94 protein-coding genes, 1 other RNA gene and 2 riboswitches (1 of these 97 running past the window's edge) are annotated in these 115,343 nt (G+C 48.4%); of the genes, 47 read left to right on the top strand and 48 right to left on the bottom strand.

What is annotated here, in order from left to right; all coding sequences use genetic code 11:
• On the top strand, positions 1–1,817 hold a 1,817-nt coding region (locus tag ACR6Z4_RS06615), incomplete at its 5' end, for a glycosyltransferase (protein WP_479716447.1).
• Positions 1,818–1,889: 72 nt separating this feature from the next.
• Here the strand turns inward: ACR6Z4_RS06615 and carA are convergent.
• Complete coding sequence (carA, locus tag ACR6Z4_RS06620) at positions 1,890–3,050, bottom strand: glutamine-hydrolyzing carbamoyl-phosphate synthase small subunit (RefSeq protein WP_479716448.1); 1,161 nt, start codon at positions 3,048–3,050, stop codon at positions 1,890–1,892.
• A gap of 199 nt (positions 3,051–3,249) precedes the next feature.
• On the opposite strand from carA, the gene ACR6Z4_RS06625 reads away from it, so the two are divergent.
• A complete protein-coding gene (locus tag ACR6Z4_RS06625) occupies positions 3,250–3,411 on the top strand; it encodes a hypothetical protein (protein WP_479716449.1) in 162 nt (53 codons plus the stop codon).
• 591 nt (positions 3,412–4,002) lie between these two features.
• On the top strand, positions 4,003–4,905 hold the full coding sequence (locus tag ACR6Z4_RS06630) for a retropepsin-like aspartic protease family protein (RefSeq protein ID WP_479716450.1): 903 nt from the start codon (positions 4,003–4,005) through the stop codon (positions 4,903–4,905).
• A 7-nt stretch (positions 4,906–4,912) separates the two neighbouring features.
• On the opposite strand, the gene trpD is transcribed toward ACR6Z4_RS06630, so the two are convergent.
• On the bottom strand, positions 4,913–6,022 hold the full coding sequence (gene trpD, locus ACR6Z4_RS06635) for an anthranilate phosphoribosyltransferase (protein ID WP_479716451.1): 1,110 nt from the start codon (positions 6,020–6,022) through the stop codon (positions 4,913–4,915).
• 238 nt (positions 6,023–6,260) lie between these two features.
• Between trpD and ssrS the strand changes: the two genes are divergently transcribed.
• From ssrS to ACR6Z4_RS06650, 3 genes are all read left to right on the top strand, one after another.
• A non-coding RNA gene (gene ssrS, locus ACR6Z4_RS06640) (6S RNA) lies at positions 6,261–6,448 on the top strand.
• A gap of 556 nt (positions 6,449–7,004) precedes the next feature.
• Entirely contained in the window at positions 7,005–7,808 is an 804-nt protein-coding gene (locus tag ACR6Z4_RS06645; RefSeq protein ID WP_479716452.1) for a hypothetical protein, read from the top strand.
• A 25-nt stretch (positions 7,809–7,833) separates the two neighbouring features.
• On the top strand, positions 7,834–9,009 hold the full coding sequence (locus ACR6Z4_RS06650) for a glycosyltransferase family 2 protein (RefSeq protein WP_479716453.1): 1,176 nt from the start codon (positions 7,834–7,836) through the stop codon (positions 9,007–9,009).
• Between the two features lie 125 nt (positions 9,010–9,134).
• Here the strand turns inward: ACR6Z4_RS06650 and ACR6Z4_RS06655 are convergent, their stop codons facing one another.
• Entirely contained in the window at positions 9,135–9,632 is a 498-nt protein-coding gene (locus ACR6Z4_RS06655) for a TIGR00725 family protein (RefSeq protein WP_479716454.1), read from the bottom strand.
• A 636-nt stretch (positions 9,633–10,268) separates the two neighbouring features.
• Here ACR6Z4_RS06655 and ACR6Z4_RS06660 point away from each other — a divergent pair.
• Positions 10,269–11,258 carry a glycosyltransferase family 2 protein gene (locus ACR6Z4_RS06660; protein WP_479716455.1) on the top strand — a complete coding sequence of 330 codons (990 nt, stop codon included), beginning with the start codon at positions 10,269–10,271 and terminating at the stop codon, positions 11,256–11,258.
• A 204-nt stretch (positions 11,259–11,462) separates the two neighbouring features.
• Here ACR6Z4_RS06660 and ACR6Z4_RS06665 read toward each other — a convergent pair whose 3' ends face one another.
• Entirely contained in the window at positions 11,463–11,615 is a 153-nt protein-coding gene (locus ACR6Z4_RS06665; RefSeq protein ID WP_479716456.1) for a hypothetical protein, read from the bottom strand.
• A gap of 172 nt (positions 11,616–11,787) precedes the next feature.
• Here ACR6Z4_RS06665 and ACR6Z4_RS06670 point away from each other — a divergent pair, with 172 nt between their 5' ends.
• From ACR6Z4_RS06670 to ACR6Z4_RS06695, 6 genes are all read left to right on the top strand, one after another.
• Complete coding sequence (locus ACR6Z4_RS06670) at positions 11,788–13,611, top strand: alpha/beta hydrolase (protein ID WP_479716457.1); 1,824 nt, start codon at positions 11,788–11,790, stop codon at positions 13,609–13,611.
• 646 nt (positions 13,612–14,257) lie between these two features.
• Positions 14,258–18,730, top strand: a complete 4,473-nt coding sequence (locus ACR6Z4_RS06675; protein WP_479716458.1) for a beta strand repeat-containing protein — start codon at positions 14,258–14,260, stop codon at positions 18,728–18,730.
• A 319-nt stretch (positions 18,731–19,049) separates the two neighbouring features.
• Complete coding sequence (locus ACR6Z4_RS06680) at positions 19,050–19,952, top strand: EamA family transporter (protein WP_479716459.1); 903 nt, start codon at positions 19,050–19,052, stop codon at positions 19,950–19,952.
• A gap of 6 nt (positions 19,953–19,958) precedes the next feature.
• A complete protein-coding gene (locus ACR6Z4_RS06685) occupies positions 19,959–20,693 on the top strand; it encodes a prolipoprotein diacylglyceryl transferase (protein ID WP_479716460.1) in 735 nt (244 codons plus the stop codon).
• A 43-nt stretch (positions 20,694–20,736) separates the two neighbouring features.
• On the top strand, positions 20,737–22,161 hold the full coding sequence (locus ACR6Z4_RS06690; protein WP_479716461.1) for a radical SAM protein: 1,425 nt from the start codon (positions 20,737–20,739) through the stop codon (positions 22,159–22,161).
• Positions 22,162–22,166: 5 nt separating this feature from the next.
• A complete protein-coding gene (locus tag ACR6Z4_RS06695; RefSeq protein WP_479716462.1) occupies positions 22,167–22,427 on the top strand; it encodes a hypothetical protein in 261 nt (86 codons plus the stop codon).
• 72 nt (positions 22,428–22,499) lie between these two features.
• On the opposite strand, the gene thiC is transcribed toward ACR6Z4_RS06695, so the two are convergent.
• The 3 genes from thiC to ACR6Z4_RS06710 all read right to left on the bottom strand — a co-directional run bounded on the left by thiC (position 22,500) and on the right by ACR6Z4_RS06710 (position 26,950).
• Entirely contained in the window at positions 22,500–23,876 is a 1,377-nt protein-coding gene (gene thiC, locus ACR6Z4_RS06700; RefSeq protein ID WP_479716463.1) for a phosphomethylpyrimidine synthase, read from the bottom strand.
• A 6-nt stretch (positions 23,877–23,882) separates the two neighbouring features.
• A riboswitch (TPP riboswitch) is annotated at positions 23,883–23,981 on the bottom strand.
• 39 nt (positions 23,982–24,020) lie between these two features.
• Positions 24,021–25,067, bottom strand: a complete 1,047-nt coding sequence (locus ACR6Z4_RS06705; RefSeq protein WP_479716464.1) for a glycosyltransferase family 2 protein — start codon at positions 25,065–25,067, stop codon at positions 24,021–24,023.
• A gap of 284 nt (positions 25,068–25,351) precedes the next feature.
• Complete coding sequence (locus ACR6Z4_RS06710; protein ID WP_479716465.1) at positions 25,352–26,950, bottom strand: glycosyltransferase family 39 protein; 1,599 nt, start codon at positions 26,948–26,950, stop codon at positions 25,352–25,354.
• 289 nt (positions 26,951–27,239) lie between these two features.
• Here ACR6Z4_RS06710 and ACR6Z4_RS06715 point away from each other — a divergent pair, with 289 nt between their 5' ends.
• Positions 27,240–28,499, top strand: coding sequence for a glycosyltransferase (locus ACR6Z4_RS06715; protein WP_479716466.1), 1,260 nt, complete (start codon positions 27,240–27,242; stop codon positions 28,497–28,499).
• An 81-nt stretch (positions 28,500–28,580) separates the two neighbouring features.
• Here ACR6Z4_RS06715 and ACR6Z4_RS06720 read toward each other — a convergent pair whose 3' ends face one another.
• From ACR6Z4_RS06720 to ACR6Z4_RS06730, 3 genes are all read right to left on the bottom strand, one after another.
• Positions 28,581–30,887 carry a GumC family protein gene (locus ACR6Z4_RS06720; RefSeq protein WP_479716467.1) on the bottom strand — a complete coding sequence of 769 codons (2,307 nt, stop codon included), beginning with the start codon at positions 30,885–30,887 and terminating at the stop codon, positions 28,581–28,583.
• A 237-nt stretch (positions 30,888–31,124) separates the two neighbouring features.
• On the bottom strand, positions 31,125–32,204 hold the full coding sequence (locus tag ACR6Z4_RS06725) for a polysaccharide biosynthesis/export family protein (protein ID WP_479716468.1): 1,080 nt from the start codon (positions 32,202–32,204) through the stop codon (positions 31,125–31,127).
• Between the two features lie 65 nt (positions 32,205–32,269).
• Positions 32,270–32,416, bottom strand: a complete 147-nt coding sequence (locus tag ACR6Z4_RS06730) for a hypothetical protein (protein ID WP_479716469.1) — start codon at positions 32,414–32,416, stop codon at positions 32,270–32,272.
• 94 nt (positions 32,417–32,510) lie between these two features.
• On the opposite strand from ACR6Z4_RS06730, the gene ACR6Z4_RS06735 reads away from it, so the two are divergent.
• The 15 genes from ACR6Z4_RS06735 (at position 32,511) to ACR6Z4_RS06805 (ending at position 51,333) form a co-directional block, all read left to right on the top strand.
• Entirely contained in the window at positions 32,511–33,821 is a 1,311-nt protein-coding gene (locus ACR6Z4_RS06735; RefSeq protein WP_479716470.1) for a glycosyltransferase, read from the top strand.
• Between the two features lie 71 nt (positions 33,822–33,892).
• Positions 33,893–35,239: an oligosaccharide flippase family protein gene (locus tag ACR6Z4_RS06740; RefSeq protein ID WP_479716471.1), complete on the top strand. Its 1,347-nt coding sequence runs from the start codon at positions 33,893–33,895 to the stop codon at positions 35,237–35,239.
• 88 nt (positions 35,240–35,327) lie between these two features.
• Complete coding sequence (locus tag ACR6Z4_RS06745; RefSeq protein WP_479716472.1) at positions 35,328–36,446, top strand: polysaccharide pyruvyl transferase family protein; 1,119 nt, start codon at positions 35,328–35,330, stop codon at positions 36,444–36,446.
• 171 nt (positions 36,447–36,617) lie between these two features.
• Entirely contained in the window at positions 36,618–37,700 is a 1,083-nt protein-coding gene (locus ACR6Z4_RS06750; protein WP_479716473.1) for a glycosyltransferase family 4 protein, read from the top strand.
• Positions 37,701–37,716: 16 nt separating this feature from the next.
• Positions 37,717–39,111 (top strand): O-antigen ligase domain-containing protein, encoded by a 1,395-nt coding sequence (locus ACR6Z4_RS06755; protein ID WP_479716474.1) that lies wholly within the window; start codon positions 37,717–37,719, stop codon positions 39,109–39,111.
• A gap of 364 nt (positions 39,112–39,475) precedes the next feature.
• A complete protein-coding gene (locus tag ACR6Z4_RS06760; protein ID WP_479716475.1) occupies positions 39,476–40,750 on the top strand; it encodes a glycosyltransferase in 1,275 nt (424 codons plus the stop codon).
• 56 nt (positions 40,751–40,806) lie between these two features.
• Positions 40,807–41,817, top strand: coding sequence for a glycosyltransferase family 2 protein (locus ACR6Z4_RS06765; RefSeq protein ID WP_479716476.1), 1,011 nt, complete (start codon positions 40,807–40,809; stop codon positions 41,815–41,817).
• A gap of 314 nt (positions 41,818–42,131) precedes the next feature.
• Positions 42,132–42,743 (top strand): serine O-acetyltransferase, encoded by a 612-nt coding sequence (locus tag ACR6Z4_RS06770; RefSeq protein ID WP_479716477.1) that lies wholly within the window; start codon positions 42,132–42,134, stop codon positions 42,741–42,743.
• Entirely contained in the window at positions 42,740–43,285 is a 546-nt protein-coding gene (rfbC, locus tag ACR6Z4_RS06775) for a dTDP-4-dehydrorhamnose 3,5-epimerase (RefSeq protein ID WP_479716478.1), read from the top strand. The genes ACR6Z4_RS06770 and rfbC overlap by 4 nt, the downstream gene beginning before the upstream one ends.
• On the top strand, positions 43,282–44,226 hold the full coding sequence (gene rfbD / locus ACR6Z4_RS06780) for a dTDP-4-dehydrorhamnose reductase (RefSeq protein WP_479716479.1): 945 nt from the start codon (positions 43,282–43,284) through the stop codon (positions 44,224–44,226). Before rfbC ends, rfbD begins: the two co-directional genes overlap by 4 nt.
• 503 nt (positions 44,227–44,729) lie before the next feature.
• Positions 44,730–45,803, top strand: a complete 1,074-nt coding sequence (locus ACR6Z4_RS06785) for a glucose-1-phosphate thymidylyltransferase (RefSeq protein ID WP_479716480.1) — start codon at positions 44,730–44,732, stop codon at positions 45,801–45,803.
• 26 nt (positions 45,804–45,829) lie between these two features.
• Positions 45,830–46,966 (top strand): glycosyltransferase, encoded by a 1,137-nt coding sequence (locus ACR6Z4_RS06790; RefSeq protein WP_479716481.1) that lies wholly within the window; start codon positions 45,830–45,832, stop codon positions 46,964–46,966.
• Positions 46,967–47,020: 54 nt separating this feature from the next.
• Entirely contained in the window at positions 47,021–48,118 is a 1,098-nt protein-coding gene (gene rfbB, locus ACR6Z4_RS06795) for a dTDP-glucose 4,6-dehydratase (RefSeq protein ID WP_479716482.1), read from the top strand.
• A 129-nt stretch (positions 48,119–48,247) separates the two neighbouring features.
• Complete coding sequence (locus ACR6Z4_RS06800) at positions 48,248–49,243, top strand: glycosyltransferase family A protein (protein WP_479716483.1); 996 nt, start codon at positions 48,248–48,250, stop codon at positions 49,241–49,243.
• Positions 49,244–49,554: 311 nt separating this feature from the next.
• Positions 49,555–51,333 (top strand): ATP-binding protein, encoded by a 1,779-nt coding sequence (locus ACR6Z4_RS06805; RefSeq protein WP_479716484.1) that lies wholly within the window; start codon positions 49,555–49,557, stop codon positions 51,331–51,333.
• A gap of 89 nt (positions 51,334–51,422) precedes the next feature.
• Here ACR6Z4_RS06805 and ACR6Z4_RS06810 read toward each other — a convergent pair whose 3' ends face one another.
• Positions 51,423–52,448 carry a LysR family transcriptional regulator gene (locus tag ACR6Z4_RS06810; RefSeq protein WP_479716485.1) on the bottom strand — a complete coding sequence of 342 codons (1,026 nt, stop codon included), beginning with the start codon at positions 52,446–52,448 and terminating at the stop codon, positions 51,423–51,425.
• 373 nt (positions 52,449–52,821) lie between these two features.
• Here ACR6Z4_RS06810 and ACR6Z4_RS06815 point away from each other — a divergent pair, with 373 nt between their 5' ends.
• Entirely contained in the window at positions 52,822–53,106 is a 285-nt protein-coding gene (locus ACR6Z4_RS06815) for a hypothetical protein (RefSeq protein ID WP_479716486.1), read from the top strand.
• 462 nt (positions 53,107–53,568) lie between these two features.
• Here the strand turns inward: ACR6Z4_RS06815 and ACR6Z4_RS06820 are convergent, their stop codons facing one another.
• From ACR6Z4_RS06820 to ACR6Z4_RS06850, 7 genes are all read right to left on the bottom strand, one after another.
• Positions 53,569–54,309 (bottom strand): DnaJ domain-containing protein, encoded by a 741-nt coding sequence (locus tag ACR6Z4_RS06820; protein ID WP_479716487.1) that lies wholly within the window; start codon positions 54,307–54,309, stop codon positions 53,569–53,571.
• A gap of 32 nt (positions 54,310–54,341) precedes the next feature.
• The gene (locus tag ACR6Z4_RS06825) at positions 54,342–55,652 is read right to left on the bottom strand and encodes a TldD/PmbA family protein (protein WP_479716488.1); all 1,311 of its coding nucleotides are present in this window, start codon (positions 55,650–55,652) and stop codon (positions 54,342–54,344) included.
• Between the two features lie 109 nt (positions 55,653–55,761).
• On the bottom strand, positions 55,762–56,625 hold the full coding sequence (locus tag ACR6Z4_RS06830; protein WP_479716489.1) for a Tab2 family RNA-binding protein: 864 nt from the start codon (positions 56,623–56,625) through the stop codon (positions 55,762–55,764).
• 222 nt (positions 56,626–56,847) lie between these two features.
• On the bottom strand, positions 56,848–58,302 hold the full coding sequence (locus ACR6Z4_RS06835; protein WP_479716490.1) for a DUF5009 domain-containing protein: 1,455 nt from the start codon (positions 58,300–58,302) through the stop codon (positions 56,848–56,850).
• 4 nt (positions 58,303–58,306) lie between these two features.
• Positions 58,307–59,218: a polysaccharide deacetylase family protein gene (locus ACR6Z4_RS06840; RefSeq protein ID WP_479716491.1), complete on the bottom strand. Its 912-nt coding sequence runs from the start codon at positions 59,216–59,218 to the stop codon at positions 58,307–58,309.
• Between the two features lie 37 nt (positions 59,219–59,255).
• Positions 59,256–60,452 (bottom strand): tetratricopeptide repeat protein, encoded by a 1,197-nt coding sequence (locus tag ACR6Z4_RS06845; protein WP_479716492.1) that lies wholly within the window; start codon positions 60,450–60,452, stop codon positions 59,256–59,258.
• A gap of 208 nt (positions 60,453–60,660) precedes the next feature.
• The gene (locus ACR6Z4_RS06850) at positions 60,661–61,203 is read right to left on the bottom strand and encodes a hypothetical protein (RefSeq protein ID WP_479716493.1); all 543 of its coding nucleotides are present in this window, start codon (positions 61,201–61,203) and stop codon (positions 60,661–60,663) included.
• 755 nt (positions 61,204–61,958) lie between these two features.
• Between ACR6Z4_RS06850 and ACR6Z4_RS06855 the strand changes: the two genes are divergently transcribed.
• Positions 61,959–62,531, top strand: a complete 573-nt coding sequence (locus ACR6Z4_RS06855) for a hypothetical protein (protein WP_479716494.1) — start codon at positions 61,959–61,961, stop codon at positions 62,529–62,531.
• A 369-nt stretch (positions 62,532–62,900) separates the two neighbouring features.
• Here the strand turns inward: ACR6Z4_RS06855 and ACR6Z4_RS06860 are convergent, their stop codons facing one another.
• On the bottom strand, positions 62,901–63,866 hold the full coding sequence (locus ACR6Z4_RS06860) for a phosphoribulokinase (RefSeq protein WP_479716495.1): 966 nt from the start codon (positions 63,864–63,866) through the stop codon (positions 62,901–62,903).
• A gap of 324 nt (positions 63,867–64,190) precedes the next feature.
• Between ACR6Z4_RS06860 and ACR6Z4_RS06865 the strand changes: the two genes are divergently transcribed.
• Positions 64,191–64,613, top strand: a complete 423-nt coding sequence (locus tag ACR6Z4_RS06865) for a PPC domain-containing DNA-binding protein (RefSeq protein WP_479716496.1) — start codon at positions 64,191–64,193, stop codon at positions 64,611–64,613.
• A 57-nt stretch (positions 64,614–64,670) separates the two neighbouring features.
• Here the strand turns inward: ACR6Z4_RS06865 and ACR6Z4_RS06870 are convergent, their stop codons facing one another.
• From ACR6Z4_RS06870 to ACR6Z4_RS06890, 5 genes are all read right to left on the bottom strand, one after another.
• A complete protein-coding gene (locus tag ACR6Z4_RS06870; protein WP_479716497.1) occupies positions 64,671–65,615 on the bottom strand; it encodes an RsmB/NOP family class I SAM-dependent RNA methyltransferase in 945 nt (314 codons plus the stop codon).
• Between the two features lie 2 nt (positions 65,616–65,617).
• On the bottom strand, positions 65,618–65,965 hold the full coding sequence (locus tag ACR6Z4_RS06875) for a hypothetical protein (protein ID WP_479716498.1): 348 nt from the start codon (positions 65,963–65,965) through the stop codon (positions 65,618–65,620).
• Between the two features lie 68 nt (positions 65,966–66,033).
• Positions 66,034–67,056 (bottom strand): tRNA 2-selenouridine(34) synthase MnmH, encoded by a 1,023-nt coding sequence (gene mnmH, locus ACR6Z4_RS06880; RefSeq protein ID WP_479716499.1) that lies wholly within the window; start codon positions 67,054–67,056, stop codon positions 66,034–66,036.
• A gap of 227 nt (positions 67,057–67,283) precedes the next feature.
• On the bottom strand, positions 67,284–69,602 hold the full coding sequence (gene selD / locus ACR6Z4_RS06885; RefSeq protein ID WP_479716500.1) for a selenide, water dikinase SelD: 2,319 nt from the start codon (positions 69,600–69,602) through the stop codon (positions 67,284–67,286).
• A 66-nt stretch (positions 69,603–69,668) separates the two neighbouring features.
• Positions 69,669–70,400, bottom strand: a complete 732-nt coding sequence (locus tag ACR6Z4_RS06890) for a DUF3105 domain-containing protein (protein ID WP_479716501.1) — start codon at positions 70,398–70,400, stop codon at positions 69,669–69,671.
• Between the two features lie 398 nt (positions 70,401–70,798).
• Between ACR6Z4_RS06890 and ACR6Z4_RS06895 the strand changes: the two genes are divergently transcribed.
• Positions 70,799–71,560 carry a 4'-phosphopantetheinyl transferase family protein gene (locus tag ACR6Z4_RS06895; protein WP_479716502.1) on the top strand — a complete coding sequence of 254 codons (762 nt, stop codon included), beginning with the start codon at positions 70,799–70,801 and terminating at the stop codon, positions 71,558–71,560.
• 162 nt (positions 71,561–71,722) lie between these two features.
• On the opposite strand, the gene ACR6Z4_RS06900 is transcribed toward ACR6Z4_RS06895, so the two are convergent.
• Positions 71,723–73,213, bottom strand: a complete 1,491-nt coding sequence (locus ACR6Z4_RS06900) for a trypsin-like peptidase domain-containing protein (protein WP_479716503.1) — start codon at positions 73,211–73,213, stop codon at positions 71,723–71,725.
• Positions 73,214–73,821: 608 nt separating this feature from the next.
• On the opposite strand from ACR6Z4_RS06900, the gene ACR6Z4_RS06905 reads away from it, so the two are divergent.
• The gene (locus tag ACR6Z4_RS06905) at positions 73,822–74,493 is read left to right on the top strand and encodes a GvpL/GvpF family gas vesicle protein (protein ID WP_479716504.1); all 672 of its coding nucleotides are present in this window, start codon (positions 73,822–73,824) and stop codon (positions 74,491–74,493) included.
• A gap of 468 nt (positions 74,494–74,961) precedes the next feature.
• On the opposite strand, the gene ACR6Z4_RS06910 is transcribed toward ACR6Z4_RS06905, so the two are convergent.
• The 10 genes from ACR6Z4_RS06910 to ACR6Z4_RS06955 all read right to left on the bottom strand — a co-directional run bounded on the left by ACR6Z4_RS06910 (position 74,962) and on the right by ACR6Z4_RS06955 (position 85,942).
• Positions 74,962–76,419, bottom strand: coding sequence for a S8 family serine peptidase (locus tag ACR6Z4_RS06910; protein WP_479716505.1), 1,458 nt, complete (start codon positions 76,417–76,419; stop codon positions 74,962–74,964).
• Positions 76,420–76,526: 107 nt separating this feature from the next.
• Positions 76,527–76,835: a hypothetical protein gene (locus ACR6Z4_RS06915; protein WP_479716506.1), complete on the bottom strand. Its 309-nt coding sequence runs from the start codon at positions 76,833–76,835 to the stop codon at positions 76,527–76,529.
• A 189-nt stretch (positions 76,836–77,024) separates the two neighbouring features.
• Positions 77,025–77,219 (bottom strand): hypothetical protein, encoded by a 195-nt coding sequence (locus ACR6Z4_RS06920; protein ID WP_479716507.1) that lies wholly within the window; start codon positions 77,217–77,219, stop codon positions 77,025–77,027.
• A gap of 190 nt (positions 77,220–77,409) precedes the next feature.
• A complete protein-coding gene (locus ACR6Z4_RS06925; protein WP_479716508.1) occupies positions 77,410–79,791 on the bottom strand; it encodes a hypothetical protein in 2,382 nt (793 codons plus the stop codon).
• A gap of 50 nt (positions 79,792–79,841) precedes the next feature.
• Positions 79,842–81,683, bottom strand: a complete 1,842-nt coding sequence (locus ACR6Z4_RS06930) for an alpha-amylase family glycosyl hydrolase (protein ID WP_479716509.1) — start codon at positions 81,681–81,683, stop codon at positions 79,842–79,844.
• Between the two features lie 1,076 nt (positions 81,684–82,759).
• On the bottom strand, positions 82,760–82,996 hold the full coding sequence (locus tag ACR6Z4_RS06935) for a hypothetical protein (RefSeq protein ID WP_479716510.1): 237 nt from the start codon (positions 82,994–82,996) through the stop codon (positions 82,760–82,762).
• Between the two features lie 37 nt (positions 82,997–83,033).
• Positions 83,034–84,128 carry an NAD(P)H-dependent flavin oxidoreductase gene (locus ACR6Z4_RS06940; RefSeq protein WP_479716511.1) on the bottom strand — a complete coding sequence of 365 codons (1,095 nt, stop codon included), beginning with the start codon at positions 84,126–84,128 and terminating at the stop codon, positions 83,034–83,036.
• A gap of 256 nt (positions 84,129–84,384) precedes the next feature.
• A complete protein-coding gene (locus ACR6Z4_RS06945; RefSeq protein WP_479716512.1) occupies positions 84,385–84,777 on the bottom strand; it encodes a GFA family protein in 393 nt (130 codons plus the stop codon).
• A gap of 398 nt (positions 84,778–85,175) precedes the next feature.
• Positions 85,176–85,571 carry an ACP S-malonyltransferase gene (locus ACR6Z4_RS06950; RefSeq protein WP_479716513.1) on the bottom strand — a complete coding sequence of 132 codons (396 nt, stop codon included), beginning with the start codon at positions 85,569–85,571 and terminating at the stop codon, positions 85,176–85,178.
• Positions 85,568–85,942: a DUF433 domain-containing protein gene (locus tag ACR6Z4_RS06955; RefSeq protein ID WP_479716514.1), complete on the bottom strand. Its 375-nt coding sequence runs from the start codon at positions 85,940–85,942 to the stop codon at positions 85,568–85,570. The genes ACR6Z4_RS06950 and ACR6Z4_RS06955 overlap by 4 nt, the downstream gene beginning before the upstream one ends.
• A 184-nt stretch (positions 85,943–86,126) precedes the next feature.
• Here ACR6Z4_RS06955 and ACR6Z4_RS06960 point away from each other — a divergent pair, with 184 nt between their 5' ends.
• A complete protein-coding gene (locus tag ACR6Z4_RS06960; protein WP_479716609.1) occupies positions 86,127–86,441 on the top strand; it encodes a nucleotidyltransferase family protein in 315 nt (104 codons plus the stop codon).
• A gap of 420 nt (positions 86,442–86,861) precedes the next feature.
• Here the strand turns inward: ACR6Z4_RS06960 and ACR6Z4_RS06965 are convergent, their stop codons facing one another.
• Together ACR6Z4_RS06965 and ACR6Z4_RS06970 are read right to left on the bottom strand one after the other, a co-directional pair.
• Positions 86,862–87,266: a hypothetical protein gene (locus ACR6Z4_RS06965; protein WP_479716515.1), complete on the bottom strand. Its 405-nt coding sequence runs from the start codon at positions 87,264–87,266 to the stop codon at positions 86,862–86,864.
• 44 nt (positions 87,267–87,310) lie between these two features.
• Positions 87,311–87,904 carry a DUF6232 family protein gene (locus ACR6Z4_RS06970; protein WP_479716516.1) on the bottom strand — a complete coding sequence of 198 codons (594 nt, stop codon included), beginning with the start codon at positions 87,902–87,904 and terminating at the stop codon, positions 87,311–87,313.
• Between the two features lie 194 nt (positions 87,905–88,098).
• Between ACR6Z4_RS06970 and ACR6Z4_RS06975 the strand changes: the two genes are divergently transcribed.
• Complete coding sequence (locus ACR6Z4_RS06975; RefSeq protein ID WP_479716517.1) at positions 88,099–88,332, top strand: DUF433 domain-containing protein; 234 nt, start codon at positions 88,099–88,101, stop codon at positions 88,330–88,332.
• Positions 88,329–88,670, top strand: coding sequence for a DUF5615 family PIN-like protein (locus ACR6Z4_RS06980; RefSeq protein ID WP_479716518.1), 342 nt, complete (start codon positions 88,329–88,331; stop codon positions 88,668–88,670). Before ACR6Z4_RS06975 ends, ACR6Z4_RS06980 begins: the two co-directional genes overlap by 4 nt.
• Positions 88,671–88,706: 36 nt before the next feature.
• On the opposite strand, the gene mgtE is transcribed toward ACR6Z4_RS06980, so the two are convergent.
• Entirely contained in the window at positions 88,707–90,053 is a 1,347-nt protein-coding gene (gene mgtE / locus ACR6Z4_RS06985; protein ID WP_479716519.1) for a magnesium transporter, read from the bottom strand.
• A gap of 389 nt (positions 90,054–90,442) precedes the next feature.
• Between mgtE and ACR6Z4_RS06990 the strand changes: the two genes are divergently transcribed.
• The 3 genes from ACR6Z4_RS06990 to ACR6Z4_RS07000 all read left to right on the top strand — a co-directional run bounded on the left by ACR6Z4_RS06990 (position 90,443) and on the right by ACR6Z4_RS07000 (position 93,966).
• Entirely contained in the window at positions 90,443–92,662 is a 2,220-nt protein-coding gene (locus ACR6Z4_RS06990; RefSeq protein WP_479716520.1) for an AAA family ATPase, read from the top strand.
• A gap of 178 nt (positions 92,663–92,840) precedes the next feature.
• Entirely contained in the window at positions 92,841–93,011 is a 171-nt protein-coding gene (locus tag ACR6Z4_RS06995; protein ID WP_479716521.1) for a DUF4278 domain-containing protein, read from the top strand.
• Positions 93,012–93,333: 322 nt separating this feature from the next.
• Complete coding sequence (locus tag ACR6Z4_RS07000; protein ID WP_479716522.1) at positions 93,334–93,966, top strand: Vat family streptogramin A O-acetyltransferase; 633 nt, start codon at positions 93,334–93,336, stop codon at positions 93,964–93,966.
• A 69-nt stretch (positions 93,967–94,035) separates the two neighbouring features.
• Here the strand turns inward: ACR6Z4_RS07000 and ACR6Z4_RS07005 are convergent, their stop codons facing one another.
• The 4 genes from ACR6Z4_RS07005 to ACR6Z4_RS07020 form a co-directional block, all read right to left on the bottom strand.
• The gene (locus ACR6Z4_RS07005) at positions 94,036–95,520 is read right to left on the bottom strand and encodes a DEAD/DEAH box helicase family protein (RefSeq protein WP_479716523.1); all 1,485 of its coding nucleotides are present in this window, start codon (positions 95,518–95,520) and stop codon (positions 94,036–94,038) included.
• A gap of 115 nt (positions 95,521–95,635) precedes the next feature.
• Positions 95,636–95,920, bottom strand: a complete 285-nt coding sequence (locus ACR6Z4_RS07010) for a helix-turn-helix domain-containing protein (RefSeq protein WP_479716524.1) — start codon at positions 95,918–95,920, stop codon at positions 95,636–95,638.
• 84 nt (positions 95,921–96,004) lie between these two features.
• Positions 96,005–96,349 (bottom strand): type II toxin-antitoxin system RelE/ParE family toxin, encoded by a 345-nt coding sequence (locus ACR6Z4_RS07015; protein WP_479716525.1) that lies wholly within the window; start codon positions 96,347–96,349, stop codon positions 96,005–96,007.
• A gap of 158 nt (positions 96,350–96,507) precedes the next feature.
• Positions 96,508–97,491 (bottom strand): RNA polymerase sigma factor, RpoD/SigA family, encoded by a 984-nt coding sequence (locus ACR6Z4_RS07020; RefSeq protein ID WP_479716526.1) that lies wholly within the window; start codon positions 97,489–97,491, stop codon positions 96,508–96,510.
• 1,637 nt (positions 97,492–99,128) lie between these two features.
• On the opposite strand from ACR6Z4_RS07020, the gene ACR6Z4_RS07025 reads away from it, so the two are divergent.
• From ACR6Z4_RS07025 to ACR6Z4_RS07035, 3 genes are all read left to right on the top strand, one after another.
• Positions 99,129–100,052: a peptidoglycan-binding domain-containing protein gene (locus ACR6Z4_RS07025; protein ID WP_479716527.1), complete on the top strand. Its 924-nt coding sequence runs from the start codon at positions 99,129–99,131 to the stop codon at positions 100,050–100,052.
• Between the two features lie 257 nt (positions 100,053–100,309).
• Positions 100,310–101,941, top strand: a complete 1,632-nt coding sequence (locus ACR6Z4_RS07030; protein ID WP_479716528.1) for a peptidoglycan-binding protein — start codon at positions 100,310–100,312, stop codon at positions 101,939–101,941.
• Between the two features lie 193 nt (positions 101,942–102,134).
• Positions 102,135–103,355, top strand: a complete 1,221-nt coding sequence (locus ACR6Z4_RS07035; RefSeq protein WP_479716529.1) for a peptidoglycan-binding domain-containing protein — start codon at positions 102,135–102,137, stop codon at positions 103,353–103,355.
• Between the two features lie 242 nt (positions 103,356–103,597).
• Here ACR6Z4_RS07035 and sat read toward each other — a convergent pair whose 3' ends face one another.
• Together sat and mnmA are read right to left on the bottom strand one after the other, a co-directional pair.
• Positions 103,598–104,776, bottom strand: coding sequence for a sulfate adenylyltransferase (gene sat / locus ACR6Z4_RS07040; protein ID WP_479716530.1), 1,179 nt, complete (start codon positions 104,774–104,776; stop codon positions 103,598–103,600).
• 232 nt (positions 104,777–105,008) lie between these two features.
• A complete protein-coding gene (mnmA, locus tag ACR6Z4_RS07045; RefSeq protein ID WP_479716531.1) occupies positions 105,009–106,067 on the bottom strand; it encodes a tRNA 2-thiouridine(34) synthase MnmA in 1,059 nt (352 codons plus the stop codon).
• Positions 106,068–106,315: 248 nt separating this feature from the next.
• Here mnmA and ACR6Z4_RS07050 point away from each other — a divergent pair, with 248 nt between their 5' ends.
• Both ACR6Z4_RS07050 and ACR6Z4_RS07055 read left to right on the top strand, forming a co-directional pair.
• Positions 106,316–107,341: a hypothetical protein gene (locus ACR6Z4_RS07050; protein ID WP_479716532.1), complete on the top strand. Its 1,026-nt coding sequence runs from the start codon at positions 106,316–106,318 to the stop codon at positions 107,339–107,341.
• A 25-nt stretch (positions 107,342–107,366) separates the two neighbouring features.
• The gene (locus ACR6Z4_RS07055; RefSeq protein WP_479716533.1) at positions 107,367–107,834 is read left to right on the top strand and encodes a phosphate-starvation-inducible PsiE family protein; all 468 of its coding nucleotides are present in this window, start codon (positions 107,367–107,369) and stop codon (positions 107,832–107,834) included.
• 115 nt (positions 107,835–107,949) lie between these two features.
• Here ACR6Z4_RS07055 and ACR6Z4_RS07060 read toward each other — a convergent pair whose 3' ends face one another.
• The gene (locus tag ACR6Z4_RS07060) at positions 107,950–108,906 is read right to left on the bottom strand and encodes an RNA polymerase sigma factor, RpoD/SigA family (RefSeq protein WP_479716534.1); all 957 of its coding nucleotides are present in this window, start codon (positions 108,904–108,906) and stop codon (positions 107,950–107,952) included.
• Positions 108,907–109,860: 954 nt separating this feature from the next.
• On the opposite strand from ACR6Z4_RS07060, the gene ACR6Z4_RS07065 reads away from it, so the two are divergent.
• Complete coding sequence (locus tag ACR6Z4_RS07065) at positions 109,861–110,667, top strand: M48 family metallopeptidase (RefSeq protein ID WP_479716535.1); 807 nt, start codon at positions 109,861–109,863, stop codon at positions 110,665–110,667.
• A 494-nt stretch (positions 110,668–111,161) separates the two neighbouring features.
• Positions 111,162–111,246: riboswitch (Glutamine riboswitch) on the top strand.
• A 69-nt stretch (positions 111,247–111,315) separates the two neighbouring features.
• Positions 111,316–111,738: an arginine synthesis PII-interacting regulator PirA gene (pirA, locus tag ACR6Z4_RS07070; protein WP_479716536.1), complete on the top strand. Its 423-nt coding sequence runs from the start codon at positions 111,316–111,318 to the stop codon at positions 111,736–111,738.
• A gap of 236 nt (positions 111,739–111,974) precedes the next feature.
• On the opposite strand, the gene ACR6Z4_RS07075 is transcribed toward pirA, so the two are convergent.
• The 3 genes from ACR6Z4_RS07075 to ACR6Z4_RS07085 all read right to left on the bottom strand — a co-directional run.
• Entirely contained in the window at positions 111,975–112,994 is a 1,020-nt protein-coding gene (locus tag ACR6Z4_RS07075; RefSeq protein ID WP_479716537.1) for an ABC transporter ATP-binding protein, read from the bottom strand.
• Between the two features lie 228 nt (positions 112,995–113,222).
• A complete protein-coding gene (locus ACR6Z4_RS07080; protein ID WP_479716538.1) occupies positions 113,223–114,203 on the bottom strand; it encodes a heme o synthase in 981 nt (326 codons plus the stop codon).
• Positions 114,204–114,499: 296 nt separating this feature from the next.
• On the bottom strand, positions 114,500–115,343 hold the 3' portion of the coding sequence (locus tag ACR6Z4_RS07085) for a COX15/CtaA family protein (protein WP_479716539.1). It continues 128 nt past the right edge of the window; 844 of the gene's 972 nt are visible here — the last part of the coding sequence; its start codon lies beyond the right edge, outside the window; the stop codon is at positions 114,500–114,502.

Genomic DNA, 115,343 nt, shown 5'->3' on the forward strand with positions numbered 1-115,343 from the left:
GCTTTGCCTGGGCTGGCAATCCCAACCACCGCAACGATCGCTATCGCTCTTGTCCCATCCATTTCTTCGAACCGCTCTTTGAACTGCCCCATCTCGCTTTTTATAGTCTTCAAGTTGGCGATCGCACGTCCGATCTGCACCCCTATCTGGACTCATTTGCTATCACCGATCTGAGCGATCGCTTGAACGACTTTACTGACACAGCTGGAGCAATCAATCAACTGGATCTGGTGATCACCGTTGACACCTCCGTTGCCCACTTAGCAGGCGCACTCGGCAGACCCACCTGGCTACTGCTATCCTATGCTCCCGACTGGCGCTGGCTGATGCAGCGCAGCGATAGCCCCTGGTATCCAACTCTGCGGATTTTCCGACAGCCCGAACGCGGCAATTGGGCAGGAGTATTTCAGCAAGTCACCGCAGAGTTGAAAACACTGATTGAAGAAGGATTGAGAACCAGAGAGACGACAGCAGAAGCACTTTATCAACCAAAATCCCTAGAAACACCTTATACCGCTCCTCCCCCATCTCCCGTTCGGCTACGCTCACGGCAAAGCCCATCCCCCCCACCTCCCCCATCCCCCCTACCTCCCCCATCTCCCTCATCCCCCCCATCTCCTCTATCCCCTCTTACTCCTCCCAAACCCATTGGCATCGGCTTCCCCATTGGCATTTCTACAGGTTGGGGTATTTATGGGTTGAATCTGGCACTGCAACTCCTGCGGTTACCGGGGGTCGAGCCTGTCCCCTTGGTGCCGTTGCAGTCGATGGCGCAGTTTAATCCATTGCACCGGGCGCTACTAACCCCGACATTGGCACCGCAGAAACAGTTATATGACGTGTTAGAAAAAAATCCAGACAAAATTGCAACGGCGCATTTGTTGATGCTGAGGGCATTTGGCAATAATTTTGTAACGACCGAGGAAACGTTACGCATCCAAGGACAGCGGAACGTTGGAGTGATTTTCTTTGAAGATACTCAGCTCACCCAAACGGCGATCGCCCAAGCCAATCAGATGCAGCTGATGATTGCAGGATCGCACTGGAACGCCGATGTCCTCAAAAGCTACGGATTGAAAGCGGTTGTGACCATCCAACAGGGGATTGATCCCACCCTATTTCATCCGGCTCCCAAAGCAGGGCTATTTGGCGATCGCTTTGTTATTTTTTCTGGAGGTAAACTGGAATATCGCAAAGGGCAAGATATTGCGATCGCCGCTTTTCGGGCGTTTCATCGCCGCCATCCTGATGCACTCTTACTCACGGCATGGCACAATCCCTGGATTGACACGATGCGCGGACTCGACCAGACGGGTCATGTAACCGGATTGCCTAAAATTGATACTCAAAAGCGCTTACAAATTACCGACTGGCTGGTTCGCAACGACATTCCAGCCAATGCAGTGATCGATGTAGGACCGATTGCCAACTACATTGCCCCACAGATTTTACGAGAAGCCGATGTTGCCCTATTCCCCAATCGGGCGGAAGGAGGAACCAATTTAGTGGCGATGGAAAGCCTCGCCTGTGGCATTCCCACCATTCTCTCGGCAAATACGGGGCATTTGGATCTGATTGGAACCGACCACTGCTATCCCTTACGTACTCAAAAACCCGTCCCCGCCAACATCGACTATCACGGCACAGACGGGTGGGGCGAATCGGATGTTGACGAGATTGTAGAAACGCTAGAGCAGGTCTATTGCGATCGCCAGACTGCCCAACACCGGGGGCAACTCGCTGCCCAGTGGATGCAAGATTGGACTTGGGAAAAGCAAGTTCAACGATTGGTCACTCAGCTAGAACCGTGGCTATAACACTCCGCTCCTGAATCGATTACGGTTGTTGAGAGAGAGCCGCGCGGGGCGCGGCTCTCTCAGAATAAGATGCTAACGACTGACGGCTGCTAATTTATGTTCGCGCATAGTTTGTACGAACTTGGCAAACAGATAATCGGCATCGTGAGGTCCGGGACTGGCTTCCGGGTGATATTGCACCGAAAACATCGGCAAGGTCTTGTGACGCAGACCCGCGACCGTGCGATCGTTCAAATTCAAGTGGGTAATTTCGACCTCGGCATTGGGTAGAGACTCAGCAGAAATTGCGAACCCATGATTTTGGCTAGTAATTTCCACATGTTGCTTCAGACCGGCAGGTTGGTTTAAACCCCGATGCCCAAACTTGAGCTTAAAGGTTTCTGCACCCAGTGACAGACCCAAAATTTGGTGCCCCATGCAAATACCAAAGACGGGCTTTTCACTATTGAGCAAGGCTTTGGTCGTCGAGATTCCTTCTGACACCGTTGCTGGGTCGCCCGGTCCATTCGATAGAAAAATGCCATCGGGGTTATAGTCCAAAATCGTCTCGGGGGGGGTATCTGCCGGAACCACAATGACGCGACAGCCATAACTCGCCAACCGTCGAAGGATATTGCGTTTCACGCCAAAATCAAGCGCTACGACGGTCAACGGTTCGCTATCCTGCCCCACCTGGGTCGAGCCAAACTCCCAGGGAGCCTCCGTTGGTTCCGTCCACTCATACACAACCGGAGTGGTCACCTGCCGCACCAGGTTTAGACCTGCCATACTGGGTGCTTCTTGCACCTTCATCAGCAGTTCAAGGGGGTCTAAAATTTCTGTCGAAATCGCCCCATTCATAGCACCTACAGAGCGCAGTTTGCGCGTCAGGGCGCGGGTATCAATGCCATAGATCCCTGGAATTTTGTGTTGCTTTAGATAGTCGGTGAGAGATTGAGTCGATCGCCAGTTACTTGGACGATGACAAACATTACAGGCGATCGCCCCTTTCACAGACGGAGCTGCCGATTCTTCATCATCTGGATTAACGCCGGTGTTGCCGAGTTCTGGGTAGGTGAAGGTGACAATCTGCCCACAATAACTGGGATCCGTCAGGACTTCTTGATACCCCGTCATCCCTGTATTGAATACAACCTCACCAATGGCGGTTCCCGCAGCACCAAAAGACCATCCCCGGTAAACAGTGCCATCGATAAGAACCAATAGCGCAGGTTGTACGTTGGAATTCAGCATAAGATTTCTCGAAACAAACAAAGTTAAGGAGGAATAAAATTGATCTGCTAATCGACCTCTGCCCTTCAATCTGGCGAATGAGGAACTTGATTTTATTGGGTACGCGTCGCATATTGCCTGAAATCAGGGTTAGATTTTGCCAGAGTAACGATCGCCGGGTTCATAATACAGTCTAGTCGGTATCGAAATCTCATCTGTATTGGGGGCAACGCGACGCACCATTTTTGGCATGGCGATCGCAGTTTTAGCGTTGCGGGGTTTGAGAATGACTTCCCATCAGGCACCTTGGGTTCACATGGGACGTTATACCGGGATTCAGCAATACCTGGTTTCACCCGACGGTTGGATCAGGGCATATTAGTTAGTAGGGAAACGAAAAGAATTGCAACGTTCATTTTGACTGCCTGATTATTGCTGAAAATATAGCACTAGTAGTGCAAACACTAAATTTAGCACCACGGGAGGTGGAGGCTGCGCCCCCAATGAGGAGATGCAACCCCCGCCATCCCCTGCCAAACCTATCATTTGGTGTACTAGGATTGTGGAGCAAATTAACCCTAATTTTTTTGAGAGAGCGATGGCTTCGCCATCGCTCTCTCAAAAAAGATCCAGGTTGATTGATCTATGCTCCTCAGGGTTCTAGACTCTGGCACACGATGCTTCAGGTCTCTTTCGATACCGCATCCGCCGATTACCTGCGAAATTACGGAGTGCCGTTGTGTATATCTCAATAAGACTTTACCTCAGACCCTGTTTCCCAAGCCTGGGTGACTCATCAGGGTATTGAGCCTCAAACCGCGATCCTACCGTAGGATTACATATTAAAAAAACTCGGACTCTTATTTTTATAACCGTGGCAATGCCGCGTTTCTAGAAAATAAATCTTCGGTTTTAGTTAATCTACGATCCTTAGCCCTCTTTTCTGGCAATGGCGTTCGACCCCCTCAAGACTATGCTGAAGTATTCTCAACCTCGTGTGACTTTGCTATTACTGTGCGGTCTTTGTGCTGGAATCGTTACAGCTTGCTTTGGTAAAACCATAGTTGAGGCACCCACAGCACCCGCTGTTCCCATTGCATCCTCTGGCAGTGCGTCCCCGGTTGCCAATACTTCTCCTGCGGCTTCACCCCAGACCGCCAGTCCAGCACAGCCTGATCCCTATCAGTTGGCAATTGAGCGCGCATCGAGTGCCTTTACGATCGGGCGATCGGCTCAATCTCCCGATGACTGGCGGCTGGTGGCTAGTCGTTGGCAGCAAGCTATCCGCTATTTAGAATCGGTGCCAGCAACCAACCCCAATCATGCTCAGGCGCAAGGCAAATTAGCTGAATATCAACGCAATCTCAGCTATGCCCAACAACAAGCCAGCTTACCGACAACGCCAGAATCGAGCGGCGTCATAGCGATCGCGCCCGACTATAGTCAACCTGCCCCAGAGACTACGGTGAGTGCCCTACCTCAAACCACTCAACAACCTGGAGAGGGACGAGTGTTTCAGGTGCCGATTGTGCGGCGGGCAGGTGGTACCCCTGTTATCAGTGTGATATTCAACGGCAACCAGACTTACAACATGATCGTAGACACGGGAGCCAGTGGCACCGTGATTACTCAACAAATGGCGATCGCGTTGGGAGTTACTCCCGTGGGTCAGGCACAAGTTGATACAGCCAGTGCCCGCGCCGTGTCGTTTCCTCTCGGTTATGTGCGGAGCATGCAGGTAGAGGGCGCAGTCGCCAACAATGTTTTAGTGGCGATCGCCGGTCCCGAGCTGGATATTGGACTCTTGGGACACGACTTTTTTGGCAATTATGACGTCACTGTTCGGCAAAACGTTGTGGAATTTCGAGAACGGTAATTCACAATCAGTCTTTGAGAAACGCCACCAACTGCTCTAACTTCGTCCAGGCAGCACCACTGTGCAAAATCTCTCGGGCGATCGCCACGCCTTGCCGATAGCCATCCCAACCCTCTGCACCTGCCGGAATGCCACCTCCCACTTTCAACGCCAACGCCGCATTGAGGGCAACCACATCTTGTTGTGCTGGCGTACCTTTGCCCTGCAACACCGCCTGTAGAATGGCAACATTTTCTGACAGCTCGCCCCCTTTCAGTGCCTGAATCGGAGCCGGGGAAAAGCCTAACTCTTGAGGATCGAGATTCAAAGACTGCACCTCACCGTTTGCCAAGACTGCCAGATGCGTAATATCTCCTAAGCCTGCCTCGTCTAATTTCTCACGACCATGTAACACGATCGCATCTGCCATCCCCATTTGCTGCAATGCCTGGGCAAGCGTTTCGACTAAACTGGCTCGAAAGACTCCAATTACCTGCCCGGTTGGACGCAGTGGATTGACCAGAGGCCCCAATAGATTAAAGACTGTCCGCACCTTTAAAGTCTTGCGGATCGGTGCCACATATTTCATGGCTGGATGCCAACCCGGTGCAAACAAAAACGCAATCCCAACCTCACGAATGGCTGCCTGAATGCGTTCTGGAGATGCGCTTAAATTTACACCCAATGCCTCTAGCACATCCGCCGAACCGACCTTACTGGAGGCCGCCCGGTTGCCATGTTTGGCGACTGCGATCCCAGCGGCAGCTACCACAAACGCCACAGCCGTCGAAACGTTAAACGTTGACGCCCCATCGCCACCCGTTCCACAGGTGTCAATCAACGGTCGAGGCAATGTCGTCAGATCATACTGGGCACCCATCGACTGAGACTGAAGCACCTGCGCCATCCCCGCCAACTCGGTCGCCGATACACCCTTTGCCTGAATCGCTGCCAAGATTGCCCCAGACAGCGCGGGTGGAATGGCATCATTCAGCCATCCGTGCATTAAATCGGAAGCTTGATGGAGCGTTAAGGACTGCCGATCTAGAATTTGTTGCAATAGAGCAGACCAGTCCTGCAATGAGGCGACTTCAGAAGAACTGAGGGTGGCAGAAGGTGGGGTCGAAGGGTGGCTCATACAGGCAGCAGTAGGTGTGACAGAATAGGTATGACAGAATACGTAACTACCTATAGCATCATTTGGGTCGCAACTTTTAGGTGAATTCGATCCGCCGATGATCCGCAGATATAGATCCTGCACGGTGCCACAAACATCGACTTCAGCCCCGTTGATTTCACCGATTTGATAAAGTTTGTACCCAAGAATTCGTTTTACTTGCGATCGCTTTCCTCAAACTCGTTACAATAGACAACAGGTTCTACTGCGACGTTGGTGACTGCCAATAGCGTTTTATGATCTACAAATCTACTCATAAGGGCAACTAAAATATGTTTTGGCAGCAGTAAACCGGGCTTGTACCCGGAAACTTTAAGCTAGAACCAAGTTACCCACCTGGACTCGTCCAGGTCAAAAACTGAGGTAAGACGGCGTTGTGGGGAACTCTTAAATATTGCATCAATCCCTTGTCCAGTTAGGCAAGGGATTTTTAGTACGTGCCGGGGATGTTGTCAACGCTCAGATGCGGGATGCCAGCGCACCGTTAGGATTGTGGATTGAATAAGATCGACTATGAAATCGTTTGGAGGGGCGAACGGTCGTTCGCCCCTCCAACCAATCACCGACGTTATTTAATTCCCACTCCTTAGTTTTATGGCGCTTCGCGCCTGGATGGCTTACGGTTGTTGTGAGAAAGCCAGCGATGAGATTGGGTGTGGGTACCATCGTGATAGCACTTCACGCTCGGCTAAAACTAGTACACCAACTTAAAAGTTTTAGAGGGGGTGGAGGGGGTAAAACCCCCTCTTGGGGCACAGCCCCCAAACCTCCATGTTGCAAAATTTCGTGTTTGCAACACTAGATAATTTTTTGAAAGCCATGCTCCGCATTGAATGGTGAATTAGGGCGGGGTACGGGGGTGGAACCCCCGCCCCCCTGTCCTAACCAGCCCTCTGGCTGCTATACAGTGAATGAACGGCTTAATGTACTCATGGGTTGACTTATGGAACTTGCCAATCGCCCATCTGCAAAATGGGGACAATGGATTCAATTTGGGGTGATTACCCTGCTCTCGGCAGGAGCGATCGCCTTTTTGCAATTACCGCAACTACAAAAGCTAAAAACCCAAAGCCAGACGATTACGGCTCAAGAAATTCAGCAAAACTTAGAAGCAGAAAAAGTGCAGCTGAGCTTGCTGCAAAAAATTCCAGCGTTAGGCTACGACAATGTTTTTGCAGACTGGATATTCCTCAACTTTCTGCAATATTTTGGCGATGCCCCTGTACGTCAACGCAGCGACTATACGCTGAGTCCTGATTTTTTTGCCATTATCATCCCCAACAATCCACGGTTTCTGTCTGCCTACACGTTTCTTTCAACCAGCACCGCCATCTACGCAGGCAATCCTGAACGTTCCATAGAATTGATGGATGAAGGCTTAAAACTACTTTCTCCCAACGTTCCTGGCGCTTATTTTGTCTGGCGAAACAAAGCAATTGATCAACTCTTATTTTTGGGCGACGGTCGCGGTGCCCAGGCATCGTTTGAGATGGCAGCCCAGTGGGCAGACCAATCGAATGAGCCGACAGGTCGCTTTATTGCCGAATCGTCTCGCCAAACTGCACAATTTTTAGCCCAAAATCCTGATAGCAAAAAAGCTCAGGTTTCCGCCTGGACGATGGTTTTGAGTACTGCTCCTGACAATCGCACCCGACGCATTGCCATCGAGCACATTCAAATTTTAGGCGGACAAATTGTTGCCAATCCGCAAGGTGGCTTTAGCGTCATTCCTCCAGCCCAAGATTAATGGGTTCTATTCTACTGCTATCCCCATGAGTTACGACCCCTCCCCCATTTCCCGTCCCTTGCTCTCACTGTGCATGATCGTCAAAAACGAGAGTGCGAATTTAGCTGAATGCCTGGCAAGTGTGCAACCCTTTGTTGATGAACTGATTGTGGTTGATACCGGCTCTGACGATGATACCGTGGCGATCGCCCATCAATTTGGAGCGATCGTCAGCCAGTTTGACTGGTGTGATGATTTTTCAGCCGCCCGCAATTATTCTCTAGCCCAGGCAACGGGAGAATGGATTTTGGTGGTCGATGCCGACGAGGAATTGGTCGTTCAATCGCCACACATTCAAGACGAATTGCGGGCAATTCCTCCCGAGATCTTGCAATGCAGCATCAAGCGCTTGGAAATCCTGCCTGAGGCTGTTGAGATACCCCAAGTGACGCCGCTCTATACCGCTCGCTTGTTTCGCAACCACCCCGACCTGAAATACGTTTTTCCGTACCACGAGCAACTCTATTACCAGGGCGCACCGCTCAGTCAGCAGCACATCATCTTTTTCCCCAGCCTGGAGTTATTGCATTACGGCTACGCACCCGAACTGCTTCAGCAAAAACATCTGACGCGCAATATTCCACTCCTCGAAAAAGCCCGTCAGCGAGGGGATATTACCCTGACCTTGTTGATTACGCTCGCCAATTTTCACCAAAAAATGGGGCATTTAGAACAGGCACAAACATGTTACGAAGAAGCGTTTGAGCAGTTATTCCCCCATTTGCTCGACGGCACCCCACCCCAAGACTGTAACTTTGTGCCGTATCTGATGCATGTTTTAGGGACACAAGCGCTAGAACAAGACGATATTGAAAATGCTCGGTTGCTGGGGCAGCGAGGCCTGGAATGGTACCCCAATCACCCACCACTCAATTATCTGGTGAGCAATCTTTTAAATCACCTGGGATTTGCTCAAGGGGCGATCGCTTATCTCAAATATTGCCTGGAACTCGGACAAAATGGTAGCTACTACCAGGGAGAACCGTTCGATCAGGGATTTATGACCCTCTACCCTGCTCACAGTCTGGGTTGTCTTTACCTCAACATGCAAGATGGACAACAGGCAAAGACCTATTTTGAGTTAGCGTTATCGTTTGATGATCAATTCGCGGATGCCCAAGCAGGGCTAGCCGCTGCCGAACAACTCATAGCGAACCCTTAAGAGCCACCCTGGTGGATTGCTCTCTTTTAAGGATCTTCATAAAAATAACTTGAATAACTTTTTTGGGAGAGTGCGGCTCCGCCGCACTCTCCCAAAAAGTTGTGGGTTTTAATTTTGTAAGGATCCTAAGGCAAATCCGCGAGAATTTGGTGACAAAGGGCGATCGCCGCTGGTGCTGTTTCGGCAAAAAAGACCTGATGGGGCGCTAATAAGGTGAAGAAATCTTTAGCCCTTTGCGGTTGCCCCAGCAAGACTACAGATTTTCCTGCCTTTAATGCCAATGCAATTTCTGACGTTGTCCCCGTCCCCAGCCCACAGGCAATCACGATCGTGCTAGAGAGGACATTGATGTTATTTCTAGCGCTACCCATGCCCGTAACAATGGCAATATCCACCGATTCCGACCGATGGCGATCGCTTTCATCCGGCAAAATGCCAATCGTCAACCCCTTCCCGTGACGGGCACCTTGACTGGCAGCCTCCATCACGCCAACATTTCTACCACCCGTGAGTAAAACCCAGCCCTGTTGGGCAATTAACTGCCCCAACTCATAAGCATGGTTACAATCGGTAGGAGTAGCATTTGCCCCTGGCCCCATCACACCCACAATGATTTGCCTCATCGTTCATTCAACTTGGTAAAGTTTTCTAGCCCGTTTTGCTCCAAACCCTTGCACCTTATCAGTCGAGTTGACTACGGTTAGGATCGTAGATTTAACCAACCCTAATTTTCGCTGAGAGAACGGCGGCAGAGCCGCCGTTCTCTCAACAAGAATGACAGGGTACTTAGTACTGTTATTCACAGCTAGTGTTGCAAACACCAAATTTTGCAACATGGGGGGTTGGGGGCGAAGCCCCCAAGAAGGGGGTCCACCCCTTCACCCCTGACAAAACTTTCGTTTTGCTGTACTAGGGTTCGGAAATAAAACCAGGGGGTGTGGGGGCTGCGCCCCCAGCCAGGGGTTCCACCCCTGCGCCCCAATTCCGTCCCCTAACGATGGTGCGATGGACTAATGACAGGTACTTAGTACTGTTATTCACAGCTAGGGTTCAAAAACAAAACCGGGGAGTTTGGGGGCTGCGCCCCCAGCCAGGGGTTCCACCCCTGCGCCCCAATTCCGTCCCCTAACTAGGGTGCGATGGACTTAGAAATGGGAATTAAATAACGTCGATGATGTGTTGTACGGGCGAACGGTCGTTTGCCCCTGCAAACGATTCAAGAGACTGGTGCCATTTTCAACACAGTTGCAACTTGCCATATGGATCAAGAATTTTTGCCTCCCGTGTCGGTCATTATCCCGATTTATAACGGCGAAGACGATTTACCCGATTTATTGGCGTGTCTCAAAGCGCAAACCTATCCCCCAGACCGGGTTGAATATGTGTTGGTCGATAATGGCAGCCGCGATCGCACACCCGAGATCTTGCAAGCCGCGATCGCAGACTTTGCCAGTGCAGGGCTAACCCTGCGATCGCTTCACGAAACTCAAATCCAAAGTTCCTACGCCGCCCGCAATACGGGGATCAAATCATCTACTCGCGAAATTTTGGCATTCACGGATGCCGACTGCCGCCCCCAACCCAACTGGCTGCAAGATTTAGTGCAACCGTTTCAAGATGATGCGATCGGCATCGTCGCAGGTGAAATTCTTGCCCTCCCCGGAACCACGATTTTAGAAGAGTTTGCCGAACGGCATAAAACCCTATCCCAAACCCACACGCTGGCACATACGTTCCTGCCCTATGGGCAAACAGCCAACCTGGCAGTACGACGTCAGGCATTTGCCCAAAGCGGTCTCTTTCGTCCCTACCTGACCACGGGTGGAGACGCCGATTTATGCTGGCGGATTCAACAACAGCACCTCTGGAAATTGCACTTTGTCGAGCAAGCCGTCGTCCAACATCGTCATCGAGCCACATTGCTTGATCTAAAACAACAATGGAAGCGCTATGGCCGATCCAATCGATATTTGCACGAATTGCATGGGGTGCCGTTGATGCGAGAACCAACGACCAAAGACTATCTCTATCGGCTGAGCCGTTGGCTACTCAAAGAACTGCCTAGCACAGCGAAACAGGTGCTAACCCGCAACGCAACAGCATCAAGCTTGCTCGACACCCCCCTCAATTTGATTTGCATGAATGCCAGGGCAATCGGTCAGAAGCAGGCTAAACTGCCAGAACAAGCCCGTCAAATTGACTGGCTGACACAACCTACCCATCCTTCTTCGCTGATCTCTGCTCCCTAAGGATCGTGGATTTAATCAAATCCGATTCTTTTTGAGAGAGCGGCGGCGGAGCCGCTGCCCTCTCAAAAGGAATTACAGGTTAATTAATCCTGTGATCCTAAGATCCAGCCTCTTACCTTTCATCCCAAGCGGGCAGGACTCTGATTAAGATTCATAAATCATGTCCATTAGGAGGTTATCGAATCGATGACTTATAGGGAAAAATTATAAGAAAAGCATTTGCCGTTGGTTTTCTGGCTGCTTACTTAATGCATCCCAGTTTGTCCAGAAGTGTCCGATGGTTCTGCAACGCCTGACCCACTTGACTGCGATCGCCTTCTGCTTCATTAGCGTCTGCGTCTGGAAAACTCGTTCCATCCTGCCTCTTACGATTTTCCAGCTGAACTTTGTGAATGTGTGACCCCTATTGAGATTTCCGCCGCAGTATCCTGCCCCCAGTGAAGCCCCAGTGAAATTACCTCAGTCACTTCCACCCCAGGTGCTCAATCTCCTTTCTAGATTTAACGCTCAGGCAAGCACGGTTGGTCAGATGTCCCCTTTTCCATCGAGAAAAGGTTGGCACAGCCGCCTGTTCTGTAGCCTCATGGTTACGCTGGGTGTGGGTTTTGCCACGCCAACATGGGCAGCGGAGCGGTTGGCAATTAGCTTTGGACCAATTAAGCAATCGATCGCGATCGCCGACTTAGAAGCATTTGCCCAAACTGGAGAAATTTCGCCAGACTTACAAACTTACAGCGCTTTCTTAGGCAGCGACGTGCAAATAGCACTCACCAGTCATCTGCAACTGGATCCCCAAGTCAGCGATAAGTTAGTCAATGATTTGTTGCAATCTTCTACAGGTGAACGAGTTCTCAGCCTATTAGAACTCCTGATCATCGATAGTACCCCCAAAGATATTCAGACGGCATTGATGGTAGCCGCGCAACATGATAAGGGGTTGAGTCTGCTCAGCTTCCTCAGAGCGTATCCCCAAAAAACCATTACCATCGATGGCACTTCAACGATCGCTATTGCATCGCAACTCAACCTGCCCTATTGGCAAAGCCAAGCTCTCAGCTCAATTTTGGAGCGAGAACTGACAGTTGACACTACCGAACCGATTGACACCACCTTTGACCCGACCCAATCCGGCACCTCTTGGGTCAGACAGCAAACCCTAACGTTGCGAGATTCTGAACGCGATCGCATTATCCCCGTTGACCTGTATTGGAGTCGGCATAGCCACGGTCCCCTGGTCATCATCTCCCATGGGTTTGGGGCAGACCGCAGGTTTTTAAACTATTTGGCATATCATCTTGCGTCCTATGGGCTAACCGTCGCCGCACTCGAACACCCTGCCAGCAATGTGGCATGGCTCACCGAAATCACGTCCGATCCCTCACGCCCCGGCAACCTGGATGATATTTTTCCTGCTAGTGAATTTATCGATCGCCCGAAAGACATTAGCTTTTTACTTGATCAGCTAGAGCGAATGAATCGCTATTCCACCATCCTGCACGGCAAACTCAATACCGATCAAGTCACGGTCATCGGGCATTCATTAGGAGGCTATACTGCCCTTGCCTTAGCTGGCGCTGAACTAGACTTTGCCGGCTTACGTCAGTTTTGTAGCGAGATCAGTCCCGCAGGTCTATCACCTGCGGATTGGCTGCAATGTACCGCGATTGAACTATCAGACGAAAAAATTAATCTGCGCGATGCGCGGGTCGTTCAGATCATCGCCCTCAGCCCCGTCATCGGTCATCTCTTTAGTGAAGGGAGCCTCAATCAAATCTCGATCCCAACGCTGATCTTAACCGGCAGTGATGACACGATCGCCCCAGCCGTCAGCCAGCAACTACTGCCATTTACAGAATTGCGGGGTTCTAAATATTTGCTGACGGCGATCGGTGCGACCCATCTCAGTGTCGGTGATCCAGAAAACCTAAACCGTGCGCTGACAGATAACTTGTTTTTGCGAGAGAGACGGGGCGACGAAACAGAACCTCTGAGAGAATTGCTGAAGGGCGTGTCTTTGGCATTTATTATGCAGCTGACTCCCGATGCAGACCAATATGCTACGTTCCTTACGCCTACTTACGCCCAATCCTTTTCAACGGCTGATCTCAAATTGCGCCTCAATTCAACACTGCCACCCAGCCTGACCAAATGGTTGCAGATCGTTGCGTTACCGCTAGAAAATTTGGTGTCTAAAAGTTTACCCAAACGATCTAGCCCAGAAGACCACCTAATTTTAGTTAAAATTTTAGACCGACTTCCTTTAGTGATGTTTATTCTGCCGGGCAATTTGCCCTTAGTCGGTCGGCAGTTTCTGCAATTTAGTCGTCACCATAAACGCCGCAAAAACCATTAAATTCACGGATCTTCTGACGAAACAAATAAGTAAATACCCCGATCGGAAATCAACATCCTAGTGGCATACTCGTAGTAACAAAAGTAAGAGATCTCATATTTTTTACATCTCGCATCCAACAACTATTCATCAGGAATTTCAGATTGAATATTGGAATCAGCAAGACCATTCATGGCATTTACTAAGTTCACTGAAAATTGCTGAATTCATATGAGAAAAAGATGATTTTAGAGGATGGAACTTTCTCAAGGGTCTCAATTTCTCAAAACCAATCGATCGCAGTCAGAAACGAGATGGTGGTTTTAACACCACTCTCGATTTCAAGTAGAGAAAGAGCGATCGCAATCGTTCCAGGGATCATTTAATCCTCAGTTTTAGGATGCTGTTTCCCGCATTTTTTGCCCTCATTGCCTCCGAAAAATTGTGCTTCAACGATATTGTTAATTTGTTTGGAAAGCTCACGGCGTGAGCTTTCCAAACAAATTAACAATACATCGAGACTATCATCCCCGAAAAATGAGTGTCGGGGATTGAAACGCTAAGTTTTTAACCACTCAAAACCGATATTCAGGCAGTTCATTCCGTGAATGGTCTGCCAGCAATTTTGTGTGTCCATATCTGCGGCGGCTACCAGGAGACGCTTACTATGCCCAACACCAACCCAACGGTAAATTCTATTGCTAACCAAACCGCAACCGAAGATATCTATTTCGGCTTTGCGATTAACAGCTATTTTAGTGACGTTGACGGAGATACCTTAACGTTTAGTGCAACAGGTTTACCTCAAGGCTTAAGTCTAGACTCTACGACAGGCGTCATCAGCGGGACTCCGACCAATACAGCCGCGATCGCAGGATCTCACAGTATTACAATCACGGCAAATGATGGACAGGGCGGCTCCGTCAGTACGACATTTACTATTACGGTCAATAATGTCAACGATATTCCCACGGTCGCTACCCCCATTGCTGACCAAACTGCCACTGAAGATAGCCCCTTTAGCCTCAATGTCAGCAGTAGCTTTAGTGATATTGACCCAGGGGATAGTCTGACCTTTACAGCAACGAGTTTACCGAATGGGCTAACCATCAGCTCGACGGGCGTTATCAGCGGTAGCCCGACTAACGCCGCCGTCGGCACCCATAATGTTACCGTTACTGCCACCGATCAGTCAGGCAAGAGTGTCAGTGATGTCTTTACCATCGTGGTTGCCAATACCAATGATGCGCCTACCGTCACCTCGGTGCCGAACCAAACAGCGACGGAAGACACGTTCTTCAGCGTCAATGTCAAATCCTACTTTACCGATATTGATGGCGATACATTGAGCTTCACCGCAGTAGGGTTGCCCGATGGCATGACGATCAGCAGCGCCGGGGTGATCAGCGGCACACCGACCAATGCAGCGGCGATCGCCAATTCCCACACAGTTACGATCACGGCCAGTGATGGAAAAGGCGGCACCGTTAACACCAACTTTACCTTCACGATTAATAACACCAACGATATTCCAACGGTTGCCGCTGCCATTGCCGATCAAACGGCGACGGAAGATAGTGCTTTTACACTCAACGTCAGCAGCAGTTTTAATGATATTGATCCGGGTGACAGCCTCACCTTCACAGCCACAGGCTTGCCAGATGGGTTGACCATTAGTACGGCAGGCGTGATCAGTGGCACCCCTACGAATGCCGCCGTCGGCACCCATAATATTACCGTTACTGCCACCGACCAATCCGGTAAGACGGTAACTGATACCTTTGCGATCGCCGTTGCCAATACCAACGATGCTCCCACCGTTGCCACCGTCGCCAACCAGACCGCGACGGAAGATACGTTCTTCAGCATCAATGTCAAACCCTACTTCACAGATATTGATGGCGATACATTAAGCTTTACCGCAACGGGTCTGCCCGACGGCATGACGATTAGTAGTGCTGGAATTATCAGTGGTGCGGCGACAAATGCTGCCGCGATCGCCGGAGTCCACACGATTACAGTCACCGCCAATGATGGCAATGGCGGCACCGTTAACACCAGCTTTACAATCACAGTCGGAAACACCAACGACACACCCACCGTTACGACACCAATTGCTGACCAAACGGCTACAGAAGATAGCCCTTTTACACTCAATATCAGCAGCAGTTTCACAGATATGGATCCGGGTGATGGGCTGACCTTTACCGCGACAGGGTTGCCCAGTGGATTGACCATTAGTAGTGCAGGCGTCATCAGTGGAATGCCCACCAATGCTGCCGTAGGCACCCGCAATGTGACGGTCACCGCAACCGATCAGTCGGGCAAAACGATCACCGATACCTTTGCCATTACAGTCCTCAATACAAACGATGCTCCTACAGTGGGATCTCCGATTGGCGATCGCACAGCGGTTGAAGATGCCTTCTTCAGCATGAACGTTAAGGGCAGTTTTATAGATATTGATGCAGGCGATACCCTCAGCTTTTTCTCAACGGCACTGCCCGATGGCTTGACGTTGAACAGTGCCACCGGAGTCATCAGTGGCAAGCCAACGAACGCAACGGTTGGACAAAATCCGATTACGATTACAGCGAGCGATGGCAAAGGCGGCACCGTTAGCACCAGCTTTATCTTGACGGTGACGAATACAAACGATGCCCCGACCGTTGTTTCAGGAATTTTGGATCAAACGGCAACGGAAGATACACCCTTTACACTCGATGTCAGCAGCAATTTTAATCCGATGGATGTGGGTGATACGTTGACCTTTGCGGCAACGGGTCTGCCCAACGGACTGAGTATCGATACCAGCACAGGCATTATTACGGGCAGTCCATCAAATAGTGCCGTGGGTGTACGCACGGTGATCGTGACAGCAACCGATAGCCAGGGGAGCGTCGTGAGTGACACGTTTACCATTACGGTTGCTAACACCAACGATGACCCCACCGTCGTCAGTGCGATCGCTGACAAAACGGCAACGGAAGATACGCCCTTCAGCCTCAATGTCAGCGGCAATTTCAACGATATTGATGCAGGCGATGCCCTCAGCTACTCTGCCAGCAACTTGCCAACTGGCTTAAGCATTAACGCTACTACAGGCATCATCAGCGGCACCCCCACGAATGCAGCGGTTGGGGATAGCAATATCACCGTCATTGCCACAGATAGTGCCGGTGGGGTAGCGAGTACGACATTTAAACTGACCGTCAGTAACACCAATGATGCCCCCATCGTTGCCTCCCCCATTCCCAACTACACGGCAACAGAAGATAGTGTCTTTAGCTTTGATATCAGCAGTTACTTTGCGGATTTGGATGTCGGCAATACCCTGACCTTTGCCGCAACTGGCTTACCAACAGGGGTGACTATTAATAGCACCACAGGTGTTATCAGTGGCACCCCAACCAATGCCGCTGTAGGAACGCGTAACATCGTCGTCACCGCCAATGATGGCAGGGGCGGCACGGTTAGCGATACCTTTGCACTGGCAGTTACCAATACGAACGATGCTCCTGTGGTCGCCAGCGTGATCACGAACAAAACAGCGACAGAAGATACGGCGTTTACTCTTAACGTCAAACCCAACTTCAGCGACCCAGACGTAGGCGATGTCCTTACCTTTTTTGCGTCAGGCTTACCGGATGGCTTAAGCATCAACAGCACGACGGGCGTTATTACTGGAAGCCCTACCAATAGCGCTGTGGGCACCAGCACCGTCACCATTACTGCCGATGATGGAAAAGGTGAAATCGTTAGCACGACCTTTAACTTACTGGTCAACAATGCCAACGACGCACCGATCGTCGCAACGGCTCTGGTCGATCAGGCTGCCACGGAAGATACCGCCTTTAGTTTCGATGTCAGCGGCAACTTTTCTGACCCTGATGCAGGAAACACCCTGAGTTTTGCAGCCACCAACTTGCCCACAGGGCTGGCGATCGATAGCAGCACGGGTATCATTAGCGGCACCCCCACCAATGCCGCTGTCGGCTCTCACAATATTACCGTTGTTGCCAGTGATGGGCAGGGTGGCAGCGTCAGCGACACGTTTGCTCTAACCGTCGGTAATTTGAACGACGATCCGACAGTTGTGACTCCACTGACGAATAAGACAGCCACCAAAGGAATCGCATTTAGCCTCAATCTGGGCGCAAATTTTGCCGATATTGATGCCGGGGATGCTCTGACGTACACGATTACTGGTTTACCGACGGGTTTCAATGCCAACCCCAATACGGGTGTCATTAGTGGTACGGCAACAGCGCTAGGTACTAACACCATCAATGTCACGGTGGACGATGGTAATGGCGGATTTCTCAACGAAACCTTTAATCTGACGATCGCACCCAACAGTGCGCCCACACTGGGCACCCTGATTGCCGATCAGACGGGTACGGCGAATAAAGCCTTCAGCTTTGCCTTTGGCACCAACACGTTCAAAAATCTAGATGTGGGTGACTCGCTTGTCCTCTCTGCAAAACTGGCAAATGGCAGTGCGTTACCCAGTTGGCTAAAGTTCAATCCCACAACCCGTAGCTTTAGTGGCACTCCTCCCCAAGCAGGCACATTTAACATTCGCGTGACAGCTACCGACCTATTGGGAAGTACAGTTTCGGACACCTTTAGTTTGACCATCCAAGCTCCCCCTCCTATCGATCCGCCTCCCAGCGATGGGGTGATTCGGGGAACCGCAGGCAGCGATCGCCTTACAGGTACCGCAGGCAACGATACGATGGACGGGTTAGACGGTGCAGATACCCTCAAAGGGCTGGCTGGCAAAGATATATTGCTCGGTTCCGGAGGAAACGATAGTCTCCTGGGCGGTGATAGTAATGACCAGCTCAATGGCGGCACAGGTCAAGATAAATTGACGGGTGGTAAAGGCAGCGACATCCTTACCGGGGGTAGTAGCCGCGATGTGTTTGTGCTGGAGAAGGGAAGTGGTAGAGACGTCATCAAAGACTTCAAAAACCGCCAGGATCGACTGGGTCTTTCTCGTGGCATGACGTTTGAGTCTCTCATCATTGGTCAAAAAGGACAAAATACAACCATCAGCTTGGGGAATGATTTGCTCGCCATCTTAACGGGTGTGAAAGCCAACCAAATCACAGCGGCTGACTTTACTAAAGCCTAATCGCCGAACCCCAATAATTGTGGGTGGCGCGGGCGTTGCCCGCGCCACCCACAATCGTTACTTTTTTAGGACGACCTTCAATACTTTTGCGTCACTTTTGCGTCTGAGAGCAGGTCTTACTGAAGGGAAAAGGGAAAGGAGAAAGAATCAGGCTGCGAATGCCATTCCCGGCTCTTTCGCCTTTCGCCCACTTGATAGACCGTACTTGACCGAGAACTAGAGTACAAGCATTTCTAGCCTGGTCGTATCCCCCAATAGCATGATCCTGAAGTAGCCGTAACAGGTGAGACTATTAAGGTTCTTTGCTATCTGCCGACCTATGCCTTCTGACCCACTGGAATATGTACACCCCTTTAACGCTCGGCAATCGTCTGTGGGTCTGGGGTTGCTGGCGATCGCCCTGTCTTCTACACTCTGGGCAATCTCAGCGATCGTTGCCAGTTATCTATTTCAATCGGGAGTGACGCCGTTTGAGCTATCGTTATCTCGCAGTGTGATTACCGCGCTGGGGCTAGGCATTTTGAGCTATTGGACTCAGACCCGACGCAAATGGTTTGACTGGCGAATTTTGCTTCTGGGCTTGTCGTTAGCGATGGTCACAGCATCCTATTATGTGGCGATCTCCCGCTTATCCGTCGCCGTGGCACTTGTGATTCAATACACAGCTCCTGCACTCGTCGTCATCGTTGGGGCTTTTAGAACGCGTCGGTTGCCATCGTCTGCGGTACTAACAGCGGTTGCGATCGCCTTATTGGGGGTGGTATTGATCTCTGGGTTGCTGAGCGGATCGGTTCAATTAGATAGCATTGGCTTGGTTGCAGCCGGACTCAGTGCCCTATCATTTGCCAGTTATACCTTACTGAGTGAAGCAGTCGTAGATACCTATGGTGCCGTAGGTGTAATGTTTCGTTCGTTTCTGGTTGCCAGCCTGTTTTGGCTCGCATTTCAGGTGACACAGGGAATTCCTACCGCTATCTTTTTACCCGAAAATCTGGCAGGCATCTTCTTTATCGGCATCGGTGGCACGCTGGTTCCGTTTAGCCTGTTGTGCTGGGGCATTCAACAAGTTCAGGCAGAACGTGGGGCGATCGCCGCCACTTTAGAACCTGTCATTGCCACGGTGCTTGCCTGGATTTGGCTGGGACAAACCTTAAATTTCATGCAGATCGTAGGCGGTGGTCTGGTCATCGGTGCAGTAACGTTGTTACAGATACGCCGATAATTTTTTATGCACTTTCCTGTCTATATCGGGATCGGTTCCTGGCAGATTCATCCCCACCTTTTATTTGAATCGTTGGCATATGCAGTTGCCTTGCGGCTGATGCTGTGGAACGTGCGATCGGACTCTATTCCGTTTTCTCAACGGAGTTCTGTCATCGTCGGTGGCATGGTCGGAGCCTTGGTAGGGGCAAAGCTTTTGGTTTTGTTGCAGCACATTGACTTATTACCGCACCATGGGCAGCAGTGGTTAGCATTGATCATTCAAGGGAAAACCGTGGTAGGAGCACTCCTGGGGGGTTTAGCGGGTGTAGAACTGACGAAATACTGGATGGGGCTGAAGCAGTCTACTGGCGATGCGTTTGTCTATCCCTTGCTGGCGGGTACGGCGATCGGGCGCATCGGTTGTTTTCTCACGGGGTTGAGCGATCGCACCTATGGCATCGCTACCGCCCTGCCCTGGGGGGTGGATTTTGGCGATGGCATTCCGCGCCATCCTACCCAACTCTATGAAATTTTATTTCTGCTGATGCTGGCAGTCTGCCTCTATATCCGCAGCCGCTATCCATACCAATCGGGCGACCTGTTTCAGCTTTATCTAGCCGCCTATCTGGGCTTTCGCTTTGTTATCGACTTTCTTAAACCCGACTTTCATCCCCTCTTCGGCATCAGTGCCATTCAATTTGCCTGTCTGTTAGGCTGGCTCTATTGTCTCCACCCCATCTCTCGGCGATCGCGCCAGTGATAGAACATCAGAATTTTTATTGATATGCAACTCTCTTAATCCTATGTCAACCCGCCCGTACCTGTTTCATGCGCTGACCAATAGCCTCTGCTCTAAATGCCTGACGAAGGTCGAAGCTAAGATTGTTTTTCAGGAGGGTGGGGTATATTTGTTCAAACATTGCCCAACCCACGGACGGGAAGAGGTACTAATCGCCGATGATATTGACTACTATCGGCAGATCGAGTCTTTCATCAAACCGGGGGATATGCCCCTGCGATTTAATACCCCAATTCAGCATGGTTGTCCCTATGATTGCGGCTTGTGTCCTGATCACGAACAACACAGTTGCCTGACGTTGGTGGAATTGACCGATCGCTGTAACCTCACGTGTCCCATTTGTTATGCCGATTCGGGAGTTGATGACGTAGGCACAAGCAACCAAACTCGTCGCCATCGCACCCTGGCAGAGATTGAGTTCATGCTAGATGCGGTGGTGGCAAATGAAGGCGAACCGCAAGTCGTGCAGTTGAGTGGCGGTGAACCGACACTACATCCAGAATTCTTTGCGATGATGGATTTGGTGAAGGCAAAGCCGATCAAGCATTTAATGATCAACACCAACGGCATTCGGATCGCCCACGATCGCGATTTTTGCGATCGCCTTTGTCAATATCAACCCGGCATTGAGGTCTATCTGCAATTCGACAGTTTTGAAGAAGCCGCACTACGAGAACTGCGGGGCGCAGATCTGAGAGCGGTCAGAGAACAGGCGATCGCTCACCTCAACGAATTTAACCTTTCGACAACGCTGGTAGTGACGTTGAAAAAAGGCTTGAACGATCATGAAATTGGCAAAATTATCGACTTTGCCTTGCAGCAACGATGTGTACGCGGGGTCACATTTCAGCCGATTCAAGCAGCAGGGCGATTAGATGGATTTGAAGCAAAACGCGATCGCTATACCCTCACCGAAGTACGCCGCGCCATTCTCGACCAAAGTTCCCACTTCCAACCTCAGGATATTCTCCCCGTTCCCTGCCATCCCGATGCCTTAGCCATGGCATACGCGCTGAAGCTCAAAGGACAGGTGATTCCCCTGACCGGATTGTTTGACACCTCCACCTTTGTCAACATGATGCCCAACTCGGTATTGTATGAACAGCACCCCGATTTGAAACAACGCATTTTTGACCTCTTTTCCACCAGCCATTCGCCCATTTCTGCGGCAACATCTCTGAAACAACTTCTCTGCTGCTTGCCCTTGCTTGCCGTTCCCGACGGTTTTACCTACGAAAACATTTTTCGGATTATGATCGTGCAATTCCTGGATGCGTATAACTTTGATGTGCGATCGGTAAAACGTTCTTGTATTCACATCGTCCATCCCGATGGACGGCTGATTCCGTTCGATACCTACAATCTGTTCTACCGTCCGGGCAGTGCTGGACAGCCCTTAATTAATCGTCTCAATGAATCTGTGGAGTAACGCTCATGGCTCGGCGCGAAACCAATGACGTTTCTGAGTTTGTCCTGGGTTTTTTTGAATTAATCGGCATCGATATCCTGCTGATGACTCTGGCTTTGACCGTTCCTTTTATTGGTATTGTTCAGATTCTCTACGTCATCCCCCGTGCCATCTGGCTACATCGCCACCAAAAATGGAGCAAGATGAAAGGCATCCTTGTCTCTGCCGTCGTCGTGTTACTGCTCAATGGAGGATGCTGGCTATGGTTTATGAACATGAGCTGGTAACCAATGAATGAGCCGTGCGTCTCCCATGGGAGACGCACGGCTCATACTAATCATCAATCCCTCACCGGGATCTTAGTCTCGGCTGGCAACAGGTTCTTTGGCTAAGAACTTCTCCAGTTCGGTCAGGGCATCTGCATCGACCTTGGTCTGCATTGGGCAGAATTTAGGACCGCACATCGAGCAAAACTCAGCGGTTTTGTAGATATCGGCAGGCAGTGTTTCATCGTGGTATTCACGAGCCCGCTCCGGATCAAGCGATAGCTCAAACTGGCGATTCCAGTCAAAGTTATAGCGTGCTTTCGACAGTTCATCGTCGCGATCGCGTGCTCCTGGTCGGTGGCGGGCAATATCTGCCGCATGGGCAGCAATCTTGTAAGCAATCAAGCCATTGCGCACATCTTCAGCATCGGGTAAACCGAGGTGCTCCTTCGGTGTGACATAGCAGAGCATCGCCGTGCCATACCAACCCGCCATGGCTGCCCCAATCGCAGAGGTAATGTGGTCATAGCCTGGTGCAATATCTGTGACCAGGGGTCCTAAAACATAGAAGGGTGCTTCTGAGCACTCTTCCATTTGCTTGCGTACATTGAACTCAATCTGATCCATCGGCACATGACCGGGACCTTCGACCATTACTTGAATGTCATCTTCCCAGGCTTTGCGGGTGAGTTGTCCGAGGGTTTTCAGTTCGGCTAACTGCGCGGCATCGGAGGCATCATGCTGACATCCGGGCCGCAGAGAATCGCCCAGGCTAAACGAAACATCGTATTTTTTGAAAATTTCGATGATGTCGTGGAAGTGGGTATAAAGCGGATTTTGCTTGTGATGATGCAACATCCAACGGGCAAGAATGCCACCCCCCCGAGAGACAATCCCCGTAATGCGATCGCGCACCAATGGCAAATGTTCAATCAAAATACCCGCATGGATGGTCATATAATCGACCCCTTGCTGAGCATGTTTTTCGATTACATGCAGAAAATCATCGGCAGTGAGATTTTCAATGGTGCCATGCACGCTTTCCAGCGCTTGATAAACCGGAACGGTACCAATGGGAACTGGCGCGGCATTGATAATCGCCGTCCGGATCACATCCAGGTTGCCACCCCCCGTAGACAGATCCATGACCGTATCGGCTCCGTACTTCACGGCCAGGCGCAATTTATCCAATTCTTCGTCGATATTAGAAGAGTTGGGCGACGCACCAATATTGGCATTCACTTTACACTTAGAGGCAATGCCAATCGCCATCGGTTCCAGGTTCGTGTGGTTGATGTTGGCAGGAATAATCATCCGACCCCGCGCCACTTCTTCGCGAATCAAATCAGCCGGAAGGTTTTCCCGCTGTGCCACATACTGCATCTCCTCCGTGATCACGCCCTGACGGGCATAATACATCTGAGACACATTATTGTGCCCACGTCGCTTGGCGACCCATTCTGCTCGCATAGTTGAATCCTCAGTAAATAGCTTCCCTTCACCGGTGCTAACCGGACTCAGGTTCTAAGGGTGTAATCTCAGCCTGGATTTGCTCAGGCACCCCTAGCTTGCCGTTAATCTTACCATTCACGGAGAGTGAGCGATCGCCCGTTCCTAAAACTTGATGTTTGGCTCAATCGCGACATCGTGCCGAATGCGTCGTTTTTGCATCGCTCCAGTCAGTTGAAAGCCAATGGATTCAATCGGGCGATAGAGGCTGGGCGGAATCAACCAGAGTAAATAAGCCGCTGCCAGGGTGATCAGGGTGCGGCGCGGTTCGGTCAGCAAAATTTGCCAGTAAGTTGCCAGCGCACGATGAGTCAGAGCGATCGCCATGGTGCGATCGCGACGACGAATGGCACGACGTGCCAGATATCGCAATTGGTAAGCTCGACAGGGCGCTTCCCAATGGGCAATTAATTCGGGTGCATAGCGACGAGTTTTCTCAACCATTTTCTCAAAATCATCCAGGTGTTTGAGCACGCTGGAAGATAACGAATCGCCTTCGGAATTGACTCGATACAGAGTCAGTGCGTCTGGAATACCTTCGACGTGCCAATTCGTTTGAATCGAAATCCGCAACCAGCATTCAATGTCTTCCGATCGCAATAAGTCCGGGTCAAAGTAACACTCTTCCGTTTCACCCTGCCACTCATGCTCGTAACGAATGGCTGCCAAAACCTGTCGCCGAATTACAGGAGCAGAGCCATTGCTAATGGGATTACGGCAAAATAAGTAAGGCGTCGTGATGCCCGTCAGCTTGGGCATCTGGTAATAGTTGAGGGGATTACCAACACTGTCAATAAAGGCAGTGCGACTAAAACTGATGCCAACGTGGGGCGCTTGATTGAGATGCTGAAGATGTTTTTCTAACTTGTCCGGCGTCCACAAGTCATCGGAATCGAGCAGGGCGATGAACTCTCCGGTGGCATGGCGAATACCCGTATTTCTAGCAGCAGATGGACCACGATTCGCTTGATGAAAGATTTGAATCCGAGGATCGTTAAACTGCTGACAAATTTCGATGCTGCGATCGCTCGATGCATCATCCACAATTAACAGCTCAAAGTCTGTATAGGTCTGGTTTAGAACCGATTGAACTGTTTCAGCAATATATGTTTCAGCGTTGTAAACCGGGATGATAACAGAGACAGTTGGCATAACTTCGCAGCGGATAATTGGGCGATCGCTCTTAAAACCTATCCAGATAGTTAATGTTTCATCACGATCCAAATAGGCGCTCAGGATCTCAGATTCATCACCCTGTAATTTGGGTTGAGAGAGCGGCGGCTCCGCCGCCGCTCTCTCAACCCAAATTGGGTTTTATTAAATCCATGCTCCTTAGCTTCTGAAGCTATCCGAAATTCAGTTTATTTCCACACAGCAAATATTCTGAGATTCAGTGGGGAAAAGGGTTGTCCATATTGGGGCATCAGCATTATCACTTAACCCTGTAACGGCTGACTGACTCGCCACAGCGATCCTTTATCCTTCTCAGAAACCAGGGTACGAAAAATATGGTTTTGCTCTTTCCAGACATCTCTAATCCACATATCAGACGGTCTGGGATGATAAAAGAAAACATCGCTATATCCCGCAGGAATCTCCGGCATATCGAGCTGATTTTTATCTCCAGTGCTGTTATGGCAGGTGTAGCAAAGCGGTTGTAATAAAACGTGGACGGATGGATTTAAGTAGTGGCTGAGCGAGAGTAAATCACCCGTTTGGGCATCGCTAACTAACAAAGCGCGGGGAGATTGGTTAATCGTTTGGGCGATCGCAAACTGGTTAGGATTATGATCCTTGTTCCACCAGGTTATGGCGTTAGCCGACAGCCCACAGGACACAATTCCCGCAACAAACAGGGCGATCGCCACTCCTTGCCACATCGCTCTCTGCAACGGTTTGAGCGAAATATCACTGAGTTTCTGTGCCAAGAGATAGGTGGCAGCCAGTTGGATACCAATCAGGGTAGGAATGAGATAACGCGGCACTGTCGATCGCAGACCTCCCTTAATAAAATCAGGGAGCATTAAGGACAAAGCCGGAACCGCAGCCAAACAGATAATCAGTAACCACACAGAACGTGGCGTTTTGCGACACAGCTCATATACTGCATAGATTAGCAGGAAGACGATTCCCAGATGTATCCAGCCATCAATACCATCCAGGCGTCCATCAAAAAAAATGCGGCCGGTAATGCTATACCAATCTTTAATCAAACTCGATCGGGTTTTACTGATGCCAGTCCAATGGGTGACGAGTTGAACTTGCGCCAAATTGGTTTTTACAATCCAAGCCCAGGGCACAAATAACGCACTACCACTAATCGCAGCAATCAGGTAGGAAATCAGGGGCTTACTTAGACGAAATTTACAAATGCCAACGATATAAAGGGCATGGGCGATCGCAACCAAACTGGAAAACAAAAACGTATAAAGCCCCATTGCCAATGACAAGGCATACAGCCCCCAACTCAGCGGTGTATTTAACCGCACCGCCCGTAATAGGGCAGCCGTAGCGAAAATCGTGGTTACAGCCCACAAGCCATATTCACGAACTTCTTGAGCATATAAAACCTGAATGGGAGAAATAGCAAACAAGCCGCAGCCAATCCAGGCGGGCAGCGTGGATTTTATTGGCCCGTTTTGGGTAAACAGTTCCCAACACAGCCAATACATACCAGGCAATGCCAGCAAACTCAGGACGGCAGCCCAGAGCCGAACAGCCCCGATAGAACTACCGACCCACTTCATCCAAAAATATGAAAGAACGTAGTAAAACGGTGGGTGTTGGGTATCCTCTACAGCAAGGCTGTGCAGAACATCTGCAACCCCTTTATCGGGCGTTGAGACCTGGTACTTTTGTAGCGCTGCAACATTTTCAACGGAAGCCTGCGAAAAAAAATCGACCACTTCCGCTTCGGTATATCCCGATGACCGCAACGAAGTGAACGCCTCATCGTACCAAAAAACCTTGTGATCGAGATGGACAAATCGGAAAAATATGCCTAACCCCAATACAACCATGATGAGAAATCGCATGTAAGCTTCCTTGAAAAATGTTTATGGTTAGCCCAAGTATTAATACTGATTACTTCTGGTGATAAATTTAACCCATACAATTCGGGATATGGGAGTCAAACTTTTTCAGAGAAAACAGGTCTACCCCCACTTTGCTGCCTAACCTAAACGATAAAAAGGCAACACCGTGCTATTACGAATACTCCATCTCATCTGCCTGATCTATACTTCCCGGCAGGTCAGCAAAAACATCTATTCTTAAGGCTTTACAAGACAATTTTTTAATTTAAAGCGACAGGGAGAGTACCGATTGTCAGCACAGCCTACACAGCCCAACTCAAGCCATGACACCGACCACTCCCTGGTAGAGCCTCCTACAGGTGTCCTCCAAATTCCTCAAAATCCGCCACAACCTCAGCCATCTCTCCAGGTTTCACTCGTTATTCCCACGTACCAAGAAAGTAAAAATATTGCAAAGATTGTCCAAGTTTTAACCCAGTTGCTCGACCCAACAGTGCCCGATCGCTATGAATTAATCGTGGTGGATGATGATAGCCCTGATGGCACCTGGCACGTTGCCTGGACGCTCATGTCAGAGTATCCCCACCTTCAAGTGATTCGGCGACAACGAGAACGTGGACTTTCAACTGCAATTATTCGAGGCTGGCAAGTCGCCTCTGGACAGATCCTCGGCGTCATCGACGGCGATTTACAACACCCACCCGAGATTCTGCTGAAATTATTAGATGAGATGGCAGCAGGAGCCGATCTGGCAGTTGCCAGCCGTCATATTGAAGGGGGCGGTGTGAGTGACTGGAGTTTGGTTCGCCGCATTTTGTCACGGGGAGCGCAACTGGTTGGGTTGCTGCTGTTGCCTAAAGTCTTAGGGCGTGTGAGTGATCCCATGAGTGGATACTTTCTGGTGCGTCGCAGTGCGATCGCCAATCATACACTCAATCCGTTAGGCTACAAAATTCTGATTGAAGTGCTGGCACGAGGAACTATTCGGAATGTGGCAGAAGTGGGATATGTGTTTCAAGAAAGACAGGCAGGAGAAAGCAAAGTTACCTGGAAGCAATATTTAGAATACTTACAACATCTGGTCAGATTACGTTTTTCAACAGGTCGAATTGGTCATTTAAGAAAACAATATAGCCCGCCTATACAACGGTTTCTCCGATTTGGTGCCGTTGGTTTTAGTGGGGTTTTTGTTGATATTGCCCTGCTATATTGTTTGCACGATCCATCAATGTTGGGCTGGGGCTTAACTCGTAGCAAAATCCTGGCGGCAGAAGCCGCGATCGCCAATAATTTTATTTGGAATGACCTGTGGACATTCAGTGATATATCCCGAACTCAACGAGGCTGGAAGCAACGATTAAAGCGCTTTTTGAAATTTAATATCATTTGTTTAATGGGGCTGATTTTGAATGTGCTGCTGTTAAATTTGCTTTTTAACGTTTTCCATATTCATTATCTAGTTGCCAATATTATTGCGATCGCCGCTGTTACCTTATGGAATTTTTGGGTAAATTGGAAACTCAGTTGGCGTAGCACCGATATTAATTAATAGTCGAAATCCATGGATGTGATGGTGTGGTGCAGCAGAGCCGCACCACACCATCACATCCCAATCCTGTTAGTACGTATTCTATTTCCTTTTATAAAACGGATCGTACGCGGCATCATCTGTCTCTTCCAAACTAAGCAGGTCTAACACATCATCGGTCTCGACAGTTTCAGCGACAAATGGACTCTTTTCACCGACTCGATTCGCAACGACCCCTAACACAGGTAAGTTATATTTTTTCAGGTGATCGACTGTTTCCATGACCCGGGTGCGATCGGTTTGGGCAACCGTAACCACCAACACTATGCCATTGGTTTGCGATGCCAAAAAGTTAGCATCGACCAATCCTAATAAATGAGGCGTATCGTAAATAATTAGATTGAATTCAGTCTGAAATTGCTGGATTAATTCTGCCATGTGAGGCGATGCCAATAACCGAGTTGCACCCGGCATGGGTTGTCCGGCAGTTAAAATAAATAGCTGTTCGTGTAAAGGCGATCGCTGGACGACTTCTTCTTTATCAACTTTTTGGAATAGAAGTTCGCTCAAGCCCTGCGTATTCTCGACATCCAGCAGGTGATGAATTTTAGGCGATCGCAAATTAGCATCGACCAACAGCACTCGCTGCCCCATCCCCACGGCTGTCTTAGCCAGGTTCAGGGCAATTGTCGATTTGCCATCCCCTGGGCACGCCGACGAGACTACCAACGACTGGATCGGTTGCGTAGCATAGAGAAAGTGAAGTGCAGCATAAAGCGCATCAAAGGCTTCCACAAACTCTTCCGATTCTTTCAGATCCACAGCGGCGGATGGGCTAGACCGTTTTGCTGGTAGTTGCGGTAAGCCCCATTTTTTGCGGCTTAAGTGACGGCTGATCGCGACTGGAATTTTTCCTAGCAGGGGCGCAGGCAGGGCACCCTTAATATCGTCTGCGCTATAAAAAATATTTTGATATTTCTCTAACAAAAACGCACTGCCTAACCCCAGTGCTAAACCAGCCACTACGCCCAACATCAACGTTTTCTTTGAACCTGCCGAGATTGGAATGGGTGTACCCGCCAGATCTCGGGGAATCGAAGGCTCCGCTAAAATCTCCCAGGGCAGTTGATCTTGCGCCGCTTCAACACGCAGCGTTTCACGCTGGGTCAACAGTTGATCTAAGGTTCGCGTTGCAATTTCCAAATCTTGTTGAATCTCATTATATTGACGAGCAACAATCGGAAACGCTTCGGCTTGTTGTTCAAACAGAGCACGGGCTTGCACCAGAGAGCGATCGCGCACTTGCAAAATTTGGATCTGGTTCGACGTTTCTACCAATTGTTGAATGAGGTTGAGTCGCACCGAGTTTTGAAACGTTAAAACTTGCGGATTGGCATCAGCACTGGGTAAATTTTGTCCTAAAATTTGCTGCGTTTCCTGATCTAATACCGCAGCTAAACTGGTCTGGCGCTGACGTAAACGGCGCACAACGGGGCTTTCTTCACTAAATCGAGTCGATTCTGTGGCAATCTGACTTTCAATCTGCTTCAGTTCAGTTAATAAGGTCTGGTAACGCGGATCTTGGCTTAATGCCGATGCGGCGATCGCTTCATTAGGACTAAGTTGCAATTGCTGTTGCAAATTTTCATACAACCGATTTTGTTCTTGCAATTGTCGCTGCGTCTCTAACTGCTGATCCGCCACCTGCCGCAGTGAAGCAAAAATTTGCTGCCCCTGTGAGCCTGGATCAACCAGATCGTGGCGTTGCTGTAAGTCTTGTAACTGCTGTTGCAAATCCTGCACCCGTTTTTGTAGTGCTGGCAGTTGATTTTCTATAAACTTAACGCCTTCACTCAATCGACTTTTACGCTCTTCCAGGCTGTACTTTAAAAACCGTTCCGCTACCGTATCTAAAATAAACTGCACCTGCTCGGCATCCGATCCTTGATACTTCACCTCTAGTAGTTTGGTTGCCGTGCTAATCGTTGTGCCGATGCGCTGTACGACCAACCCTAACTCTAATTCTTTGCGTTGAAAGGCAGGATATTTGGCGTGAATCTCTTCGTAAACGGGATCTAAAACTGTAGGGCTACGCAGAATCTCAACCTGGGTTGGGTAATCCAGGCTAATCACATCTCGCCCCGGAACCCCTCCCTCGGTGCGGGTCAGAACGGTGGGATCAGCAATTTTTGCCTCGGTTGTAGGCGGTTCCACTAATAATCTAAAACTGCCTTCGTACAGCGGTAATGCCTTTGAGTTTTCAAACACCGCCGCGCCCATAATCACGCAGGAAATGCCAGCAATGAGCAATAGTTTGCGCCGCACCATACCGACCAGGGCACCGATTGGTAAACCCTTCTGCGGCGAGGCGCTGACTTCTTCCATCTCATCCGTTGGCGATCGCTCCACCTACGTTCCTTCGTTAAACCTTTAACACTACACAGGTTAACCCAAACCAGACCATGCATCTGAATTGCGATCGCAACCCAGACAACAAAGATTGCTAGACATTACTCTAACCTCAAATCCAGGTCTTCCTCTCTGGCATTGCTTACTATCGGGACGAATTTAAACGTGAAACCGAAGGTTTCACATTCAAATTCATCTCCTCAAATCAGCAACGTCATTCTCCTATTTTAGGAGTCGCTACAACCCTCCAAACAATCGGAAAATGCCAAACAACCCATTCAGCGGACTGAGAATAGTCGCTAACACATCTGATGCCGATGCCAACATCGAACGCCCTACCACTATCACATCGTTATTGCGCAGGGCAGGATTTGTATCCTCATTTAAACCGGCAGCAAAATCAACATCTACCGAGCGTTTTGAAACTGTTCCATTGGGGTTGAGGCGAATCAGCGTCACTTCACCCCGACGGGCACGACGATTGTCAAATCCTCCAGAAGCCAGCAAGGCTTGGTTTAGCGTGGAATTCGGCGGGACATCGACGACCCCCGGACTGACCACCTCCCCAACAACATTCACCCGAATCGAAGCAGGCGAAAAATTGGCATTTGCCACTTCAGACATTTCGGTTGCATCCAGATCAGATGCGGTCGGAATCATTAATGTATCGCCATCTCGCAAGACCCGATCCTGAGACAAGTCGCCTGCCTGAAGGAACTGCCACAGATTAACAGTCAGAATTTCTTCAGTTCCGTCCAACAACGGCCGCCGAATCTGGATATTCCGCAGATCTGCCAGTTGTGTAATACCACCTGCCAGCTGAATCGCTTGCGTCACCGTTTGCCATTGAATTACGGCACCATTAGCGGTCACGTTGGTGGTGTAGACACCTGGACGATTCACTTCTCCGACAACCCCGATGCGTAACGGGCGAGGAGTTAATAAGGTCACAGTCACCAGGGGATCGTTGATATAGGGCGCATATTGGTCTGTCAACGCTTGTGCGGCATCTTCGAGCGTCAACCCCTGCACATAAACTTTGCCAATCCATGGCAAATTAAGCGAACCATCCACTAATACGGAATAAACGCCATTGGAGCCACTAAACTCTGGCACATCAAAAATATCTAGCCGAATCTGATCACCAGCACCCAATACATAAGCGGTTTGTGTCTGAGACCCAACCATCTGCGGCTGACTCTCTGGATGGGGAACGGAGAACGGTACTGGTTCAGACGTAGGCATTTGCGCCAATCCTGCACCCGAATAGAGAGCAATGGCTAAGCCTGTCGTGACACCTACGAGAGTCGAAAACATAGTCGGGGCAATGGTTGTAGAAGATTTCGTTGCTGAACAGGGCGGATTTAAGCACCGGGTTTGGCTCAGCCACTATCCAAAACTGGGGTTGCTACTATAGTGCCCGCATTGGCTTGAGTCAGACGCAATAAGTTGGGAAAAAAGCAGTGCTTCATCCAGAGAAAATCGGCTGTGCGAGCCGCGCAACGTGAGGCACTCACACCCAATGTCATGGTTCAAATTAGCAACATCTCAGCAGGACCAAAATGGTGCTTGCCTAATTTTCCTGGGCACTCTACTACCAGAAGTACGTTCTGCCTGACCCCTATGCGAATCGCCTATCTGGTTAACCAATATCCTAAAGTGAGCCACAGTTTCATCCGTCGCGAAATTGCTGGATTAGAAACTTGGGGACTTGAGATCGTGCGCTATTCCATCCGGTCGATGGCAGGTCAACTGGTTGATGAAGCAGATCAACAGGAACTTGCTAAAACTCACATTGTTTTAGCAGGGGGCATCAAAAAATTATTAAAAAATCTGTTTTGGGTTGCTCTAACTCGCCCAAGTCGGTTTTTTAAGGCATTGAAATTAACAGTAGAGATAGGCTGGCAGTCTGATCGAGGGTTGCTGAGACATTTTGCCTATCTAGCAGAGGCATGTGTCCTTGTGGAAGACTATGCCACTCTCGGTATTCAACATGTTCATGCTCACTTCGGCATTAATCCGGCGGCGGTTGCCATGCTGTGTCAGGTCTTAGGCGGTCCACCTTATAGTTTCACCGTTCATGGACCTGAGGAATTTGACAAGGCTCAAGCCATTTCTTTAGGCAAGAAAATTGAACAGGCTCGTTTTGTTGTGGCAGTCAGTTCATTTGGCAAAAGTCAACTTTACCGCTGGTGTGATCATCACCATTGGTCAAAAATTCGCGTCGTGCATTGCGGGGTGGATGAGTTGTTTTTACATCAGCCTCACACTCCCGTACCGAATACTTCACAGTTAGTATGCGTCGGTAGATTGGATGAACAAAAAGGGCATTTACTGCTGATGGAAGCTGCCGCCCAACTTGCTGCCGAAGGATTGCAGTTTAAGTTGATATTAGTCGGCGATGGGAGTTTGCGATCGCACATTGAAGCCCTGATTATTCAGCACAACTTACAAAATCACGTTGAGTTAGTCGGTTGGGCAAGTAGTGCCGACGTACAGCACTATATCCTTAATTCACGCGCCTTGATTCTTCCCAGTTTTGCAGAAGGGTTACCTGTGGTGCTGATGGAAGCTCTGGCATTAGGGCGTCCAGTGATTAGCACTTATGTTGCAGGCATACCAGAACTGGTGGAATCAGAAGTATCTGGCTGGCTGGTTCCTGCTGGCTCCGTTGCAGCATTAGTAGACGCGATCAAAACAACCCTACAAATTCCCGTAGAAGTGCTCGATCAGATGGGACGCTTGGGCGCAGAACGAGTCAATCAACAACACAATGCTGTAGTTGAGGCAAAGAAATTAGCTGCTCTATTCCGGTCAGAATTAGGGCGATCGCCCCATTCTGAGAGTCTTACCCCAACGAGCCTACGCCATCCCATCGCCACCCCAGAAAATCCCCAGGCACATCAGAAAAACCCTTACGGACAAAGCTTTTAGCAAATAGGAACAATGCGATCGCTCAAATTCGCACCCTCCTCTGTACCCCCTAATCGTTAACCCTTACTGTCATGACCTCATCAACCGACCCATCGGCTCTTAAAAAGCTGGCTATTCGTGGAACGCTGTGGACAGTAGCAGGCTATGGGGCAGGACAAATGCTCCGATTTGGCAGCAATTTGATCTTGACACGCTTGCTATTCCCGGAATTGTTTGGCTTGATGGCACTGGTCAACGTTTTTATTATGGGGTTGCAACTCTTTTCTGATATTGGGGTGGGTCCCAGCATTATCCAAAACAAACGCGGTGATGATCCAGCCTTTCTCAATACAGCCTGGACAATCCAAGCGATGCGGAGTTTCGGGATTTGGCTATGTTGTCTGGCGATCGCCTACCCCGTTTCAGAGTTTTATAACGAACCGCGTTTAGTATGGCTAGTACCAGCCGTAGGGTTAGGTAGCTTTATTTCTGGGTTTAATGCCACCGCACTATTCACACTCAATCGTCATATTGCTGTCAAGCAGTTGGCACTATTTGAGATTGGTAGTCAACTGATTGCCTTAATTGTGATGGTGTCTTGGGCATTTGTAGTCCCCAGCATTTGGGCACTCGTTGGAGGCAACCTGGTTTTGGCAGTGGTGCGCATGATCTGGAGCCATCAGCTGTTGCCAGGGCCCAAAAACCGTTTCAATTGGGATCGAACGGCGGCGAAAGAGTTATTTTCGTTTGGACGCTGGATTTTTCTCTCGACAGCAATGACGTTTCTGGCAAGTCAGGCAGATCGTTTGATTCTTGGCAAATTATTTTCCTTAGAGCTACTGGGCATCTATACCATCGCCTTCACCTTGTCAGATATGCCGTCGCAGTTAATTACCAGCGTCAGCAGTAAGGTTATTTTCCCTACGATTTCCAAACTTGCTGAACTGCCGCGTGAAGAACTCCGCCAAAAAATATTAGAGCAACGACAGCGAATTCTGTTGATTTTAGCGGTGTTTGTTGCGACCTTGGCTTGTGGGGGCGACTTTGTGGTGTTGATGTTGTACGACCGGCGTTATCAAGAAGCAGCCTGGATGTTTCCATTGCTGATTTTTGGCATTTGGCCACGCATTTTGACCTTGACCATCTCGCCTTCTCTATTCGCGATCGGCAAGCCTCGATATGCGGCGTATGGGAATTTTCTCAAATGTGCCTTCATTACCATTGGCATTCCCATTGGCTATGCCACGATGGGAATTTTTGGTGCCGTTTTGATTGTTGCGTTAAATGATTTACCTCTCTATACAGCGATCGCCTGTGGTCTCTGGAAAGAAGGGTTAAGTAGCATCAAACAAGACGTTCAAGCCACCACATTATTACTCGGTTCGCTCATGCTATTCATTGCCATTCGGATACTTTTAGGGTTTGGGTTACCTATCTAAACCCATCCAAACCAAGCTTGTGACCACGATATATCCTCTTGACTGAATTTATATTTGACCTTCATTTGCACCTTCAGCGATCGCTATTATGCAACACCAAACACTCACAGTCTGCGGTTCATTTGGGTTTGGCAATGCCGGAGATGAAGCCCTGCCTTTAGCCATCGCAGATCTTGCCCACAGTCATGGAATAGAGGCAGATATCAAGGTCTTAGGCAGATTTCCGCGTCCTGCATTACCCCATGTGATCGGGTTAGATGCCCAGGACGAAGCACGGCGGGCAGACTTAAAAGGACATCCAATTCTCGTAGCAGGTGGAGGTGTTGTAGAACCCGATCCTTGCTGCGTGGTCTTGCGGTGTCAAGAGTATTTGCGCAAGTCCTTCTCACCTCACGTTTCTCTATTTGCTGCCAATGTTGAAGCAGGAAAAAAATATAATTGGCAGATGCAATTCAAGCTGAAGCGGCTTCTGGGTCAGTTTGAGCAGCTCTACGTTCGTGATGTTTGGTCTGCGGATGTCTTGCGATCGCTCTTACCTAAAAAATCGGTAGAAATCATTGGGGACAGTGTCTTATGGATGAAGCCTGCTGCCACCAAGCCCCAATGTATTGAATCGATTGGTTCCTTCATTACCGTAACATTAGCGTCTCAAGTTAACTGGAAGAATGATGCGTCCTGGCATCCGTGGATTGCAAAAGAATTAGCAGATTTAGCCCAACAATTAAATGCAACCATTGTTTTTCTTCCTTTTTCTGTGCTGTACGATCCTGATTGTGCCGAGCATCGTCGGGTAGCAGATGAAGTGCAACGGCTTAACCCCAACGTCAATGTTGTGTGTATCGAAGAGCAATTAGAACCCAGAGACATTTCCGCCATCATTGATGCATCCATGTTAATGGTCAGTATGCGGCTACATGGCTGTGTTATGGCATTTGCTCGTCAGGTGCCATTTGTCGCATTGGCATATCATCCTAAACTGGTCGGCTTTGCTAAATCAGTCGATTGGGCACCGTTTTGTTTACCAGCGAACGCACCCAAATCTCAAAGCAGTGGGGCTTATGGCTATGCATTTTCTGATATTCGGCTGGAAACACATGAGTTGGTCAAAACAGCCTTAAAAGCCTTGGAATATAGTGCTTTCGATAAATTAGAAACCTACAAACTCCGCCTATCTGACGCTTTTCTCAATTGCTTGCGATCGCAGTAGACTTGTCACGCTGGTTGTGCTTCATCCGGTTTCCACGCCGATCATCAATCCCCTATGTCCCGTTCAAATTCCACTTGTCCTACAGCAGCAATGATGGTTGGGTGTGCGGGCGACGCCCGCACACCCAACCATACCTGAATACCACTAGCCAAATTCCAAAGCAGATTGCTTATGAAAATCACATTTGTTCTGCCCAATCTCAGTCTATCGGGTGGTATTCGGGTCGTTGCCATTTATGCCGATCGCCTGAAAAAACGAGGACATGAGGTTTTTGTCGTTTCTGTCCCCAAGCGATCGCCCAACCTACGCCAACAAGCGCGATCGCTACTCAAAGGCAAAGGATGGTTACCAAACCCCCAACCCCAAGCGTCCCATTTTGATTCGTTAGATGTTTCCTGTCGTGTTTTAGAACGACATCGCCCGGTTACAGATGCCGACGTGCCAGATGCCGATGTGGTGATTGCAACCTGGTGGGAAACCGCAGAATGGGTGGCTCAACTTTCTCCAAAGAAAGGCGCGAAAATCTACTTCATCCAGCACTATGAAGTATTCGACTACTTAGCGAAAGAGCGAGTGGAAGCAACCTATAGATTGCCCCTACAAAAAATTGCCGTGGCGCAATGGTTAGTCGATTTAGTTGCCGATCGATATGGCGATCGCTCGATTCAACTCGTCCCCAATGCGATTGATCCCAAACAATTCTACGCACCCCCCAGACCGAAGCAACCTATTGCAACTGTGGGATTTATGTATTCTCCTGCTCATTGGAAAGGGTGTGACCTCAGTCTTAAAGCCGTTGAGTTAGCCCGTCAAGTCATTCCCCACTTAAAACTGGTTGCCTTTGGCGATACCCAACCATCGAGTTCTCTCCCTTTGCCTGATGGAACTGAATACTTTTATAAAGCAAATCAAGCAAATTTAAGAACCATTTACAGTCAGTGTGATGTCTGGCTGTTTGGGAGTCGTTCTGAGGGATTTGGACTGCCGATTTTAGAAGCCATGGCATGTCGCACCCCTGTGATTGGAACACCGGCGGGAGCAGCTCCAGAACTGCTAGCCGATGGCGCAGGGATCGTGGTCAAATCAGACGATCCGCAGGATATGGCAAAGGCGATCGCCCATATCTGTCAGTGTTCTCAAGCAGACTGGAAACAGATGTCAGATCTCGCCTATACCAGAGCAACGAGTTACACTTGGGACGATGCCTGCGATCGCTTTGAAGCGGTGCTAGCAGCTCAATCATCTATACGCTGAAAGAGCAGCCACGATTATGGGTCCCCTGGTTTACTTGATGATGTTCGGATGGATTCCGACAGTCCTTTACATTTTTTCCAAGTATCCACCTCAACGTGCGATCGTGATCAGCTTCATTGCAGCATGGTTGTTTTTGCCAGTTGCAACATTCCCACTGCCTGGGTTGCCAGACTACACCAAAATGTCGGCAACGTGCTATGGCATTTTGATTGCCACTTTTGTATTTGACTCACAGCGCTTTAGCCGATTTCAGTTTGGTTGGTTAGATTGGCTGATGCTGGGCTGGTGCTTTGCTCCATTTCTGTCTTCCATGACCAATGATCTGGGTCCCTATGACGGGTTTTCCACTGTTTTAGACCAAACTATTACCTGGGGGGTGCCTTATTTTTTAGGACGGCTTTATCTTAATGATTTAGCCGGAATGCGCCAACTAGCCATCGGCATTTTTATTAGTGGACTGATTTATAGCCCGTTTTGTTTTTTAGAAAACTTAATGAGTCCGCAGCTGCACCGCATGGTTTATGGCTACCATGTCCGCAACGATTTTTCACAAACAATGCGCTATGGTGGATTTCGACCCACTGTCTTTATGGAACATGGGTTGATGGTCGGTATGTGGATGATGATTGCAACCTTGTGCGGGTTGTGGTTGTGGCAGGCAGGTATCATCAAAAAAATTTGGGGGTTCCCCATTAGTGCCTGGTGGTGGTGGCTATTTTTTATCTTTCTCAATGCCCGCTCCACTGGAGCATATCTCTATTTTTTAATGGGGATTGGGATTCTCTATGTCGCCAAGTGGCTTCGTACCGGAATTTTTCTGCTGGTTCTGGTCGGCATTATTGTTGGGTACCTATACATGGCAACCACTGGCAATTTCTCAGCCGAAAGAGGCGATCGCATTGTGACCTTCATCTCTAACACCATCGGAGCCGATCGTGGTCAGTCTATTGAATTTCGTTTTGATAATGAAGAAATTTTAGGCGATAAAGCCCGACAACGATTTTGGTTTGGCTGGGGTGGTTGGGGGCGTGCTCGGGTGTACGACGATTGGGGTAAAGATCTAGCCATTACCGATAGTTTATGGATCATTACGTTCGGTAATCAAGGGGTTGTAGGACTAATCGGAGTTTTCTCCGCCATGATAATGCCATCCTTAGCCTTCTGCTTTTTGCGCTATCCGGCACGCACCTGGTCACATCCCAAAATAGCCTCTGCGGCAGTGATTGCAGTCATTTTGCCCTTATTTATGCTCGACTGTTTGTTGAATGCGATGACCAATCCTATCTTCAGCCTTGCCTGCGGTGGGTTAGCTGGAACCGTCATGAAACAGCCAGAGCCGAAGAGAATTTCAGCCTCAGCCAGGAGCGATCGCAAACCCGTTTTGACCGCTCAAGCCAGTAAACCCAAGTAAAACCCATACTTTTTTGAGAAAGCGCGGCTCCGCCGCGCCTTCTCAAAAAAGTAAATCAGACTATATTTTGTAAGCGTCTTTCATGTTTGCGACTTAAGAACCCATTAAGAGCCATGCAGGGCTAAGCGATCGCTCTCAAATCATAATTGCATACGTCTACCGTCAAGTCGTGAAGATACTGAGATGAATAGGTAGCAAACTACTGATATTTTCGGCTTATGCGTAACTCTATCTACAAGAGTTTACGGTACCTATGAGAACTTCGGTACTTCAACGGATCTAGCCCTTTAAGGGATTAGGCAAAAATTAGGCTACCAGGAAAGACTAATTCTTGTGATAGCCATTTTTAGTCGGCAGAACTGTTATGCAACAAGTACTCGACAACGTTCAGATGGGTAGTTGTGCCCCGCCACAACGAGGAATGTTGCTCGTCTTACCAGTTCCCTTCCGCTGGCAAGACAATCAGTTATGGATCGAAACACAAGCATTTAACGGGTTAGAGCGATGGGCGGATAATTTTGGCTCAATCATCGTTGCAGCCCCGTTAATCCCAGAACCCCTGGCAATCCAGGATAAAACGATGACGTGGCGAAGTGCAGCCACCTTGCCTCAAGCCGATCGCTTTGAACTGGTGCCACTCCCCTGGGCTTACTCGATAGGGCAATTTTTACGTCACTATGGGTCTATCCGAGCGACCTTGACGAATTTGATTGCTCGTAGCCACTATCTACAATTTGCGATTGGCGGATTAGTAGGTGATTGGGCAGCGATCGCAGCTTTAGAAGCGCGGAAACAAGGTCGAGCCTATGCTGTTCATGCCGATCGCGTCGAACATGAAGTTGTCTTACGCACCAATCAAGCGAGTCCATGGAGCAAACGCTTCAAAAGCAATATTCTATCCAGCCTGATGAAGCACTACCATCGCTGGATCATTCAACAGGCGGATTTAGGTCTCTGGCATGGAGATGATTGTTACACAACGTATCATTCACTCTGTCCCCATAGCTACCGGATTCACAACATCCATACCAAGCCTGCTGACAGCATTAGTGCAACTGCATTGGTCGCCAAAGTTGAACAGGTCATGGCAGGCTCTACCCTGGAGATTTGCTATGCAGGACGAATGGAACCGATGAAAGCACCGTTGGATTGGGTACACGCGATCGCCAGAGCGAGAGACTTAGGCGCAAACATCCATGCTGTCTGGCTGGGTGATGGGTCTCTGCGGGATCAGATGGACGCGACCATTCGTCGCCTCGAATTGGACAACTATGTAACCCTCGCAGGATTTGAACGCGATCGCGCCCAATTGCTGACTATGATTCAGCAATCCCACTTAATGCTATTCACGCATATCACCCCCGAATCGCCCCGGTGTCTAATTGAAGCAATGGTTTGTGGTACTCCGATTGTGGGTTATCACAGCAACTATGCCGAAGATCTGGTCAGAGAGTTTGGTGGTGGTGCATTTGTGCCCATACAAAACTGGCAGCAGTTGGGTGATTTATTGGTAAAGCTGTCAAAAAATCGTAAGTATCTGGCTCAACTCATCCAAGAAGCAGCAGCCAATGGTTCTCGATTCAATGATTGTGCGGTCTTTCGTGAGCGAAGTGAATTAATCAAAAAGCATTTAAGTTAGCAGATAAATTAGCAAACCATTAACTTAGCAAACCATTCAAACTAATCTGACTCCTTATGTCTCAGGCACCCCCCAATACAGATCAGTGTCCACTAGTCGTCGCCATTCTCAACTACCGTACTCCGGATTTAACGATTGATTGTTTGCAGTCTCTGGTTAGCGAAATTCCTGCCATTCCTGGTATTCAAGTGGTCGTATCCGATAACGATTCGCAAGATGGCTCCGTCGAAAAAATTGCCCAGGCGATCGCCAACAACAACTGGAGTCATTGGGCTTCTGTCATGCCACTCAATCTCAACGGTGGCTTTGCTTACGGTAACAACGCTATTGTTCGAGCCGCACTTCAGGCAGACAACTCACCCCCCTATATTCTCTTACTCAACCCCGACACCGTCATTCGCCCTGGTGCCATCCAGACGCTGATCGAATTCATGAACCATCATCCTCAGGCAGGAATTGCCGGGAGTCGATTAGAAGATCCAGATGGCACGGCTCAACGATCAGCATTCCGTTTTCACACAATCTGGAGTGAAATTGATTCGGGTCTAAAGCTAGGATTTGTTTCTCAGCTTTTACATCAGTGGGTTGTTGCCCCGCCCGTGTCCGATCAGGTGCATCGTACCGACTGGGTGGCTGGCGCTAGCATGATCATCCGTCGCGACGTGTTTGAAGCCGTTGGCTTGATGGATGAAGCCTACTTCATGTATTACGAAGAAATGGATTTTTGTCTCCAAGCTCACCGAGCAAATTGGGAATGCTGGTATGTCCCTCAAAGCCGTGTGGTACATCTGGTAGGGCAAAGTTCTGGGGTCACCAACACAAAACAACCACCCAAACGTCGCCCTAAATATGTATTTGAATCTCGACGCCGCTATTTCTTAAAGAATTACGGCTGGTTTTATGCATTTCTTGCAGATGCAGCTTGGACACTGAGTTTCAGCCTTTGGAGAGTACGACGTTTCATTCAACGCAAACCCGATCTCGATCCACCCAAAATGTTAGGAGACTTTCTCCAAAATAGTGTCTTTTCTCAAGGGTTTGCGGTCAGCCCTCCTAAATGCTCGTAAACCTAATACAAAAAGTGCTTGAAGGGCTACTTTTCATGCCCTAAAACCCCGAAACATCACCTGTTCGAAAGGCTCTTAAGGAATGAGAATTAAATAACGTTGATGATTGGTTGTACGGGCAAACGGCTGTTCACCCCTGCGAATGATTCAATAAACGATTCCATCATCGATCTGATTTAATCCACGATCCTGAGCAATTTTAAGGATGAATGACTTTCAATCTCATCATTCAACCCGATCTAGATCGTTGATTCCCCGATATTGCCAAACGCTGGATTTCTAAATCTCACTTCTCCGATTCTTCATCCTAAATTATGGTTGCTCATCCAGATTCTATCTCCAGTCTCAACAATGCAGAACCCACCTCCTTCAGCGCGTTACTGGCACAAATTAAAGAAGATTGGATAGCTCATGGTCGCGATTGGACGAAACCTGGTTTTCGTGCCGTCGCGATCCAACGGTTTGGTGTATGGCGTATGACCATTCAGCCTAAACTTTTACGTGCCCCGTTTAGTATGCTCTACCGATCGCTGTACCGTAAAGTTCGTAACACCTATGGCATTGATTTACCGTATACCGCACAACTCGGTCGTCGCGTCATTATCGAGCATCAAGGCGCGATCGTGATTCATGGGAATGCAGTAATTGGCGACGATAGCATTATTCGACAAGGGGTCACATTAGGTAATCGATATTTAGAACATCCCTTTGATGCTCCAAATTTAGGCAAACGAGTCAATGTGGGTGCAGGTGCCAAAATTTTGGGCAATGTGATGATCGGGGATGATGCCAACATCGGAGCAAATGCCGTTGTGCTAAAAAACATCCCTAGCGGGAAAACTGCTGTTGGTATCCCCGCAAAAATCTTGGGCTCTACAAATCTTACAAGTTCTAACGAAGTGTCAAGGAGTCAGGACATTCAATGAAGATTATTCCCGCCGAAATTGCTGATGTTTTGATTCTCGAACCCAAGGTTTTTGGGGATGATCGTGGTTTTTTTCTAGAAAGTTTTAATCAACAGCTTTTTGTCGATAAAACGGGACTGGATGTCCAGTTTGTACAAGACAATCACTCTCGCTCTGTACACAATGTCTTACGGGGCTTACATTACCAAATCCAGCACCCCCAAGGGAAGTTAGTTCGGGTGACAACCGGCGAGATATTTGATGTGGTTGTAGACTTACGGAAAAGTTCACCCACATTTGCCCAGTGGACAGGTAATTTTCTCAGTGCAGAAAACAAATTGCAACTCTGGGTACCACCTGGCTTTGCCCATGGTTTTGTGGTGACCTCAGAGATAGCTGAAGTCCAGTACAAAACCACTGATTACTATGCACCGCAGCATGAGCGCTGTCTCTTATGGAACGATCCCGATTTGGCGATCGCTTGGCAACTAACGGGGGAACCCATTCTTTCTGCTAAAGACAAAATAGGCAAACCTTTGCGAGGCTGTGAGTTATTCCTATGAGCCGAATCCTTTTAATTGGAGTTACGGGACAGGTTGGCTACGAATTACACACGCTCTTGCCATCACTGGGTGAAGTCTTGGGACTGGGGCGAAAAACTCTAGATTTAACCCAACCCGAATCTATCCGGCAAGTCATCCAAAAGACACAACCCGATTTAATTATTAATGCTGCCGCTTATACAGCGGTGGATAAAGCAGAGTCGGAATTTGAGGTCGCTCAAGCCATCAATGGGACTGCCCCCACTGTTATGGCTGACGTTGCCCAGCAGTTAAATATTCCACTGATTCATATCTCAACGGATTATGTCTTTGATGGCACAAAAAATACTCCCTATGTCGAATCAGACCCAACGAATCCTCTGGGTGCTTACGGTTACTCTAAACTCATAGGTGAAGACGGCATCCGTCAAACTTGTGATCAACACTTCATTTTTAGAACTGCCTGGGTCTATGGCAGTCATGGTCATGGCAATTTCGTCAAAACCATGTTGCGGCTGGGAAATACGCGAGATGAATTGCGCGTTGTCGTGGATCAAGTCGGTACGCCTACCTGGTCAAAAGACCTGGCAAAAGGCATTTATCAATTTGCGGTGGCATTGCTCTCATCCCCCTACTCCATTCCTCCTACCCCTGGGATCTACCACTTCACGAATAGCGGTGTCACCAGTTGGTATGACTTTGCGATCGCCATTTTTGAAGAAGCTCGTTCACTAGGGTTTCCGTTACAAATCAGTCGAGTTGTACCCATTACTACCGCTGACTATCCAACTCCCGCAAAACGTCCGGCGTATTCAGTGCTTTCGGGCAAAAAAGTTTCAGACGTGATGGAATCCTACCCGCCTCACTGGCGACACAGTTTACGCCAGATGTTGATGGAACTCTATGTCGAAGAGGGGTTAGGCTGTGACGTCAGCGTTCACTCAAACCGGGTCCGCTGTTAAGTTGTCAGGAAGCAGAGGATTAAGGCATACGTGTTAGGAACGGGTAGCAGGGAGACGTTAGACCTCGGAGGTTTTGAAAAACTCTGAAGTCTTAGGGATCGCAATCAGAGATCACAATCCTAAAATTTAACGCGGATAAAGCACTAGTACACCAACTTAAAAGTTTTAGAGGGGGTGGAGGGGGTAAAACCCCCTCTTGGGGGCGCAGCCCCCAAACCCCCATGTTGCAAAATTTCGTGTTTGCAACACTAGTTATCAACAACACGATGAATCACGTCAGCACGGCAGATAGCTGTTGTCTACTCTTTCCACTTCTATGGCTCCGGTTCCTGTCTCCCTCACCTGCGTCTCTGCGACCCCAACTCTTGTAACAATTTTCAATGAAGGCAGTTATCCGTTTTTGGGAGCCGCGCTTCGCGCGGCTCCCAAACAACAAAAAGGGTTTACTGAAGCGCAAAGCGCTATGAAACTCAAACCTCAAAACTATCCCCCACATCTAAATCATGAAAGCTATCGTTTTGTCTGGTGGTAAAGGTACGCGCTTAAGACCATTAACCTATACAGGTGCAAAACAATTAGTTCCAGTTGCCAATAAACCCATTCTCTGGTACGGCTTAGAGGCGATCGCTGCCGCCGGTATTACAGAAATTGGGATCATCATCAGTCCTGAAACAGGTGAAGAGGTAAAAGCAAAAACGGGAAACGGCGATCGCTTTGGGGTCACCATTACCTACATCTTGCAAGAACAGCCTGCGGGACTTGCCCATGCGGTTAAAATAGCACAACCATTTTTAGGTGATGCCCCGTTTGTTATGTACTTGGGCGATAACCTGGTGCAGGGTGGATTGGATCAACTCGTGGATCAGTTTAAGAGCAAGACATTAGATTCACTCATTTTGCTTTGTTCCGTTGCTAATCCAACAGCTTTCGGTGTGGCGACTGTCGATGGTCAGGGACGGGTGTTGCAGTTGGTCGAAAAACCCAAAGTACCTCCCTCAAATCTGGCACTGGTAGGAGTTTACCTGTTTTCTTCAATGATCCACGAGGCGATCGCAGCGATTCAGCCTTCTGCACGCGGAGAATTGGAAATTACCGATGCTATCCAAAAATTAATCGATCAGCAAAAACGAGTTGAGGCACACCAACTGCAAGGATGGTGGTTGGATACCGGGAAAAAAGATGATCTCCTTGAAGCCAACCGCATCATTCTAGATACGGGCTTGAATAGCAATATCCAAGGTGAAGTAGATGAGCAAAGCCAGGTCATTGGTCGGGTTGAAATTGGACAGGGTTCAAAACTCATCAACTGCACTGTTCGAGGACCTGTGACCATTGGTCAAAACTGTCACCTGGAAAACTGCTTTGTCGGACCCTACAGCAGCATTGCCGATGAGGTAACCCTGATTGAAGCAGACATTGAGCATAGCGTGATTCTGCAAGGCGCAAAGATCATAGGTATTCATCAACGCATTGTCGATAGCGTGATTGGGCAGCGTGCCCAACTTAAAGTTGCACCTCGTCGCCCAAAAGCGTTACGCTTTATGGTCGGAGATGATAGTCAAATTGAGCTATCCTGAAAACACATTACAGCAACTCAGCGTTTATGGGGATCTATGTACTCTCTTCTCGACAGTTAATTTCTAGTGTTTCCATCGATCCCATCTTTGAGTTAGAAGACATTCTCATACAGTCTTGCAATGCAACTCTCCTGGCTCCAACCGCTCAAGCGATGACGAAACAGGCAGCTCGCTATCCTGAATTCGTGAATCAGGTTGCCAAAAAAATTATTCGCCGAACCACAGGGTTATATCATCCCATTGATGATTTAGATTTATCTAACGAACCCAACGTTTTGCTGATTTCTGTGACCCATCCAGGATGGTTGGAAATGCTATCTGGCATCCCCAACTGGCGAAAACAGTTTGATATCGTTGCTGCCTATGTATTCGATGCCTGGTTTCTAAAGTTTTATCCGCGATATGCTCGGTTCCTGGATCATCTTTTCGTACCGATGCCAGAAATTATCGAGCCATTGAAACAGCATTTGGGAATTCCGGTTTCGTTATTGCCGTTTGCGTCTGATGTTCTAATTCATGGCTCTGACACACTCAATCGGGCGGTTGACTTAGTCAGCTATGGGCGGATTCCGACCGCGCATAACACCGCTTTCTCTCAAACATTTAATCACCCAGATTCTCCTTATTTGTATTACCGTTCAACCCCAAGAGCCACCGAATATTTTCCTCAGAAAGCGTATCAAAACCGTCGGGAATTAGAAGATACCGCTCAGCTCTATCAAATTTTGAGAAAAACCAGAATCGCCTTAGCCTACGACACCATGTATCCTGGGATGCGACAATTTCCCCATCCGTTTGTGACGTTGCGCTGGTTTCAGTGTGGTGCAGCCGGTTGCGCGATCGCCGGTAAACGCCCTACCACCCCCCTGGCTGATGAATTACTCAATTGGGACGATGCTACGATTGAACTTCCCGATGAAGCAGACCATTGTATCAAAGTGCTTCAGGATCTTTTACACGATACAACACGACTTAACGCGATTCATCGACGCAATTATTTAGAAAATTTGGCACGCCACGATTGGCGGCATCGCCTTAAAGATGCGTTGACACGGCTTCAAATACCATTACCTCAACCCTTGATTCAGCAGTTATCCAGTCTAGAAAATCGCTATCAAACAGCAGTCCAACCCATCTCACAAGGTGCCGTTTCCCCAGGTTGATTTTGGGCATTCTAGAAATGGACTTGCAGTTTCACCCCCGTAGTGAGCCGTTCTATGAGCAATCCCAATCCAAGCAATCTCAGCTTAAAACAACCCCGCACATTATTAATTACAGGGGGTGCAGGCTTTATTGGTTCGAATTTTGTTCATTACTGGTGCGACACATTTCCAGGCGATCGCGTCATTGTTCTTGATGCCCTCACCTATGCCGGTAATTTACGAAATTTAGCTGGACTGGAGCAACGCGCCAACTTTCGCTTTGTACAGGGCAATATTTGCGATCGCTCTTTAATTGATCAGCTTTTGGAAGAGGAAGCGATTGATACAGTTGCTCATCTTGCCGCAGAATCTCACGTCGATCGATCCATTCTTGGACCTGGTGCTTTTGTTCAAACCAATGTCGTTGGCACCTTTACCTTATTAGAAGCATTTCGACACCATTGGCTTGCAGCCAACCAACCAGCCCACTATCGATTTCTGCATGTTTCGACCGATGAAGTATACGGTAGTCTTGCCGCCGACGATGCCGCTTTTTCGGAGACCACACCCTATGCACCCAACAGTCCCTATTCTGCATCGAAGGCAGGCAGCGATCATCTAGCGCGCGCCTACTATCACACCTATGGGATGCCAACTCTCATCACTAATTGTTCAAATAACTACGGACCCTATCACTTCCCCGAAAAACTGATTCCATTGATGTGCATTAACATCTTGTTGGGCAAACCGCTGCCGGTTTATGGCGATGGACAAAATATTCGCGATTGGCTGTTTGTGCACGATCACTGTAGTGCGCTAGCGAGCGTCATTCAAGCCGGTCAACCGGGCGAGATGTATAACATTGGCGGCAATAACGAGGTCAAAAATATCGACCTGGTCAGTCTCCTATGCGACTTGATGGATGAATTGGCGACGGATTTGCCCGTGCGTCCTGCCCGCAACCTGATTACCTTTGTCAAAGACCGTCCCGGACACGATCGCCGCTATGCGATTGATGCCACCAAGATTAAAACGGAGTTGGGCTGGACACCTTCAGTCACCGTGCAGGAAGGATTGCGATATACCGTGAACTGGTACTTAAACCACCAGGAGTGGTGGCAACCGTTGTTGTCTGAAGAGTATCAGAGCTATTACCAAACGGTTTATGCCTGAGAAGCTATCCAGAGAGTTGATAGTTCGTGCCCAAAGGGCACGAACTATCAACTCCTCAATCACGTTTCGAATCAGGTCTGGACACAGCTTGATGAATGACGTATTTTAGTTTTGCAATAGAGGTGACGTGTGAATCGAGTGGGATTGGTGGCAATCGGACGCAATGAGGGAGAGCGATTACATCAGTGTTTGGTGAGTGCGATCGCCCAGGTTGCCTATGTGGTCTATGTCGATTCGGGCTCTACCGATAGCAGTATCGCCATGGCGCGATCGCTCGGCGTCAGCGTTGTTGAACTAGATTTATCGCTACCCTTTACAGCAGCACGAGCACGGAATGCCGGATTGGAACGCTTGCTGCAACTTCAACCCAACCTAGACTTCGTTCAGTTTGTCGATGGGGATTGTGTCCTGGTATCGGGATGGATCGAACGAGCTACAGAGGAACTCGATCAACATCCCGACATCGCTGTGGTGTGCGGTCGCCGTCGCGAACGTTTTCCCGAACAATCTATTTACAATCTTCTCTGTGATCTGGAATGGAATACCCCCGTCGGTGAAGCCAGTGCCTGCGGCGGCGATGCGATGATGCGAATTTCAGCCTTTCAGCAGGTTGGTGGCTTTAATTCCTCCCTGATTGCCGGAGAAGAACCCGAACTGTGTGTCCGATTGCGTCGTCAGAAATGGCGGATTTTTCGGTTGGATGCGGAGATGACGTTGCATGATGCAGCAATGACCCAATTTAGCCAGTGGTGGATGCGATCGCTGCGAGCAGGTCATGCGTTTGCCGAAGGCGCATGGTTACATGGGTCTAGCCCAGAACGCCATTGGGCGAAAGAAAGCCAAAGTATTTGGAACTGGGGATTGTTCCTTCCGGCTGCATCTCTCGGCTTCACCTGGATTACCCACGGACTGAGCGGCTTACTTCTATTGGGCTACCCACTGCTGATCTATCGGATTTATCGTAGAAAACGCCACGAGGGTTTGCCAACCCGGCACGCCTTACCGTATGCCGGGTTTTGTGTGCTAGGAAAATTTGCACAAGCCCAAGGTCAACTCCTCTTCCACAGGAACCGCATCCTGGGACGGCAACGAAAACTGGTGGAATACAAGCTCGTCAATAATTAAATCAACACTAACTAAATCAGCATTGATAGCAATTCTCAATGGCATGAAGTACAAGGTGTAATGAGAGAGCCGCGCGGAGCGCGGCTCTCTCATTACACCTGTAATTTATATAGGCACGAAGCCCTATAGCAGTGTGCAAGTTCGTTCAGTACAGCAACGGTGTTATGGGGTGCTCCGCACCCCATAACACTGTCCTGAATCAACCCGCACCGCGCTATATAGTTAAGGAAAGGCTTAGAGTTTTGTATTGCTGACATTGCAGCCTTACCGTTTAATATAGACCTGATTAGTTTCAAAAATGGCACCTTAAAATGGAGCGATTTGATCAGCCTCACAGCATTTCTCGATCGCAGAAAGAGCAACTTGCTCTCAACGTGTTATCTGCGCTGAGTTATCGGGCAGGTGATCTGAACAACTATCTCCAGGCGGTTGCCCAGGGCGTCAGTGATCTAATTTGCCTTGATTGGTCCATCGTTACCCTTTGTCGAGATGGCAAAGAGCGCATTTTAGCAAGTACAGTTGATCTCGGCGAGACCTTTGAGCAGGTGTACGAGTTACATGGCTCTCTCACAGGGACAGTAGTGGAACAAGGATGCCCCTTAATTGTCGATGATGTCACAGTTAAAACAGAATACGGTAGCGGGGTTGAGGGCTATAAAGCCTATCTCGGTGTACCTCTGCGAACGCCCACGGGTGAAATCTTGGGCACCATTTGTTCGTTCCATCGGCAACCCCGGCACTTCACGTCAGAAGAAGTCCGCTTGGCAGAAATTTTTGCGGAACGGGCAGCAACCGCAATCGATAATTACGAACTCTATCAACAACAACAAAAGTTTAATGAAGCATTAGAAGCAGAAGTCGTCAAACGAACGCGAGAATTACGGGCTACGCAGTCGCAGTTGATGACGATCAATAATCAGCTAGAACAACGTGTTGAACAACGTACTGCTGAACTGCAACAGTTAAATGCTCAGTTGCAAGCCGAAATTACGGAACGCAAAGCTGTCGAAGAAGATTTACGCCAAAGTGAAGAGCAACTGCGGCAAATTGCAGAGAATATGAAACAAATTCTCTGGCTCTATTCCAAACATGATGAGCCCATTTACATCAGCCCTGCGTTTGAAAGTATTTGGGAACAACCCTGCGATCGCTGGTATCAGTTGGGTTCACAGATCTGGGATGCTGCCATTCATCCCGATGATCGAGAGCGGGTGCTCACAGCGATCAAACAAGCCGCGGATGGCAATTTTGACGAAGAATATCGCATTCTTCGACCCGATGGTTCTGTCCGCATCATCCATGACCAGGCATTCCCCATCCGCGATGAGCAGGGGCACGTCTATCGGATTGCCGGGATCGCTGAAGATGTCACTGAGCAGCGCCGCGCCCAGCAGGACATGCTAAAGGCAATGGAACGATTAGCAGAGGTGGGCGAGTTAGCCGCCATGATCGTACATGAAGTCCGCAATCCATTAACCACCGTGATGATGGGACTGAATTCTTTCAAACGCATGGAGTTACCGGATGTTGCTCAGGAGCGCCTTCATCTGGCACTGGAAGAAGCCGAACGATTGCGATCGCTGCTCAACGAAATTCTCCTGTACGCCAAACCCCAAACTCACCAACATGCCGAGCTAGAACTCAATAGTTTTTGCCTGGAATTACTGGATACCATCCACACCCTACCGTCTGCCCTCAGTCGGCAGATTTGCTTTATTGCAGCACCGTCTCCCATTCATGTCTTGGCAGACCGAGACAAACTCAAGCAAGTGTTTATCAATTTAGTTGGCAATGCCTGTGAGGCGATCGCGCAGGGTGAAACCGTTACATGGCGAGTCAATTCGCCCCCCGATCACCACGTTTGGATTCAGGTTCATAACGGCGGCGACCCAATTCCACCCGATATTTTACCCAAGTTAACCAAGCCCTTCTTTACGACCAAACTTTCTGGCACCGGGTTAGGACTGGCGATCGTTAAACGCATCGTCGAAGCCCATCAAGGGGAACTGGCGATCGCATCTTCAGCCGAGCAAGGAACAATCGTGACCGTGAAACTCCCTGTGATCACTCCTTTAAAGAAATCACACTGATCTACCCGTATATCTCTTTCAAATTAGGTTAGTCGGGGGCTTCGCCCCCGACTAACCTAATTTGAAACCCTTAATTTGCAAAAGGTCTATTAACTCGCCCGTTTAATTTTTTGCGGAGCCGGATAGCTTAATGCGTGGGCTGAACACAAAATAGACTGAGGGATGCGGGGAGCCATTTCTTTGACCGTATCGAGAAAGGCATACACTGGCGGTGAATGTAACGCATCTTTTAATACGGCAGCTCGAATACTCCGCATCAGGGGCACCGGCAATCGATATACCTGAATCTCTGGCGGCAGCGGTTCTGCTGCCAACCGTGCCATAATGGTCGCGCCCAATCCACGCCCGACCATACTGACCATCGTAGAGTCTTCTTGAATTTCGTAGGCTGCTTTCATACTGACACCCAAACGCGCCAGGTGCCCTCGAATCAAAATATTGCAATAGTCACTGCCGGGCGGCAGGATCAGAGGATAACTTAAGAGTTCATCCCAGGTTAATGGTGTTTTAGGGCGTTTTATGTCGGGGGGCAATAACACCACATATTCATCCTGAAACAATTCCCAGCTTTCAAAGCCATCGCTGGGCGGCATACACGTAAACCCTACGTCCGCCCGCCCATCGCGCAAGGCTTGCTCGACACCATCATCACCTCGATATTCGGCAATTGAGATATTAATGCCGGGAAAGCATTGGGTGAATTTTGCAATTAACTCAGGCAAAACATGGGTTGCAAAACTGCGGAAGGTGGTCACCCGCAATTGCCCACCGTCTAATCCTTTCGCCAGGTTGGCTTCTTTGCCAATTAGCTCCAGGAGTTGCAGCATTTCTTGAGCATGGCTAGTAATCAACTCGCCCACAGGGGTCAGCCGTGCTCCGTATCGACCGCGCGTCAGCAGGACTACTCCCAATTCTTCTTCTAATGTGGCGATCGCATGGCTGATAGCTGATTGAGACACCTCTAATTGCAAGGCAGCTTCACTAAAATTGCCTCGCTCTGCGACAGCAATCAGTGCTCGCAACTGGGATAACTTAATGCCGTCTAGATTGCCCACTTTCATCGCTGGCTCTCCCCCAATCGTGATGTGAACTCGATGTCTTACAGGATCAGACATTCAATAAAATCCGGAAGGGTCGGAAGCGCAGCGACGCCACACTGCTCAAAACAAATCCCCGGTTTTATTCAATCCCCGATCTGAAACGGACAGCTATAGCGCTGTGCGGGTTGATTCAGTCCGGCGTTGTGGGATGCAGAGCACCCCACAACACTGTTTCTGTACTTCACGAACTTGCACACCGCTATAGATACAGACTCAGGTTGCAAAGGATCATGACTTCACCCATAGCTGACGCTATTCCAGAATTTTACTTATGAATTTTATTCATAGTAGCTATGCAAGCTACCTTTTGAATATTCAGAGAAAATCCGTGAATATAAACCTATGAGTTCAGCAATACTCAATACTTTAACTCAAACAGGCAAGATTTATGAAGACTAGCACCCATTTTTATCACGCGTCAACTCCATCTACGGTTAATGAATTAATCAATCGTAATCGGTCTATTCAAAACAATCTGTTAGCAAAAGGTAAAGCAATAGTCGCTTACTTAGTCAAACTAGCAGCCGGTAGTTCTGAGCCCCAAATCAGTGAACATAGCGATCGCCAAGGGAACATATTCTGGAGAGTTTATGATCCGATTAGCCAAACATCTGCACGGTTTAGCTCCGAGATGGAAGTCCGAATCTGGCTAGATCAGCGCTATTCTCGGTGATTTTCTATGCCAATAGCAGAAGCAGGTATCATCGATCAGCAAGATAGCTATCGCTTATCGATGTCCTACAATTTTTCCAGAAGAAATAGAAGCGATAGTTCGTCTATCATTTATATAGTTTGCAGCAGCATTGATGATTAAAAATGTTGCTGCAAATTTCTATAATTACTATATTTCATTGAGGTTAATCAACCTCTTTTATGTAGTCAGAACTGCATAGCGATTGGATTTAATTTCTATATTTAATTCCTGTATTTTTTAGCTTCAAATTAGAATTCTCATTCAATTCATTCAGCTCAAATCTGAATTTATGGGTGTATGGCAGCCGCAGGGCTGGTCAGGACAAGGGCGCACGGGCGGTGTCCCCAGACAAAAGCGATGGGTTGAAACGCTACATAGAAGGCAGCGTTTCAACCCATGCCTTTTTCGGATTGGTTCTGAGAAAATTTGGGGAAATGGGTGTTATGCGATCGCCTTAATGGCAGCTTGTGCCTCGCGACGTAAACCAGCCGCAATCCGGAACAATTCCTGCCCGGTGTGCAGATAGTGGTCATCGTAGCTAGAGGTAAATCGCTCTAACTCATCAATGCCATCTCCCACCTGGTTGAGACAGTAATATAAATGGGCAGCAACCCCGGCAACATTGGGTGGATTGGGCATGGAACGAAAAGCACGTTGGGCTTTTTGCAAGGCTTCGCGGCAATCTTCTAAATATGCTAAAAAGTCTTCAATTAGCTCATCATCAAATGGATCCGCTGCCAGATCATCAATCTGATCCTGCAAAGAGCCTAAAATTTGGTAAAGGTAGCGATTGACAGGCTGGTAGACCTGCTGCAACCACTGTTGCAAGTGTTCATCACTATGTTTTCCGGTGGGGTGCCCCTGACGATACCGAGATTGGGCAGCGGCTGCCCGCCGCTGCCGTTGAGACACGGGATCTGTAACTGGATCAGAGTAATAAGCCTGTCGGCTATGGCTGGATTGGTGTTGTTCTCTCAGCTGGCGATCGTAGGAAGTACGCCGATTGGGATCGCTTAAGATTTCGTAGGCAACATTGATCCCCGCGATTTGATCATGCCCATCCAGCTCACGATTACTATCTGGATGAAAAATTTTAACTAGCCGCCGATATGCCTGTTTAATTTCTGTCTGACTGGCTTGGGGACTAACTTCTAGCGTTTCGTAGTGAGTTGAATTCTCCATAACATTTATCTAAACACTTTGCACCCGCAAAGCTAGCTACGCCCCGTAACCGAAAGTCCTTCGACAATTATCGAAGGGGTATAACACGACCCGTTCCACTCTGCATCATCTCCTACTTCTAGCAAATTCTTGAGTGCATTGTAGACATTTCCGGCAACCATTGTGTCTTTGACGCGACCCACCACCTTCCCATTTTGGATGCGATAGCCGAGATCGACATTTACCGAAAATTCTCCTGAGATGCCAGCACCACCACCCAACATTTGATCGACAATTAACCCCTGCTTTAAAGACCCAATTAAGTCGGCAAGAGAACGAAATCCCGGTTGGATGAGCAAGTTAAATAGCCCAGGTGTGGGATAACTGCCCAAACCAGGACGGAATCCATTGCCCGTGCTACCGCTGCCTAAGGATTTACCAATTTTGCGATCGGTATAAAACAACTGCAAGACACCCGACTTGATGAAAGTAATGGGCTGAGTTGGCGTGCCTTCATCATCAAAAGGACAGCTAAACGGACCCGCATCGGGTTGTTGGTATAGCGTCAGATTGTCAGACGTAACGGGTTCACCCAGGCGATCGCTCCAGGGTGAGGCGCGTTCAATCACCTGTTTGCCATTGAGTGCAGCCTGGATCGTACCCCACAGCATATCGGCTGCCTTTGCCGTGAATAGAATCGGGACTCGTCCCGTAGGGGGTGCAACATTGGTACGTGCCCACTCCAACCGCTGCATTACCTGTTGAGCCAGGGAAACCGGGTCAAGGCTACCACGTTGGGTCTGCCCATCGGACACATTGAGAAAATCGTCTCCTCGAATCCAATCGGCAGATAAATAGCAACTGAGGGTGGTATCGGTGTAGCCACAATCTAGACCGGACGAATTGATCAGTCGGATCGTTTCACTATCACATTCCCATTCTGCGGTACAAATAATTTCTGGATACGCTTGCCGCACCAGAGCGATCGCCTCTTTCCCCCAGTCCACCAATTGTTCGATCGGTACGGCTTCCCCCAAATCGGGGTAATGGGCGCGGTTGGATGCCGTTAGCTCAATCGTTTCTGGTTCATTCAAATGACTCAGGGCGATCGCCTTATCGACTAGCGCTTGCGGCTCAATCGGACCGTAGGCAACCGCCAACCCCGGACACCCCTGCCGCCATAAGCGTAGTGCGATCCCTTCCGACTCAGAACTCTCCAGTTGTTTGAGACGGTTGGCTTCAAAAAAAATTGGACGAGAGAGCGACTCCGACTGGAACACCTCTGCGGCTTCCGCTCCTGATCGAATTGCCAGTTCTAGCAGTTGCTCTGCCAGTGCTGTCTGTTGCAAATTGTCAGAAGCCATAATCTCTTAGTCAATGGATGTGCTAGATAGTGCCAAGTGTCTACGCAGAGACATCTAACGAAACGTGTGAATCGTTACTTCTCTATCCATCTTCTGGGATCAGGGTACATTACGCTAGATTCAACTCTTGCATTAGCCAAAACCCGGCAAAGGATTCTGCCTGTGGTTCAGATTGCACCGCCAAAAAATGAACAGAGTTTGATTTTTGTTTGGCGGCTTCAAACTTCTCTCCTTCCTGACGGAGTTGCGGTTTGGCTAAGGTCGCCAAAATCCAACCGTCTCCCGCACCTGTTTCTAAAATCAGGCGGGCAGGCGAAGACTCTTCGAACTTGAGAAAAGCCATTTCTAGCCCCGACATCCAAGCCGCTAAAGGCAGCGATCGCTGAGAGAAGATGACTAACCCCGGAACCTGGCTATCTGGCTCCAATCCAGTCATCTTGAGTGGAAAAACTTCGCCAAAACTGACGTTCCATTCTGGTAAGTCGGCAAAGTCGCTGACGGGCAAACTCACCAATGCCCACTGTTGACCTAACAGCGCATCGGGCAATGGTTGCGGCATACTGGGCGGCACCATCACAGACGGATTGCCACTCGCCTGATAATTGGGATAGGTTGGGTACTCGCTGGTCATCCGGTGCTGTAGCCAATGGTGCAATGCCAGAGTGCGTCGGCTGGCGTACACCGGAATCCCGGCATCTTCACAGGCTTTAGTGATCATGTTGGTCATTTGTCGCCGGAAAAAGCGAATTTTATCGGGTCGCTTGGGTGCCTGGGCGATCGCCGTTTCGATAGCTTGACGCAGCGTTACAGAATTTACCTCTGTGTTCGACAAAAACTGGGAATAACGAAACAGGGTTTCTGGCTCTGCATCGATCGCCAATGGACTTTCACAAATCAACACTTCCCACAATTTTTTCTGCTTTTCGTCCAACAGTGGACGAGAGTAAAAATCCAATTCCCAGATGACAGCCATACTTTAAAATCTTTCAATCGAACTTAGAAATCTCATCATTATCGCCTTTTTGGGTGAAGCGATCGCATTTAGGACGTCGGCAGGGTAGGCAGATCAACACCTGTCCCAATCACTAGGGAGCCTTATGCCTTAAAAAACATATCTTTTTTGGGGAGCGCGGCGGAGCCGCGCTCCCCAAAAAAGGATTCACGGTATTTTTATGAAAAGCCTGAGGATACAGATTTACGTTTTCCAGAACAGGCGAAGTCGAGTAAACAAGCTAACCAACACGGCAATCGGTAGTGTATAGAGAATGCCTTTAATAAATCCCATGAAGGGAGTATTGGTATAGTGAATCACCTGATCTTCTAAACCCGTCAGGGTCAAAATAGGCCAGAGAAAATTGGCAAAGGCAACATAGGCAATCATCGGATTCTTGCCATTATCGATCAGCAACCCCAGCCATTTTTTCTGGTTTAAAACATTCACCAAAATCGTAAATAAAATTAGTAAGAAAAAGGCGATCGCAGTAGTAACGAAATAGTAACTATAGGTGGCTGAATCCTTACGGATACCTCCCTGGTACGGTTCAAAACACAAGCCTAAAACCAACCAATATAATCCCCACTGATAAAAGGATAACAATAGGGTTTCCGTCGTGTTTTTAGGTCGGCAAAACAGAAAATAACTGAAACCCCCTACGCCAGCGCTTAAGAGTAAGGTTTGCCAAACCCATCTAGCTTGTAAACCAATTAATAACAGTAGGCAAAGTGCCAACATCGCTGCAATTTGTATCCAACCCTGCCCTTTTTGCGAAGCAGTTTCGCTACGATCTTCCTGACTATTGTTTACCTCCGATGCCAGCCTATTCATCCAATTTAAAATTAAATCTCCGGCGATCGTTCCGGGAATGACAATAAATAAATACTTTAAATAGTCGAATTGAAATAACCAGGGAACGGGGGACGTTGTCCAAATTTCCTTCAACCAACCCTCTACACTAGCCGAATGTTCTAATGCCAACAGTAAGCCTAACAATCCCAATCGTAATAAAAGTCGAGTTTGAGTCAGCAACCATAGCAGCGATCCAAACACCGCAACGTTCGCGAGAACTAAGAGGATAATGTCACTGCGTTCCAACGAAAATCCCTTGCCGTCGTATTGAAACTGTGAAATTAATCCAATCGCTAATATCCAGCCAATTAAATTAATCCATATCTCATATTTTTTAAGTCGCCAATTCTGAGGCGATCGCCCATACATCAAAAACAACAAAACAAATCCAAAAAGAGCCAACCACCAGGTTAGATCTGTGGGGTTAGGATTAATTGAAAAAGGACGAAGATGCTGTAAAACAATGGCAAATGAACTGAGAAAAAAGCCCCGTTTCAACACTTCAAAAATAACGGGATAGATTGTTTTTCTCTGAGCTATGCGGCGAGATAATGCCAGAGGTATAGCCGCACCCATAACAAATAAAAATAGCGGGAAAACCAGATCGACCCAGGTTAATCCTCGAATCTCTGGATTGAAAGCATGGTCGGGGGGTGGTACTTGAGCATGGTACATCCAAGTTGGCAAAATTTTGTACCGAATCGTACCCGAAAAAACCATTGCTAGAATGGCTAACCCTCGCAATGCATCTAGCGCGTCTGCACGGATTGGACTGATATCCGACTTCACAATATTTGTTTGCACAAATTTAATCGCACAACTGATCAGATTTAATAGGAGACACTCGTTTAACCATTTGAATCAAACCTTGAGCAGATTTCTCCTGGTTGACTGTAAATCTTGAAATCAAATAATGATTTTTGAGCCAGCAAAATCTGAGAGGTTTACTATTATATAAATAAGCTGACAAATAATATTTTTCGACTTGTTCCATTACGTGTTGATTCGTTGCTCCATTGGGGTAAGCAAAATGCTTTGCCGTGGTATGAGTTGCATCTAAATCTCCTATACATCGTCTCAGTTCAACTTGCGCTTGAGCAAGCTCTTCAACGACCTCTTCAGAACTGATTTCTGTTAATTTCTTATGGTTAAGACCATGGGATTGTATATCATAAAACCCTTGACTGAATCCCGTCCTGAGATCATCACACGATAAATAACTCGTAGAAGGTCGATTCGGTTTTGCTAACGTGCCGGGATTCACAAACATTACCATCGTTGCTTTACGGTGATATTTCTGTTCTAACCCTTCTAGAATCGGGGTAACATTCAAAAAGTTTCCTTTGTAACTGTCATCAAATGAGATCATAACGGGGCGTTGCCCAATATGCTCTGGAGGAATTAATTTTGATTTCTCAAGAAAGTAATCGTAGAGTTCTTGAGTCGATAAAAACCAATAGTTATTTTGTATTAAATAGTCTAAAAAGACACCTAATTCCTGTTTAGAATAATCCATTCGATGTTGCATCTGATTTTTAACCGTTGTGGAATCAGGCTGCTCTAAATCGACAATACCATGGAAGCCAAAAATAGGAATTTTAGGTGAGCTGAGATAAGACAGCAATAGACTTACTACAAGAGAAAAAAATAGAGAAATTGCAACCAGAATAATAAAGTCAAAATATTTATCTTTTAGTTTTTTGAATACGTCGAATGCCATTGCATAATCCAGAAATGAAATGAAAATAGATGAAGCACTATAATTTCTCAAAGCCTATTTCTTGGAGTCCCTGGCGCAGACGATCGGCTTCTTGAATGTTATTTCCTTGTTGATGCAGGACGATCGCTTGTTTAAAGCTGGCTAAACTCTCATCAACTCTACCCATTTTTAACAACACCACCGCCAAATTTTGGTGCGCTTCTGCATAATTAGGGTTCAATGCAATCGCTTGCTGATACTGGGCGATCGCCTCATTCAATTGCCCCATTGCCTTTAAAGTTAGCCCCAGATTGTTATACCCCAAGGCAAAATTTGGATCAATCTTGAGTGCCGCTTCATAACACGATTTTGCACCCGTCCAATCACCCGCCGCCTGCCGCAAACTGCCCAGATTATTATATGCTCCCAGTTTTACCTGAGGTAGAACCGTTTGTTGCAGCGCTAGCTGATAATGCTGTGCGGCTTGCTGGGGTTGGCGAATACGCCCATAGGCAATGCCCAGATGATAATGCAACTCATATAAAATGGGCGCATCCAGCGTATCAGCCTGCAAGCCTCGCTCTAACAGATCAATGCCATAGTCAAACCGCCCCATCTGCACATACAACGCTCCCAATTTGCTACAGGCATAGGGTTCTCCGGGATTTTCCGCCAAAAACCGCTCCATCGTCATCCGGGCACGCTCTAACTTATTGCGACTGGCGATCGCTCCTGGCTCATAGCCATAATGCAAAATAGCCAGATCTGGCAAATCGACCACCCGCCATTGAGGTTCTCGTTGCAAAATGTCAATCACGCTGTCATCGACCATGGCGTGATAAGGGCGAGTGAATTGGATATCGGGATGGTTGCGAAACAGCCGAGATACCATCGAATAGGGCGATTGCGACGCCCCAACTTCTTGCCGCAGTAGATTAATTACCAGTGCATCCGGTTGCTGAATAGCTTGTTTCAAGGCAGGTATGACCGACTCTGCCAACACCTCATCCGCATCCAGAACTAATACCCAACGACCATTGACATATTTCAGTGCCTCATTGCGGGCAACCGAAAAATCGTCCGTCCAGGTAAAGTGAAACACCTCAGCCCCCAGAGACCGCGCGATCGCCACGGTGCCATCAATCGAGCCAGTATCCAACACCACCATCTCATTGACTACTGACCGGACACTTTTTAAACAGCGAGATAAGTTAGCTGCCTCGTTTTTGACGATCATGCATAAGCTCAGTTCCATGGGTTAATTGCTCACGCCGCTCTGAAAAAACAATCGGAGTCTATCTGAGACGCATCTCGCAGATGAGGTGCGATCGCACCTCGTCTTGCTAAATTCTCTCAATCTCATATATCCTCTGAGAACCTATCCCAAGCCCATCCTGGAGCAAAACTTGAGGGCTGGAGGTTTTGCCGATGGCAAAACCTCCAGCCCTCAAATTCGGCAACGTCTAGAAACGTAAGCCGACGCCACCTTGAACAGAGGCAGCCGTGTCGCCGCTATCTCGATAGGCATCAAACGCAATAATCGCATTGCCAAATAAAACCAACTGACTACGGGGGATACGATAGTCAATCCCAGGCTGAATCACAAAACTAGTCTGATTGCCAATGGGAGAGGTATCGTTTTCAGAATCTTGGATGGCAACGCCTGCCCCAATATAGGCATCGGTATACCAATTGAGGGGAATATCGTAAGACACTGTGGGGACGACCGCTGTTGCATCCGAGATCAGCACCTGCGCCCGCAGAGAAACCGGGATCTCTAATAATCTATAGCGGAGTGCAATTACCCCCCCAGCCGAACTATCTTCTGTGGGTCCGCCCCCCGTCAACCCCACCGAGCCGCCGACCCCAATGTAACTGCCATAGGCGGCTTGCGCCGATGCAGACGCAGGATGGCTTAAATTCCAGCCTGCCGCTAAGGCAAGAACACTGAACGACGTTGTTATGGTTTGGCGAAACCAATTTCTTAAACTTTTGGGACGCTTCATTGCCGCACTCCTCACAGTTGCATGACCTATATGATAGTTCAGCCCCGATTTGATAGCTAATAAGTCTCTAAAATTCACCCAGTCGGACATTGGTATTGTTGATTTCATCAATGGAATTTGGTGTGGATACCATGCTTCGGGCAGCACCCACACCAAATTTCAGAGCTGGCTCAAACAATGTCCAAGAATCTACGGACTCATTCAAACAAATTGTGGAAGAAAAGCGATCGAATCGTTACTAATTGTTACCTCTTGATTGTTAGCCGCAATTCTATAGTAGAACGTTTGCATAAATAGGTTTGAGTCATGATAATAAGTCCTCTAAAAAAATCGGGTGGATATGAGGTTACCGGGTCGATCGACCCACCCTCAAACCACTAGACTAGACCCAGCCAAATCGTTAATTGATCATCCGTTAGTGTGTGACTTGAATCAAACCGAGGTTTATGTTTGGAAGCGCCGCGTTGCCGCGCTTCCAAACATAAACTTCCGGGTTTTATTTAATATGTGATCCTGAGTTATAAATGTGACGATGAAACCGTCGGGGTCACCGTCAAATTCGTACCAGGATTCATCAACGCTCAAAACTTTTGCAGCCTTGAGTGACACAATGTTTTTGGGTGTCAAATCAAGCCTGACAAATTTCTGATTATTCTTTAAAGACCGTTGATAAGGCATCGAGCCAATCAGGGAAACCTATCATAAACTGAGCTTTCCTATTATCCATTCATCTCATTTGCGGACATTGTTGCGTCATGTTAAAGCCTTTGCGTTCAGCCTTGCTCCTTACGACCATTTTGTTACCCCTATTGGGGAGCGATACCGCCGTTAAAGCCCAAGAGCGTCAAGGATGCTTTATGGTGGATCGAAACGGTCAATTGCTAGACCTATCCGATATCTGTCCTTCTGCTGAACCCTTTGCTGCGGCAGAAGGTGAACCCACTTTGGGGACTGGAGACATCCAGGTGACCTTACGATGGGCATCATCGGATGACCTGGATTTAGCCGTTACAGATCCCGCCGGTCAAACAGTTTACTATGCCAACCCAGCGATCGCTTCAGGTGGGCAACTGGATGTAGATGCGAATGCCGGATGTGGTGAAGCAGACACAACCCCGATCGAAAATATTTTTTGGCCCACAGGTCAGGCTCCCCAGGGGCAATTTACGGCATCTGTCAACCTTTTTGCTCGCTGTAGTGGGGGAACGCCAGGACCCGTCTCGTTTGAAATCCGTCTCCTGGTTCAAGGGGAAGTACAAACGCTGACCGGAACTGTCAGCGACGATAACCTGACTGCCAACTTCCCCTTCTCGTTGCCGCCTCAATAACAACCGTTGAGTCGATGGCGATCGGGCAATATGGGGCAATCGGCGACTCATAACGCATTCTAAAAACAGGGCGTGTACACCGAAGGTGTACACGCCCTGTTTTTTTGAATGACGTCTGAGTTGAAAAGGAAAATGATCAGATATGGCGCTACGCACTTAGGTTAAGACAGGGTGCAGGGGTAAAACCCTTGCGTGGGGCACGCCCCACACCCCAAAGCCCTAACGGACGACGTAAAGCGATATGAAAGCACCCACCCTTCGGGCAGGCACTTTCATATCTGGTTCTTAATGCGTGATCAGCAGCTGCTAGGAGGGGTACCGCAAAGGGATGTACCGCTCACCAACCATTTGGAATGGCTCTATATATGGCTACGATGGCATGGCATTACCCACTGGCCAATGGATATTGTTTGCTTTCAGCATGTGGTACGTGATCAACAACTGAGTCAGCGCCAACGGATAACTCTGCAACGTTTCACCCGTTGTGCCGATAACCTTACCAATATCTTGGTTACCTTCCAGGCTGCAAAACTGCCCTAAGTGAGGTACTTCGCTACACAAAATTTTCTCTAATTCACTCACCTGCTCACTTGTGGCGTGTCCATCAATTTCCAGGACATCTACAGGTTTTCCCATATCGCGATCGAGTTCTAGCCGAATCGCCGAGCCGAGGTGATTGCCATCGGGTTTCAAAATATGGCTGAATTCGGGGTGCGGAATGGTCGGTCGCAAAACCAGACGAACGTTGAGCAATAAATCAGTCTGGCTCGTATTATTGTCGGGCGGATAAAAACTGACGATCACATCTGCCCATTGACGCTGAGGGCGAATAAAATGCTCAGAGTCAAACTCACGTTTTCTCAATTGCTCTAACACTTCTTCGTCGCTATATCCACGTTTGCGAGTGTCGCGCTTGACTTTCCATTGCACCCGTAGCGGCTCAGGCGGTGCCAGATAAACTTTTACGTCATAGCAATCTCGCATTCCACGGGTCGAATATCCCAACAACCCCTCGACGATGACATATTTTTTGGGTTGGATATATTCGGGCGCGTCAAAAACGCCAGAAGAGTGATTATAGATGGGCTTTAGGATTGCCTGCCCTGTTCGCAGTAACCCTAAATGCTGTTGCATGATGTCGAGATAGTTGCAGTCTGGGTGCAAAGCCGAAATTCCCAATTCTGCCCGTTGCTTGCGGTCATACCGATGATAGTCGTCGGTGCAGATAACAGTGACATTTTCTTCGCCCAACACTTGAGCAATGCCTTTGGTTAGCGTGGTTTTACCGGCAGCACTATCCCCAACAATGCCGAGAAGGATTGGGCGCTGAGTCATAACGGCTCCTGCAAATAGTCAACAACAACAGAAAAAGGGCGTTCAATTCTTAGCCCCACACTAGGAGATATACCATACCCTGTAACCCCAAAGATTCACAGATTTGTTAAGCAAACGGGGTGAAATCTGTAATATTTTTTGTTGTGATAAATGAGTTCGAAATTTTCAAGCCATAGTCCTCCTCAAAAAGCAACTCCAATGGATAAAACAGCCTCAGGATCAGCGATTCAATTAAAATCAAACCAAGAGTTTTTGGAGGTTGGCAATGCCAAATTCCAAACCATAAACCTCTGGTTTCGATTAAATAATAAAAATGATTGAAAAATGAAAATTTTTGCCCTGAGACTTAACCCTGGCGATGATTTAAAGCAATGTCTAAAAAGGTTTGCAGAGCAACATGGAATTCAAGCCGGATTTATTATCTCAGGCATTGGTAGTTTTCAGCAGATAACACTACGCTTTGCCGATCAACCTCAAAATCACTTTTTACGAGGAAGATTTGAGTTAGTCTCGTTATCAGGAACCCTCTCCATCGGAGGCTTACATCTCCATATGGCGATCGCCAACTCAGCCGGTGAAATGATAGGGGGACATGTAATGGATGGCTGCCTGATTTACACGACTGCTGAAATTATCATTGGGGTCAGCGACGATCTAATTTTTAATAGAGAAATCGATGCAGAAACGGGGTTTTTAGAGTTAACGATTACAGCTGATCAGCGATTTAAAGATCACCGATCATCGTAATCATTGTGAAAGAGCAACAGCTCTGCTGTTGCTCTCTCAAATATTCAATCTATAATTCTAAGACTGCCATTTAGCATGATCTAAAAAATTCGAGGGTAAGGGTTGGCGATCGCCATCTCCCTGATTTTGCAATAAGATTGTAAAGGCTCCTGCCCCCAATCGATCGTGAGGAAACATACGATAACACGGCATTTCAGTCAGGTGCGATTGATAGGCAATGAGATGGGGCACTGGAATAGGAACAAACTGCGGAAATCGTTTGATCAACCAGGCACAAACTTGCTCATTCTCTTCAACAGAATAGGCACAGGTCATGTAGGCTAAATAGCCATTGGGAGCAACCAGTTGGGCTGAGTTTGCCAGAATTCGTTTTTGTCGATTGGCATTTTTGTTAATCATAACCGGATGAAAACAACCGGGTGCTTTATCCCCTTTGGCAATCAAAGATTGTCCGGTACAGGGCGCATCTACCAGGACCAGATCCATCGTTTTCGGAATTTCTGCTGCCAGGATTTTGGAATCTAGACTGAGAGCGATCGCCGGATGAATGTGGCAACGTTTGAGATTTGAAATCAGTGCGCCCAAGCGTTTACCAATCACCTCATTACTAATCAACAAATCAGGTTGTAATGCTTTCCAGGCAAAGATACTTTTGCCACCCGGAGACGCACACATATCCAAAATATGAGACATCGGTTGGGTCAGGGTTTGCAAAACAGAAATCGCAAAAACAGATGAAAAATCCAAACAGTAAAAGTGACCGCTGTGATGCAATGGATGTTGTCCCGGCTTTTCTCCAAGTACCAAGCGATCGACAAAATCAGGTTGCCAGGACACCGTAGCATCTTGGGAAAATGGCAGGGTATCGGGTCGTTCCGTCGTCCACAAAATGCAAGGCGAAAAGGCTTGGGGATGGATCAAAGCGTCTAGAAATGCATGCTGTTGAGCCGAATCTTGAAATAAAGCTTGACTCAACTTCAACAAAAATTTTGAATGTTCCATTTTTACGCTTGCGATCGCAATCTTTCTGCCCAGGAAGCACTATCGTTAACATTAATCACGATTCTTTTAAAGTACTCATGTTCTAAATCCAGCGTCAAACAATCCTCGGGTTTGGTAACATACCAAAACTCTCGTCCTCGTTGCGTATAATATGTTCCAGCCTTAATTACTCCCGGCACAAAGGTACCCGGAGCCCGCAATTCTCTCCAGGTTGTATCCGGAAGTTCAAGGCTCACCTGAGTAATGTGAGCTAAAGAAACGTCAATGGTTTTGCTGAAATGAAACGCCCACACCCGTTCAATCGTTTCTAATCCAATTTGTAAGTGTCCTGATGCGATTGTTAAATGCATTTTCGTTTACTTAATAGTGGGTTGTGAGAGACGCACCCCGATTATCTTACAACTCATTTAGAACTGCTCTATCTAGAAATTTGATGCCAGGTTTCGAGCAGTTGATGCACACTTTCATCGACACTTAATCCTTCAACATCTACAGAGTACCGAGGCGATTGGCGGCGTTCTAAATCGTATTGATACGTTTTATCGTAATACGCCAAGATCAGATCAAACGCGTCTCTAAATTTGTTGTGTTGAAAGCATTCGATCGCTTGTTGTGTGCGTAACCCACCCAGCCGTTTGCGAATGCGTTCGGTTGCAATAATCAACTCGTCTGGTGTCGCAAATCCATACACATCCAGCAATAGATCCAGGCGTTCCGACCGAGAGCGCACCATTTCCAGCACCGGCGATCGCTCCATTTGCTGATAAATCGCTTCGGGGATGCGACAGGTGCCGATGCGCTTACTTTCTGCCTCAATCCATACCGGCGCTTTGCTAGCCAGCAGCGACCACTGTAGCGCCAGTTGATTTTCAAACTGCTCATTCGTCGGCTGGTCAGACAAACCTAACGCACCATAACTGCTGCCGCGATGGTTAGCCAGACCTTCCAGATCGATAATTTGCTCGCCGTGTGCCCCCAGAGCCTGCAAAACCGCCGTTTTTCCGGTGCCCGTCATCCCACCTAAAATGACGATCGTTCGAGGAGCCTCGAATACATTCCGCGCCCAACGCCGAAATCCTTTGTAACCGTCGATCAGCAACGATACCTTAAACCCTGCCATTTCCAGCACCCAGGCGACGGCACTACTCCGCATACCGCCGCGCCAACAATATAGCCGCACCCGACGATACGGAGCGATGTACTTGGCTTGTGCAATAAAATCTGCAAACTTCGGACCGGCGATCGCAAACCCCAACTCAACGGCTTCCTCCCGCCCCTGTTCCTTATAGCAGATCCCAACCATCGCGCGTTCGTCATCATCAAACAAGGGGAAGCTCAGTGCGCCGGGGATATGACCCTGGGTATACTCAGCCGGACTGCGGACATCCAGAATGATTCCAGGGGTATCAAGGAATTGGTCTGTGGGCAGAGGAGTGGACATGGTAGAAGAAACGGTTGCGTTCGCGATACATGGCAAAACGATGGAGTTGAGGGAGTGATGGGTGGAACGCGGCACGCTGTGCCGCGTTCCACCCATGCCCCGTTCTCACTCGATGGCGTCAGACAATATCTCTTCATTGTCCGTCCATTCATGGTTTAGAATCGGGGATTTGATAAAACCCAACTCTTTTTTGGAGGCAACGGCTCTGCCGTTGCCTCCAAAAAGGCTCACACGTGTTTGACCCAAACAGGTTTAGGCTCATGGTCGCGCGGTAAGACCCGTCCAATGATGGCACTGTGGGGATAACCATTGGCTTGCAGAGCATTGAGACAGGCGATCGCCTTGTCTGGCGGAAGGGCAGCGAGCAAGCCACCCGAGGTCTGAGGATCGAACAGTAGCGGATAGAGGGGATCCTGAGCAACGTCGTCACGGTTGGCAATGGCAGTCGCCGCTTGCAGGTTTTGGGGATGCAGCGAACTGAAGATCCCCTGAGCCAGGGTTTGTTGTGCGCCATCAAGAATTGGCAGGGTTGATAGATCGAGTTCGACCGCAACCTGAGACGCCTGAGCCATTTCCAGCACATGCCCTAATAGCCCAAACCCGGTGATATCGGTACAGGCGATCGCCCCATAGGTTTGGAAATACTGGACTGCCGTTTGATTGGATAGCAGCATCGACTGGATTGCCGTCTGAATCCAGCGACCTTTCGCCTGAAGGCGCATATCCGCCGCAAATAACGTCCCTGTCCCCAAGGGTTTGGTCAAAATCAACACCTGCCCTGGCTGCATGCCACTTTTTCGCAATAGTTGATTGGGATTTGCCAGCCCGTTGCAGGTTAAGCCAAACGCCAATTCTGCGGCAGCAATGGTGTGTCCGCCCACCAACACAGCACCGGCTTGCTGCAAAACCTGGGTTGCACCTGCCAGTAACTGATACAACGTTTCTTCTAACTTGGCTTCCAGGGCATAGGGCAACGTGGCGATCGCCAGGGCACTTTGCGGCACCGCAGCCATGGCAAACAAATCATTCAGGCAATGATGGGTCGTAATTTGCCCCAGCAAAAATGGATCATCCACCAATGCCGGAAAATAATCGACCGTTTGCACCATCACCTGACCCGATGGCACCGCAACGACTGCGGCATCATCCGCTGCCGCTAACCCCAGCAAAATATCGTCTCGCGTTACTCCGTCGCCAAAGTCCTGTCGAATTCGCGTCAGCACTTTATTTAACACAGAGCTGCCCACCTTCGCACCACAGCCAGAACACGGCATGAGGTCAGCGCTTGGCGATAGGCGCTTGGCGATGGGTTGAGGATGTGTCGTTAACGGTTGCCTGTCTCTGCCCGCCGGATTCCCCATCGGTTCCAATTGGTTGAACAGGTTCATAAATGCGCGATCGATCTGGTCTTTCCAGCGCCAAATCCAGGAGGCGGGGCCCCAACCCAACGGACCACGAGAGGCGATCGCCGCTCGATCGCCAGTCCCGATCAAAATCAGAAATTCTTTCTGCGGCACATACGGTCGGGGCGATTGTTCTTGCAAAACCCGCTGAAGATTGTCAAATAGAGGCTTGCCCTGACGGACTGAAAAGACCCCAGCTTTGGGACGAGGATGGTTGACCATTGTGGCAACATCACCCGTGGCAAATACCTGGGGATGGGACAGCGATTGCAGGGTATCGCCGACCAAAACGAATCCATCCGCATCCGTTGCCAGACCCGAGGCTTGCAACCAGGATGCCGCCTCCGCTTGAGTCACCCAAAAAATGCGATCGCACGCCACAGTCAACCCCGATTCGCAGCGAATCACGCGATGCCCATCTGGCTCGGCAACCGATGTAATGCGGCAAACCGTTTCTTGTAAATGAAGATGAATTCCTCGTTCAACCAGAATTTGGTGCAACCGACGACCAACCCAGGGGGCGCGATTGGGTAAGAGATGAGCGTCCCGATGAAACAGGTGCAGTTCTAACTGGGTCGTGGGTTGCTGGGCTACCCGATAAATCTGATGGATGCGCGCCTGAATCGATAGCGCCAATTCCACGCCTCCCGCACCCCCCCCGACGATCGCCAAACGCAGGGGACGATCGGGCGTCTGAGTAATGTCTGTGACCAGCTCATCCCAGTGCGCCAAAAATTGTGAAATCGGTTTCACTGGAATTGCGTAGTCGCTGGCACCCGGTGCAGTCACCGTTGCCGGGGTACTGCCAATGTCAATCGAGAGCCAGTCAAAGGCAACGGGGGGATGGTTGGCACAGATGACTCGATTGTCTGCCAGGTTTAGCCCAATGGCGCGATCGACGATCATAGACACGTTGGCAAACTGTGCCAGCGGCCGCAGGTCGATGTGGCAATCATCAAACTGATAAAGCCCCGCAACATAGCCCGGTAGCATGCCGGAATAGGGCGTATCGCAAACATCAGTAATCAGCGTCAGACGCACTCCGGGCAAGGGATTCATGCCAAATTTTCGCAGGGCGATCGCATGGCTATGTCCACCCCCAATCAACACTAAATCCTGAACCACGGGCACGAAAGCGTTCATCCGGTTTTTACTGAGTGCCTAACATTCCTCTAACACCATATCCCCAGCCTCGACAGCATCTCAATATCAGCCGGGGCATTGTCCTTTTTGACACTCAGGACCACGAGCAATGTGGGCATCATAAAAGGCTTTGACGACGTCTGGATCGTAGGTATCGAGCTTCTGTAAGTAAGTCCAGGCGGTGAGGGCGATCGCCGCGCCAAATTTTTCTCTAGGCGTCAAAATAATACGAGGATTGATTAGGCTCAGGTCACGAACCTGGGTTCTCAGCTGTTCTAAGTCATTCCCCTGAATCAACTCTGGGTCATAACTAATGACGATACCGCCATGCTCTAGATTATGAACCAGACGCTGATCCAGCGGAGCCGTTTCATAAATTCCCCATTTTGCCCAGACCGCATAGTGTGATCCTGACGTGGGAGGGTTCGAATTGTACTCGACAGGCTCTCCTTCGGGAATATGCTCTTGCCCTAAATCGGGAAACTTATCACCCGGTAGGGCAACATCTTCGACGGGATCAGGTAACACTTCACCGGGTGTCGTGATAACAAATTCTTCCAGCAAGCCATCGGTTTCGCTGCTGCCCTCCATGCTGGGACTGGGGCTAGGGGACACACTCGTTGTGGGGGTTGCTGAGACACCTGGCGCATCTTGCGGTGTTTTGATCGTGACTCGCGGTTCTCGCTGCCGATTGAATAACGCCAAAACCAGAACCAAGCTGATGATTCCTGCCGGAACAACTAACCAGAGATAGTCCGAAATCTTTTTTTGCCAGCCTTTACGATATCGCCGTGACACCTTACTCTCCCAGGTTTAAATTCCAGTGGTTATCTCACAGTGTCTATTGTATTGGACGGATGCAATTAGATGATTGACCTGGCGAAATACGCCTACCCGGCATCTGCCCCCCGAAACTTGAGAATTGCTATAGTAACCGAGTTGACGACGATCGCTTGCGACGAGTTGCCAAAACAGTCTAAAGTCAGGTGGGCTGAAGCCTTCATAGCTCAATCTTGAGATAGATGGGAAGGTGAAACCTTCCCATCTATCCCCCAAACCCGCAACGAAACACCCATCCTACTCAAACAAGACGGCAATCGCGATCGCTGCGGATCACACATTCAATAAAACCCGGACGTTTATTTTTAAAAGCGCAGCGATGCCGCGCTTTTAAAAATCATCTGGATTTCACTCCATTGAAATTTGCTAGCTATATGTTGGACTGTATTTGGCGATCGCCCCTTGCTGACCTATCCCTGGCAGAGGATGAAGTCCATCTCTGGCGAATTTTTTTAGACCAACCCAGGTTTCGGGTTGATGAATTACTGCAAACGCTGTCTGAAGATGAGCAACAGCGCGCCGCACGATTTTATGATGAGCGCGATCGCACACATTTTATTGTCAGCCGGGGTGGATTGCGCACCATTCTGGCGACGTATCTGCAAAAACCACCTGCCCATCTCACCTTTACCTATGGCGCTTCTGGTAAACCCACCTTGACCGATGGGCTTACCCAAACCCAGATTCGCTTTAACCTCTCCCATTCTCAGGGTCTGGCACTCTATGCCATTACCCAGAATCGGCAGGTTGGCGTTGATATCGAGTGGATTCGCCCGACTGAGCGATCCACCCAACTGATTCAACGGTTCTTTTCACCCCAGGAAGCTACCGTTTTGCGATCGCTGCCCGTGGCAGAACAGCACACGGCTTTTTTTAAGTATTGGACGTGCAAAGAAGCCTATATCAAAGCTGTGGGTGCTGGCGTGTTTCGTTTGGCAAAACAGGTTGAAATCGCCATCGACCCTGAATCGGCTCAATTAGTCAGCATTGCAGGCGATCGACAAGCCGCTCAAGCCTGGAGTTTAGCGACATTTACGCCCAATCTCGGGTATGCGGGCGCACTGGTCGTCGCAGGGCAACCCTGCCATCTAAAATATTGGCAACTATGGCAGGGTTGAGTTTGGGTCTGTGGTTGGGTCTGTGATTGAGCGTAAACAGGTGATGGATTGAAACACGGCGCGCCGTGTTTCAATCCATCACCCTGTGTCAGCATACCTGGCCCTATCTCCATCGTTGAACCCGCGCCTTGCGCGGGTTCAACCTGTCTCTTCAAACGACCTCTAATATTCTCGAACGCTGAGGATGTAGTGTCCGCGACCAGAACTGTCGTAGGAGTTGGCAATCACCCGATACTCGCCGGTTGACGGCAGGGTTACCCGGATCTCAGAATTCAAGCATTCCACCGACTGAGCGGTGCAAACATCATCGTTTTGATCCAGAATTTCGCCATCAGGGCTAAACAGCACTAAATAGGTGTCAAACTCACTGCTTTCCATCGAGATTGCAATTCGCTGACCTGCGGTGCCCCGGAAAACATGCTCTTCGTACAAACTGCCGTCTTCTTGAAGCACCTGAGAACCAGCTCCCAACAGACCTTGTTCTTGCAAAATAAAGTTAGATGAGGTACGAGGTCTATTCACTTGCGTGGTGCTGGAACCTCCCCCAAGCGACGCTTGTAGGCTATATGTACCCACTTCGCCTTCTGCATACGAGTTCGCCAAGATTGTATAGGTGCCGTTGCTGGGTAATGCAACCGTAATCCGGGCATTGGTGCCACCGGCACTGTCATCATCTTGCGCCAGGTCACTGCCATCGGGTGCCAGCAAAATCAGATAAGCATCCACCTGGTTACTGGTCATTGTGACATCAACTTGCTGCCCTGCGCGCCCTTCAAACGTGTAAGCGTTGAAATAGCTGTTGTCGGCAGGGAGCACGTTGCTATTCGCCGTGAGGTTGCCCTGGACAGGGGCATTATTCAAGGCAATCGGTTGTGGCGGCTGAGTATAGGCGGGGGTGCGCTGCTGTGCCGTTTGTGCCGCTCGACCTTCGCGAACCGCTGTCAAAAATGGCTGAATCCGCTCGACGGGAATGGCAAAGCCAATGCCAATATTCCCGGAATTATCGCCTGTGGTAAAAATTGCCGTATTGACCCCAATTAACTCGCCTCGGCTATTGATCAGGGGACCGCCCGAGTTTCCGGGGTTAATGGCAGCATCTGTTTGAATCAAACCGCGATCGCGATCGACCCGGCTGACAATACCTGTGGTTAACGTGCCTTGGAACCGACCAAAGGGGTTGCCAATGGCAAACGCTCTTTGACCGACCTGGACGGAGTTGGGTGGCGCAATGCTCACCGTTGGGAAATTGCCCCCACCTCGGATTCTGACGGCAGCCAGGTCTAACCCCGGATCGCCATACCCAATCACCTCCCCTTGATACTCCGTTCCATCTGACAGGGTCACGGTCACGGTATCTGCCCCTTCGACCACATGGGCATTGGTTAAAATTAATCCGTCTGCGCTAATAATACTGCCGCTTCCGGTTGCGTCCTGGGTTTCAATCGATACAACAGCCGGACTTGCCATCTGATAGACATGGACATTGATATCTTCATCAGACGTTTGGGCGATCGCGGCGTGAGTCGTCGGCTGCCCCAGATGAGCTAAATCAAGAATGCCTACCGGAGAGAGACTATCGAGAATCGTCAGGCTAGTGGCGGTACCTAATGTAACAAGACTTGAAGCGGCAAGACGAAGAAGTTTTCTGTTCATTGTGCGGGTGTACAAGATTAACGGTGCAGAAGATCTGGGGTAAACACTAAGGGGGCAGACGATGGGAGAGTACTGAGATCAGGCGTGAACTTGGATGTGAACTGTTGGCGTCCGCAGGCAAATTCATCCTTAGAATTCAGCACTATTGAAGATAAAGGAACAGAAGCTGGGGGCGATCGCTGTTTTTAAATAACAACTTTTATTGTGATCTACTCACTGCATTGTCTAAATTCCGGGTAGGTTGGGGGTGTCTCCAATGTTGCAGAATCGGCAATGCGATTTATACCATCAGGGTGAGTTGGATTTTTAGAATAGGTCGAGTAATGTGAATGATGACTTCTAAGGTACGGGATCGTGACACTACATTCCGCTGAGAATCGCAAATTACATACAATCCAAGGGCTTACGCTTGTCAGCACGGCAATGCCCATCTGACAACGGCATAAACTCTCGGCTTGATTACAATCCACCAGCCTCAGGGATAGCATCTCTAAACCTGTTTATACCTCTCAGCTAATATTCTGCGGCAGTATATTAACGATCGTAGATTGCCCAGTTTTAGATATTCAATTTACAGTCAGCGATCGCAATTTTTCTTATAAGAGTCGATGTATACGTATGCATTTGTACAGGGTTCAGCTATTCCGTTAGACTTACCTGAGGGTATGGCAGGTTCCCTACAACTGGTAACCACGGCAGAACTTGCGGCAGTGGTAGAACCCGATGTCAATTTTGAACTTTTTCAACAAAGCGATGATCGTCTGATGCAAGCCGTGCTAATCCACGATCGGGTCATCCGAGACTTGTTTAGTCAGACTACGATTTTGCCGCTCCAGTTTGGCACCCGCTTTGTGTCTAAAGAGGCTCTTTTGCTACATCTCCAGTCTCAGAGCCCTGAGTATGTCGATAAGCTCACCAGCCTGGTTGGTAAAGCTGAATATATGGTGAAGCTGACCCCCATCGATGCGCCAGAAGATGAAGAGCCCCTGACAGAACTCAAAGGGAAAAACTATTTCCTCGCGAAAAAGCAACGCTACCAAACTCAGGTTGAGTTAAAGCAAAAACGGCAGGATGAACTGGAGCAAGTGCAACAGGCGATCGCAGACCTCTATTCTGATGTGGTTCGCAGCAATTCCCAGGACGGCATCGAGCGATTTTATCTACTTACCCATCGACGCGAGGAAACCCTACTCCTGACACACCTTCAACCGTGGCAAGAGAACTGTGCTTATTGGCATCTAGAAGTCGGAGAAGCCTTACCGCCCTATCATTTTGTCTAATCCGCTAATGGGGGCGCTCCCGCTGGGAGTGCCCCCATTAGCAAATCCTGTCACATCAATTCGTTGGATAGTGGTATTCCTGTAAAGATTTTTTGTGGTGCGGGCGACGCCCGCACCACAAAAAATCTTTACACTTTTATGAAATTTGGTATGGATGCCGCACTTCGTGCGGCATCCATACCAAATTTCATAGTTGGAGCAAGCAATACCGTTCTCCTCCCTTAACTCCGTTGCAAAACGTTTGCTAATGAATCACTGAAATAGAAGGTGCGTGACTATGAATCACTGAAGTCGAAGGTGCGTGATTAGTAATCACTGAAGCAGAAGGTGCGATCGCAACCAGCACTGTCACAGTGGTTTGAATGTTCTGGATAAAAAATAGGAGTGCAAGGGGCAATGCTCCCCTGCACTCCTGATCATCAGCGATTAACCAGGTTGGGATGGAACGACTGAAATTCACCGAAGCGCTTATCGAGGAGATGGCAAATTATTAACATTGCGAATTGCCACTGAACGCGCCAGCTTATAAGCGGCATACGCATCAACCAATCCTGCCCCTGTTGCACCATCCAGACCATCTCCGGCGGGTTGATCATGGAAACTCTTGCCATTTTTGACATCCCGGGCTGATGCTTTCAGAATAGACTTCATCAGATCGGGCGAAAGACCGGGTTGAACCTGCTTGAGTAAAGCACAAACACCAGCAATTTGGGGCGAGGCAGCACTGGTGCCACTGATCACTGCCCAACCATCCATAGTAGAGGTTTCATCTTTGTCAGGATATCCCCTACTCCCTAACCCTTGATCGATCTCATCCCCTGGCTCAACAGGCAGCATGATGTAAATGGCTCGGGGTTGCATCCCCACGAGTCCACACAAGTCTGGCACATGACGTCCCGGATAAATCTGGCTGTCGAAACTGCTGGCATAGTTGGAAGCCTCCAATTGAAAATCTTCTCCAGTGGGTGTGAGTTTGGGATGGGCATAGACTCCACCCACGGCAATGACATCGGGCATCATGCCGGGAAACGCAATATGTCCGTTGCCACCCGAAAAGCAGACTGTAATACCGCGTTCTCGCACCGCTTCAATGACAGCCGCTTCCAAAGGTTTCAAGAAATTGGGTAGGGTAGTCAAATCGGGTAGATGATAACCCCAACTATTAGTCATCACTGCTGGATACAGATCGGACGCCGTTTTAAACGCTAACGTTGCGTTTCCACCCATCTTGACTCCGATAAAGTCAATATCTGGCGCATTAGCAAAAATATTGGCAGCCTCAGCCGTTCCATGTCCACTTTCATCCTTTTCTACATTGGTCGCATCCGCCGCAAGGGTCGCTTGATAGTTATAGCCATGCCATTTGTAGAAAGAATGTTTATAGAAACCGCTATCTACCATAGCGACCAATACCCCTTTACCAGTCACACCGACCTTATGAGCAGGGGTTGAGCGGCATATCATTGCCACATCTGCTGGAACCGTCAGGTGATGATATGTCACACGCGGAGGCAGAGGCGACTCAAACAAAATCGGTGGACTTTGGGGATAAGCCCGTTCTACTAAGTCAGCCAATTCTGGCGGAATCGTGAAGGGTGCACCCGCAATATGAGATAAATAGGTGACTTCACCAATACTGGGGCTGACCCGTTGCCTCCTGGCTTCCACCCGCGTAGCAAAAACCCGTTCCCATAATTGTTTTGGACCTTCAGCACTAATTGAAAAGGTGCCCACTTGCTGCACTCGAAAGCCTAACGTTTGTAGTGCAACGGCTGCTTGAACACTGCGCCCAGCAGGGGGTGCGAAGTCTTGAAGGTTATTGGGTTCAAGGTAGGTATCTGGTGCAAATAATGATTGACCTGTTTCAGAGCGTAAGACCGCTTCAAAATAAACTTGTTCCTCTTTATTTTCAGATAAATGTGTCATGGTAAGGTTCTCCTATGATGTTATCTTTTGCGATAGTTGGAGAGAGGCTGATCAATACCAAACCCTGATTGAACAAGGTGTTTATCGGTTCATATAGTGACGATCTCTTAGTAAAATTCAGGAGGTTCGGCAAACATCACTCCAGAGATTAAGCTTTGCAATTCCTCTGGAATACGAAGGTCATCTGTGATTGCCCTCAGGTAGGTTGTCTCACCATCAATTTCTGGCATAACGGTTCTTTGCTGTGGCTCAAATGAAACATTAAAAGTAGACTCCCACAAATCGCGTGGTGCCTGAACGCTAAGGGTAGGACCAATATGCAGAATGCGAAAACCAAGCCTTTGTAAAGCGATCGCTGCTTGATTTGCTTTTTGGGGTAACGGTTCGATTTCGGCTGAAATGATGTTGCTTGGCATAGGTTCCTCACTCTGCTGATGGGTACTGGGTTCCACAGACGCTATTGGCGGGGATGGGGCTCTAATTGAGAAGCCTTCATCGTACAGTTGTCTATTGGTGCAGCTGCTAGTTTCAATCATGGTAATCAGCAGAATGATGTATCCTAGCCCTTTGCTTGCAGATTTCACAATATCCACCCCTCCCACAAACTATTCCTGTTGGTATTGCGATCGCTCCAACGCTGCTGCTGACGTTTTCAGACGATAGCGATCGCACTTAATACTATCCATCGCCAAGTTTTTGCGAATATTCTCAACATTATCTTTCCCCCAAGCCAGAGAAATATTGGAGTTGAAGTCTACTTTGATCAAGCAGATAATCAAGTAGAGTGATGGTTGAATCAATGTAGATTAGAAGGTGATTTACAGCCATTTTCAATTGATTAAGCCACAGATTTTTTATTGTGTGCCGCGCTCCGCGCGGCACACAATAAAAAATCTAAACATATTCAAGCGCGAAGCGCTGTATGAGAGGCGATCGCATGGGAAGTGGCTGTTGACAATAGTGCGATCGCCTCTCGCTTTAGAAGTGACCCTACAAATTGACTACTGCCACTGAGTGGAAGTCGATTGTCCCTCCGATCCATACCTGGTTGTAGTTCCAGTCCTTGGTGTAGCCTGTTGCATGACTGGGGTCGATCGCCCGACTGTAGACACTTAGCCCGAACGAGTACGCACCTTGATTGTCTGGCTGCCCCGCACTGGGGAAATTCAAACGATACACTGTAGTGCCCCCTGTGGTATTGTCTCCCTCATTGATATACCAATGTTCAGCAGAAGCGGTTGAGGAGGTTCTTGACAGAATTGCGGTTGAGCTACCACATCCACTGGCAGTCAGTTGTGCGTACAAAAGGTGTAGCGATGAAGCCTGCCAGGTAACCTGAAACTCAATGTCCTGACCCACAGGTCGCCGTATTACCGGGCATTGTAGGGGCAGAGAATTCCAAATTGTACTATTCACCACTCGCCAATCCAGTGACGTGATTGCCCCCAAGGGTGATGAGTTATCTACGTTCAACCGGATAGGGTTGGAATACACCAGATGGTTCTTACTTGCATTCGCCAGCTCCACGCGCAGGGCATACGTGCCTGATTGGAACTGGTAACTGGGCCAAGCCAGCAAAAGATAAGGAACTAACCAATTGCCTGGGTCAGGCAGCACGTTGTACCAACCGTTCGTGTCCACCGGGTTGACCCAGGTAGGTGGACTGCCCAATGGGCGGAAAATGGGCCAGCTTAAATTGAGAAACGGTACCTCTGGTCCCCCGTTGAGACTGTACAACACGCGGTAGAAAGCTGCATTCGGCATTTGGTTACATCCACGCAGGAGGAGCGTACCAAGGAATGGAGCCGTCGCCGCTGGACCAGTTGCAGAGAAGGCTGAACTGCTAACCAGTCCGTCAGGATGAGGACGGTTGGGACGACGGGCAAAACCAGTAGCTGGATCGATGTAGCCACTAATAGGTGGATCACCCACAGCTGGCGGTTCGGCAAGCATCAGGCTAATCCCTTTAATCCCTGCTCCTTCTCCAGTTTGAGTACAAGTAATTTCCGGTGGGATTCCACACAGGGGGGTAGACACTGCAATCTGTGAGGCGGACAGCGTCACGGGCGAAATCGCCCCCGTATTCCAGCGCACATCAAAGAAGCCTTCAGAATAAATCGTTTCCTCAGTGCCATCACCATCCACATCCTGAGTGACGCGAAAGGTGATGTCTGGGACATCCAATAGCGGTAACCATTCAGACTCGATCTCATACCAGCACGATGGGCGAAGGAATGGACCAATGTATCGGTGCAGGTCAATCTGCCACTCACGCTTACCACCTAGATGTGTTTCTAGTGCCTGCGATCCCCCCTGTTGGAAATCGCTATGTAACTGCTGCAAAGCATCGGAAATGGGAGGCGGCACTGGGCAGTCAAACACTGGGCGATTAAGCAGTCCTTGAATCTCAGTCGAGCGTAGGTTACTGATTGATGACTGAGCGATCGCTTGCAATCTTTGTGCAACTTCTTTGCCAGCCAGCGATGCTACACGACGGATCGCGTTTGGGTTACGCGCCAGGAAAGGGCCTGGATCGGGTTCAGGATCAGGTCCGGGCTGTGGTATTGGGATCAGCTTGAGATACTTCAACAGATCGAGCAGCTTCGGTTTAATTAGTAGTTCTCCTAAGCAGTGACGCTCTAACCGCCACTGCAAGATCCAATCAATCTCAAAGCGTGGTACCCAGGCACAGAAATTACCACAACCATCAGTCTTGGCGGTGCCGATCTCCTCAGTGTGGCAAAAGACTGGAAACAGCCACGCCCAAGGTGATTTGGTAGGAAATAATCCAAAGAAGGTACAGTCAGTATCAAGGATGTGAACCGTTGCACCAGGAACTGGATAATCAACGCCTGTCGTTGGGTCAGTCTTCACGACTTTGCCACAGATCCGACGAAACAAGAATAATTCTGGATCAATCTGCCACTTAAGCCGTTCACTCAGTTCCGCGATATTTTTATTAACAATTTCCTCTGCCTTCAAACCTGTTAGTGCTGCCAGCCGTTGCGCTTGTAGAGTTTTGATGGGTTGGCGATCAGGCATTAGGTTTGATCTGTCTATCATCATCTCGACCTCAATTACAATTGGAATTTCTGTAGCGTTGATGTTCCACAGCACGGACTCTTCCGTACTCTTGATAAGATTGCCAGTAGAGTAAATCTTGAAAAATAGATCGGGCTGTCGGTCAAAAAATAGTTCCTGGAAATAAGATTCGTCAAATATTATCTGGAAAGCACCCTGACTGTCGGTAACTGCGCTGCCAACGAAGTCATTGCAAATCAAGTCCTTATCCCAAGCTTCAACTCGGAGCGTAGATGATCCCTGGCGTGTATGAAGATCGATAATGCGACCAGAAATTCTAAAGGTTGTCATTTTCTTTCTCCTAAGACAGACAGTCTATGGGTAGAGATAGCATTCTCACCTCACTCAAAAATTACAAAGCCTGCGGCTGGAACGGTGATCAACACTGCCTTCCCATTCCGGGCTTCTACCATTACCGATCGCCCAATTTGTGATGCATCTGTCGAATAAAGGCACTTCAGCCGATCCTCTGATTGATGCAAGCTATTATCAATCGTGACCCAGGCAGTTCTGGGTTGGTCATAATCAGTATTGATTGCCAACAGCATTTCGTGATCATTAAAAATGCGTGACCAGGGTACTACCGAACGGATTTGCCCGCCGATCATTTCGGGTAGGTTGAAATGAATCCCATCATTGGGTGCAGAAATTGGGCGCAAGTATTGGCGACCACGTCGTAACACCATATGTTGTTGGCGGATATTCAGGATTTTCGCGAGTTCTCGATAGATCGGCGTATCTTCGTTGAAGCAATGTACCCCTTTCGTACGGAATGCACCAAATGCACCACCAAACATAGCTTCGCGGATATAGCGATCGCTTCCGCCCTGACCATCAAAACACTGTTCACTGCCGTAATAGATACAAGGAATTCCCAGCGTCATTGCATTGAATGCTAAGACATTCAACATCACTTTTTCAGCATTGGCATCGGCACAGAAGCGAGCCTTATGATTGCCCTTGCGGATTTGGTCATGATCATCAAACGAAGTAACTACTCTATTACGAAACCAGATGTGAGAGCCCTTATTCACCTCTTGTGAATTACGGAACAGGCTGAAGTAGTCATTGGGATTTCGATATCCTTTGACCAAATATTCCAGCTTATCGGGAATGTCATCAATGCCCAGTGCGGCACTCAGTCCAGTCAGTTCCAGAGTGTCGTAAGCTCGTTGGCGACCGCCCGTTATTTCACCCAGCAGGAAAAAGTTTTCTTTACCAAAACTTTGAGCGAATTCGCGAATCGTCGAGACAAAGTAGCGAGTTGCCCCAATATCCATATGTTTGACAGTATCAATGCGGAAGCCATCAATATCAACTTCTGCGATCCAACACTGATAGACTTTACATAGATGACGCAAGGCATCAGAAACCTGATACTCATCCGTTGTACCCATGCCGTGGTGAATGTCTTTTAGATCGCCAAAATCTCCTTCACGGAATTCAGGATCGGAGTCCCAATTTTTGATATAGCCCTTGCACGTAAAGGCTTGGGGATCTTGAAATTCAACAGGATAGACTGCTCCATCCCGATCCGATAGATGGTGGGAATCAGGCTTAGCAAACGGAATGGTAGGATTACCCTGAGCATCATTGAAGCCTTCTACTGAATAGGTTGCACCTGACCAGGGGCGATCGCAATGATTCGCGTAGGAAAACACATTCCCTGTATGGTTCAAAATGATATCTAGAATCACGTAAATACCGTTTTCATGCGCCGTTTGCACAACAGCTTGTAAGTCTTGACGGGTACCGAACCGAGGTTCTACTTCTAAGAAATTTTGAATCCCATACCCGTGATAGGTTTCCTGGAACCGGACTTGTTTAAAAATAGGGCTAATCCACAATGCCGTGACACCCAGACGTTTCAAGTAACCGATTTTGCTTTGTAACCCCTTTAGAGTTCCACCTACATATCGACTTCCGGCTTCTCGCCATACGGCTGCATCCTGCTCAGTTTTAATGGCATTGCTGCGATCGCCCTCGGTATACATCGGTGTGGTGCCCGATCGCACCAGATTACCTTGATTATCGTAATATCCATTTTCTTGATCATCAGAAAAGCGATCGAGCATCAAGAAGTAGAAAACCTGGTCTTCCCATGCAATCGGAGACGGAAAAAAATCATTGACTGAGAAGGCAGAGGTAAAATTCAACTGGGCTAAAGTTTGTTGATTCTCCATGATTGTTGCCTCTATTACTGTTCGCATAATGAATCAGGAGACTATTCTGCATTAGCCAACTCGACTCATGCATAGAATTTCTCAGAGTAACAGGAACCAAAAAATGAACGTAAACCTGATATCAAATTAAGTTCAAAAATCCTGAACCATCCTGTTGTTGCAGCACCACCACAACAGCACCAGATTTTCAAACGGATTGCATAGTAGACCCATTGAAAATGCAACCTGATTCATGCGCACCTATCAACTCACGGAATAAATCATCGCCGATACAGGGTTAGATTTTGGGATGCGGGGACTTCGTTGTGAAGTCTCTGCCGAACGGCAAACGCCTGGCGGGGAATATATCTTCTATGCTCCCTGGTGAGTTCGAAACCCCATACTTAAACCAGACTTAGAGGGTACTGTTCAGACATAAATAACCCTCTTGCAAATTAAGTTTTTGGGGTTAGTTTGAGTGGGGCTTTGCCCTCACACAAACTCATCTACAAGAGATCCAATACTCCCTCAATAGACACACTCAATCAGGTACTGCAAACCCTAATTTCTAAGCGACAAGAAGTTGGGAGTACAGCCCTCAAGACACAAAAAACCGCTTCAAAGCTTGTAATGAGAATTAGTTATTACGTGACGATAGAAGTCTAAAACAGCGCTGTGACCGCTCTTGATGGGATCAAGCAATTCAGACAAAATGTTTGTTAGTAAAGTAGTTGTGTTAGTAAAGTAGTTGAATGAAAAAGTTTTTCAATCAAGAGACTAAGTATTTCTGCTAACTTCATTCTAAGATATGATTTTTGATTGTCATCAACTATTACTGATTTGAAACTCTTTAATACTTTTATTTACAGAATCGAAAATTTCATTTTTGTGCTCAGCTAAGGATCGTGGATTTAATAAAACCCGATTCTTTTTGAGAGAGCGGCGGCTCCGCCGCCGCTCTCTCAAAAAGAATTACAGGTTAATTAATCTGTGATCCTAAGGAGCCTGACAACATTAAAAATCATACTTTTTTGGGGAGAGTGCAGCGGAGCCGAACTCTCCCCAAAAGTTTTATGATGATCCTAAAAAGAAGGATATTAATGGAGTTTTGCTGCATCCTGACAGGAATGGCGATAACAGAAATAACGCATCCCCAACAGCCCTAACACTAAAATTAGGATTTGCACCATCCAGGGAGCTAAGATAAAGCTGACAATCAAACAAATTAAAGCAATCATGCTCACGAAGAGCACAACAATCTCTTCCTGGATTTGATAGCGAATATAGATAGCAATCAGGGCGATCGCCAGTGGAATCAGAAAAGATACCGTCATGTCATCTGCTCATCAGTTTTACTAAGGATAAATCACACTAAGCAACTAACTCTGCCATCAGCTCTGCAACTGGACGGATACATTGCACACAGCCAGCATTACTACCTGAAAAAACCAGCCCATTTTCAATATCACCACGAGCAGCTTTATCAAGTGCTTGAATGATGCAATAGGCTTGCTGCTCATCCCGACATTTGCATGCATGAAGACAATTTAATAAGCAACGTCTTTCAATATCCGGAGAATTAGACATCACCTTGTCTACAAACGCATTACGCAGCGCGCGTCCTGGCAACCCAACCGGACTGGAGACAATCACAACATCCTCTGGTCGAGCATGGAGATGAAATTCTTTATAGCGAATATCCGCATCACATTCATCCGTTGTAATGAAGCGAGTACCAATCTGCACCCCACTCGCGCCCAGCGCCAACATCCGATCGATATCTGCTCTATCCCACACGCCACCTGCCGCAATCACCGGAATGGGTTGCCCCACCTCTTCATGGAGATACTTCACCAATTCAGGAATCACCTGCACGGCTTCAAACAGCGGATCGCCTAATTCTTCTAATTTTGCACCCAGATGCCCACCAGCTGAATTTGGATTTTCTACCACAATGGCATCCGGCAATCGCCCATATTGACGCTCCCATTTGCGGCAAATAATTCGAGCGGCACGAGTGCTAGAAATAATTGGCACCAATGCAACGTCTGGATGCGCAGTTGTATATTCCGGCAGTTGTAAGGGCAACCCTGCACCAGAAATGATGATATTGATCCCCTCTTCCGCTGCCGTTCGCACTAAGGTTTCGTAATCCTGCGCGGCAACCATGGCATTAATTCCCAAAATCCCATCGGGACTTAAGCTTCGAGCTTTTTTTACCTCATCGATTAATGCCAATCGATTTGCCTCAAAAAATTGCTCTCTCCTTTTTTTGACACTGGGCTGACGAATATCGAAATAGGGAGAGTTTAACCCTAATGCAACCGCTGAAATAACTCCAATCCCCCCTGCATTGGCAACCGCCGAGGCAAGACGTGCCCCCGAAATACGAATACCCATGCCTCCTTGAATAATGGGATAGCGAGCAATATGTTGACCAATTCGAAGCGCGGGTAGTGGTTGCATACAGTCCTGAGATAGAGGAATGTGTAGATGAAACGACATGATGCCTGGACGTCACTTCAACGACCAGCCATGTCTATCTCAAGAATAGAGACTTTCTTCTATATTGACAACTATATAAGCAAAAAGCTATTAAGTATTTTATTCAGGAAGATTTAACTTTTTGCACGACTGAAGCACTGCAAAACGAGCGTTTGGATATCGAGAAAGGCGATCGCACTTCATCCAGCAAGAGTAATAAAGGCGATCGCACTTTTACCTATTCCTCAAAGCGACCCGTGGAATCGCGATCGCGATCGTATCGTCTCGTAAGTGGAAACGGCGGCAACCAGGACTCGCGACGGATGATCCAGCTTTCGTAGGTTGGCATCAGTTGGTCAGGGGCATCCAGAGAGCCGAGGTTCACTTCGATTTCGTCTGCGGTGCGGGAGAAAACAGACGAGCCGCAACGAGGACAAAAAAACCGCCCGTCATAGTCGCGTGTTTCACCATCGATCGTTACTGCATCTTGAGGAAACACCGCAGAAGCGTGAAATAGTGCCCCGTGATGCTTACGGCAGTCGAGACAATGACAAAGCCCAATTCGATAGGGAAGCCCCGATGCCACAATGCGGACATTGCCGCACAGGCAACCGCCAGTGAATCGTTCCATGCTGCATCTCCTCTAAAATCAATCGATTGGAATGGTTACAGCGACCCGCGCTAATACACTCCCCATGATGTATCCGCCACTGCTGTTACTGACGCCGCGAGAAAGGAGACTGCCGAAACTAGGGTGGCGCACACGATGATTGATAACGTTTTGGGCCAGCAGTTTTGGAAACTTTGCATCTTACCCAAGCAGCTTCGGTCAATCTACTGCGTTCAAATTGTTAACCTGCCGGTAATGATACAACCTCTGCAAAACGTTTTGTAAATGCTGTTATCACTGGTGTGTTATTTCCTGTACGGCGTTCTGAATTTTCAATATCTCCAAACCATTTTTGAGAAATTGCACCATGTTATGCCGTTTCTTCAAGTCATGGTTGCAATTGCTTACTCTTGCCTGCCTCACGGAATGAAAACCCGTCTTGCACCTCTGTAATCTTCGATGTCAATAATGATGTCAACCAAGCGATTAACACAACAATCTCGATATTCCGGTTCAGTAAGCAATCGATCAAGATTGCCTATCGTGATGACAGGTAGTGATGTTTGGGTATTTTCCTCGCGCATCACTTGCTCTAGCGAGTCCTTCCCTTTCATGCTTCGGTTAGCAGTTAGCAGAATCATTCCATTAGCTTGGGCACACTGCCAAACCGTGCGATCGCTACTATTGACTTCCAACCCTATCTCTTCAAACAGGACAAAGCGAATATAAATTAACTCAAGCCAGCCACTAGCAGCAAGGCTACCTGCTAAAACAACAGAATGTCCACGTAAATTGTGATCAACCAGAACATTCATGCCTTTGATTCAAGTTTAGCCCGTTCTGCCTGGAGTTTTGCCCGAATCGCTTCCATACCTGGTCTGGGGGGTTTTGCAGCAATGTGCGCAACGAGAGCACGATTCTGCTCTTCATAATATTGTCGTAGTTCCTCGGCTTCCTTGAGAACAACTTGATACTCTGCTTCAACCTCAGCACGATGAGCATCGATATAAGATAGAGCGGAGTTAACCTGTTCATCTGTGAGGCTGAGCATGGCACGAATGAACTTTTGTGGATACTGCTCTGTCACATAGTCCATTACGTCATACAAAGTAATACGGGTTCCTGAAATTGTCAGTCCCCTTTCTGTACGAACGATGGCTGCTTGCTCATTAGAATGCGAAGTCATAGCCATAACCCTGGAGTAGCTAAGTCTATATTACCTCGCCAAAAGACTGGTGGGTATGATGTCTACCCACCAGATGCAGTAGATACCGCCTGCATCTGGTAAGGTACAGGGGTAGAGCCATAGGTATCTGCGAGTTTATCAGGTTGTGATAGACTCAGCGTCAGATGAGTGGTCTATGCAAGCCATGCCTGTAGAAACAAAAGCTCAAGTGCTATCTCTGCTTCGAGACTATCAACAAGAGCTACATCGCTTTGGAGTTAAGCAATGTGGTGTTTTTGGTTCATTTGTTCGTGACGCAGCAATTCACGATCAGAGTGATGTTGATATTTTGGTTACTTTTGAGCCAGACCAGAAAACGTTTGATAACTTCATACACCTATCTTTTTTCCTGGAAGATCTTTTTGGTAGAGCCGTCGATCTCATCACTATCGAGTCGTTAAGCCCCTACATCGGTCCGCATATTTTGGATGAGGTCGAGTATGTTCCCGTTGGCTCATGAGTATTTACACTTGGACAAGGTTTACATACTTAATGAATGAATGAATGAATGAAGCGTTCTTGCCTGTCATTATTCATCAGCTACCATACCTCTTATGCATGAAATTGTAATGCGATTGTGAGGATGAGGTTCTCATACCCTAATAACGACAATCTCATCAATATATGTGTTGGACTTGAGAGAAAAGTCAGCAGCGATCGCACTTTAAATAAGGCGATTCAAATCAAATCGCTCTGCATCAATCAAGTTACAAAAATGGCGATCGCTCACATTAATCAAGTATTAAGAAAGTAATTGCTAATTCAAATAAATGGCGATCGCTTGCTTACAATTCGCAATCCTGGTGTGTTCCCAAGATTTTATCAGCGGAGGAATCAGGCGTTGTCTTTGGGAATGTACTTTATAAAATCGGCAATCGCACTAGATAGAAATTCCCAATGCACCAAAAATCATTGGTAACAACTTGCTACATGCTTCTACAATCTTGGCAGTATCCGGCAAACTCTTTAGAATAGCTCCGAATATATTTTGTACTTTCTGTACACTCGATTTCTTCTCTGTCTCTGCTGCTTGTTTCACTTCTCTAAGAGCCTTCAATTGTTCTATCAAAACCATTTTCTCACCTGAAGATAATTCAGGTGATTCCTCAACTACTTTATTAAGTTGTGCTAAGAGATCGTCAATACTACAACCTACATCTCCAGAGGGCGCAGGCATGTTACTAATGACAGCGGAATCAATGTGGGCAGAAATATTACTATCCTGATTACCTGCTGCTGCAACGCCAACAAAATCACCTTGAACCTTAATAGAATTATCTGTCATTAGTAAGTGCTCTCCTTTTCTGTAGAGGTAAGTCCTTTACTCAATTAGGCAATATCCGTTGAGATGCTTGTGTTTTCATTACCTGCTGCGGCAACTCCTTTAAAATCACCACGTATTGTGATCGAGTTATTAGTTATTTTTACAATATAAACTCCATCTTCATCTGATTCCATAAACTTATACAGTTCTTTCATTACTTCTCTTAATCTTTCTCTGTTGTTTGTATTTGTAATAAATAGATGCTTGTCTCCAGAATTCAAAGTTAGCAATAAACCATATTTTTCTTCGCCGCTAAAGCTAACCACCAATACAAGAAGACATATCAAAATAAGTAGTACACCAACCAACTTCACAGTTTCATTAGAAGCTAAAAATGTAATTTGGAGAATAAATCCCAATGCAATACCGATCATCAAATAATGAGTAGGAATAACGCTAGAAATAACTTGAGCACTGACACTAGGCATCCTAAATCTTTCTTCACTAAAGCCTGTAATATTACGAAGTTGGTAAAAATTATAACCAAAGGCAATTGTCTTGCGAGTTATAACTATCTCCTTATTTTGTTCAAAAGTAATATTATCTTGAGACGCTTGGGTTGTAGACATAACTTTTTCTTCATTTTTATGTGGTTTCAAAGGTAAATTGGGTTAGCAACAATGCAACTTAACAAAACTGAGACTAACCCGTCAAGCGTTGCTATTGTCAAAATCACATATCCCAATGCAAAGCAATTACTTTTCAACGATTAGCATACCTAGGGCTGGGTAGCCAATTTTGCAAAATGACCCGGTAAGATGGAGACACACCAAGCAGCTTGTAGGCATTCTAGATGACTTCAACAACTGACTTACTGATTCGTATTACCCAAACCCCTGGTCAGTGTGGAGGGCGTCCCTGTATTCGAGGGATGCGGATTCGTGTCACTGATATTTTAGAAATGTTGGCTGAAAACGTTAGTGTAACTGAGATTTTAGAAGATTTCCCTGATTTAGAACTGGCAGATATTCAAGCTTGTTTGTTCTTCGCAGCACGGCGGACTGATTTTCCTAGATTGACTGCATGAAGATTTGGGTCGATGCTCAACTCCCTCCAACCCTGGCAATTTGGCTGACTGCCACTTTTGGGTTAGAAGCTGCTGCGCTGCGGGATTTATCTCTTCGAGATGCTCAAGACATCGAGATTTTTGAAGCAGCGCGTGCCAAAAATGCTGTGATTATGACAAAAGACAGTGACTTTATTGATCTGGTCTGTCGTTTAGGAACACCACCTCAAATTTTATGGCTGACCTGTGGCAACGTTACTAACCGCAATCTAAGACGATTGCTGACTGCCACTTTACCCGATGCCTTGGAGCAGCTACGGCGAGGAGAAATGATTGTAGAAATCAGCAATACGTCTTAAATCATTCATTGGCAAACCTAAAACAATAGCTACCATTCAGCCAATCAAACTTAAGGTCACTGAAACCAAACCCAGGAAGGTAAAAAAGCCGATCGCATCTAGAGTGGTTGTTAATAGTGGACCGCTGATCAGGGCAGGGTCGAGGTTCATGCGTTTTAAGCCCATAGGTAGGACAGTTCCAGCCGTGGCAGCGACAAAGACATTGACAATCATCACCAGACTGGCAATCAATGCCACCCAGCGATCGCTGGCATTTGACCAGATGAGGGAGAGTAGCCCCAGTGCCATTCCTAAAGACAGGGCGGTGCCGAGTCCTGCCAGCAGTTCTTTGCGCAGGATGCGGAAGGTATCTCTAGGGGTAACTTCGCCAATGCCCAAGCCGCGTACGGTGACGGATAGTGCCTGAATGGCAACATTGCCGCTGGTGTTGGAAAGGATCGGCATGATGACGGCAAGGACAGGAACGAGGGCAATCACTTTTTGGAACGGTGCGATCGCTCCTGCTGCACCGATGTATAGACCAATATTGGCGAGCAGCCAGGGAAGGCGTTTGCGCAATGTTACCAGGGGAGGGGACAGGGCGGCTTCATCGCCTCCAGCAACCCCGGCAAGTTTTTGCATATCTTCGGTGGCTTCTTCTTCTAAAATGTCCACCACATCATCAATGGTGACGATGCCGACTAACCGATCTTCGCGATCGACCACGGGTACGGCAATCAGGTCATAGCGTTTCATTAATTGCGCGACTTCTTCCTGGGGCATATCCGTACGTACTTTAATCACACGATCGCTTGCCAGGTCACGAATTAACGCATTGGGTAACGAAAACAGAAGCTGTCGTAATGACACAACTCTAACGAGTTTGCGGTTGTCATCGGTGACGTAGGCGTAGTAAATCGTTTCTTTATCGCGATCGCTCAAGCGAATCTTATCGAGCGCTTCTTCGACCGTTAAACCTTCGCGTAATTTGACGTATTCGGTGGTCATCACCCGTCCGGCAGTGCCTTCGGGATAACCTAACAACGTGGCAGTTGCCTGCCGTTCAGTGGCACTCAGCTGTTGCAACAGTTGTTTGACTACGCGAGCGGGTAATTCATCAAACAATTCTGCCCGGTCATCCGGACGCATCTCTTCTACCAGTTGCTGCACCTGGGTACTGTGCAACGAATGGAGCAAACTTTCCTGCACATCCGGCGGCAAATATTCAAAAACGTCGATTGCCTGCGCTTTATTTAATAAGCGAAAGGCGATCGCCTGTCGTGCCAGAGGAAGATCAGCAATATAGTCTCCCACATCGACAGCAGGGAGTTGGTTCAGTTCCAGTTTGAGCTGGTTTAAATCATCAATATCCAACAGTGCGACACGCACATCTTGGGTGAGCATGGCTAACCTCCTAAGTCTCCCTCGCGCCAGGAGACTTAGCTCACCGGGCTAAAGAGATTGAATACTTTTATACAGCGGACTTCGGCCCATGAACTTGGTTCAGCTCGACATCAATGCCGCGATGGGCATTGCTATCCTGTATGCTAGCGCTTTGTGTGACAAAACTTCTAGTTCGTTGTGCGGAATTTTCAAGTGTCCTTTGCGGAATCTGAGGGAGACTCTACCGAAAGCACGATAGATTAGATGGGTCGGTGAACCGTAAAACGTCTCTTGATCTGCATTACTGAGTAGCGGAATGAATTTGAACGTGAACCCAAAGGGTTCACGTTCAAATTCATCCCCAAAACCAGCAGCCCTCTTGATCCCGCCTTACCTTTATTTGAGTTGCAATGGATCTGTTTGACCAACATCGTCAACAGCTTGCCCAAACCGAAGCACCCCTGGCGGCGCGAATGCGTCCGCGCCATCTGGATGAATTCATTGGGCAAGATCACATCATTGGGCAGGGGCGATTGTTGCGTCGGGCGATTCAAGCCGATCAACTATCATCGCTGATCTTTTATGGACCTCCCGGAACGGGCAAAACTACCCTGGCACAGGTGATTGCCAATACCACACGCGCCCATTTCATCTCTATTAATGCAGTACTGGCAGGGGTGAAGGAGATCCGGGAAGCGATCGCCATTGCTCAAGAAAAACGCGGCATGTACAGCCAGCGCACCATTCTGTTTGTGGATGAAGTGCATCGGTTCAATAAAGCCCAGCAAGATGCTTTACTTCCCTGGGTAGAAAATGGCACGGTGATTTTAATTGGCGCAACGACCGAAAATCCGTATTTCGAGGTGAATAAAGCTCTGGTCAGCCGCTCTCGGATTTTTCAGTTGAAGCCGCTGGATGAAGCCGATTTGCGGCAAGTGGTTGAGCAAACCTTACACGATGGCGATCGCGGCTATGGTAAGCTCTCGGTTCAACTAGAAGCGGATGCGTTGGATCATCTGGTGAATGTCTCTAATGGGGATGCTCGTGCCCTGTTAAATGCATTGGAATTAGCCGTAGAAACTACGCCTGCCAATGCCGCAGGCATGATTGTGATTCCTCTGGCGGTTGCCGAAGAATCAATTCAGCAACGAGCCGTGCTATACGACAAAGAAGGGGATGCCCACTTCGATACGATTAGCGCTTTTATCAAAAGTTTGCGTGGATCTGATGCCGATGCTGCTTTGTATTGGCTGGCACGCATGGTCTATGCCGGAGAAGACCCCCGCTTTATTTTTCGTCGCCTGGTGATTTTAGCGAGTGAAGACGTGGGCTTGGCAGATCCCCAGGCAGTGGTCGTCGTGACTGCGTGCGCGGAAGCCTTCGATCGAGTTGGCATGCCCGAAGGACGCTATCCCCTGGCTCAGGCGACGCTGTATCTGGCAACCTGTGCCAAATCCAATAGTGTCATGGGCTTTTTTGATGCCCTATCTGCCATCGAACACGAACGAGAAGATGAAGTACCCGTGCATTTGCGCGATGCCAACCGCGACAAGCATAGTTTTGGGCATGGCAAAGGCTATCTCTATCCCCATTCCTATCGAGAGCATTGGGTCGCGCAGCAATACCTGCCGGGCAGTTTGCAGGGACAGGTGTTTTATCAACCTTCGGATCAAGGCTATGAAGATCAGATCCGGCAAACAGTAGCACGCCGCCGCGAAGCGCAGTTAGCAGCACTGGTCGAAGGCATCGGCGTAGCATTGCCAGAAGTCCTCACGTTCAGCCCTACGGATTCCACAACCGATCGCTGGTTACAACGCACCCTCAGCCAAACTGGGGAACGACTGGGAGACGTGCGCGATCGCATTTTTACGCTGGCAGAATTGCAACGCCACCACTTGATTTTAGATGTCAATGCAGCCAGTGGATTGCTCACCTGGGAAGCCATCCGCCAGGTGCCTGAAGGCGGCGTTTATGCAATAGTTCGCACGGATACAGACGCCAATGCCCTACGTGAACAAGCTGCCGTTTTACCCGAATTAATCCGTCCGATCATTCTGCAATCTACCCTCACAGACGTAGTCACCATCTTAAATCAACACGCACCGGGGATACAGTGCGATCGCATTCTGGGACGCAATGTATTACTTAACGAAATTGACAAGAAACGTGTGATTGATCGCTTAATTGATCTCCTGGCAGCTAACGGAAAAATAGTCTTAGCAGAAACGTTGACCCAACAGACTCAGCGTCTCTATCAATTAGTGAAATCCGATCAGTTTGGAACCAAGCTTTATAAAAAACTGGTCAAAACAGAAGAAGCCATTTACCAAAATCCATCCGATCCCATGGTGAACTGGACGATTGAAGAGGTACGTCTGCTTTTCACCAATGCCGGACTAACCGTTAACGTCCAGATCGACCCTACTCAAACAGATCTTCGCATTACCCCTGCCTTACTCGATCGCTGGTTTAGCAAAGGACGCGATCGCCTCAGCTATGCCGATCACCTGGCTCAATCGTTATCCGTCAACGACCTGCAAACCGTGCGTGATGTCTTCACCAAAACTCTGAGCAATCAAGTTGTGCCATGGTCAGGTGCGATCGCCTTTATTCAAGCGTCGGGGTTGTGATCGCGATCGCTCTTTCATCCCCCATACCATCACTGGGGAGAAGCGATAGAGGTCATCCGTGATCATGCGGCATCTCACGCTCGCTCAGGCTTCATATCACTTCTTAGAGAGTAAAAACACGGGATGATGAATCCCATCAGCTACAGACATCCAACAACAACTCAAAAGAAGGATAGCCATGCAACTCTCTTATCGCGGTGCAAAATACACAGTTTCTCCCTCTGCTACGGAAGTCACCGAATTAGATGCGATCGGGTTTTATCGGGGTCATGTTTTTGGAATTGCCGCTCCGGTAGACCGAGTCAATTATCCTCGCCAACGCATGAGCTATCGCGGTATTCAGCACTAAGGAATGGGAATTACAGCGCTTTGCGCTTGAGTAAGCCACAATTATTTTTGTGAGAACCGCGCTCCGCGCGGTTCTCACAAAAATAACCTGGTTGTAAGCAATTGAAAATCGCTGTAAATAACTCCGATGATTTGTTGTACGGGCGAACGGTCGTTCGCCCCTCCAAACGATTCAGTATTCGATCTGATTTAATCCACAATCCTAAGAATCGTAGATGTGAAGTACACGTTCGTGTGTGAGAGCCACATAATATATCAGGCGCAAAGCGCTATAGTGTTGAATTCGAGGTATATTAAAAAGCCTGCGATTTTGGCATTGTATTATGTCCTATCCTGACCCCAGAGATCCCCACCCGATGCAAGGGTTTCCGCAAATTTGTTTCATCCAAAATACCGTCTCCAATCCCAATATCATCATTGGCGACTACACCTATTACGATGATCCAGAAGACTCGGAACAGTTCGAGCGCAATGTGTTGTATCACTTTCCCTTCATTGGCGACAAGCTCATCATTGGTAAATTTTGTGCCCTGTCGCGGGGCATCAAGTTCATCATGAATGGTGCAAACCACAAGATGTCGGGGTTTTCCACCTATCCGTTTGAGATTTTTGGCAAGGGCTGGGAAAAGGTCATGCCGCAACCTCAAGACTATCCCTTTAAAGGCGATACCATCATCGGCAACGATGTGTGGATCGGGTATGAAGTCACCATCATGCCGGGAATTAAAATTGGAGATGGTGCCATTATTGCTGCCAAGTCTGTCGTGACAAAAGATGTGCCACCCTACACCATCGTCGGGGGCAATCCAGCCCACATCATCCGCCAACGCTTTTCTGATGAAACCGTTAACACATTGCTAGCGATCGCCTGGTGGGATTGGGATATTGAGAAAATTACCACTAACTTGGAAGCGATTGTGAGCGCCGATCTGGCAGCCTTACAGGCTTGTCTGTAACCTCAAGGTCTGGGCATTAAGTTCTGGGCATTAAGTTCTGAGCATTAAGTTCTGAGCCAACGCACTATCTTACTCATCATCCCAATTATCATCTTGCGGTTCGGCAGCACGGGGCACTGACGGCTGGGGCACAGAATAGAGCGGCGTTGTAGGCACAATTTCCAGTTGAGTCGGTGTTGATTTGCGGCGCGACGGTTGCCGTCGTCGCTTCGAAACGCCTTCTTCCGTGGTTTCTTCGGCAATCACTTCATAGAGAATCGCTTGTTTGTTTCCCTGCCCTTTGCGCAAAACCCGACCCAACCGTTGCACATATTCACGGGTCGAACCCGTACCCGACAGCAGAATGGCGATGCTAGCTTCCGGAACATCCACTCCTTCATTTAAAACATGGGATGCTGCCAATGTTTTGTAAGTGCCATCCCGAAAGTGTTGCAAAATCTCGTGTCGTTCTTTAACGGGAGTTTGGTGAGTCAAGGCAGGAATCAGAAACTCTTGAGAAATGCGATAGACCGTGGCATTGTCATTGGTAAAAATCAGCGTTTGCTCCGGATAATGTTGGGCTAACAGATCGGCTAAAATCCTCAGCTTGCCTTCAGTTCCCAGGGCGATCGCCCTGGCTTCCCGGTGTGCCAACATCGCCCGTCGTCCTGCCTGAGATTGGGCACTGGCACGAACAAAGCGCTGCCACCCTTCCATCGTCCCCAACCAGATATTGGCATCTTGCAAAAATGTATTGCGGGTTTGAATTAAAGCATCATAGCGATCGCGTTCAGGATGGGAAAGTTTGACCTTAATTTGCACCACTTCATGATGCGCCAGGGCATTCCCTGCCAAATCTTCTGGCGATCGATAGTAGACAATATCACCCAACAGCACATCCAAATCTGCATGGCGACCATCCGTGCGATCGGGAGTTGCCGTTAAACCCAGCCGATAAGGGGCGATCGCATATTCTGCAATGACACGATTAAAATCACTGGGCAAATGATGGCATTCATCGCAGATCAACAACCCATAACTATTACCCAACGTTTCCGCATGGATCGCAGCACTATCATAAGTGGCAACCAAAATAGGCGTGCGATCGCGCGACCCACCCCCCAACAAGCCCACCTCTGCATCTGGGAAAGCCGCTAACAGATGGGCATACCACTGATGCATTAAATCTAACGTTGGCACCGTAATCAACGTACTGCGTGGAGTCGCCTGCATTGCCATCTGTGCCAGATACGTTTTACCTGCGGCGGTTGGCAATACCACCACACCCCGCCGCCCTGCGGCAATCCAGGCTTGCAATGCCTCTTGTTGATGGGCATACGGCTGACGCAGCATCTGGCAATCAAGTGTCAACGGTGCAAACCCTTTTGCCAGATCCTCAAAAACCGTTCCTTCCGCTTGCAAGGTTTCAACTAACTTGCGGTATTGAATAGCAGGCACCCGAAACTTTTCGATCCGGTCATCCCACGTAGCAAAATCAACCCAGGTTTTGCCCCTGGGCGGTGGATGCAAAATCAACGTACCGCGATCGAACTTAAGCGTTGGAGTTCGAGCCATTTTTACCTAAACCCGATTGATTTTGAGAATCAGCAAAACTCCAGTTCTCAAAAGGGACGAAATGATGAAAGCCTACCTTTAATCAAATAGGCTGAACGTCAAGTTGTAAAGGGGCTTAAACCAAAGAAATCAAGAGTTTCTTGCCAGTCACTTGCGCAACTTTGACCATTGTCTCTAAAGTCACCGATGTATTAGCAGGATCAAGTAATCGCTCTAAAGCTGTACGGCTTGTTTTAAGTTCACTAGCCATTGCAGTTTTAGACATTTGATTTTTTTTCATAAATTCTTGAAGTTGATCGGCTAGAACCCGCTTAACTGCCACTGCCTGACATTCTTCTAGCAAACCTTCTTCTGCTAAAAAATCATCGAAACTTGAGCCTAAAGATTTATTAGATACCATGATTTTTTAAAACCTACTGACCTTATCGAGGTTAGTACCTATATGCTAACGATTCAATTTGACAGTATTGACCTTAGCTATATTTTAGTTGTGATCTAAAAACAGCTTTCTTCGTTTTTTTGCTAAATCTAAATCAGTTTTTGGGATTTTCTGAGTCTTTTTAATAAAGCCATGCACGAGTATCAATGCGTCACCATATTGAAAAAAGATAATGCGAGTAATACGGTTTCCCGTAATACTACTCCTGATTTCCCATAAACCATCACCTAAAGAAGCGATTAGGGGTCTCCTGATATCGGGCCAGCGGTATTCAACTTCTTTAATATCAGAACCAAAAATGCGTTTATCTTCTCTAGAGAATGATTTAAGCCAATCTCTAACGGGTTCTGCACCATTCTCAGTTCTAAAGAAACGGACTTTCAATGCCATCTATTCTCGCTCGTGTTTGAAGATGGCAGCGCAGTTAACGTCGCACCAAAAATGATACGTCCCGCTTTGAATTAATGTCAAGATGTCGCTGCGGATAAACAATGCAGGGACGTGGCAATTGCCACGTCCCTGCATATCAGGTCAGATGCACAACTTGATTAGCTGGCGAGATAGCCTCGCACTTGCGCCTTACGGCGACGCAGGTGGTCGAGCGCTTGCCGTTCCAGTTGGCGCACACGCTCTCGACTGATGCTCATGCGCTCGCCAACTTTTGCCAACGACAGTTCTTTGCCATCATTTAGCCCAAACCGCAGAGTCAGAACTTCCCGTTGTTGAGGCGTCAGTTCAGACAACATGCCGTTTAGATCTTGGCGCAGAGACTCTTGTGCAGCGTAGGTTTCAGGAGATGCACCCTCATCTTCGAGCAACTCTTGCAACTCAGTATCCTGGTTATCGCCAACCCGCATATCGAGGGAAACAGGCTGCCGAGCCATCAGCAAGAACTCACGAATTTGAGCAGGTTCTAGCTCCAGAGCTTCGCCAATCTCCGCTGGGGAGGGGCTACGACCCAGAGTTTGAGCCAGTTCACGCTGCACTTTTTTGATCTTGTTGAGCTTTTCGGTGATGTGAATGGGTAGTCGAATCGTGCGCGCTTGCTGAGCGATCGCCCGAGTAATGGCTTGACGAATCCACCAATAGGCATAGGTCGAGAACTTATATCCCCGCGTTGGGTCAAACTTCTCTACTCCCCGCTCTAACCCCAAGGTACCTTCCTGGATCAGATCTAGAAATTCCAGGTTGCGTTTTTGATACTTCTTGGCGATCGCCACCACCAGCCGCAAATTCGCCTCGATCATCTTTTGTTTAGCACGCTGACCCACTTTCAAAAGTTGGTTCAGTTCTGTCGCGCTAATTTTTGCTTGCGTTGCCCATTCCACCTGAGTTGGCTCACGATCAAGTTTGGTAGAGAGCTTTTCCTTCATCTCTATCAAAGACATCATCTGCTGCACCTGCTTACCGTAGATAATTTCTTGCTCGTGGGTTAGCAGAGGAACACGACCAATTTCGTGCAGATAGGTGCGCACCATGTCTGCTGTGAAAATGGGTTTAGCTTCTTTAGCTTTGGTAGTTACAGTTGACATTTACGGCTCACTCCGTCAGGCAGATTCAAAAGGGAACGTTTTGGAAAGTACTCTACTTCCCAGAAACAACAGTTGAAAAAAACTAGAAAACTGGGGATCAGAAATCCCTACATAGTGCAGAGCCAAGAAATTTAACGAGTTGAAAGCAGTCACCTAAGTCTTGAAGGGCAATGTACAGGTGAAACAATGAAAGATTTCAAACAGCTCCGGCTTACTTGAGTTCAATTAGAGAATTACAAGCGAAAGTCCTAAACAATTTGCTCAGGCTATTTTTCACCCAATCCAATGACCAAACCATCCACAAGACAGAATGTCTTAACCACGCTTAACCACAGGTGAAATCAGATACTCAGTTCAGCTACTCAGTTTGATGAGTCCTAATCCATAGTCATTACGACTTTGATTTAATCTCATCGTAGTACAAGTTTAGACGTAAGTAAAGAGAGAAAGAGTCATGCTTTCGGATGAAATTTAATAGCGCCTGCTATAATGCACCTCGATCGTCTCTACTAACTTCATCTCGGGCTTAGCTCTCTCCGTAGGAAACTTTTGACCCGTAAAAATTCATCTCAGTAGGCAATGTTGTTAAACAAAGTGAGTGCGGATCTCAAGACAACGCCACATCTCCCTTCACTCAACACCAGCGACAGATCAGGATCGTCCTACTATCATGACTGACTGGCTTAAGCCATGGGTGCAGCAGCAGGTAGGGATAACCCACACGGATAACCGAACTCAACCGTTGCAACCAGGGCGATGAACCGCACAGAGACTTGCTAAACCTGCTCATACAGAGATTTGTCAGTCAACCAACATTTCAGGTATAAATAGTTCGAAAAATCAACTTTTTAGATCAGTTCCAAAACGGCAAGCCACACATTTTATCTGCCTCGGGTATTGGGGTTTGTGATCACAAAGTTCGAGATACAACTGAGTAAGTGCTTATTTAGAAAACACCCTTCATCGGGTCTAAGGCATAGGTTTTAGCAACACCTACTCGCTCAAGTGGTGAGATTTTACAGGCTTTATTTCAAAATTTATCTAACAAAAGATCGTGTGATATTCTCCAGTTAGTAAATTAGGATCCTATAATGTGGCAATCCAGATCAACTTCAGGGGGAGATCGGGTTAAAAAAACTTGAAAATAGACTTAAATTAACAGGTACTCAGAAACCCTCTTGGACAACAAGCTGGTATTTAGAGAATCGCGTTTCTTTAAGAAAGTTGATAAGAAAGCAGATCGAGTTTGATCGGGGAATCTTATAAATAGGATGACGATAAATTGCACAGATTGCGATCGCTTTCTTGCAGGCATTCAAATGACATCCATACGGCAACCCTCTAAAGGACATCAATCTTTAGGACATAAATTTTCGTATCCCAAGATTCAGCTCCAGGATTGAGCTAACGCGATCGCCATTGCCTCATAAACCTTAACCCCCAGGTTTTTACCCACTGCCAACCTCACAGTTAGGATCGTGGATTGAATAAGATCGAATATTGAATCGTTTGGAGGGGCGAACGGCCGTTCGCCCGGACAACAAATCATCGGAGTTATTTAATTCCCATTCCTGAGAGTCCGTTTACCCTCCGTCAAATCTGTCAAAAGTAGTCCCTCATTCTTAAGCAGGTGCCCTATGGAGTTAATTGCCTTTACTCATGCCGCTGCTGCCTACGAAGATCCGACACCACCTCCCCAATTGCGATCGCTAGACGCCATCCATTTGGATATCCCCAGTTCAAGCTGGATGTCTCTGCTGTCTGCGGCTGTTTTCGTCTCCTCTGTTAATTCCGTGGCTCAACCCGCTCAAGCCCTGACGTATTACGGATATGGAGACAACGGAGCAGGCGTCGAAGAGATCCAATCTGCTCTGGCAGACCTGGAGTATTACGACGGTGAGATCAGCGGAGAGTTTGATGCGGCAACGGAAGCTGCATTAACTGATTTCCAAGATAACCAGGGCTTGTATGTTGACGGCGTTGCCGGCGAAGACACGCTGACTGCATTGGGGCTAGACCCTTTAATTGATCAGAGCACAGCCGCAGAAGTCGAGGATGTCACGGTCAACCCCACAGACGGAACTTTGCGCCTGGGTGATGAAGGCTCACTCGTTGAAGATTTACAAATAGCATTATCCGAAGAGGGGCATTACTCCGGCGATGTAGATGGGGTGTTTGGCAACGACACACTGGATGCTGTACGTGCATTTCAGGATGAAAACGGGCTAGAAGCGGATGGCATCGTTGGTGCCAGCACCTGGGATGCGCTGGGCTTGACGGACGACCATGAAGTCGATGAGTCAACGGATACTGGGGGTGATCTGGAAAGCAGCTCACTTCGGTATGGAGATGAGAGTACCGACGTTAAAACCCTGCAATCTGTATTAGCAGATGAGGGATATTACTTTGGTGCCATCGATGGGGTATTTTCAGATGAGACCCTGGATGCAGTCCTGGCATTTCAAAAAGATAATGATCTCATCGTAGATGGGGTTGCAGGTGGCGATACACTTGAAGCGTTAGGTCTTTCTGATCTAACAAATAGGAGCAGTACCACCTAGAACTATACCGAAACGTTGGTTTTTCGAGGTCGCAGGGCAGGAAAAATCAATTCTTCTAACCATTTTCGGATAGCGTATTAAAAGCCACCTGCGTCTTAGAAAAGGAATTAATCTTCCGAGCTGAAGAAAAGGTGGTCTGTCGTTCGATTTCAATCTCGTTCATGTGCCTCAGGTTTTTAACGTCGTTCGCGATGATTCAGGTCGAGGCAAGTCTTTTTTAATCACTTTGTTTACCGCTGTAATTGGGCAGGTGCTTCATGGAAGTATTGGCATTCACTCACGCTGCTGTTGCCTACGGGGATTCGACAACTCAGATCCAGTTGCGATCGCCTAAAGACTTCATCTTCAAAGCACCCGACTACACGCTGCTCGGGTGGCTATCATTTGCTGCATTTGCTGCGGTAGCAGGGGTTTTTCCAGAGTCTGCCCAGGCAGCACTTTGCATTCAGGGCGACGAGGGAGCAGCCGTTGAGGCAATTCAAACGGCATTATCCGACGAGGGCTACTACTTTTATGGCATTGATGGCGCGTTCGAGTCTCAGACCTATGATTCTGTCTTAGAGTTCCAAGCCGCCTATGGTTTGCCAGCCGACGGCAAAGTAGGAGATGCCACACTCTCAGCACTGGGACTGGCTGAGGCTGAAGGCAGAGTTTTTGGTTATGGCGAAACATGCAACGTAGGCGTGGGCGGCGGTGGCGGTAGCCCAGACGGTGGCAGCAATGGTGGCAGTGGCACAGTTAGTATTGCCACAGAATCAGAAGCCCTCCTGGTACGGCTTCGCCCCACTACTGCCAGTCAAGATATTGATGCCATTGCGAAAGGCACCCGTGTTAATTACTCCGATGTGGCGACCGAAAATGATGGCACCTGGCTCTATGTCTCAGCCTATGGCGGCTGGATTCGTGCCGATTACACAACCTATGCAAACAGTGGCGGTGGTGGCGGGTTTCAAGAGGTCGATGAGCGGGGAACCGTCCGCATTGCGACAGCCTATGATCCCCTGCTGGTGCGATCGCAACCCACTACAACGGGTGAAATTCTCGACAGTCTTGAGAAAGGAAGCCGGGTCAACTATACCAAAGTGGCTTCAGGAGCCGATGGATCGTGGCTTTATGTGCCTGCCTATGGCGGCTGGATCAGCGCCAACTACACCACCTATTTTGCGGGTGGCGGGGGCGGTACCTCTGAAACCATCCAGACAGATGAAGGCAGCGTCCGCATTGCCACTCGTACTCGTCCTTTAATTGTGCGATCGCGTCCGACCACCGAAAGTGACGCCCTCAACGTGATTGCCAAAGGTACGCAAGTCACCCACTCTAAAGTGGCTACGGGTTCTGCCGGAAAATGGCTGTATGTTCCGTTTTATGGCGGCTGGATCAGCGCCGAATACACAACCTATGGCAAAGCTGACGACACAGCATCCACGACTGCTGGGAATACAACAGCAGCTCCTAGCAACACCCGTGCGGATAGTGGCGATCGCGACACTAGCGTAGCCGATAGCAATGATACTAACGCGCCCAGCAGCGCTACCACTGACACAACCAGTAGTCCTACCACCAGTGGCAGTGATGATACGGCAACTGCCAACGAAGGGACAGGGGATGGCACCGATAGTACTCCAGTCGCCCCGAACGAAACTGCCATTGTGGAAGAAGACAGTTTTGAGCTAGGACGGTTAGCAGAAGTTAAACTCAACAACTCCAGCGTCTATGGCAGCCCCAATCAGTCCAGTAGCGTTCTGGCATCCATTGAACAGGGCACCTACGTCGCCTATACCAAACGCGCCAAACTCAAGAATGGTGAAGAATGGTATTTTCTACCGGCTTACAATGGCTGGATCCTTAACAGCGCCCTGGAGTTTGTCTCCATTGACTTTCCCAAATAAACCAGACGTTGCTGCTAACACTTTTTGAGAGAGCGACGGCGGAGCCGTCGCTCTCTCAAAAAGATTCACAGGCTAATTGGTCGGTGATCTAGAGTGTGAGTTATTTTGTAAGAGCTGCGTTTGCTATAACGCTAGAGCACAAGTGCTATAGAGCCGTGTTTTACCAAGTGATGTTGTAATATCCTGGTGTCCTATGGAATTGTTAGCATTCACCCAGTCCGCTGTTTTCTATGAAGATGCCGCAGTAGAGATTGAAGACGTTTCCCTGGAAGCTATTCAGGGGAGACTATCCCAGTCATTATGGACAGGTTTACTTTCAGCTGGTGCGCTTATGGTAGCGTTTTGCACCAATCCCAAGACAGCCCTGGCAGCTCTGCGTCCGGGGGATACAGGTTCCTCGGTAGAATCGCTCCAGCTGGCATTGTCTGCCTCTAGCTACTACACCGGCAGTGTCACGGGCTATTACGGAGCCATGACTGAAAGTGCCGTCTATGCCTTCCAACGCGATCGCGGCATTACACCCGATGGTATTGCTGGTTCCGAAACCTTACAAGCCTTAGAACTCAACCCCAACTTAGATGGCAGTAGCACTAGCAGCAACAACGTCAGTGGCGGTGGCGGCGGTGGCTCCGTAGCAACATCCTATAATTTGCCCGCCGATACGACCAGCACCACAGGCTTGAGCAGCGTTACCGCTGTCAATAACTCCGCCACTTCCTCCGTCTCTCCGGTTGTAGCAACGACCAGCGGGTTTAATACACGTGGGGTTGTCAAAACAGTCTACGGTGTTGGCATTAATGTTCGCCTCAGACCCGCTGGCACGATTGTAGACGGCAAACCCGATGGAGCAACGGTGGTATATGACCCCAGTTCGGCGATCGACCAGGCAGGTTATACCTGGGTTCAGATTTCGGAACAGGGAAACTGGGTGGCTCAACGATATGTCACCGATCGCACAACCACAGGGGGCGGGGGCGGATATGACGGCACCTATCGGGTGATTGCCCTCAACGGCGTCAGCATTTACGATCGCCCCAACGGTTCAATTATCGGCAGTCTACCCAGAGGCGTGTTAGTGTCGCTGGCAGGCGAAGATGTGTTTAATGGTGGGCTAATTTGGGGGCAGTTAAGTGCCAGCCGAGGCTGGGTTGTGAAAGATGGATTGAGCCAGGTCACGGACGCAGGTACAGGCGGCGTCACGGTTGGCGGGGTTCCCAGTGGCACCTTGAGAGCCAGAGTTGTGGCGGATGCTTTAATCGTTCGAGATTCACCAGCCGGGAATGATACGGGTGCAGCTCTGGTGCAAGGAGAAATCGTTGCCCTCACCGGGTCAACGGTCGTGCAATCGGGGCGTACCTGGTCAGAACTGAGCAACGGCAATTGGGTCGCTGCCGATTTCCTCCAAGCCATCTAACGCTGGCGATCGGATAGCGCTCACGCGCACAAGAAAGCAGGAAATGGGTGGAAAAGCGTTGCAGAGCAACGCTTTTCCACCCATTTCCTGTTCTGTAGTGATTGGCAAGAGTAGAAGGAGAAGCGATCGCTTCTCCTTCTACTCTTGTATTTCAGCACTGATAGCCGTGTTCAAGTTCGTGCAGTGCGGAAACGGTGTGGAGCGCTCTGCCCCACACCGTTTCCGCAGTAAATCAGCTATATCTAAGCTTCCATGGGCACTTTCATGGCACGGGTCAGTTCTGCGGCAACTTCAGGACGAGAAAACTCAGGGGGTGGCAATTCACCCCGACGCAACATTTCTCGCACCTTAGTACCTGACAGGTGGACTCGTTCTTCGGGCAAGCTAGGACTGGTCTTAGTCGTTGCCATTTGCTGAGTCCGCTTACAGAAGAAAGCGTGCTCAAACATCATCGGCATGATCCCCAGGTCTTCTGGCTTAAATTCGGCAAAAATGTATTGCGCATCGTAGGTGCCATAGTAGTCGCCCACACCCGCGTGGTCGCGCCCAACAATGAAGTGAGTACAACCATAATTCTTACGAATCAGAGCATGGAAAATAGCTTCTCTGGGTCCTGCATACCGCATTGCCGCCGGGTTAATTGCCAGAATCACTCGATCCTGTGGAAAGTAATTTTCCAGCATAATTTCGTAGCAACGCATCCGCACATCCGCAGAAATGTCATCTTCCTTGGTTGCGCCTACCAGGGGATGCAGGAACAGACCATCAACCGTTTCCAATGCACACTTTTGAATATATTCGTGGGCACGGTGAATGGGGTTACGAGTCTGGAACCCGACAATGGTCTTCCAACCCTTTTCTCTAAACAACGCCCGAGATTCAACCGGATCAATTTGGTAGGTAGGAAACTGAGAATGGGGATCACGGTGGAGTAAGAATACCGGCCCCGCCAGGTTGACTTCACCCTGGTTATACACGACCTTGACGCCAGGATGCTTTTCTTCGTTGGTACGATAAACGTGAAGCGCTTCGTGCATCTTATCGTATTCGTATTTCTGGGTTAGTTCCAAAACACCCACAAAACGACCGCTTGGATCATTTAAGCGAATCAAACTGCCCTCTTTTAAGGGGGCTGCAACGGCGGCGCTTACAGACAACGTCACGGGAATCGACCATGGCAAGCCATTCACCAGATACATTTCATTGACGACTCGTTCGTAGTCTGCCTGTTCCATGAACCCTGTTAGTGGGCTAAATGCACCGATGGCAATCATTTCCAGGTCAGAAACCGCGCGCTCATCAAGCTGGACACTGGGCAAATGCTCGGCTTTATCAAGAAACTCGGCTTTTTGCTCAGGTGTGCAGATCCGATTGATTAACTGCCCACCATGAGGGGCAATGGCGTCTGAATGTAAGCTCAAGGTTGTTCCCTCTCTACGTTGAATACGACAACTGCTCAAGATGAAGTTACTTTTTGAAAAAATAATTAAGCAATCCCAGCAATATCCTATTACGGAGATGAGTAAAAGCACGGATTAATCTGAAGCGCTCACGCTTTCTTAATGATGAACGCTTTATATTTAAAGGCTTTTAAAGTCTTGATAGGAGTAACTGAAACCAGCGATCGCCCCTTGTAGGTTAATAGATCAGAGATCAGTCTCCCAGCGGTTCAATCAAACCGCCGCCCAACAAAATATCGTCATCGTACCAAACAGCGGCTTGACCCGGCGTGATACTAAATTGAGGCTCGTCGAAGACAACGCGAACGCGATCCGGCTCTAAAGGAATAATGGTTGCGCCAACGGCTGGCGATCGATAGCGAATTTGCACCTGGGCATGAATCGGTGCCGAAGGTGCGGTAATCGAAACCCAGTTGGTTCGCTGAACGGTACATTCAGGATTTTGCGCGGCGGTGCGATCGCCCACAATCACTTGATTTCTGCCCGCATCAATGGCGATGACATACAACGGCTGCGCCGCCGCAATGCCCAGCCCTTTGCGCTGCCCAATCGTGTAATGGTGGATGCCCGCGTGTTTACCCAACACCTTGCCAAATTGATCGACAATGTCACCCTCTTGAGGAGCCAGATACTTATCTAAAAAGGTCTGCATAGACCCATGTGCCTCAATCAGGCACAAATCCTGACTCTCTGGCTTATCGGCAGTATGCAGCCCCAACTCCGCCGCAACCCGCCGGGTTTCCACCTTGGTTTGTTCACCCAAAGGAAACAGCGTATGCGCTAAGACATCTTGAGGCAGGTCATAGAGAAAATAAGACTGATCTTTGGTGCGATCGCACGCTCGGCGAAGTTGATAGCGTCCCGTATCGGGATCTTGAGTAATCCGAGCATAGTGACCCGTGGCAATGCGATCGATCGCCAATTCTTCCTGGGCGTAGCGCAACATAGGGCTAAACTTTACGGCTCTGTTGCACTGCGAACAGGGCAGTGGTGTAATCCCCGCCGCATAACCACTCACCAAATAGTCCACAATATTTTTTTCAAACACATCCCGGCTGTCTACGATGTGGTGAGGAATCTCCAGCTGTTCGCAGAGCGTCGCTGCATCTACCATGCCCTCAGAACAGCATTGACCTTTACCTTTCATCAGCCACAGCGTTAGACCCACAACGTCATAGCCCTGTCGATGTAAAACAGCGGCTGCGGTTGAGCTATCCACTCCCCCTGAGAGTCCGACCACAATCTTGTTCATGCGCCTGAAGAAAATTTCAATCTATTTATCTAGGTAGTCATAAATTAAACCTGAAATCTGAAATTCTGCGCCGCCCGCTGCGCGGGCGGCGCAGAATTTCAGATCTGGGTTTTAATTATGCCGAGTTACTTATTCTAGGCTAACACTTGCTAAGAGCAGTCTAATCATGACTTGCCCGTGCTAAACTTGCTGGCAAAATTCACTATTTGCTGTCTCCCATACGGTATGGGGCAAGGGGCTATTGCACCATGATTCAAATTGCTTACTCAACTGTGCGATCGCTGACTGCGCACATCCACCCATCGATCCATCATCGGCGTCACTTAACGGCATGGGCAACGATCAGCTTGGGCGTCGGTCTGCTGCTTTGCCCATTGGCAGCTTGGGCAAACCCAGCGAGTCCAGATACAGAAATACTGATAGCCCAACAGATCATTGATGGATTGCCTCCTGCGCCACCCCTGCCTCCAGCCATGCTGCCCCAATCAGGAACGACTACGCCAACGCCGTTTCAGTCTTTTCCAAGCAATCCATCGGTGCAGGTGCCTGCCCCTCAGACCACGGTTCCATCCCCATTTTCGACCCAAACTCCCAGTTCTGAATTCACACCTTCGCCCAGTACCGCCACAACCACCATTGCAGCCGAACGCTACGCCGTCTTAGTCAACGGTAATAGCCCTTTACTACTCGACCAGGTGCGAAAAATTGAGGTGGGTGCATTTCTCCAAGATCACGATGGTCGTCGCGTAATCCAGGCCGGTCTATTTAGCGAGCCATCCAGGGCAGACCAACAGGTTGCTGCCCTTGCAGAACAAGGGATTGGCGCGGAAATTGTCCCCGTCACCCGCACTGTCGCCGTAGCAACACCCACATCGGCTGGCTATACATCCTCGTCGCCACTCCCTGAGCCAGACCTCTTACCTGCTGCACCCGTGCAACGAGAGGTTGTGTTTGGGCAAGCACCAACCTTTAATAGCGCCCAAAGTACCAGCACAGGCTATGCTGTTGCCGCCAATTCAGAGACCAATCTACCCGATAATTCTTACTATGTCGTTATTCCGGGGAATACCGCTGAATTAAGAGATATTAGTGTGCGGGTCACTCAATTAGCGGAAGGGCTGGCGGTTCAGGAAAGTTCAGTCGTTGAACGAGATTCCCCCTTGGGACCCCATGTCATCGTGGGTCCATTTATTAATCGGAGTGCTGCCTTCCGCTGGAGTGATTATCTACGGGCATTTGGATTGCTCGATTCGAGGGTATATTACAGGCGTTAACGCAACCAGGGCACTACCCATATTTATGAATAGTTTGCAGCGATTTTTTCAGAGCCTAAGGCGTACTGGAAAGGATGAAAACTTTCTCCGCTTCCTATCGTTTGTTGAAAGCGTCACCTCTAAGATCCTGTCGATCGCGATGGTGGTTGTTTTATTCGTTGCAGTCGCTGATTTATGTATTTTTTTAGCAGGAGAATTATTTAGAGACCCCTATGCTTTCTTTGGCATTACTTTGATTGAGATTTTTGGCTTATTTCTCAACATTTTGATTGCCTTAGAAATTCTAGAAAATATCACCGCCTATCTTAAAAAGCACGTCATTCAGGTTGAGCTGGTGATTGCAACGTCGTTAACGGCTGTTGCCCGAAAAATCATCATTTTTGACTTCAAAAGTACACCCGGACTCTATCTTCTGGGTTTGGCAGCAGCCATCTTAGCGTTATCGATTAGTTATTGGATTGTTCGACGAACCAATCGCCAATACAAAGAATAGATACCGCCCTATGCCTCTTCAATAAAAAAGTAATGGGTCGAGACCCTGAGCTTCGTGCAGGGTCTCGACCCATTACCTATGCTGTTCTGAAATGGGCAGCGTCGCCCTGATTTGCTTAACTTGCCAGGTATTCGCGAATATCTGCTCGCCGCTTTCTCAACTTGTTGAGTGCCTCACGTTCAATCTGACGAACCCGTTCGCGGCTAATGTTGAGCAGATCGCCAATTTTGGCTAACGTCAGCGTCTGCCCATCTTCTAAGCCAAAGCGTAGAGAGAGGACTTCTCGTTGTTGAGGGGTCAGGTCTGCCATCAGCTGCTCTAACTCCAGCCGCAAAGAAGATTGGGTAGCAAAGTCTTCGGGCGAAGGAGCCGTATCTTCCAACAGCTCACCTAACTCAGTGTCTTGATTGTCACCAACTCGTAAATCAAGCGATAGAGGTTGGCGTGCCCGTTCCAAGTATTCTCTGACCTGTTTAGAGGTGAGATCGAGTTCGGCAGCAAGTTCGGCAACCGTTGCTGTGCGTCCCAACTTTTGGGCAAGTTGCCGTTGTACTTTCTTAATTTTGTTGAGTTTTTCGGTGATATGAATGGGAAGGCGAATCGTACGACCCTTTTCGGCGATCGCCCGAGTAATGGCTTGACGAATCCACCAATAGGCATAGGTCGAAAAGCGATAGCCCTTGGTGGGGTCAAATTTTTCGACCCCCCGTTGCATCCCAATAGTTCCTTCCTGGATCAAATCCAACAGGTCAACATTACGCTTAATGTATTTTTTGGCGACCGACACAACCAACCGCAAATTTGCCTCAACCATCCGGCGCTTGGCGATTTCTCCTTCGGCGATCGCTTGCTCCAACTCTTCTACAGAAGACCCGGCTTGAGCAGCCCAAACTTCGAGACTGGGAGAACACCCAAGTTGCTCAATCAGGGACTCCTTCAAATCTTGCAGCACACTCAAGCGTTGAACCTGCTTGCCATAGAGAATTTCTTGTTCATGAGTCAGTAGCGGCACACGACCAATCTCTTTCAGATAGGTGCGGACTAGGTCAGTAGAGGATTGGGCAGTTTTCATAATGGCAGGTATGATAAAAAGGGAGCTAGAACAATTGTACTAATCATAAAGAGGAAAAGAACTGAATCCGGACGTGACTTAGATGGGTTCCGGAAGGGTTCGAATAGGGAAGGGTCAAAATCTCTGTATACGCGGAGAGTGTAATTACATCAGCCTAATTAAAGGAACCCCGTTCGTCACTAATGCACTCGATCTACGACTAAAGGTCTCAGTTGCTTTGAAGAGGAAGTAGAGGTGATGACCGAACGAAATTAATTTGAATTACCGATGGATAGAGAACACAGTTAGAGCATGAAACATAAAATTTACCTCAGAAAATCAATGACTTGAAGCACTGTGCAGATCACCCAGTGATCACAGGCAGTGATTTGCAGAACCCCAACTTCAGCCCTGTATGGCGGGTTAACAGTGAACAAAGCTGAGACATCTTCATACCAGTAATCCTAGATACGGTCGAGGCAGAATTTATTAAGTAATGTAACATTTATGAACAAGCTTAACATACTTTCTCAGCCGCACAAACCTCTTCTCGAATTTGTCTGATATAGCCCTAGAGTACCCAGGAATCTTGTGTGATAATGCATCCTGTAAAACAAAACGCGTCCCTCGTTGCTAAAATCGGGAGGTTTTGGCATCAGCATTTTTTAATTTGTTTTAATAATTAACCGAGGCAGAGCTTAGAACAAATATTCCCAGTCGGGGCAAAAAGTAAAACCTGAGGATGACCCGTTTAATAAAAGCCTCTATAGCTTACGTTGGAAAATGTAGTGTCACCGTACATCCAAACGTAATCCCTCTGTTTTATTAAATCCACGATCCTTGGGAATAGATCATGTTTGCTGTGAGTAGCGGTGGACGTCTCCATCCTCACTCAGGAGACAAACCTTAATGTTCAAACGGTTTAATTGGGTATGCGTAACCGCTCCTTTGTCAACCTTTTAACAAGCGCATCCGATGACTAAGGTGAAATCAAAACTGAAACCTCAAACGAGTCTTCATCCAACGCAAAGCTTGCCGGATAGTGCCCCTTTATCGCCTGAAAACCAGAGTTATCACATCCGCATCAGCCATCGAGCCAAGCATGTCAGCATTCGTGTGTCGCATTTAGGTGAAGTCGAAGTCGTCATTCCTCGCGGATTTGATCAAAGCCGGATTCCAGACATTCTCAAAAATCGGCAAGATTGGATCTTAAAAACCACTCGACGAGTTAAGGCAGAGCGTCAGTCTTGCGCTTTAGATGCCGTTGGAAATTTGCCTCAACACATCAGTCTGCGATCGCTCGCTGAGGAATGGTCGGTCAGCTATGTCCACATGCCTTCGGATCGGGTGGTCTTGAATACAACAAAACCTAACCAACTAACCTTGCACGGACAAATCGACAATTTAGACCTGTGCAGACGCGCCTTACAACGGTGGTTGCAGGTTAAAGCTCAAACTCATTTGACCCCCTGGCTACGCCAAGTTAGTCAGGACGTAGAACTACCCTGCGGCAATATCTCAGTCCGAGGTCAAAAAACGCTCTGGGCAAGTTGTTCTAACAAGCACAACATTAGTCTCAATTACAAACTTTTGTTTTTACCGCCGCAGCTCGTGCGTTATGTCTTTATCCATGAGGTCTGCCATACGGTTCATCTCAATCATTCGCCACAATTTTGGGCGCTCGTTGCCGAAAAAGAACCCGACTACAGGGCAATGGATAAGGAAGTTGGCAAAGCTTGGCGGTATGTGCCGGAGTGGGTTGAGCGATCGCCCATTGCCTGACCCTAAGGCGTGTTTTAAAGCTTGCTAAGCGGGTTGTTTTTTCGTGCGCGAAGCGCACGAAAAAACAACTTTTAAAGCAGACCCTAACCATTCTCAAGTATCTCATTCAAATGAAGTCCGGGATGTTGAGTGAGAGCCGTGCAGGGCACGGCTCTCACTCAACATCCGTAATATTAAGTACAGCAACGGTGTTGTGGGGTGCGGAGCACCCCACAACACCGGACTGAATCAACCCGCACCTTTGAGACCCAACATTTTTTAATCAGCAAATTGCTATTGCTAAGAATTGTTACATTAGTTCGTATTTTCAGCCTTCTCGGGTGTCAGAAGTTACATCGAACCTATCAGGGAATATCTAGATTTCATGACAAAAGGCAGGTCTTACCCCGTATAAATCGGGTTTCAAGTGATAAAGAATACATTTATTATCTTAAAATCACTTAATTTGCAGATCTGGAACCAAAACGGTAAAATCATATACAGACAGGAAGAAAATCGTTCATCTCTCTAGCGCCCTCATCCGTTGTTTGCGGACGGCAAAAGAGACGGAAGTAGGGACAATTCCCGAAGGAACGCGCCTCATTTTTCAACCAACTGCATTACTTACGTTCTTTACTGATAATCTTAGGCACTTTGGAGGCGACTAGAATGAAGCTCTCTTATCGGGGTAATAGCTACGAAATTAATCCTACGCCATTAGATATGGTGCCCAGTGGGGTAACTGGCTCTTATCGAGGTCAAACCGTCCAGTTTTCATATCCCAGACATATTCTCGTTGCCCAACCCACGCTCAACCTGACTTATCGTGGCGTTGCTTATCGCACTACTGAAACGGGAGCCATTGAATCCGTTGCCAGTATCGAAACTAGACCAGCCCTTGAGGGTATTCATGCGGATGCAGGTCAACCTGTTCCGGTCAGACAATCTCGGCGAGCTATGATTGCTGAGGTTGCTAAAGTTCACCATGAGAATATTCGGCGCAGTCTGCAACATCGTTTAGAAGTTGCCAAAGCTAGAGGTGATGATAATTTGATTCATCAGCTCGAACAAGAAATGCAGCAATTTGTTTAACGATCGCGATCGCAATTAACATCGAGAGTCAAGGTGTACCCCTCAACCTCAGCCAAGGCGATTAGCGCTTGGGCACCTTACTCTGGAAGGTTTAGTCGAATTTCAGAGACTGTCCCACCATTGAATTTGGCGATCGCCAGATAACGGTTGAGAGCAAAGCTATGCACTCAAACACAAGATAGTAATACGACAAAAAGCGGCGCGTCGCGCCGCTTTTTGTCGTATTACTGAGTTGATTACCGCATCTTCTTTTTACGTTCAGCTTTAGGATCGCGAGTTTCGGTCGCTGCCAAATCTGCATCTAGCAATGTTCTTCCTGTAGCAGCGAGATAGACATCATCTAAACTGGGGCGCGATTGAGAGATACCAAACGTTGGCAGTCCGGCATCTTTGAGCGATTGCTGAATCGTCAACAGGGCATCACTCTGCGGCTCAACCACCAGGTTGAGAGAATTGCCCTGAGCTTCGTTGATGATAATTTCCTGGACAAATGGAAACGTTTTCAACAGCGTTTTAGTCGATTCAGCCTCATCTCTAGCTGTAAATTCGCGGATGCGTAGAGTAATGCGATCGCCTCCTACTTTATCTTTCAGTTCGGATGGCGTGCCTGTTGCAATTACCACACCCTGATCGATAATGGCAACGCGATCGGCAAGGGCATCGACCTCTTCTAAATAATGACTTGTTAGCAAAATCGTAATTCCCTCTGACCGCAGTTGCCGCAGAAAATTCCACACGGTTGAGCGACTTTCAATATCCAAACCGACAGTAGGTTCATCCAGCACCAGCACATCCGGTTGATGTAGCAACCCCGCTGCCAAATCTAAGCGTTTGCGAATGCCTCCCGAATACGTGCCTGTGCGTTGGTCTGCCCACTCGTTTAGACCCAGCAACTCAATCACTTTATCAATGCGATCGCGCACTATGGCACGGGGCAAATGATACAGAGCGGCTTGCAATTGCAACAGTTCTCGCCCGGTCAACACTTTATCGAGCGCCACTTCTTGAGCCACATACCCCAACTTTTGCCGCGCCGCGATGGGGTTGTCTAACACCGAAATGCCAGATACGGTTAATTCACCTCGATCAGGCGTCGTCAACGTGCAAAGACATCGGATTGTCGTTGTTTTGCCTGCCCCGTTGGGACCCAACAATCCAAAAATCTCTCCCGCTTCAATCTTTAGAGAAACATCTTTAACCGCTTCAACAGAGCCATAGCGCTTTTGGAGTTTTTCAATTACAACTGCTGGAGCCATGACCATCCCCACCCCTCAAATTTCGGTACCAAACCCATTGTAGTTTTCTGGTTTCCGTTTTGTGCGGTGCTAGTTTCTGGTAAGAAATTGGACGTAAACCCGAAGGGTTTACGTCCAATTTCACCTGGATCTGTTTAGATTTTTTGTTGTGTGCCGCGCTCCGCGCGGCACACAACAAAAAATCTGTAGCTTATGCAATTGAAAATTGCTGTAAGTCCAGATATGGTCTTAACGCGTTGGTATTTGACTAATCAGAGTATTGAAGTTGTCGCTTAGCATGGCGATCGCTTGATGAGTCACAGGCAGACTGTCGATCGCCATACCCACGCAGAGCAACATCATATACAGGATGGAATACTTGAACAGCGATCGCGCGACATCCTGATCTGAGGGAGTTTGCAGCAATGACCAGGCTTTAGCAATAAAAATTGCACCCAGGAAAACAGCAAATCCGGCATAAATAGGACCCATCACCTGCACAGGATAGACCAGCAGCAACGACGTGAAAAAGGTAATCAGCGTGTAAATCCAGATTTGCTTAACGGTCGGTTCAGCACCAACCACTACAGGCAGCATCGGGATGCCGACTTTGGCATAGTCTTGACGGATCATCAGTGCCAGTGCCCAAAAGTGAGGAGGTGTCCAGAAAAAGATGATGGCAAAAAAGACCCAGGCTGCCCAACTGAGTTCGCCGGTGACGGCTGCCCAACCAACCAACGGTGGAATGGCTCCAGCGGCACCCCCAATCACAATATTTTGGGTGCTATGCCGTTTCAGCCAGTGGGTGTAGACCAACACGTACGTGACAATGCCAGACATTGCCAAACACGCACTCAGCACATTGGCAAAGACGCTTAGCATCGTAAACGACAGAATCGCCAGGGCGATCGCAAACACTAACGCATCCCTCACCTGAATTCGTCCCGAGGGAAGAGGACGATGGCGAGTGCGTTCCATTTCGTAGTCAATATCGCGATCGTAGAGACAGTTGATGGTGTTAGCAGACGCAGCGGCAAACGTTCCGCTCAACAGCGTAATCAGTAATAAAACCGGATCAACTTGCCCTTCAGCCGCAATCCACATACTACCTGCGGTAGTGATCAGCAGCAGAATAATGATTCGAGGTTTGGTGAGTTGCCAATAGCTTTGGATGACCTGCCAAAAATTTTCGTGGTGACGCTGGGTATTCGCTAACGCTGTTTCGTGCATTGGGAAAATTCCTCAAGAGCTTTGTGGAGAGATGGGGTGAGGAGAAAGGATACAGAGGGCATTACATAATCCGGCGTAGGATTTTGGTGCCGCACTTTGCGTGGCAACCAGATCCCATCGATTCAATTAGCAACGCCATGTGAAGAACCAAATAACAAGGGTTGAGCGGGGTATGAAGGAGGGATAGGCAGAGCAAAGATCATCAGTAAAGAGCGATAGGATTGCAAGTTGCACGTTTGACGGCAAGGTTTAAATCTGAAACCTTGACTCTGGTCTCTAACGCCTACATGGGTTCTCTAAGCCGCTTCTAGAAAACGTTGACGATCGCGCAATCCGAGCACGGTGAAACAAACCAACGTTCCCAGAAGCAAAGCTCCAACGGCTTGATGCGTCACGGTAAGGGGTTCAATTTGCAAATGCAACCGAAAGGTTGCGACCCCCAGGGCAACTTGCAGGAGCAATAATATGCCTACGGCTTTCGACAAGTGCCGTAAGGTTGGATGGAGGGCAGGAGTTCGACGTGCCAAAATAATCACCGCTAAGACCGAACAGCTAGAAGGCAGAACACCGATGAGGTGGCTGTTCATCACCGTACAAAGATTAGCCAGGGCTAAGCATTGATGGAGTGCCCACTGAGAACCGACCAATCCGCCCGAAAGGCTTTGTAAATAAATTAAAATCGCAGCAGAGAGAGAAACCCAGGGCAACTTAGCAACCGTTCCGGTACCCTGATAGGGTAACAATAAAGTCCCGATGATCAACACGGTGCAGAAAAACAGTAATGCTGTGCCCAGATGAGCCGTCACGATGTCAAATCGCAACAATTGGGTCACCGTTAACCCCCCTAAAATGCCTTGAATGATCACCAGAACCAGCGCCCATGTGGCTGCCCAGGGTGTCCAGCCCGGTAAATCACGGCGATGCCACCAGCAAAGACCGCTAAGTGCGATCGCCATCAGCCCAATCAATGAGGCGTCCAGTCGATGAAACCATTCTAAGAAAACCTGCAAATTCATCTGTTGAGCAGGAAACAAGGTGCCGTAGCAAAGCGGCCAATCGGGGCAGGCAAGACCGGCATTCATCACACGGGTCGCACTCCCGATCGCCATTAATAAAAAGGTGGCGATCGCCAGCTTCCAT

The sequence above is a fragment of the Calyptranema fuscum S582 genome (assembly GCF_055793305.1).

Bases quoted from the DNA above. Each gene is read 5' to 3' on its own strand.
- carA (WP_479716448.1), bottom strand. From the start codon at position 3,050: ATGCTGAATTCCAACGTACAACCTGCGCTATTGGTTCTTATCGATGGC.
- ACR6Z4_RS06630 (WP_479716450.1), top strand. From the start codon at position 4,003: ATGCTGAAGTATTCTCAACCTCGTGTGACTTTGCTATTACTGTGCGGT.
- trpD (WP_479716451.1), bottom strand. From the start codon at position 6,022: ATGAGCCACCCTTCGACCCCACCTTCTGCCACCCTCAGTTCTTCTGAA.
- ACR6Z4_RS06645 (WP_479716452.1), top strand. From the start codon at position 7,005: ATGGAACTTGCCAATCGCCCATCTGCAAAATGGGGACAATGGATTCAA.
- ACR6Z4_RS06650 (WP_479716453.1), top strand. From the start codon at position 7,834: ATGAGTTACGACCCCTCCCCCATTTCCCGTCCCTTGCTCTCACTGTGC.
- ACR6Z4_RS06655 (WP_479716454.1), bottom strand. From the start codon at position 9,632: ATGAGGCAAATCATTGTGGGTGTGATGGGGCCAGGGGCAAATGCTACT.
- ACR6Z4_RS06660 (WP_479716455.1), top strand. From the start codon at position 10,269: ATGGATCAAGAATTTTTGCCTCCCGTGTCGGTCATTATCCCGATTTAT.
- ACR6Z4_RS06665 (WP_479716456.1), bottom strand. From the start codon at position 11,615: ATGGAACGAGTTTTCCAGACGCAGACGCTAATGAAGCAGAAGGCGATC.
- ACR6Z4_RS06670 (WP_479716457.1), top strand. From the start codon at position 11,788: ATGTCCCCTTTTCCATCGAGAAAAGGTTGGCACAGCCGCCTGTTCTGT.
- ACR6Z4_RS06675 (WP_479716458.1), top strand. From the start codon at position 14,258: ATGCCCAACACCAACCCAACGGTAAATTCTATTGCTAACCAAACCGCA.
- ACR6Z4_RS06680 (WP_479716459.1), top strand. From the start codon at position 19,050: ATGCCTTCTGACCCACTGGAATATGTACACCCCTTTAACGCTCGGCAA.
- ACR6Z4_RS06685 (WP_479716460.1), top strand. From the start codon at position 19,959: ATGCACTTTCCTGTCTATATCGGGATCGGTTCCTGGCAGATTCATCCC.
- ACR6Z4_RS06690 (WP_479716461.1), top strand. From the start codon at position 20,737: ATGTCAACCCGCCCGTACCTGTTTCATGCGCTGACCAATAGCCTCTGC.
- ACR6Z4_RS06695 (WP_479716462.1), top strand. From the start codon at position 22,167: ATGGCTCGGCGCGAAACCAATGACGTTTCTGAGTTTGTCCTGGGTTTT.
- thiC (WP_479716463.1), bottom strand. From the start codon at position 23,876: ATGCGAGCAGAATGGGTCGCCAAGCGACGTGGGCACAATAATGTGTCT.
- ACR6Z4_RS06705 (WP_479716464.1), bottom strand. From the start codon at position 25,067: ATGCCAACTGTCTCTGTTATCATCCCGGTTTACAACGCTGAAACATAT.
- ACR6Z4_RS06710 (WP_479716465.1), bottom strand. From the start codon at position 26,950: ATGCGATTTCTCATCATGGTTGTATTGGGGTTAGGCATATTTTTCCGA.
- ACR6Z4_RS06725 (WP_479716468.1), bottom strand. From the start codon at position 32,204: ATGTTTTCGACTCTCGTAGGTGTCACGACAGGCTTAGCCATTGCTCTC.
- ACR6Z4_RS06730 (WP_479716469.1), bottom strand. From the start codon at position 32,416: ATGACATTGGGTGTGAGTGCCTCACGTTGCGCGGCTCGCACAGCCGAT.
- ACR6Z4_RS06735 (WP_479716470.1), top strand. From the start codon at position 32,511: ATGCGAATCGCCTATCTGGTTAACCAATATCCTAAAGTGAGCCACAGT.
- ACR6Z4_RS06740 (WP_479716471.1), top strand. From the start codon at position 33,893: ATGACCTCATCAACCGACCCATCGGCTCTTAAAAAGCTGGCTATTCGT.
- ACR6Z4_RS06745 (WP_479716472.1), top strand. From the start codon at position 35,328: ATGCAACACCAAACACTCACAGTCTGCGGTTCATTTGGGTTTGGCAAT.
- ACR6Z4_RS06750 (WP_479716473.1), top strand. From the start codon at position 36,618: ATGAAAATCACATTTGTTCTGCCCAATCTCAGTCTATCGGGTGGTATT.
- ACR6Z4_RS06755 (WP_479716474.1), top strand. From the start codon at position 37,717: ATGGGTCCCCTGGTTTACTTGATGATGTTCGGATGGATTCCGACAGTC.
- ACR6Z4_RS06760 (WP_479716475.1), top strand. From the start codon at position 39,476: ATGCAACAAGTACTCGACAACGTTCAGATGGGTAGTTGTGCCCCGCCA.
- ACR6Z4_RS06765 (WP_479716476.1), top strand. From the start codon at position 40,807: ATGTCTCAGGCACCCCCCAATACAGATCAGTGTCCACTAGTCGTCGCC.
- ACR6Z4_RS06770 (WP_479716477.1), top strand. From the start codon at position 42,132: ATGGTTGCTCATCCAGATTCTATCTCCAGTCTCAACAATGCAGAACCC.
- rfbC (WP_479716478.1), top strand. From the start codon at position 42,740: ATGAAGATTATTCCCGCCGAAATTGCTGATGTTTTGATTCTCGAACCC.
- rfbD (WP_479716479.1), top strand. From the start codon at position 43,282: ATGAGCCGAATCCTTTTAATTGGAGTTACGGGACAGGTTGGCTACGAA.
- ACR6Z4_RS06785 (WP_479716480.1), top strand. From the start codon at position 44,730: ATGAAAGCTATCGTTTTGTCTGGTGGTAAAGGTACGCGCTTAAGACCA.
- ACR6Z4_RS06790 (WP_479716481.1), top strand. From the start codon at position 45,830: ATGGGGATCTATGTACTCTCTTCTCGACAGTTAATTTCTAGTGTTTCC.
- rfbB (WP_479716482.1), top strand. From the start codon at position 47,021: ATGAGCAATCCCAATCCAAGCAATCTCAGCTTAAAACAACCCCGCACA.
- ACR6Z4_RS06805 (WP_479716484.1), top strand. From the start codon at position 49,555: ATGGAGCGATTTGATCAGCCTCACAGCATTTCTCGATCGCAGAAAGAG.
- ACR6Z4_RS06810 (WP_479716485.1), bottom strand. From the start codon at position 52,448: ATGTCTGATCCTGTAAGACATCGAGTTCACATCACGATTGGGGGAGAG.
- ACR6Z4_RS06815 (WP_479716486.1), top strand. From the start codon at position 52,822: ATGAAGACTAGCACCCATTTTTATCACGCGTCAACTCCATCTACGGTT.
- ACR6Z4_RS06820 (WP_479716487.1), bottom strand. From the start codon at position 54,309: ATGGAGAATTCAACTCACTACGAAACGCTAGAAGTTAGTCCCCAAGCC.
- ACR6Z4_RS06825 (WP_479716488.1), bottom strand. From the start codon at position 55,652: ATGGCTTCTGACAATTTGCAACAGACAGCACTGGCAGAGCAACTGCTA.
- ACR6Z4_RS06830 (WP_479716489.1), bottom strand. From the start codon at position 56,625: ATGGCTGTCATCTGGGAATTGGATTTTTACTCTCGTCCACTGTTGGAC.
- ACR6Z4_RS06840 (WP_479716491.1), bottom strand. From the start codon at position 59,218: ATGGCATTCGACGTATTCAAAAAACTAAAAGATAAATATTTTGACTTT.
- ACR6Z4_RS06845 (WP_479716492.1), bottom strand. From the start codon at position 60,452: ATGGAACTGAGCTTATGCATGATCGTCAAAAACGAGGCAGCTAACTTA.
- ACR6Z4_RS06850 (WP_479716493.1), bottom strand. From the start codon at position 61,203: ATGAAGCGTCCCAAAAGTTTAAGAAATTGGTTTCGCCAAACCATAACA.
- ACR6Z4_RS06855 (WP_479716494.1), top strand. From the start codon at position 61,959: ATGTTAAAGCCTTTGCGTTCAGCCTTGCTCCTTACGACCATTTTGTTA.
- ACR6Z4_RS06860 (WP_479716495.1), bottom strand. From the start codon at position 63,866: ATGACTCAGCGCCCAATCCTTCTCGGCATTGTTGGGGATAGTGCTGCC.
- ACR6Z4_RS06865 (WP_479716496.1), top strand. From the start codon at position 64,191: ATGAAAATTTTTGCCCTGAGACTTAACCCTGGCGATGATTTAAAGCAA.
- ACR6Z4_RS06870 (WP_479716497.1), bottom strand. From the start codon at position 65,615: ATGGAACATTCAAAATTTTTGTTGAAGTTGAGTCAAGCTTTATTTCAA.
- ACR6Z4_RS06875 (WP_479716498.1), bottom strand. From the start codon at position 65,965: ATGCATTTAACAATCGCATCAGGACACTTACAAATTGGATTAGAAACG.
- mnmH (WP_479716499.1), bottom strand. From the start codon at position 67,056: ATGTCCACTCCTCTGCCCACAGACCAATTCCTTGATACCCCTGGAATC.
- selD (WP_479716500.1), bottom strand. From the start codon at position 69,602: ATGAACGCTTTCGTGCCCGTGGTTCAGGATTTAGTGTTGATTGGGGGT.
- ACR6Z4_RS06900 (WP_479716503.1), bottom strand. From the start codon at position 73,213: ATGAACAGAAAACTTCTTCGTCTTGCCGCTTCAAGTCTTGTTACATTA.
- ACR6Z4_RS06905 (WP_479716504.1), top strand. From the start codon at position 73,822: ATGTATACGTATGCATTTGTACAGGGTTCAGCTATTCCGTTAGACTTA.
- ACR6Z4_RS06910 (WP_479716505.1), bottom strand. From the start codon at position 76,419: ATGACACATTTATCTGAAAATAAAGAGGAACAAGTTTATTTTGAAGCG.
- ACR6Z4_RS06915 (WP_479716506.1), bottom strand. From the start codon at position 76,835: ATGCCAAGCAACATCATTTCAGCCGAAATCGAACCGTTACCCCAAAAA.
- ACR6Z4_RS06925 (WP_479716508.1), bottom strand. From the start codon at position 79,791: ATGACAACCTTTAGAATTTCTGGTCGCATTATCGATCTTCATACACGC.
- ACR6Z4_RS06930 (WP_479716509.1), bottom strand. From the start codon at position 81,683: ATGGAGAATCAACAAACTTTAGCCCAGTTGAATTTTACCTCTGCCTTC.
- ACR6Z4_RS06935 (WP_479716510.1), bottom strand. From the start codon at position 82,996: ATGACGGTATCTTTTCTGATTCCACTGGCGATCGCCCTGATTGCTATC.
- ACR6Z4_RS06940 (WP_479716511.1), bottom strand. From the start codon at position 84,128: ATGCAACCACTACCCGCGCTTCGAATTGGTCAACATATTGCTCGCTAT.
- ACR6Z4_RS06945 (WP_479716512.1), bottom strand. From the start codon at position 84,777: ATGGAACGATTCACTGGCGGTTGCCTGTGCGGCAATGTCCGCATTGTG.
- ACR6Z4_RS06950 (WP_479716513.1), bottom strand. From the start codon at position 85,571: ATGAATGTTCTGGTTGATCACAATTTACGTGGACATTCTGTTGTTTTA.
- ACR6Z4_RS06955 (WP_479716514.1), bottom strand. From the start codon at position 85,942: ATGACTTCGCATTCTAATGAGCAAGCAGCCATCGTTCGTACAGAAAGG.
- ACR6Z4_RS06960 (WP_479716609.1), top strand. From the start codon at position 86,127: ATGCCTGTAGAAACAAAAGCTCAAGTGCTATCTCTGCTTCGAGACTAT.
- ACR6Z4_RS06965 (WP_479716515.1), bottom strand. From the start codon at position 87,266: ATGACAGATAATTCTATTAAGGTTCAAGGTGATTTTGTTGGCGTTGCA.
- ACR6Z4_RS06975 (WP_479716517.1), top strand. From the start codon at position 88,099: ATGACTTCAACAACTGACTTACTGATTCGTATTACCCAAACCCCTGGT.
- ACR6Z4_RS06980 (WP_479716518.1), top strand. From the start codon at position 88,329: ATGAAGATTTGGGTCGATGCTCAACTCCCTCCAACCCTGGCAATTTGG.
- mgtE (WP_479716519.1), bottom strand. From the start codon at position 90,053: ATGCTCACCCAAGATGTGCGTGTCGCACTGTTGGATATTGATGATTTA.
- ACR6Z4_RS06990 (WP_479716520.1), top strand. From the start codon at position 90,443: ATGGATCTGTTTGACCAACATCGTCAACAGCTTGCCCAAACCGAAGCA.
- ACR6Z4_RS06995 (WP_479716521.1), top strand. From the start codon at position 92,841: ATGCAACTCTCTTATCGCGGTGCAAAATACACAGTTTCTCCCTCTGCT.
- ACR6Z4_RS07000 (WP_479716522.1), top strand. From the start codon at position 93,334: ATGTCCTATCCTGACCCCAGAGATCCCCACCCGATGCAAGGGTTTCCG.
- ACR6Z4_RS07005 (WP_479716523.1), bottom strand. From the start codon at position 95,520: ATGGCTCGAACTCCAACGCTTAAGTTCGATCGCGGTACGTTGATTTTG.
- ACR6Z4_RS07010 (WP_479716524.1), bottom strand. From the start codon at position 95,920: ATGGTATCTAATAAATCTTTAGGCTCAAGTTTCGATGATTTTTTAGCA.
- ACR6Z4_RS07015 (WP_479716525.1), bottom strand. From the start codon at position 96,349: ATGGCATTGAAAGTCCGTTTCTTTAGAACTGAGAATGGTGCAGAACCC.
- ACR6Z4_RS07020 (WP_479716526.1), bottom strand. From the start codon at position 97,491: ATGTCAACTGTAACTACCAAAGCTAAAGAAGCTAAACCCATTTTCACA.
- ACR6Z4_RS07025 (WP_479716527.1), top strand. From the start codon at position 99,129: ATGGAGTTAATTGCCTTTACTCATGCCGCTGCTGCCTACGAAGATCCG.
- ACR6Z4_RS07030 (WP_479716528.1), top strand. From the start codon at position 100,310: ATGGAAGTATTGGCATTCACTCACGCTGCTGTTGCCTACGGGGATTCG.
- ACR6Z4_RS07035 (WP_479716529.1), top strand. From the start codon at position 102,135: ATGGAATTGTTAGCATTCACCCAGTCCGCTGTTTTCTATGAAGATGCC.
- mnmA (WP_479716531.1), bottom strand. From the start codon at position 106,067: ATGAACAAGATTGTGGTCGGACTCTCAGGGGGAGTGGATAGCTCAACC.
- ACR6Z4_RS07050 (WP_479716532.1), top strand. From the start codon at position 106,316: ATGATTCAAATTGCTTACTCAACTGTGCGATCGCTGACTGCGCACATC.
- ACR6Z4_RS07055 (WP_479716533.1), top strand. From the start codon at position 107,367: ATGAATAGTTTGCAGCGATTTTTTCAGAGCCTAAGGCGTACTGGAAAG.
- ACR6Z4_RS07060 (WP_479716534.1), bottom strand. From the start codon at position 108,906: ATGAAAACTGCCCAATCCTCTACTGACCTAGTCCGCACCTATCTGAAA.
- ACR6Z4_RS07065 (WP_479716535.1), top strand. From the start codon at position 109,861: ATGACTAAGGTGAAATCAAAACTGAAACCTCAAACGAGTCTTCATCCA.
- pirA (WP_479716536.1), top strand. From the start codon at position 111,316: ATGAAGCTCTCTTATCGGGGTAATAGCTACGAAATTAATCCTACGCCA.
- ACR6Z4_RS07075 (WP_479716537.1), bottom strand. From the start codon at position 112,994: ATGGCTCCAGCAGTTGTAATTGAAAAACTCCAAAAGCGCTATGGCTCT.
- ACR6Z4_RS07080 (WP_479716538.1), bottom strand. From the start codon at position 114,203: ATGCACGAAACAGCGTTAGCGAATACCCAGCGTCACCACGAAAATTTT.